The organism is Bradyrhizobium sp. AC87j1, from assembly GCF_002936975.1.
GTDB classification, from domain to species: domain Bacteria; phylum Pseudomonadota; class Alphaproteobacteria; order Rhizobiales; family Xanthobacteraceae; genus Bradyrhizobium; species Bradyrhizobium shewense.
The window spans coordinates 56,615-155,261 of record NZ_PTFE01000006.1 but is presented as its reverse complement, the minus strand read 5'-3'; the positions used below and the strand labels follow the sequence as shown (position 1 = coordinate 155,261).

Genomic DNA, 98,647 nt, shown 5'->3' with positions numbered 1-98,647 from the left:
CAACCTCGTGCATATCCTTTATGTGAAGATCGATAATGTCACCGAATGTACGAGCCCGCACAGCAACCTTCGGTTTGGGTGATCCGCTGCGGTCAATATTGCGCTCCATGGCGAGCGCCCAGTCCTCCCATCCTTGCGGCGCACCTGCACGCGCCAGTTCCCGGAAGGCAATTGAGTGAGCTGGTGGCACCCATGATGGATTTAGCGAGAGTTCAAGTCTTTCAATTGGTTAGACTGCGGCATGTGCACGACGTGTGCACCGGGAGGTCAAAAAAATCTCATGGCGGCCAATCTGAGCTGTGAGCAGGCCTTCTGAGTGGGGTAGGGCCGCGTCAGGGTAGTGGCGGCCGCTACCATCTGCCGAATGCACAGCGCGGGCCACGTTCCCGACGCACGCTGGCTCCGCTCGCGGTCAAATGGAGCACAATGAACAAGGGCACGACCTTCTTCTCTCGCTACGATCGCTTGCCGCTGTGAGCAATATTGCCGTCTAGGACCGGATCGCTATGACCGTCCAGCAGCGAAGCGCGGTGCACTGCTCAAGTTCGAACGACAGCATTCCAATGCCCATTGAGGCACGGGTGAACCTGGTGCGCGAGGCTCGTATCTCCTTGCATGATATCGGTCACTACAAGCGAAGCCGGAATCACGTCACGGGATCAGGTGTCCCTGCACAGGCATGGCCGGACTGGTTTTCGCCGACGAGCCGGATCTGGATCGATGCCTTCAACGAGGGGGCGGTCTATTCGCCGGACGGCGTGGTCATTCAGTTCGACAATGGAGCGATCTGGCAACGAGGCTTGCCGCCGCTCCGACGCAGGTAGAACGCTGCATCGGCCATTCGGCATCGACCTAATCCGTGCATAGCGCGCGGCTCGTTCCTGGCAACACTAGGCGGAGTCCGATCTTCTTGTGCGGTGACCGTCTCCCTTGCTGGGGGAGTGCGCATTCTGAACTTGCTCAACTTTCAAGGCGTCGCTGGCGGCGGCGCCTTTTGCTTGTCGCGAGCATGGCTGACTATGCAAAAACGGCAAGAACACCAATCCGCACATCGGGAAAATGTGGCATGGGAGGCACAGTCTCCCGCTAAAGATGCATAAGCTGGGAAAGCGCCGATTCCGCATAGACGTGCTGTGGTAGCATCTGCTCGTTTTCCGAGTCCTCACGCGGCCGGATTGTTCTTCGGCTGTGGAGGGCAGTAGAAGAGTGGGGATCGCCAGATGCAGATAAAGGTCGGGACGTCGGTATCGACGGCTGGTTTTGTTTGGCGGTTGGGCGCGGCGGCAATTGCCGCCTTACTCATGCTCCCCAATGATGCGGCGCGAGCCGATGAAGGCGGCGTCAGCTTTTGGATCCCCGGATTTTTTGGCAGCCTCGCGGCCGTTCCCCAACAGGCGCCGGGCTGGTCGGTGACCTCGGTCTATTATCACACTTCGGTTTCCGCCGGCGGCGACGTGGCGCGGGCGCGCGAGATCACGATTGGTCGCTTTCCTGCGAATCTGACGGCCAACGTGAACGCGAACGTCAATGCGAATGTGGATCTTGGCTTGTTGGCCGGGACCTACACTTTCGCCACACCGGTGCTGGGTGGGCAGGCCTCTGCCAGCCTGTTGACGGTCTACGGCTCCAACTCCACGTCGCTGGCGGGATCGCTTACGGGAGCATTGACGCTCCCGGGCGGCGGAACGCTCCCCTTCTCGCGGTTCGACAGCATCGACAGCTCGCTCATTGCATTCGGTGACCTGATCCCGCAATTCGCGCTGCGCTGGAATGCCGGTGTCAACAATTACATGACCTACATTACCGCCGACCTCCCGGCCGGCGCCTACCAGTCGACCCGCCTTGCGAATTTGGGGATTGGGCACTGGGCTATCGACGCGGGCGGCGGCTACACCTATTTCGATCCGAAGACCGGGCATGAATTTTCGGCGGTGCTGGGATTCACCTACAACTTCGTCAACCCGTCCACTCAATATCAGAACGGCGTCGACATGCACCTCGACTGGGGCGCGTCGCAATTCCTGACCAAGCAGTGGCAGATCGGCCTCGTGGGCTACCTTTATCAGCAGATCGGTTGCGACAGCGGCTCCGGCGATCGCGTCGGCTGCTTCCGGTCGCGGGTGGTCGGCGTCGGACCGCAGGTTGGTTACATTTTCCCGGTCGGAGACATGCAGGGATATCTGAACCTGAAGGCCTACGGCGAATTCGCCAATGAAAATCGGCCAGCAGGCTGGAATGTCTGGCTGACGTTCAATCTTCAGCCTGCGGCGGCAACGCCGCCTACGTCCTCAAGGCCGAGGTTCACGAAATAGAAGCGCAGGTGCCACCCATCTTTGTGACGAATTGAGCATCTGGTTGAATTGATCCTGAACCAGGCGATGAGCTGGGCGGATCTCGCACGGGATGAAGGCGCACAGAACAAAGCTATTGCAATCAAGTCGACGGCGGCAGCGCATGAAGTGGATTGCAGGCAGGCGACGATGGTGGATCATTCCCGCGGGCGTGGTCATCGCCTACCTGATGCTGGCCTATGTCGTACTGCCTGCATTGTGGAGCCATCACGAACGCGAGCCGGGCCTCGCTTCCTTGCCCATGGTAACCCGTACCGCGAGCGGCATCCCGGGCGATGCGCTCAATGTCGGACTCGTCGGCAGCAAAGAAGATGTGCTGCGCGCCATGCATGCAGCCGGTTGGTTTCCGGCCGACCCAATCACATTGCGCTCCAGCATTGAAATCGTCGGCAGCGTGGTGCTCGATCGGCCATACCATGATGCGCCTGTGAGCCCGCTTTACTATGACGGAAAAAAGGAAGAGCTCGCCTGCGAGAAGCCGGATGGCAGGAGCGCTGATAGACGGCATCACGTCCGGCTTTGGATGGTCCTTGGAAAAGGAAGCGTTGGCCGTCCGGTCTGGCTGGGTTCGATCACGTTCGATCGCGGCGTCGGTCTCAGTCACGATACGGGGCAGGTGACCCATCACATCGCCCCCGACATCGATGCCGAACGTGACCTGCTAATGCGGGATTTGCGGGAGGCAGGTATGGCACAAGACTTCTTCCAGATCTCCGGAACCGGCCCGACCTTGTTCGGCCGAAACGGCGAAGGCGATCTGTACTATACGGATGGAGAAATCCACGTCGCCACGCTGGTCGTCGATGGTGCCAGGCGAACAGAAGCGCCAGTGACGATGCCCCCACCACCGCTGATAGCCCTGAAGGACCGGGTCTGGCACGGCATCCGCAGCGCGCTCAGCCAATGATCGCGACGGTCTCCTCGGCCATTCACTTCAAGCGTGCGCGAAGATCGTCGGTGAGGCGGTTTAGTTCACGGTCATTCGGGACGAGGCGAGAGAGCCGCTCAGCATATTCGAGTGCGGCACCGATGTTTCCGGAATCGCGGCTGAACGTGACAAGGGCAGACAGGCTGTCGCGATCGTCTGGATGCCGGACCAGGTTGGCCTTCAAGACTTCAATTGATTCACCGACGCGGCCCGACGAATGCAGCGCCACGGCGTACACGTAGGCGTAGCGCGACCGGTCAGGTTCGAGTTCGCTTGCGGTCTGGAATTCGCTGAGCGCGTCGTTCGGTCGTTTCTGCCTGATAAGGGTGAGCCCCAGAGCATGGTGCAAGCCGCCGTCGTGCCGTGAAGACGTGATCGCTGTTCTCAGGATGCTTTCTCCCTCGCCATCCCGGCTGAGTTGCCGGTATAGGTCCGCCAGATTGATCGCCGCGGGCGTGTATTGGGGGCTGAGCCGAAGGGCTGCCTTGTATTCGCTCTCTGCATCGGTTGTCAGCCCGCGGCGCGCATGGAAGTTTCCAAGCGCCGAGCGGGCTTCGGGCCGGTCCGCGTTGAGGCGTTGCGCCGCAATGAACTCGGCCGCGGCCCGCTCAAACGCTGCGCGGTCGGAGGCGGGCTGGTTGGCAGTAGGCACGGCGGCCAAAACGGACATCGCCCTGATACGAACGCCGCGGCTTGGATCGGATAGAAGCGACGAGACAAGCGGCCAGATCCGGTCGCCCGGAAGGCCATCGAGCATGTCAAGCGCTGCGACCCGCACCATTGGATCGGGATCGGCCAATTCCTTGCGGGCGAGTTCAATATTCGCAGGCGAGACCCGCGAATGAAGTTCGCTGAGAGCGCTCGCACGCGCGATTGCCGGCGCTGTGGGACTGGCCGCCACCACAGCCAGCAGCGCGGCCGCGTCGCTTCGGTCGGTCCAGGACGCCTGGAATGCCTCGGCGTAGTTCTGGAAACCTTTTCGGACAGGCCCGTGCCAGCGCTCGATCGCGTCGGCCGCCCATTGTGCGGATTTGTCGGTATGGCAGTTGTTGCAGGCATTTGGGGTGCCAAGCTTCACGGAGAGATCCGGCCTCGGAATTCGAAGGCTATGGTCGTGCCGCTTGTCGACCACCATGTAGGTGCTGACAGGCATATGACACGACGCGCAAGTCAGTGCCGGCGTTACGCCCTCGTGGCGATTATGTGAGGCAACTTCATATCGGTCGGAGACGTGGCATTGCAGGCAAACGCCATCGCCTGGAGCGCGGAGTTTCGCGGCGTGAGGTTCATGGCAATCGCTGCAAGTGACGCCGGCCGCGAACATCTTGCTCTGCTTGAACGGGCCGTAATTGTACACCTCGTCGCGCATCTGCCCGTCGGCATGATACAGGCCGCGAGCAAGGAGAGCGACGGCGTGCGTGTCGGATAAGGGTTGTCCCGGCACCCAATCTTCGGAGAATTCGCCGCGTCGCGCGTGGCACAGCCCGCAGGTCTCGACCTCTCTACGTGTTACCGCAGCCGTGATGCCGCGTTGCGGATTGCCGGTCTTCGGCTCGGGGTGCCAAGTGACGCCGTTACGCTCGTTCAGCAAGGCGGTCAGTCCTTTGCGCGGGTCATCATCTTTTCCAAACCAGCTTCGCTGGCTGCGCGCCCAATCGATGTGGCGGGAGCCCTTGCCGTGGCACGCCTCGCAGCCAACGCTGATTTCCGTCCATGTCGTGTGGAAACGATCATTGGTAGCGTCGTAGTTCTTCTGCACGCCGGTTGAATGACATTCCGCGCACATGAAATTCCAGTTTTGATTGAGGCTGGTCCAATGCAGCACGTCGTCGTGCTTGATCTCCTCATTGGGATAGAGATGAAACCAGCGTTGACCGCCCTGGTCCTTCGGCCGGCCATCCCAGGCGATTGAAAGCGCCTGTACGCGGCCATCTGGGAATTCGATCAGATATTGCTGCAAGGGATCAATGCCGAAGGTGTATTTCACTTCGAAGGTCGCAAGCTTGCCGTCCGGGCCGTCGGTTTCGACGAAGAACTTGTCGTCCTTTTTGAAAAACCGCGAATGCACGCCGAAATAGTCGAACCTGGCATTATCGAAATTGCCGAGCACGGAAGCGGCCGTGGCGTGCTGCATGGCATGCTTGTGCTGAGATTCCTTCCACAACGCGGTTTCGGCCTGGTGGCACCCAGCGCAGGCTTCGCTGCCGACAAAGGCCAGGGCAGGGGCCGCGCTTCGGGGGCGAAGCACTTCGGGCAAAGGCAATCCGCCGCCCAGGAACAACAGGACCAGGCCACCAACGGCGATCACGCCGACCGCTGCCAGTGACACGAATAGCGGCTTCGAGCGGGAAGCGGCGCTCCGAGCGTTGTCCGTCTTGCCGAGGCTTGGCTTCGAAGTGCCCACGCGCGGAGGGGGCTTGTCAATCTTGCCGGTCGTGCCCTTGTTGCGCGCCACTGGCTCTGCCCTTTAGGACCTGCGATCCTCAGAGCTTGATCAATATGGGCCAATTCGGGCTATGCAGATTCGGCAACGAGCACGGTGATCGGCGCTAATTCTTATTCCGATTCTTGCTCGCGCCCCTCAAGGCCGGTGTTGGTGACAATGTCGCTGGGTCGGTCATCTGCATGCAAGTCAAAAGGTCAACATAGCTGCCCGTTCCCAAAAGCGTCGCTTCGGCCGCGCAGCGGTCGCGAACGGAAGCAGAATAATTTGACCAGATGGCGGCAAGCTGCTGTTGCGCAGAATTCTCGTCGCGCATGCAATTCTCAACTGATTGAGGAAGATCGAGGTTCATGGCCTTGTCCGTGGCCGCCGTTTCTTTGCAGGTCCTTTCGACGTTGATAACAGGCACCACATCTCCGACGGGTATCACAAATGGACCGCCAAGTTGAGTGACCAGTGCGAGTGATAAGAACGCGCCGTTCATTGGAGGCTCCTTCCGACGATCTCGTTGTGCGTTGGGGGCGCTCTTTTTGAGAGCGCCCCCATCTTGAAAGGTCGGGCTATCACTGCCCTTGATGTTGTTTGATAGCTTGCTCAACTTCCCTTTTTACGGCTTCAAGGTTGAAGCTCGCCGGCGCCTGCATCGGTGGGTACTCGATGGCCGTTTGCGCCAATTTGGCGACCTCCTGTTGCACAAGCACGAAGCGCCAGAATTCGCGGGCCATGAAATCATTCATGTAACCTCCGCCCATATTGTTCAGGCTTTCACCGCGGATTGAGGGTGTCCGCTCAAACGGATCCTGGCGGATGTTGACCATGGTTGGCATATCGGTCGTGTCTTTTTCGCCCGGCCACCCGTGTGGCTGTTGGAAGAACTGGAACTTGAAGTTGTCGTGGCGAAGGGCACCGAGATGCGGACCGGCGAAATAGAAGATCTCATGGCGCTTCGATGGGCCCTTGCCGGTGAGCAGATCCATCTGATTGTAGCCGTCGAGGTGGTTCTTGTAGGTGCGGCCCTCCAGCGTCACGCCCTTGAGAAGCTGCTCGGTAATATTCGGGTTTCCTGCCGCAGCAGTTAGTGTCGGGAACCAATCGAGCCCGGAGACTATTCCATTCTCGACCGAACCCGGCTTGATGCGGCCTGGCCAGCGAATGATGGCCGGCACGCGGAAGCCGCCTTCATAGCTGGTCCCTTTGGTGGCCTTGAACGGGGTCATGCCGCCATCCGGCCAGGTAAACACCTCGGCGCCATTGTCCGTCGTGAAGATGACGATGGTGTTGTTGGTTTCACCGATGTCGTCGATATGTTTGAGCAGAGCGCCGACGCTGTCGTCCATCTGCGCAACGCCGGCTTCCTCGAGACCGTAGTTCGTCTCGTTGTTCTGCATCGCGCTGTACTTCTTCGACAGGAACGTCCAGACGTGCATGCGCGTCGTGTTGTGCCAGACGAAGAAAGGTTTGCCGTCGCGCTTGGCCTTGTCCATGAAGTCACTGGAGGATTTGACCAAAACCTCGTCGAAGGTGGTCATGTCGTACTTCGCCTTCAGGAACGGCAGATCATGCATATTCGGTACGTTCTGCATGTCGGGAAACGGCGGCAGCGGCCCCTCGTCGACGATCCGTTGCTTGCCGATCTTGCCCCAGCGCGGCATTTCGGCGGTGTCGTCCTTGTCCGTCGCGTAGCTGTGGACCAGGCTGCGGGGGCCGTACTTGTTGTAGTAGTCCTGGTTGACCGGGAACGAGTACCAGTACGGGTCAGACATTGCGTCGAGGTGATACAGGTAGCCAAAGAATTCGTCGAAGCCATGCACAGTCGGCAGATATTTGTTGAGATCGCCGAGGTGGTTCTTGCCGAACTGCCCGGTGGCGTAGCCGAGCGATTTGAGGGCGGTGGCGAGCGTCACTGCCTGGTCCGGAATGCCGACGTCGGCACCGGCCTGACCGACAGTCGTTAACCCCGTGCGGATCGGCAACTCGCCAGTGATGAAGTTGGCGCGCCCCGCCGTGCAGCTCGCTTCGGCATAATAGTCGGTGAACATCATGCCTTCAGATGCCAGCTTGTCGAGGTTTGGCGTCTTGCCGGACATCATTCCGCGGTGGTAGGCGCCGATGTTGAACCAGCCAACATCGTCACCCATGATCACAAGGATGTTTGGTTTCCGTTCCTGCTGGGCGGAGGCAGGAATGCTCGCCATTGTCGTGACGGTACTCAGCACGGCAAGAGCGCCCCAGATTGTTCTGAACATTCTCATGGTGGCCTTCCTTGGTGTCGGCTGCTGAAGCGCGGGCCGCAGCCTTCGCCCATTTCACCCACCAACCGATCTTGCCCCGATCGACGGAGATCACACTTCGGCAACACGGTCGGACGCCTCGCGGACGGGAAATTGGTCGAAACGCTCTGGATGCGCTATGTACTTTCGGCAAGTTATTGGAACGCGAAGATGCATTTCCAATCATTCTTCATGCTGATCACGTTCCAACCGTTCTTCTTCGCGTCGTCATAGAGCACGGGGGTGAACCTGCCGACCTTCTGTCGGGCAGACCTTGCGCCGGGCCGTAGGCCCCGCTCTTGGCCAATACCTGATCGAGGTTGAACGTCTCTGCCGCTTGCAGTGGCGGGAACTGCCTGAACGTCTCAATGTGCTTCAGCCACAACTGCTGACCGATTTCGGCCGTCCGTTTGGCTGCTAGCTCGGAAGTAGCCGCTCACTGCCTGCGATGTCAGAGTTGGGGCCAAGAGCAGTCGTTGGGGGGCCCCTCTGACCACGCGCCAGGTACCTTGAAAGATTCCGAATCTGCATAGCCGGCGACGCTAGCCGGACATTAACTTGGTACGCTTCTCGGCAGACTAAGCGGCCCAATCAGGCCGCCATTCTTCAGGCTGTCAATGCTGAGCCTAGAGCCAACTGAAGGGAGTTACCCATGACTTGGAAGATTTTGTCAGCCACTGTGCTGTCGGCCGCTCTCCTGACTGTGGCCTCGCCAATCACGGCCCAGGAGAGCGAAAAAGAAACAAACGCGCGAGCGGCGTGTTTCAAGGAAGCTCATGCGGCGGCCGCGAGGCAGGGCCAAGCCTCTACCCTTCCGCAGGGCGATGCTGGGCAATATGCGTATGATGCCTACGTCTCATGCTGTAAGAGAGTGGGAATCAGACCCTGAGCCAGAAGCATCTTACGCTTGATGGTCGCTAACATCTCACACCGAAGAATCAAGCAGCGCTTTCGCTTCCGGAAGCGCTGTGTGTGAGTTGGGGCATGAAGGTCATGAGTTTCGGTGTGCCTACCTTGACCGCGCCAGATGCTCGCGATGTCAAGCGCGGCTCTCAATTCCAACTGGCGCGCGTCTTGGCCTTGCGCAACAATTGCAAGCGCTGTTTCGAGCAAGGATTCCCACTCGGCTCCAGCATTTGATGCATTGCCGAGAAGCAGTTTGCCAATCTTTCTGTCTCGGCCCCCAATGATGGCTCTCAGATCTTCCGGTTGACACGTGCGGAGAAGTCCCGTCGAGCCGACGAGATCGCAGAACATCACCGTGAGTTGCCGACGCCCAGCAGCGTCGGCGAGGATACCAGCGCTCGGCGATGACCAAGATGATCTCGCCTATTCTAGATTCGGTATCAATCGCGCCCACAATGCGTTACTCCGGCGCAAACGACCGAAGATGACGGATGCGGCGGCGGTAACTCCCGATGGTACGTGCCGCCCTCCGAAGCGCACTGTGCGCGCGTTATGGGCAGACCCAGGCGCCGTAGGCGTTACGATAGCAGCCGTTGTTGTAGCCGTAGGCTCCGTAATAGCCGGTCGCCGCCGCACCCACCGCTGCCGCCCCTACCGCTGCGCCAACCGCCGCTCCACGATAGGGATATCCTCCGCGCCAAGCGACGCCGCGATAAGCCGCTCCACGATAAGCCGCCCCACGATAGGCGCCGCCGCGATAAGCCACGCCACGCCCCGCTACAGTGCCCCCTCGGAAATGTGCCGCGCCGCCATGAAAGCCTCCAGCATGGAAGCCGCCACCGCGGAAACCACCACGGGCGAGCGCGTCGTCGGGGACTAAGGTTGCGCCTACAAGGACGGTGGCTGCAAAGCCAATCAAAGCCTTATGCAACATTGGTCATTCTCCTTAAAACTGAATGCTTGGCAGCGGCCCTCTACATGCGCATGGGTTTTCGCCGCGCGTTGGACCTTGGCCAATCATGCCGGCCTGGAATGGCGGACCGCACGGTCGGCCTTGCGCCCCGCTATAATTTGTATGTCGATTCCCACTCTTTTGGTTTCGCGCGAGGCAACAGAACCGTAGTCCGACATTGTCGGCGGCAGCAGCGTAGCTGGCTATGCGTTTCCGGCAGAATTCACGCATGCGCTCTTCAACAAACTCTGCTCTGCGGCTTGCGCGCTTCTCCGAGAGTCCGAATCTGCATAGTCAGCACTGCGAACCAAAATTAGCTTTGGATGGCTTATCGGAAGGCAAATTGTCCTGACATACCTCCGAGTGCCATTATGCAATCAAGAGCCGGGCAACCTATATCGGCATCCGCACCACGGAGCAGTTGATCGCGATCGCCCGTTCCGACATCAGCAAGCAGGAGCAAAACCTCAGAATAGCAAAGGCAAAATACACTGGGGGCGGTAGCAGTGAACGCGACGTCTTTCAGGCGACTAACGTTCTCGAGCAGACGCGAGCAGCGATTCCGCAGTTGACCAACCAGTTGCAACAGGGAGAGAACGCGCTCTGTGTGCTGCTCGGCATCCCACCCGTTTCGCTGGCGGGGCTGCTCGCCCGGTCGAGAGGCAGGATACCTGTACCACCCAGCACGATCGCAGTCGGAATCCCGGCGGATCTGTTCCGCCGCCGGCCCGACGTTCGCACTGCCGAGCTTGCCGTGCTGGCGCAGAACGCGCAGATTGGCGTGGCCGAGGCGCAGCTCTATCCGGCCATCAGCATCACCGGCACGTTCGGAGGCGCGGCCAGCACCGCCAACGGCCACAACCTGGGCCAACTCGTCAGCTCCAGGGGCATGACCTATGCCGCCGGTCCGTCGTTTCAATGGAATATCCTGAACTACGGGCAGATCACCAACAACGTGCGTCTGCAGGACGCCAAGCTGCAACAGCTGTTGGTCGATTATCAAAACACCGTCCTCAAAGCACAGCAGCAGGTGGACGACGGCATTTCCGCCTTCCGGCAGTCGCGCCTGCAGGTCGGATACCTGCGCAAGAGCGCCGAAGCTGCGCGCGGCGCCTTGAGAATTGGGACGGAGCAGTACGAGCAAGGGGCGACAGATTTCACGACCGTGCTGACTGCCGAGCAGAATTTGTTTCAGGCGGAGAGCAGCGTGGCGGCAGCTTTGGCCAATGTTGCACTCGGTGCGACCGCGATCTATCGCGCGCTCGGGGGCGGATGGCAGATACGGGAGGACAGCTATTCCGTGACCGCCGCGACGCGCGACCAAATGCGAGCGCGGACCAACTGGGGAGAGCTGTTGGCGCCGGCCGGCCAGCCGCAACCGCCGGCTCCGGGCCTTCCTTCACCCGCAGATATTGGACCGACAGTCCGGCCGCCCGAGTGGTGAATGCGTCAGGCCGATGCGGCAGAATCCTGTGCTCCAGGCTGCCGAGCGCGTTGCAGCGTGGTCGAAGGCGATTCACCGAAGGTGGTGCGATACGTCACCGAAAAACGGCCAAGCTCCAGGAACTGATGATTTCGGGCGACTTCAGCGACGCTCGCCTTTGAGGGGTCGGCTCGCTGCAGCGCGGCGCGAGCCTTGTTCAAGCGCTGCAATAAAAGATATCGTGTAGGGCTTACGCCAAGAAACTCGGCGCAACACATTCGCAATGTTCGCTCGGCCACGCCGATCTCCGCACAAAGCGTTGGCATGTTGAGCTTCTGATCAATGCGTTTGCTCAGCGTTTCCTCGAAGCGAACCATGACAGCGGCATGATGATGTCTCCCCCTGGAATGGTCGTCCGCCTCGTTGGCAGCCAGGCAATGGGTGATGGCGTGGAGCATTTCCTGCTCCAGTGCTCTTGCGATCTCGGGGCGCTCGGTCACCTTTCGGGTTTCCGCGAGATGGCAGGCTTGCCTGAACAGGCCCTGGAATCTTGACGCCACCGCGCGCGAAGGACGGAGTATCCTGTTGGCGGGTGGTGATGCGATCAGCCGTCCGGTCAAGGCCTTGCCGCCATCGGCGAGTTGCTCGGGCGGTAACGACAGCAACCCCCACTGGCACTCACCGTTAGAGCGTTGATGCACGCGCTCGCCGCTGCGGTGAAGGACCATGTCGCCGTTTCGCAAGGCCAATCCACCGCATCTGAGAGATGCGGTGGCGACTGGAAACGACAGGAAGGTCCGTTCGGGGAGCAGCGAGATATAGGCAATGCGGGGGAGGGTCTCGCAGCACCGATAAATTTCCAGGTGGTTCAGTTTCAGCCGCGTCAACTGAGCCTTGAAATCTCCGGCGCCCGCTATCGTGAGGTTGACGCGTACGTCGCCAAATGCGGCCGCGTAACCATCCGGATCGCTAAATGCACGTGTACCGCCTTCTGCCATATCCCATGCCCCGTCGCACCGGCGGAACAGTTCTTGCGACCGGTTGAAGCTTCTTGGGTCGCATCAAGGGAGCCAGCATTGGGCAATTGACGCTTTTCGGCTATGCGCCTTCGGAACTTCGAAGGTGCATTGCGGAGTCCGTCGACTATGCAAGTTCGGCAGGCGGCAAGGGCTGTCGACCAGGCGTTGGGATCAATGGAAAGACTGCCCTGAGGGGGCGGCCTTTCAGATAGCGGCCGAATGTTTATGGCCGTATCCCCATTTTGCGGCAACAATCACGATAGGCGTCCATTCCAAGAGCCTGCCTGTCGGCAGTCGCACCGGAAAAACCGACCGACACGCTGTTTGCTGCGGCGTTGGCCTGCCTGAAGCATTCAGCACGTGCGGCCCTGACATCCATCTTTTTTGCCGTTTGCGCCTGCAGCGAGGTTGAAAGAAATGGAACGAGTAAGGCGCTAGCGAAGAGCGTTCGCATCCAGAACATATTTGCCTCCTTCGAACACTGAGCAGCTCGACGGGCACGCCGAGCGCTTCCCGGATAGGTACCAGCCCGCCTATGAGGACGATATCCGGCGCAGCGGGGGCGACTATGCAAGTACGGCAAGGATTCGCGATTGTTTGCGGAATGGTCGACGGTGAGATCAAGCGACCAGACTATCTGAAACGGGCGATTGGGGCGGCACAAAATCCGCTTGGGAGTGCGTATAGGGGCTTCGATTAGAACTGGCCGGGTTGAGCAGGTGGACCGGGATAATCCGATCGCAAATTGTTCGGGTTATTGCGATCGAACAAATCTTGCCAAAGGACACAGCCGCACCTGCCGCCATCAACGGGTGGCGAAATTTTCCGCAGGTCCCGAACGACGGAACGTGAGGAAACTGTTTTTGGCTTGGCTACATCGATCGTCTTCGGCGGCGAAACATGGCGCGGAGGAGTAGCCTGTGCCGATGCTAGACTTGTCATCCCTAATACGGGAGCGGTGATGGCGAGCACTCGCAACAGTTTGATGAGCATGATACCCTCCGGCATAGTCGGTTGACCGCATTGTGGTGTGCCTGAAGAAGATGCGCAGTCTCATCAGGCCGCCGAGCCCGCCGATAGTAAGCCATGGCAGGTTAGCGCCGGCTTCGCGCGGTTGACTATGCAGGTTCGGAATCGAGCCAGGAGCGGTCTGCCAGTCTGAGCGTGGGCTCAGCTCCATGAGGTCGGCAATAGACACCCATGCGTTCTGCCTTCACGCGATCACGCCTGTTGCGGAGCTCGCGCGTGCGGCCGACGGACCTAGCTGGCCTGTACGTCTGGCCCAAGATAGTTACGTACTTGGATCTCAGTTGGATTGGGCAAATTCGTCCAGCACCTGGACCGGCACGGAGACGACATTGGGCATTCCCCACGCTGTCGAGATCCGTATTTGGTGAGACGCCCAGACGATATTCTGCGTGAACACGTTGCTGATGACTGCCGCGACCCGGCCATCGCAATCGATCACTGGTGCTCCCGACGCGCCGTGGTCGATGACAAGGCGGTTCTCGCCTTCATAGAATTCTAGGAGTGCCATGCCGGCGAGCTTCCCATCGTCTCCGAAACGAACAAACCGTCCTCCCACGGGATGCAGGCGGCCGGCCGGATAGGCGAGCGTCATGACCTGCTCGTCCGGCACGAGCGGCTTCCTCCGGATTGTGACGCTCCGCGCGGCGGTGACGGCATGTTCGAGTTCGATGACTGCGAGCTTTTCGGCCTGGACCCCTGCCACGCGCTGGATCCGCGCGGCGATAGAATGGCTGTTTTCTCCGTCCGCGATCTCGAGCGACTTCCACTCCTCGGTCGAGAGCTTCATACCCGCCGTCACGTGCTCGGCGGTAACGATCGTCGTTGGGGACAGGAACCAACCGGTGCCTCGCACGCCGATGAGGTTCGGACGCGCATCGCGGTCGGCGTCATCGAAATGGCGCATGATGCTGACCGTCGAGTGCGTGAATTGCGCGGGATCGACGCAAGCTGCACCAGCATGCTGGGTGGTCGCAAACAGAAGAAAGGAAACGAACAGCAGATGATCGGCACGTCCTTGCATCTTAACGAGTCCCCGTGTCCAATCGCAGTGAACGAGCGACTCTGCGACTGGGCAACAGGGCGGACCGACTTATCCGAAGCTTTTCCCAAGGCGCGGGAATTTTCGCGGCCGGTGTCGCGCCTTTGTCACAGACGTCGAGAATCTGCCGTGTCAGCAGCCGGCCGGCGCAACCTATTTTGTGCTCTGCTCGAGTAACGCGAGGGAAGTCACGGCGTTCCTAAATTGATCGTGCGCTATTCAGGACTGGCGATTTGAAGCCGGTCATCGCACCGGGTCCCCGCACGAGGTTCAAGTAGAGCAGGGAGTTGCCGATAGGGACGCGCCTAGGTGTAACCGGTGAAGGGGGGAGAAATGACTGGGCTGCGTTGCGGCCTGATTGGTGGGCCGTCGCAATGTCACTGACGGCGACTTTCCAAGGAGGGGTAGGCATCGGCAAACTGCCCAAGCTCCCATACGGGGCTTGCTTGAACTCAGGCGTATCCAGGTTCGGTGACTACAAGGGACGATGGCCGATTGAGGTGGATAGAAATCCTCTCCGCGGGGCGCCGCAACGTCTCGGATGGCGATTCACCGAACAGGGCGCGATAGGTGACCGAAAAGCGGCCAAGCTCCCAAAAACCATGATCGGCGACAATGCGTGTGACGGTTGACTTCAACGGATCCGCCCGCAGCAACGCGTGACGCGCGAGGTGCATCCGGCGCAGGGTGAGAAAACGGATCGGCCCCATGCCCAGATGCTCTTCACAGGAGGCGCGAAGTGTTCGCTCCGCGACGCCTATGGCGCCGCAGATTTCGGTGAGATAAAGCGGCCGGTCGGAATTTGCCGCTAAAAACTCCTCGAAACGAGCGACGATCGCATTGTGGTGACGGTCACCCGTTTTGGGATCTACGCCGACGCCGTCGGCGAGACATCGGACCATGACATGGATGAGTTCGCTCTCCAGTGCGCGAAGCACCTCCGGGATTTGCAGTACATCTGGAGTGTCATGGGCGAGCTGTCCGATCGCTCTGTGCAGGTTCAACAGCCCTGACATCAATTGAGGGTGTGGATGAACAACACGCTGATCCGATTTTTTCACGAATTCGCAGCCGATGATCGCTTCGACTGCTTGATTCAGCTCATCGGTCGGTAGAGAAAGCGAACCGTAGTCGAAATCAGGGCCTGATCGCCGATGGACGACATCAGACTTGTTGACGATGATGTCGCCGGGCAAGACCTCCAACCCACAGTGCTGGAGGGGCGACGAATTGGATTCGGTCAGAAAACCGATCGACCGCCGCTCGGGTTTGCACGCGACGGTGCAGACTGTTGGCGCGGATGCACGAAAATCTTGTACCCAGAGCCGGTTCGCACCGACCTGCGTGATCTCGACCTCAAAAGCATCCTTCGTTGTTGGCAGTATCTCGACCTCGGCAGCTAGGATCGCCGCCTGGCATAGCAACGGATCTGAAAATGCAAGAACTCTACTCCAGGGCATTTCGGCCCCCCCGAGACGCAAAAGTACGCTGTTGCAGGTGACGGCTACGCAATCAGATCGTTAGAATGAATTTGTCGGCTTTTTCATCAAAGGGCGCCTACACCCTGAGCTCACGCCGTTTTTAACATACGATCGTAGTACTCTAGCGCCAGCACTACTCCTGATCAATGTGGCGTTTGCGACACTATTGTGGTGGGCACCTACCGCACGCCAACCAGCCACGACGCGGTTGTTTGACATAGATCAACGCAAGGATTGTGACGCGGCAGGTTGCGATCTTCGCGGCAACGGCGCCTGGAATCTTCACTCCTGGAAAGCCAGAGCTTGTCACTCTGGGTAGACACTCCCGCCACTGATGATTTTCGGAAGACGTTTGCCACACTTGACCAGGAGCCGCTCATGATCCTGCCTGCGTGCAGGTCCTCGATTGGAAGCGGCCAGCGATCGCATAAGCGCGGCATAAACATGCGATTTATACTTACATCGCTGAGTGAGTATGAATCGATGCCGACTTCCAACCTGAGTGCCTCGAAAATCTCTGATATTCGCTGTGCGAGTGGCGTGTGCACTCTCGCCCTCGTGTGCATGACGTGCGCACTGATAATCCGAAGAAGCGATTTTCTCTTCCAATTCATGCACATATGGTCCTAGAAGAGCCAACCAGCTGAAGCTTACTCAAACCCAATTCCTCAATCGGTCCAATTACATGAAGGGTCGATCGGAGCGTAAATACATCAGCGAAATGAATAGCTTAGGCCATAAATTTTCCGTCGCCCCGATGATGGATTGGAGCGACCGGCACTGCCGGGTGTTCCACCGCCACCTGACGCGGCGGGCTCTGCTCTATACGGAGATGGTGACGACGGGCGCGGTCATCCACGGCGACCGGGAGCGGCTGCTTGGGTTCGACGCGAGCGAGCATCCCGTGGCGCTTCAGCTTGGCGGCTCGGATCCGGGAGAGCTGGCGCAGGCTGCGCGGATCGGCGAGGCGTTCGGCTATGACGAGATCAATCTCAATGTCGGCTGCCCGTCGGACCGCGTGAAGGATGGCCGCTTTGGCGCCTGCCTGATGGCGGAGCCAGGGCTGGTGGCGCGGTGCGTCGATGCGATGAAGCGCGCTGTTGCGGTTCCCGTCACGGTGAAGTGCCGCATCGGCATCGACGACCAGGATCCGGAAGTCGCCCTTGATGCGCTTGCCCGCGCGGTGGTCGCCTCCGGCTGCGACGCACTGATCGTGCATGCCCGCAAGGCCTGGCTCAACGGGTTGTCTCCGAAGGAGAACCGCGACATCCCGCCGCTCGACTATGAGCGCGTCTATCGGCTCAAGCGCACAATGCCTGACGTGCCTGTCATCATCAACGGCGGCATTCGAGGCCTCGACGAAGCGAGAGCGCATCTCGAACATGTCGACGGCGTGATGCTCGGCCGCGCCGCCTACCAGGACCCGTGGCGGCTGCTTGGCGTCGATCAGGAGATCTTCGGCGAGGCGACGCCGCACGCGACCATGCAGGACGCGCTCGAAGCGATGATGCCCTATATCGAGCAGCAGCTTGCCCGCGGCACGCGGCTGCATGCGATCACGCGGCATTTCGTCGGCGCATTCCATGCCGTGCCCGGCGCGCGGGCCTTCCGCCGCCATCTGGCCGAGCAGGGAGTGAAGGCAGGCGCCGGTCTCGAGGTGCTGCGCGACGCGATCGCGCGCGTCGGTGCGCGCGCGCCGGCGGAGGAGGCAGCGGCCTAGCCGCCTTCCTGCGGGCCGATGCGATGTTTCAGAGGTCGATGAGTTGACGCGGCACCGCTTGAGGGACGGCCGGGCCGACTCTGGGGGATTGTGTGATGTTGCCCTTCTGCCGGTGTTTTGCCCGACGTGTCACCAGTGTCTAGCCACGACGCGTCCAATAACTCCGGAGAGGCCAATCGTTGTCCCGCGCAAGTCCTTGTTCGGACAAGCACCGCTACTGTGCATGGGGTTGTTTTCGCGTTTTTTGTTCGCCGCACCGACCGGCATGCACGCACCGCGCAGGGATTAAGTCACGGCCGGTGTGAAGCGAGGCCGTCGGACCTGCGCGACGGTTCTTCGCGGATGATCTAGTCGAGCGCCGTGCGCGAGCGACGATGGCTGCTCTGAAGCTCGGGATAGCCGGTCAGCATCAGCTTGTCGGCGCGCACGCCCCAGCTCTCCAGGCGGTCGAGGAAGCTCATGCCGAGCAGATTGGTCTTCATCTGCCCGCGCTGGACGACGAGGGCCGGCACCGATTTTTCGACGAGATGGCCGACGGAGAGACGGTCGAGGGTGAGGCGGGCTGCCTTGGTATGGCCGCCCGCGGTTTCGAGGTCGACATCGTATTCGAGCATCTCGAGCGGCAACCCGATGGCTTTCGCGGTTTCCCAGGTCAGCACCACCGACGTCGCGCCGGTATCGATCACCATCGGCGCGGCGATGCCGTTGATCTTCGCACGCAGCGCGAATTCGCCACCCTGGCCGCGCGGGATTTGCACGGCAGGAGCGGGCGTTGCCGTCTGTGCGCGAAAGATGTGGGAGACCTTGTGGCTGGCGCGCGCGATCTGATCGGGATCGCCATAGGCGACGACCGCGCCCGCCGTGCCGGCAAGCATGACGAGAACGAGCAGGAAGCGGATCATCGCGCGCCTCCGCAGGCGCGCAGGCCGGTCAGGTGCGTTTCGGCGATGCCGCGATCGGCGCCAGTCCAGCTTCCATCATGCGTGCCGGCAACAGGGCCATGACCGCGAGCCGGTCCGCGCTTTCCATGGCGTGCCAGCGCGCGATCTCGGGCAAGGTCCGGCCGCAGCCGAAGCACAGCTTGGTCCTGGGATCGATCATGCAGACGGCGACGCACGGCGTTTCTTTGCTCATTCGGACATAGTGGGGGATTGTCGGGCATGTCTGCAAGCATCTGGTTAGGAGCCTGTACCTGCGCTCATGATCGGCTTGTGGCGCGGCCGGCGCTTCTCCTCGGGCAGTACGGAACTCTCCGGCTGGAGCGGCGGGGAATCATCCGACAGCGGCGCCAGCGCGCTCATCACGCGCTCCGGCGGGAAGGTGACGATCACCTCGGTGCCGATGCGCAGCTTCGATTTCAGCGTGAACGTGCCGCCATGCAGGTCGATCAGATTCTTGGCGATCGGCAGGCCGAGACCGGCGCCCTGTTCGGCGGACTTGATCGAGTTGGAGCCCTGGCCGAACGAGGCGAGCACGACCGGGATCTCGTCCTCGGGAATGCCGGAGCCGGAATCCCGCACCGAGAGATATTGTCCGCCCGAGGCGGTCCAGCCGGCCTTGAGCCAGATCTCGCCGCCTTGCGGAGTGAACTTGATCGAGTTGGAGAGCAGGTTGAGCACGACCTGGCGGATCGCGCGCTCGTCGGCCCACAGCCGCGGCATAGCCTGCTCGAACACTTCGTGGATGGTGATGCCGCGGCTGGAGGCGCGCAGCTTCATCAGGTGATGGCAGTCGGCGACGATGCCGACCAGCGACACCGCTTCCTCGTTGAGCTCGTAGCGGCCGGCCTCGATCCGCGACAGGTCGAGGATCTCGTTGATGAGGTTGAGCAGGTGCACGCCGGAATTATGGATGTCCGCCGAGTACTCCTTGTACACCGGCACCGCATGCGCGCCAAAAATCTCGCTCTTCATCACCTCGGAGAAGCCGAGGATGGCGTTCAGCGGCGTGCGCAGCTCGTGACTCATCTGCGCGAGGAAGCGCGACTTGGCGACGTTGGCGGATTCGGCGCGGTGGCGCGCCTCGTCCGAGATCGCCTTGGCCTGTTCGAGCTCGCCGATCAGCGCGTCCTTCTCGGCGCGCGCTTCCAGCGTGGCGAAGGTGGAGGAGTGCAGGCGGTGCGCCAGCAGGACGAAATAGCCTTCGGCGGCGAGCGCGAGCGCGGCCAGAATGTAATTGTCCAGCGAGCCGGTCATCACGAAGCTCAGCGCCATGGCGACCGCGACCGGCGCGGTGGCGGCGAGGGCTGCGATCGGCAGATTGGCGGCGAGCATGCTCGACACTGCGATCACCAGCAGCATCAGGAACATCATCAGCGTTTCCGTGACCATGTCGAGCACGGGATGGATCAGGATCGCCATCCAGCACAGGCCATAGAGCAGGTCGAGTACGACGAACCGCGTCCGCCAGGCGCGCGTCGCCGCGGGCGAGGCGGGCTCGGTCAGGAAGCGCCGGCAACTGCGGGTCATGGCGCTGTGGATGCAGAGCATGCCGGCGGTCCAGGCCGCGGCCGGGATCGGCTGCATCCACAGGCCGAACAGCACGCCGGTCGCGACCACCAGCAGCATCACGACATAGGAAGCCGACAGCCGCGTCTGGGCATATTGGCGCAGCATCTCGGCGTCGAAGGCCGGCCGGGTTCCACTGGTCGACGTTAACTTGTCCCGCGCCTCGCGCACCCGCTGCGCTGCAGCCCTTCGGCTGCTCGCCGATGGAGCGCTCACCGGCTCGGCCGGAAGCTCCACAACCTCAGGCTTTTCAGCGGGGTTACTCATCAAGCAACAACGATTCCTGCCCACGCCGGACGCGGGCCTTCTGCATTGTCTATCTCTGGCAAGAAATCCTTAAGAGGTGACTTAAGGAGCTAAAGAATTACGTTAACCCGGCGTTAATTTTGATCTCGCCTGCGCCGTCAATGCAGCGCTGCGTACTGGGCGATGTAGACCATCGCGCCCGCCAGATACCCCACCAGGGCGGGGCCTGCGATACGGCGGGCGTACCAGAAGAACTCGATCTTCTCGAGTCCCATGGCGGCAACGCCCGCGGCCGAGCCGATGATCAGGATCGAGCCGCCGGTGCCGGCGCAATAGGCGATGAACTCCCAGATGAAGCTGTCGGGCGGATGTTGCACCAGACTGTACATGCCCATCGTGGCCGCGACGAGCGGCACGTTGTCGATGATGGCGCTCAAGAGGCCGAGCAGGATGACGATGACGTCGAGACGCCCGACCGTGGCGTCGAGCCACTTCGCCAACAGTTCCAGCACGCGAGCATGCTCCAGGCACGCGACGGCCATGAGGATGCCGACGAAGAACACGATGGAGCTCATGTCGATGCGCGTCAGCGCATGGACGAGGGTGAGGGGACGGCGCGCATCCTCGTCCTTGTGGCGGTGAACGACCTCGCCGACCAGCCAGAGGATGCCAAGCCCGAAAAGAATACCCATGAAAGGCGCAAGGTGCGTCACGGCCTTGAAAACCGGAACGGCAACCAGGGTGCCGAGGCCGAGATAGAACATCAGATTGCGCTCGAACACCTCGACCCTGAGGGCCTGTGCTTGGCCTTGCAGCGGAGGAACGATCTCCTTTCCCTTGAGCGAATAGCCGATGATGAGCAGCGGTATCAGCAGGTTGAGCAGTGAGGGCAAGAACACCGACTTCATGATGCTGAGGGGAGTGATCTGCCCTCCGATCCAGAGCATCGTCGTCGTGACGTCGCCGATCACGGTCCAGGCGCCGCCGGCATTGGCCGCGATGACGATGATCGAGGCAAACAGCAGGCGATCGCTCTTGCTGCCGATCAGCTTCTGGATCAGCGAGATCATCACGATGGTGGTGGTGAGATTGTCGAGGATCGCGCTCAGGAAGAACGTCACGAAGCCGATGATCCACATCAGCGTGGTCTGCTTCGTGGTGCGGATGATCGAGGTGATGACTTCGAAGCCGTTGTGGGCGTCGATCACCTCGACGATCGTCATGGCGCCGATCAGGAAGAAGACGATCTGCGCGGTCGAGGCGACGGATTCGTCGAGCTGATGGTTGACGAGCGAGGGGTCGCCGACGGACAGCGCATAAATGGTCCAGAGCAGGCCCGCTCCCAGGAGAGCCGAGGCGCTCTTGTTGACACCGAGCGGATGTTCGAGCGCGATGGCAGCATACGCAACGATGAAAACGGCGGCTATCACGCTCAGCAAGTCAGTCCCCCCGGTGTTCGTTCTTCGGCTCGATGCGCTTGCAAGACCTCGACGCGGCGCCGCGTCAAGGCCGGGGACGGTCGCAGCTGCCCGGCAGCGACCGTCGATGCGCTCGTCAGCGCTGCAGGCGCGCGAGCAGGCTGGACGTATCCCAGCGCTTGCCGCCCATCTTCTCGACCTCGGAGTAGAACTGATCGACCAGCGCGGTGACCGGCAGGTTGGCGCCGTTGCGGCGGGCTTCAGCCAGCGAGATCGAGAGGTCCTTGCGCATCCATTCGACCGCGAAGCCGAAATCGTACTTGTCCTCGTTCATGGTCTTGTAGCGATTTTCCATCTGCCAGGACTGCGCCGCGCCCTTGGAGATGGTCTCGATCACTGCGGCGACGTCGAGGCCGCTCTTCTTGGCGAAGTGGATACCCTCGGAGAGACCCTGCACCAGACCGGCGATGCAGATCTGGTTGACCATCTTCGTCAGCTGGCCGCTTCCGGCGGGCCCGAGCAGTTTGCACATCCGCGCATAGGCGCCCGTGATGATCGGCTCGGCGCCGGCATAGGCGTCCTGCGCGCCGCCGCACATCACCGTCAGCAAGCCGTTCTCGGCGCCGGCCTGGCCGCCGGAGACCGGCGCGTCGATGAACTTGAAGCCGGCCTTGGTCGCGGCCGCATCCAGCTCACGCGCGACTTCGGCGGAGGCGGTGGTGTGGTCGACGAAGGTTGCACCCTTCTTCATGCCGGCGAACGCGCCGTCGGGGCCGATCGTGACCGCGCGCAGATCGTTGTCGTTGCCGACGCAGCACATCACGTAATCCTGACCTTCAGCGGCCGCCTTCGGGGTCGGTGCGGTCTTGCCGCCGAACTTGTCCGCCCATTCCTTCGCCTTGGCCGCGGTGCGGTTGTAGACGGTGACCTCATGGCCCCCTTTTTTCACGAGGTGTCCGGCCATGGGGTAGCCCATGACGCCGAGACCGAGGAAAGCGACTTTAGCCATGTGTGGTACCTTGTCCGTAGCTTGAGTTTTACGGTTGCAGCCGGGCGAGGGCGCCAGGGCGGCGTCCTCGAAGTTCCGCCGCGAAGGCGGATCGGAGGCGCACCATAAACCGTTAAGCCGGGAGGGCAACGGCTTCGTTTGGCGGCCCCCTGTGCTAGGATGGCGGACCTAAGGACTTCAAAAAAGGGAGCGAAAGCATGGGCGGCGTGAGCGTTGGCGTCCTCGATCATTTCAACATCCGGACCCGGAATCTGGCCGAGACCGTCCGCTTCTACGAGGATGTGCTCGGCCTGGAAAAAGGCGCCCGGCCGAATTTCGCCTTCCCAGGCGCCTGGATGTACAGCGAGGGCAAGGCGGTGGTGCACCTCGTCGATATTTCTGCGACGGCCGAGCCACAAAAGCCGGATGCCGGCGTTGTCCATCATGTCGCCTTCGCCAGTCGCGGCTTCGCCAGCATGAAGCAGCGGCTGGCATCCAAGGACATGAAGTTCGAGTCCCGCCAGGTGCCCGGCGGCGACCTCTGGCAGATCTTCGTCAACGACCCCAACGGGGTCATGATCGAGCTGAATTACGAGGCCGCCAGGGAGCAGGGGGCAGCGCCCGCCGAGAAAGCTGACGATATCGGCAGGCAGTAGCCTTTTGGGCGTTTCCGCTCTAATGGGGCATCCTAAAGTCTCGAGCATGACCTTGCCGGAAAGCCGCGCCACGCTTTGCGCTGGTGCCGTCCTCCCGGTCCGGATCATGCTCCGTTCAGGAGATGCGCTTTGAGCGTGACGCAGCAACAGGTTCTCGACACTCTCGCCCGGATCAACTCCCCCCGCGGGGTCGCGCTCACCAATGCCAATGTGCTGAGCGCGATCAGCGCGTCCGACGGCAAGGTGTTCTTCTCGATCAATGTCGATGCTGCCGAGGCGAGGGCCTGGGAGTCCATCCGGGCCGAAGCCGAGGCCGCTGTGCGCACCATTCCAGGCGTGACCACCGTCATGGTGGCGCTGACCGCCGAGCGCAAGCCGGGCTCCGCGCCGCCGCCACCCCCGCAACCCAGCCGCGGCACGCCCGGCGTGCAGCCGGTCCATGCCCACAAGCCGCCGCCACAGGGTGGCGCCCAATCGCCGATGGCGCGGCAGTCGGAAATCCCCGGCGTTGCCGCCGTGATCGCGGTCGCCTCCGGCAAGGGCGGCGTCGGCAAGTCGACCACCGCGCTGAACCTGGCGCTGGGCCTGCGCGACCTCGGCCTCAAGGTCGGGCTGCTCGATGCCGACATCTACGGCCCCTCGGTGCCGCGGCTGACCGGCCTGCACGACAAGCCGGAGCTGAACGACGAGCGAAAAATGATTCCGCTTCGGCGCTTCGGTCTCGCCATCATGTCGATCGGCTTCCTGGTCGAGGAAGAGACCGCGATGATCTGGCGCGGTCCCATGGTGATGTCGGCGGTGACGCAGATGCTGCGCGACGTCGAATGGGGCAAGCTCGACGTGCTGGTCGTCGACATGCCGCCGGGCACCGGCGATGCCCAGCTCACGCTGGCGCAGAACGTGCCGCTGAAGGGCGCCGTGATCGTCTCGACCCCGCAGGATCTCTCCCTGATCGACGCGCGGCGGGGGCTTGCCATGTTCAAGAAGGTCAACGTGCCCGTGCTCGGCATCGTCGAGAACATGAGCTACTTCCAATGCCCGCATTGCGGCACGCGGTCGGACATTTTCGGCCATGGCGGGGCGCGGCACGAGGCCGACAAGCTCGAGGTACCCTTCCTCGGCGAGATCCCGCTGCACATGGCGATTCGCGCCAGCTCGGATGCCGGCAATCCCGTCGTCGACAGCGAGCCGGACGGTCCTCATGCGGCGATCTACCGCGCCATTGCAGGGCAGGTCCGCGACCAGCTCAAGGGCGTCATCGCGGCGGCCTGAGCCGGCCGCCCGCGGCACGCCTTCCTCGTCCTTTTGGGAGACATGCGACTTTCGTAGAGCCCCGTCATGCCATTGTCGCGTTCCGCAAGCGGGGCTTCCGTGGTAAAGGCCCACGGCAGTCAAGCCCCTTCGGTTCGACGCGGCCCTAACACGTCGCCGGAATGAGCGGCGGCAAGAAGAGAAGTTAAGGGGAAACGCCCCAGCAAGGAGAGACCTGAAGATGAAGCGTCGTGATTTTCTGAAAGTGTCGGCAGCAGGCGCGGCGGCAACCGCGGTGGCCTCGCCGGCGATCGCGCAGTCCTCGCCCGAGGTGAAGTGGCGCCTGACTTCGAGCTTCCCGAAGTCGCTTGATACCATCTATGGCGGTGCCGAGCAGTTGGCGAAGTACGTCGCCGAGATGACCGACAACAAATTCCAGATCCAGGTGTTCGCCGCCGGTGAACTCGTTCCCGGCCTGCAGGCGCTCGATGCGACCTCCAGCGGCACCGTCGAGATGTGCCACACGGTGTCCTATTACTACGTCGGCAAGGATCCGACCTTCGCGATCTTCGCCTCGGTGCCGTTCGGCCTCAACGCGCGCCAGCAGAATTCGTGGCTCTATCAGGGCGGCGGCAACGAGCTCGCCAACGAGTTCTTCAAGAAGTCGAACGTGATCGGTTTCCCCTGCGGCAACACCGGCACCCAGATGGGCGGCTGGTTCCGCAAGGAGATCAAGACCGTTGCCGACCTCTCCGGCCTCAAGATGCGCATCGGCGGCATTGCCGGCCAGGTGCTCCAGAAGGTCGGCGTGGTGCCGCAGCAGCTCGCCGGCGGCGACATCTATCCGGCGCTGGAGAAGGGCACCATCGACGCCGCCGAGTGGGTCGGGCCTTACGATGACGAGAAGCTCGGCTTCGCCAAGGTCGCCAAGTACTACTACTACCCGGGCTTCTGGGAAGGTGGTCCGACCGTCCATGCCTTCACCAACCTGGAGAAGTGGAACGCGCTGCCGAAGAACTATCAGGCGATCCTCACCAACGCGACGGCCAACGCCAACGCCTGGATGGCCGCACGCTACGACATGCAGAACCCGGCGGCCCTGAAGCGCCTGGTTGCCGGCGGCACCCAGCTTCGTCCCTTCACCAACGAGGTGCTGGAAGCCTGCCTCAAGGCGACCAACGAACTCTGGGCAGATATCTCGGCCAAGAACCCCGACTTCAAGAAGTCGATCGACGCCATGCAAGCCTACCGCTCCGACGAATATCTGTGGTGGCAGGTTGCCGAATATACCTACGACAGCTTCATGATCCGCTCGCGCACGCGCGGCTGATCGCCTAGGCCTAAAGTCGCAAGACCGGAAAGCCCGGCCTCCAGTGGAGGCCGGGCTTTTTCTTTGCCGCAGTGCGATCGGGATGGAATTGAACGGCGGCTTGCGTCATGGTGGTGCCAAGCCTCGGCAAGAAGGCCCACAATCACTGTACATCAGGGCAGGAAATCATGAAGAGAAGAGACTTCATCAAGGTCACAGGACTTGGTGCGGCCGGCGCCGCCACGCTTGCGGCTCCCGCGATCGCGCAGTCGATGCCGGAAATCAAATGGCGCATGCCGACGAGCTGGCCGAAATCGCTCGACACGCTGTTTGGCGGCGCCGAGATGATGTGCAAGATGGTCGCCGAGGCGACCGACAACAAATTCCAGATCCAGATCTTCGCGGCCGGCGAGATCGTGCCGGGCCTCCAGGTGCTCGACGCCGTCCAGAACGGCACCTGCGAAATCGGTCATACCGCGTCCTACTATTATTTCGGCAAGGATCCGACCTTCACCTTCGGTTCGGCCGTGCCGTTCGGCCCCAACATGCGCATCAACCAGGCCTGGTACATGCAGGGCGGCGGGCGCGATGTCCTCAACGAGTTCTACAAGAGCTACAACGTCGTCTCGCTGCTCGCGGGCAACACCGGTTGCCAGATGGGCGGCTGGTTCAGGAAAGAGGTCAATACGCCCGAGGATCTCAAGGGCATGAAATTCCGCATCGGCGGCTTCACCGGCCGCGTGCTCCAGAAACTCGGTGTGGTGCCGCAGCAGCTCGCTGGCGGCGACATCTATCCGGCGCTGGAGAAGGGCACCATCGATGCCGCCGAATGGGTCGGCCCCTATGACGACGAGAAGCTCGGCTTCTACAAAATCGCGCCGCACTACTACTATCCCGGCTGGTGGGAAGGCGGGCCGATGCTGCTGGCCTTCGTCAACCTCGACAAGTGGAACGCGCTGCCGAAATATTACCAGAGCGTGCTGGAGCAGGCCGGCCACTACGCCAACAACTACATGATGGCGCGCTACGACACCGCCAATCCGCTGGCGCTGAAGAAGCTGCTCGCGGGCGGCACCAAGCTGCACGCCTTCTCGCCGTCGATCATGGATGCCTGCTACAAGGCCGCCAAGGAGCTGCATGCCGAAGTCGGCGCGACCAACGCCAATTTCAAGAAGGTGCACGACTCCCTCGCCAAGTTCACGAGCGACGGCTACGCCTGGTTCCAGGTCGCCGAGGTCGGCTACGACATCTTCATGGCGCGGCGCTCGCAGAGCTGATCGCGTCACCGGTTGGATGCAGCGCCCCGGAGCGAAAGCTTCGGGGCGTTTTCTTGTGTGTCCTGGCTGGCGCCCGACTCAAAATTTGAAAAACAACCCCATGCACAGTAGCCACCGGCTTGATAAGTCATGGGAAAAATCGGCGGTACAAGCGGCCTTCGTGAAGGCGGGTCGGTGCTGCGGTGTGCGGGAGGAGGCTATTTCCGAAACCGGCTCTATCGAGGGATGGTTTCGCTCGGCAGCTCCTTTGAAACCAGGAGCACTTGACTTGTCGGGCAAAGCAGAATGTTAGGATCTAATAATCCGAAATATGGTTCGTCGGCAGCCGTCTGGACATGACGATAAGTTTCGATCCCGAGGCCGTTCAAAGCGCGCTGCTCAAGGCGTGGTCGCGGTCGACCGCGAGCCAATGGACGGCGGACAATCCGGCCGCAGGACAATGCAACGTCACGTCGCTGCTCGTTCATGAACTTTTCGGCGGCGACCTGCTGAAGACGCCACTGCCGGCCGGCGACCATTTTTACAATCGGATCGAAGGCAAGAGGTACGACTTCACGGCGAGCCAGTTCGACCGGCCGATCGCTTATGCGGACTTGCCTGCAGATGAGGCCGACGCGTTGCTGGGAGCAACGAGCGATCAATTAGCCGAACTAAGGGCAGTATTTCAGCAGAGCCATACCAAGTCGGGCTAGCACCATCAGGCAGAAGGCGAAGGTGAGTGTGAATCTGACAACGTGAATGCGTTGCTCTCCGTTGAGATTTGCCGGAGGTGTCTGTTCGGAGCGTATCAATCCATAAGGTGGTTCTTCGCTGCGCTCTCTCCATCCTGCACGCTGATGCGCCATTGCTTACACGAACCTGACAAGCGTGGCCTTCTCTGATCCCTGCTCATCAGTTGTGGCCCGGGAGAAACCATCGCGTCCGGACGCGCGAGATTTCATGTCATTCAACGCCCACGCGCTGCGTAGTTTTTCGGTGTTCCTTTTACGGAACGGTCGAGTTATCGGAATCCGGCAATCGGGCTGAAGTCGCGGCGTGTCATTACGACGGTCGCGCTTCACGGTACGGTATACCGGACTCAACCAGTCCCGACGGGAATGCAGCATTCACCGAACACGGCGGCTCTCGATCGTTGATCGAGATGCCAGGGTCGCCGTTTCCCGTGGGACTTCTCAAATGAGACTGGCAATTGAAATTCTACAACTCCTGGTCCAATCGGCCGACAGCTGGCTTTTTGAAGGGAGCCTTGCGGGGCTGAGCGATCGGGAATGGATGGCCTTGCGCTTTCTCGCCCGCGCAAACAGGTTCTCGCGGACGCCGACGGCTCTCGCCAGCTTTCTGGGCACGACCCGCAGCGTCGCATCGCAGATCGCCGCCGTGCTCGAGAGCAAGGGGTTGATGGTTCGCAAGCCATCTGCAGAAGACAAGCGCTCGATTGCGCTCTGCATCACGAGCGAAGGCGAGAAGTTCCTCGAGCGCGATCCAATTAACGTCCTTCGAGATCAGCTCGTGACACTTGAGCTCCCCGATCGATCTCAGCTGCGCGATACGCTTCGCCGCGTCCTCGACGGGCTCGATGTTGCCAAGCGCCGTCACAACGCCGACGTCTGCGGCAGGTGCATGTTCCTGATCGAGAGCGGAGAGGGGAAGGATCGTCACTTCAAGTGCCGGCTGTTCCGGAAATCCTTAGCTCCAAAGGACACGACCCTGCTTTGCGCCTATTTCGAGGGACGTGGCTAGGAGGATAGCTGCTACGAACGTCTGCAGGCCCCTGCCTTTGGGTCACCTTTGGGGACACGCCTAGTCGGCTGACACAAACCTGACAGACGCTGGTTCGGCCGGACGCTTTTTCGCTGGCCGAGGCGTCCGGAATGATGGAAGACAGCGAAGATGCCGCGCGAGGCGTGCGGTGACCTGAATATCCGGCGGATATGCGATGCGCCTTCTGATCGTCGAGGACAATGCCGAGCTGTCGCGCCTCGTCGCTGGCGGGCTGGCGGCGGCCGGCTACCAGAGCGACATCGTCGGCAGCGCGGCCGAGGCACGCGAGGCGGTGAGCAGCGTCAGCTATGCCGCGATGATCCTCGATCTCGGGCTGCCCGACGGCGACGGCCTGTCAGTGCTGCGCGAGTTGCGCATCAAGATGGAACCGCTCCCCGTGCTGGTGTTGACCGCCCGCGGCGGCCTGCAGGACCGCGTCAGCGGCCTGCGCAGCGGCGCCGACGACTATCTCGCCAAGCCGTTCGCGATGGAAGAACTGGTGGCGCGGCTGGAGGCGATCCTGCGCCGGCCGGGCCAGCTGCTCGGCCGCTCGCTCAGTCTCGCCAACCTCGTCTACGATACCGAGAGCCGCCAGATCTTCGTCGACGATCAGCCGCGGATCATCTCCGCGCGCGAGACCTCGGTGCTGGAGATTTTGCTGCGCCGGCAGGGGCGGGTGGTGCCGAAGAAGAACGTCGAGGACCACATCTTCGGGCTCGACGGCGAGGTCGCCTCCAACGCGGTCGAGGTCTATGTCTCTCGGCTGCGCAAGCAGCTCGCTGAACACGGCGCCAAGGTCGTGATCCATACCATCCGCGGCGTCGGCTATCTCATGGACGTGGAGAAATAGCGTGGCCCAGCTCGGATCCAACGTCGGATCCTATGCCGGGTCCTATGGCAGGTCTCCGACGTTCAAATCGCTGATCTGGCGCATCGTGTTCCTGCACATCCTGGCGGTCGCGGTGGTCGCGATCTTCCTGCCGCTGGTGCTGTTCTGGCTGCTCAATTCCGAGATCGACCAGCTGCATCGCGATGCCATGCGCGCCCAGGCCGAGGTGCTGGCGGAGCGCATCGTTGTTCAGCCGGGCGGACTGCTGACGTTCAATCTGCCCGACAGTCTCAAGGGCCTCTATTCGGAAGCATATGGCCGCTATCAGTACGACATTCGCGATGCCGAGGGTCGGCTGCTGTTCTCCTCCCATCGGCGCTCCGCCGCCACCGCTGCACCGCGCTCGTCGGAGAGCATTTCCGGCGCCGCCGTCACCCGCGACATCGACGGCAAGACGGTGCGCATCCAGGTCGCCGAGGACCTCGCACACCGCGACGTCATCATCGACGACATCGTCTCGAATTTCTTCCGGCGCGTGGGATGGATCACCATCCCGATCCTGCTGGTCCTGCTCGCCACCGACATCATCATCTTCCGCCGCGCGATCGCACCGCTGTGGAAGGCCTCCGAGGAGGCCAGCAATATCGGTCCGGCGCGCACCGACATCCGCCTGCCGACGGAGCAGATCCCGCGCGAGATCTTGCCGCTCGTCACCGCCGTCAACCAGGCGCTCGACCGGCTCGAAGGCGGCTTTCGGGTGCAGCGGCAGTTCACCGCGGATGCCGCGCATCAATTGCGCACGCCGCTCGCGATCCTGCGCACGCGGATCGAGACGCTCGACGATCGGGCGGCACGGCATGCGCTGCATGCCGACATCGAAACCATGAGCCGCCTCGTCGCGCAATTGCTGGAGATCGCCGAGCTGGACACCCTGGTGCTCGATCCCGGCGAAACTGCGGATTTGCGCGCCGTCTGCGCCGAGGTGGTTGGCTCGATCGCCCCGTTCGCGATCGCGCAGCACAAGGATATTGCGCTCCGGGGTACCGACGCGCCGGTCAGGATCCACGGCAATTCGGAGATGCTGCAGCGCGCGGTCTTCAATCTCGCGGAAAACGCCATCAAGTTCACGGCAAAAGACACCACCGTCGACGTCGAGGTGCGCGAGGACGGTTCGGTGCGCGTGCGCGATAGCGGCCCGGGGATCGCGGAGGCCGAGCGCGAGCTGATCTTCCAGCGCTTCTGGCGCGCCGACCGCCGGCGCAGCGACGGCGCGGGACTGGGGCTTTCCATCGTGCGCGCGGTGGCGGACGATCACGCGGCCACGGTCGCGGTGGAAAATCTTCCGGGGGGCGGGGCCGAGTTCACGCTGCGGTTTCGGCTGGCGGACAGCAACACCACTTCACCCTCTCCCCTTGTGGGAGAGGGTGGCTCGCCGCGATAGCAGCGAGGCGGGTGAGGGGTCTCTCTCCGCTAGTCTCACTCTCAATTGAATGCGCGGAGAGAGACCCCTCATCCGGCGCACCTTCTCCCACAAGAAGGGGAGAAGGAAGAAAGCGCCGCCCCTATTTCAGTTTACCCGTGGACAGATCCATGATCATGCGTGTGGCCAGATACAACCGCGGCACGATGCTGCCCACCTGCACATATTCGGCGTCGTTGGAGTGCGCACCGAAGCCCGACAGCCCCATGCCCTCCACTACGGCTCCACTGGTCTTCAGCGCGGCAAAGGCCGCGTCGGTGCCGCCGCCGGTCGCCTTCTCGTCGACCTTGAGGGACATGCCGATCTCTCCATAGATCGTCTTGCCGTAGGCCGCCACGCGGCGTGAGGCCTCGTTGGCCTCTAACGGCGGGCGACGCACCTCGAACTTCAAATTGACCTTGGAGTCCTGCAGCAGGCGATTCTTGATCTTGTCCTGCAGCGCCTTCTCCAACTCGTCGAAGTCGGACACCTTGAGCGCGCGCGCATCGGCCTGGGCGGTGGCGTCGGCAGGGATCACGTTGCGGTTGGTGCCTGATTTGGAGACCGTCCAGTTCAGCTTCAGGCCCTGCTCCGGCTTGGACAGGTCCTTCATCTGCAGAACCTGGTGCGAGAGCTCGTACAGCGCATTCACGCCGCCTTCCGGCCGTGCGCCCGCATGGGAGGACTTGCCCTGCACCGTGAGATAGGCCGAGCCGATGCCGCTGGTGGCCAGGCGCAGCGTGCCGTCGGTGCCGCCGCCTTCGAACGAGAACACCGCGTCCTGATCAGAGGCGAATTTGGTGATGGTGCTGCGCCAGCCGGGGGAGGAGATTTCCTCGTCGCCGTTCGTGAGCACCGTGAGCGTGCCGTAATCCCTGAAGGCCAGCTTCTGCAGCAAGGCCACGGTGTGGAGAATGAGCGCGACGCCCTGCTTGTCGTCGGCGATGCCGAGGCCATAGGCCTTGTCGCCGTCGATGCGGAACGGCTGATCCTTCAGCATGCCCTTCAGGTAGACCGTGTCCATATGGGCGATCAGCATGATCTTTTTAGTTCCCGTGCCCTTGAACACGGCGTGCACGGCCGGCCCGATCTTCTCGGGCGTGTCGTCGAGGCGATAGATGTCGGTGGGTTGCAGGATCTCCACCGTGCCGCCGAGCTGCTTGAGCTGACCGGCAACGCGCTCGGCGATCTGGTTCAGGCCTTCGATGTCCTTGCTGCCGGATTCGATGGAGACGAGATCACGCAGCGTATCGAGCAGCGGCTGCTGCTCTTTCTGCGCCAGCGCGTGAACATCGGCGACCGGCTCGGCCCGCACCATCGTTGCGGCACAGGTCAGCCAGAGTGAGGCGATCAACGGGGCAACGAATGGAGCAGGGCGAAATCGAGGCATGAGCGGCCATCCTTAGGGCTGAGGATGGCCCGGTATGCCTCCGTTTCCGGTGCTTGTCACGCGCGCCGTCGCGCGTCATGCGCCGCTTGAGCGGAGCACGACGGCGAGGGGCGTCCGCCGCTACTTCGATGGCGGTCCGAGATCCAGCGGCGGCAGCTCGATCTGCGGCACCTCGATCTTGATCGTGTTGGGATCGATGTTGGTCTGCACGCCCTTGTAATGCATGACCATCGACGGGAACGCGATCACCAGACCGACCATGATCATCTGGATGACGACGAATGGCACCGCGCCCCAATAAATCTGGCCTGTGGTGACCGGTTCCATCCGCTTGCCGGTGAGCCGATCGGTGTAGCGCTCCTTCGGCGCGACCGAGCGGAGATAGAACAAGGCGAAGCCGAACGGCGGATGCATGAACGACGTCTGCATGTTGACGCCGAGGATGACGCCGAACCAGATCAGGTCGATGCCGAGATGCTCGGCGGCAGGCCCGAGCAACGGGATCACGATGAAGGCCAGCTCGAAGAAGTCGAGGAAGAACGCCAGCACGAACACGAAGACGTTGACGAAGATCAGGAAGCCGACCTGGCCGCCGGGCAGCGACGTGAGCAGGTGCTCGACCCAGACGTGCCCGTTGACGCCGTAGAAGGTGAGCGAGAACACGCGGGCGCCGACCAGGATGAACACGACGAAAGCGGACAGCTTGGCGGTCGATTCCGTGGCTTGCCGGATCAGGTCCCAGCTCAGCCGCCGTTTCGCGGCACCGAGGATGAGGGCGCCGGCGGCACCCATCGCGCCGCCTTCGGTCGGGGTCGCGATGCCGATGAAGATCGTGCCCAGCACCAGGAAGATCAGGAACAGCGGCGGCACCATGACGAAGGTGGTCTGCTGCGCCATCTTAGAGAGGAAACGGAAGCCGGTGAGCTTGTCGATGACCCAGTTCACCACGGCGACGGCGAAGGCGAAGATGATGCCGCAGAACATGCTGAGCACGACGTAATCGGCACCATGCACGGTCGAATTGCGCATCATGAACCAACCGAACACGCAGCTCGCGAGGAACAGCATACCGAGCGAGACCAGGCCGCGGCTGCCACTCTCCTCGCGGAAGCCGATGGCTTCCTTCGGCAGGCCCGGGGTGGCCTTCGGGAAGAACATGCTGACGAGGAAGGCGTAACCGGCATAAAGGCCGGCGAGCACGAGACCGGGGATGAAGGCGCCTTCGTACATGTCGCCGACGGACTTGCCGAGCTGGTCGGCCATCACGATCAGAACGAGCGAGGGCGGAATGATCTGCGCGAGCGTGCCGGACGCGGCGATGACGCCGGCGGCCACGCGGCGGTCATAGCCATAGCGCAGCATGATCGGCAGCGAGATCAGGCCCATCGAGATCACGGAAGCGGCGACCACGCCCGTCGTTGCGGCGAGCAGCGCGCCGACGAAGATCACGGCATAGGCAAGGCCGCCGCGGATGGTCCCAAACAATTGGCCGATGGTATCGAGCAGGTCCTCGGCCATGCCCGATCGTTCCAGCACAAGCCCCATGAAGGTGAAGAAGGGAATGGCGAGCAGCGTGTCGTTGTTCATCACGCCGTAGACGCGCTCCGGAAGAGCCTGGAGGAAGTCCGGCCGGAACTCGCCGAGCTGGATGCCGACGATGGCGTAGAACAGGCCCACGGCGCCGAGCGAGAATGCCGCGGGATAGCCAAGCAGCAGCATGACGACCAGCGACGCGAACATGATGGGCGCCATATTGGCGATGATAAACGCGGTCATGATTCCCCCTAAACCGTCGCCAACGGCTACTTCTTCTCGATCGCTTCGACGAGATGCTCGACTTCCGCCTCCAGCGCCGACACCTGGGATTCATGCGGGTCCGGAATCATTCCGCGCATGACGGCAATTCGCTTGATCAGCTCGGAGATGCCTTGAACGAGCAGGAAGGCGAACCCGATCATGATCAGGGATTTGGCGGGCCATTGCGGCAGACCGCCGGCGTTGCCGGATTGCTCGTTGATATGGAACGAGCGCTGGAAGAACGGCACGCCGGTGATGATCATGACGATGCACAGCGGAATGAGGAAGAACAGGTGACCGATCACATCGATGAGGTTGCGGACCGTCTTCGGCAGCGTGTTGTTCACGATGTCGATGCGGATATGCTCGTTGTCGAGCAGCGTCCAGGGCGAGCACAGCAGAAACACGATGCTGAACAGCACCCATTGCAACTCGAGCCACGAATTGGAGGAGGTGTCGAACGTCTTGCGGATGATCGCATTGACCGCCGAGATGATGACGGCGGCCACGATCAGCCACGCCAGGCGTTTGCCCGTCCAGCGTGTGAACGCGTCGATCCCTTGGCTCAGCTTCAGGAGCGCTTGCAACGATAGGTCCTCCCCGATGGTGTGCCCCGGCCGTCTTGACTGCGCCGAAGCGGGCGCGTGGCTTGTCTCGCCGCGCAGGCATGAGGCTGCCGCACCAAACCAGCGGGCGTGCCGCCCGTCAATTGGAAGTTTGTTGATAGTTAAGGGGAATAAGGCCGCAGCCGAGGGTGTCAGCCGCCGGTGACGCTCATGTGCCTGGAGACGCTGGGACGGTCGTGGCGGCGGTCGATGATGAAATCGTGGCCCTTGGGTTTCAGGCCGATGGCGCGGTCGATCGCATCTGCAAGCAGCATGTCGTCATCGGATGCACGCAGAGGTTTGCGCAGATCGGAGGCATCCTCGTGGCCGAGGCAGGTGTGCAGCGTTCCCGTACAGGTAATGCGAACCCGGTTGCAGGATTCGCAGAAATTATGGGTCATCGGCGTGATGAAGCCGAGCTTGCCGCCGGTCTCGCTGACGCTGACATAGCGGGCCGGACCTCCGGTGCTCTCCGCTAAATCCGTCAGCGTGAATTGCTGGGCGAGGCGCGCGCGCACCAGCGAGAGCGGCAGATACTGGTCGATGCGGCCCGAGCCGATCTCGCCCATCGGCATGACCTCGATCAGCGTCAGGCCCATGCCCTTGCCGTGGGCCCAGCGCATCAGGTCGGGAAGCTCGTCCTCGTTGAGGTTCTTCAGCGCCACCGCGTTGATCTTCACGGCAAGTCCTGCGGCGCGCGCGGCCTCGATGCCTTCCAGCACCTTGTCGATCTCGCCCCAGCGGGTGATCTCGCGAAACTTCTTGGGATCGAGCGTATCGAGCGAGACGTTGATGCGGCGCACGCCACAATCGGCGAGCTCGCTTGCGTGTTTCGCAAGCTGGGTGCCGTTGGTGGTCAGCGTCAGCTCGTTCAGGGCGCCGCTCGACAGATGCCGCGACAGCGAGCGGACCAGCGTCATCACGTTGCGCCGGACCAGCGGCTCGCCACCGGTGAGCCGCAGCTTCTTGACGCCCTTGGCGATGAAGGCCGAGCAGAGCCGGTCGAGCTCCTCCAGCGTCAACAGGTGCGCTTTGGGCAGGAACGTCATGTCTTCCGACATGCAGTAGAAGCAGCGGAGGTCGCAGCGGTCGGTGACCGAAACGCGCAAATAGCTGATGGTCCGCCCGAACGGATCGGTCATCGGGGTGGACAGCGCGGCGGATCCGTTCATGCGAGAGGCCTTGTCACTGGCGGCGACGGGCGCACCTTGGCTTCAGCGGTGCTCGGCACCCAATCTAAGCATCGGACGCGGCGAGGACAATCGGGTGGTATACGTAGATCAGCGCCTGCCGGCATTCGGATCGGGGAATGGTGAGCCCGCGGCCGTTGCGGCCTCAGTCGGTGCCGCGGCAGGCGCAGCGGCGGCCGGTTTGGGCTTCCTGGGCCGGTGCGGCTTGCGGATCGGTTTCGGCGGAGTGGCCGGCTGGAGTTCCGCGAACACCGGATTGGGGTCGGTGGCCACCGCGGCCGGGGTGGTGAAATCCCCGGGATTCTTGATCACGTTCACCGGGACGCTCGCCGGCTGGTACTTGGGCAGCGCGAAAGCGACCGTAAACGGGGCCTCGGGTGCGGGAACCGAGACGGAGCAGGGTGTCTTGCAGCCCGGCCCGAGCGAGGTCGTGGCGTCGGCACCTAGCGGGTTGGATTCGATTCGGACCTGGACGGTCGGCGGAGCCGATTTGAACATGTCCGAGGACATCGAGGAGCAGCCACCAAGACTTGCCGCTCCCAATAGACTCGCTCCGGCTAACGCAACCGCGATGACACGACGAATGACCCATCCACTTCAACTGCGACGAACCGCCACATAACCCGCGCGGACCTTAGGAGCGTCGTCTGGGGCAGGCAACCGGCGGGCTGCGCATAGATAATGAATGGTTAAGGGGTATTTCGCGGAATAACGACGCCATATCAATGGCTTGATAGGGCTATGCCGTCATCAGGCTGCTGGCGGCGGCCGGCAGGTCACGCATGTGATGGATCAGCCGGTCCGGCTTCAGCTCGGCGATCGGCACGTCGGTATAGCCAAAGCTGACCCCGATCACCGGCACCCCGGCGCGGCGGGCCACCCCGACATCGGTTCCGGCATCGCCGACCATGATGCTGGATTTGACTGCTCCGCCGGCGCGCGCAACCGTTTCTCGGAAGATGGTCGGGTCGGGCTTCTGGACGCCAAAGGTGTCCGCGCCGCAGATTGCCGCGAAGCGGCGACTGAGGTCGAGCTGGTCCAGCAGCCGCTTCGACAGCCATTCCAGCTTGTTGGTGCAGACGGCGAGGCGATGGCCTTGCGCGGAAAAATGGTCCAGCGCGGCCTCGAGCCCCTCGAAGGGCCGGGATTCGACGGCGATATGATCGGCGTAATAGGCGATGAAATCCGCGGTCATCCGGTCCATGTCGGCGGGGGTGACCGTGCGGCCCTCGGCCTCCAGCCCCCGCTCGATCAGCTTGCGGGCGCCGGCGCCGATCATGTTGCGGGCCGAGGCCATCGGCACGGGCGGCAGCCCTTCGCGGTCGAGCACGTGGTTCAGCGCGGTGATCAGGTCGGGCGCCGTATCCACAAGCGTGCCGTCGAGATCGAAGACGATGGTGTGAGGGGAGGTCATGGTCCAAGCGCTACCGGCCCGGTCAGGTCAGTGCAAGGGGTGGCGCCATAAGATCAGCTTATAGCCTGTTCCCCAGACCCTGTTCTCCGGCGGAAAACGAGGCTACACAGGCCGCCGAAAGCGGCCACGATCGGCGGCATGTTCGAGACTTCAGAGGCGGGCGCAAACGTGAATATGGACCAGTTGAAGCGACAGGCCGCGGCGCGCGCGCTCGAGGAGGTGCGGGACGGCATGCAGCTCGGGCTCGGCACCGGCTCGACCGCCAAGCATTTCGTCGAGCTGCTCGGCGAGCGCGTCGCTGCCGGGCTCAAGGTGATCGGCGTGCCGACCTCCGAGGCGACGCGCCTCGATGCGACGCGGTGCGGCGTGCCGCTGACTACGCTCGACGAGATCGACCATCTCGACATCACGGTCGACGGCGCCGACGAGATCGATGCCGAACTCAACCTGATCAAGGGCGGCGGCGGTGCGCTGCTGCGTGAGAAGATCGTGGCGGCCGCGTCGGATCGCATGATCGTGATTGCAGATGACACCAAATGGGTGCCCACGCTCGGCAAATTTCCGCTGCCGATCGAGGTCATCCCGTTCGGCCTTGGCGCAACACGCCGTGCGATCGAGAAGGCATTTGCCCAATGCGGCGTTTCCGGGCAAATGGCGGTCCGCAAGGCCAAGGGCGGGGACAAGGACGGCCACGTTTTCGTCACCGACGGCGGCCACTGGATCGTCGATGCCCAGCTCGGACAGATCGAGGATCCTGCCCGCCTCGCCAGCGCGTTGAGCGCGATCCCCGGCGTGGTCGAGCACGGGTTGTTCATTGGCTTGGCCAGCTCGGCTGTTCTGGCGGGCGGCGAGGGAATTCGCGTGATTGAACGGCGTAAGCCGAAAGGAGACTAGGAATGAAGTGCGTTTTGAAATTTTTGCCGGCTGCGACCCTCGCTGTGGGACTGGCCCTCTCGGTCGTCCCGGCCGCTGCGCAGCAGGCCGCGCCCAAGGCTGGCGCTGCGCCCGCCCAGCCCAAAGCCTCGCCTGCGGCGATCGCGGCGGCGAGGGAGATCCTGCAGATCAAGAACGCCACCGCGATGTACGCGGGCGCCGTGCCTGGTCTGGTCGAGAAGACCAAGATCGCGCTGACCCAGCAGAACCTCAACTACCAGAAGGATCTCAACGAGGTCGCCCCGATCGTCGCCCAGCAGCTGCAAGGCCGCCAGAACGAGATCGGCGAAGGCATGGCGCAGATCTATGCCAGCGAGTTCACCGAGCAGGAGCTGAAGGATCTCGTCACCTTCTACAAGTCGCCGCTGGGCAAGAAGCTGATCGACGCCGAGCCGCGCGCCATCGGCCTGTCCATGGCCTTCATGAACTCCTGGGCCCAGAACTTCGCCGAGACCGTGATGGGAGCCTTCCGCGCCGAGATGCGCAAGCGTGGCAAGGAGATCTGACAGACACTATCTGATCAGGACTTCCTGACAGGGGTCGGAGTGGACAATGGCTGAATTCGACGTCGACCTCTTCGTCATCGGTGGCGGCTCGGGCGGCGTGCGTGCCGCCCGCATCGCGGCCGGTTACGGCGCCCGCGTGACGATTGCGGAAGAGTACCGCATGGGCGGGACCTGCGTGATCCGCGGCTGCGTGCCGAAGAAGCTGTTCGTGATCGGCTCGCATTTTCGTCACGAGCTCGAGGACGCCGCAGGTTACGGCTGGACCGTTCCGTCCGCCAGCTTCGACTGGCCGACGCTGATCGCCAACAAGGACAAGGAAATCGCGCGGCTGGAGGCGGCCTACACCGCCAATGTCGAGAAGTCAGGCGCGCAAATCGTCAAGAGCCGGGCGGTGATCGAGGACAAGCACACGGTCCGCCTGCTCGAAAACGACCGCAAGATCACCGCAAGATACATCCTGATCGCCACCGGCGGCGCGCCCAACCACGGCGCGTCGATTCCCGGCATCGAGCACGTGATCTCCTCCAACGAGGCGTTCCACCTGAAGAAGCTGCCGAAGCGGATCGTGATCCAGGGCGGCGGCTACATCGCGCTGGAATTCGCCGGCATCTTCGCCGGCTTCGGCTCCGACGTCACCGTGATCTATCGCGGCGACAACATCCTCCGCGGTTTTGACGAGGATGTTCGCACCCACGTTCGTGCCGAGATGGAGAAGCAGGGCATTACCATTCTCACCGGCTGCACGGTGAGCAAGGTCGATCGCCACGGCGATGAATTCACCACGCATCTGTCGAACGGGTCGAGCATCGCCTCGGAGCAGGTGATGTTCGCGATCGGCCGCCATCCGGCGGTGGCCAATCTCGGGCTCGAGAACGCCGGCGTCGCCATTAATCCTGCGAATGGCGGCATCGCGGTCGACCATTTCTCCCGGAGCTCGGTCGACAGCATTTATGCGATCGGCGACGTCACCCATCGCTTCAACCTGACGCCGGTCGCGATCCGCGAAGGCCACGCCTTCGCCGACACCGTGTTCGGCAAGCGCGAGGTGAAGGTCGACCACGCCAACATCCCGACCGCGGTGTTCTCGCAGCCGGAGGTCGGCACCGTTGGTCTGACCGAGACCGAGGCGCGCGCGCAGTTCAGTCATGTCGACATCTACAAGACCTCGTTCCGCCCGATCAAGGCGACGATGTCCGGCCGCGACACCCGTGTGCTGATGAAGCTCGTGGTCGATGGCTCGACGGATCGCGTGCTCGGCTGCCACATCGTCGGCGATGCCGCCGCCGAGATCACGCAAGCCGTCGCGATCGCGGTGAAGATGAAGGCGACCAAGGCTGATTTCGACGCGACGATCGCGCTGCATCCGACCGCAGCCGAAGAGCTCGTCACCATGCGCACCCCGACCGCGCGCCACGTGCGCCAGGCCGCGGAGTAGGGCGTCTCCTAAGCGTAGAGATATCCGACCGGCTTGCCTTCGGTGCGCAGTGGACGAATGTCCTTCTGCGTGATGATCTGGCCGGCGAGACCGTCGATCTCGTCGCGCTGCGTCGGCGTCCAGCCGCGAAGGTCGTCGATGCCCCTGAGAAGGCCGAGCCGGAGCACCTGCGTGTTCTCGCCGACCGCAATGAGGCTGATCGAGCTCTTGCCTGCGGTCACGACGTCGCCGGCCGCGAGCTCGAAGGTCTCGCCCGCCTTGTTCTTGAATTCGGCCGTGCCGCGAATGACGCGATAGATCACGACCTCGCCCTTGGCGAACGAGGCGGCGTCCGCGGATGTCGATGTACTCTTCGGCAGAAGCGACCGGCCGCGCGGATCTGTTGCGATGATGTGGCCGGTGACGAGCTGGCCGCTCGGTGCCTCGATGCCGATGTCGCGCACGTAAACCGGCAGCGCTGACTTGATCGAGCCGTCGCCAAGCGGCTTGAACAGTGCATCCAGCGCCAGCGGATCCTGAAGCCAGAAGCCGGCATTGGCCGGGCGATCGTGCAGCGGATGGCTCCAGGCCACGCGCGGCGTTTCGGCTTCGTTGATCTGATCGGGACCGACGATCGTGGGATTCGGAAAGGTGGTGGGATCGGTGATGAAGGCTTCGAGGAATTTGCCCGAACAGCCCATCGAGACCGGATCCGGCACCACCGTCTGCGGCGTCTTCAAATTCTCTTCGGTCGACAGGCCCGACCAGGTGTAGAACAGCTGGCGATGCACGATCGCGCTTTGCAGCATCACCGCGCCGGGGCCGACATTGTAGAAGCGCCCGTCATAGTCGAAGGTGAAAGCCCCCGAGGTGACCAGCACGAGCTGAAAGCCGCCGGGTGGAAGATGCAGATGGAAGTCGGTGGGACCGGTGTCGGGACGGTAGATCGGCAGATTGGTCGCGACTTCGTGGAGCAGGAAGGTTTCGTTGTTGGCGTGAAAGCCTTCATTGGCGCGATTGTAGAGTGCTTGCGGGCGATACGTCGCCTCGAACTTCGCATTCCGATCGCGATCGATCGCGATGAAGTCCTGCGTGTTGAGGCGGAGCGGCGCGCCATTCGGATGGGTGAGGCCGGTCGTCCTGAGATCGCCCGCAGCATGCACGTTCATGACGTTCTCCGCTCTGCGCCGTTGCTTCGCTTGCACCGTCATTGCGAATTTTGGGCCAGTTGGTTTGCGAAGCAGCAAGCGGGCCTGGCGCCGCGATGCCGGCGTGCCCGTTCAGGAAAAATCCGGTGGTTGCACGGGAGGTTAGATCGACGGCTTGTTCTGATCGTCGGACGCGTGCCGGGGACGCGCGTCCGGCGCAGCGAGGGGACCTGTCTAATTTGTCGGCAAGCCCCGCCAGTGCGCGTGCAGCGGCGGCGGTGCCGGATCGGTCCGATGGCGCCTTCGGGATTTAGCGAAAACGTCGCGACCCGGGCCGGGCGGCGATTGACAGATTGTTCATGGTTTGTTCTTATGCTGCTGCGACCGAGATGGAGGCAGCCATGGACAACCGTATCAGCGAAATTCGCAGAACCATCAGAGCGCTCCGCGTCAGCATGCGCGAAGCCGAAGCGATCATGCATGAGCAGATCAACCGCGACGAGGACTGCAGCTTCGTGGCGCAGGAAGTCATCAAGATGCGCTCGGTCATGAGCCTGCTCGCGAAGGAGCGGATCGCGCTCGGTGATCACGAGCCGATCGTCGTGAACAATTTCTTCATCCCGCGGCGCCGGCCGACGCGAAAGCCGGTCGCGGCTCTTTCACCGACCGTGGATTCCGTGTTCCGTCCGCGCGTGGTGGCGCGGGTTTGACGCGGAGGGCGGCTCAATCAAAAGCGTGAGGCGCAGCCCGATCCGGCTTGCCGGCCGGGCTGTCAGCCCACTTTGCCATCTCCATGGTCCGCGAATCGACGCCCTCGCACCAGAAGCAGCTTGGCCGCACGCGGCCGTTCTCGGACAGGATCGGGACCAGGCTGTGGCCGCAACCGGCGCACCAGGCGATGTCAGTCATGCATTCCCCCACGGCGTAGCAAATTCAGAAATGACGTTCTCGTCCGCGAAGCTTGCGTGGGCGCTATGACGGCGCTGGAGCACTGCGCCCGATCGGCGCGCTCGTCCCTGAGATCGTCGATGTAGCGATCCATCGTGACACGGCTGCGATGTCGTCGCCGTTTTCGCGATAGGCGCGAAGCTGGAATTCGGCAGAACTGCCGCGGTCTATGATGACGCGGCAATGCTCGATCTCGGCGGCGCAGCCCAGTGCGTCGGCGTCCCCGGCGGTGTCGTCGATGATTCGGGAGAGCATCTCCGAGATCGTGACGGGTCCGTCTCTGGAGGCGAAGATGCAATCGGTGCCGTAGCGCTGGGCGCGCCATTTATTCTCTACCGCAATTGCGCGTTCGACCGCGGTGACCCCTTTGGACAGATCCGGCCGCAGATAGAGGTGGCGCGTCAGGCAGCGATAGAGCGAGGCGATGGCGACGGCGTCGTCGATGAAGGTGCAGGTGTCGGGCGCCCGAAGCTCGAGGGTCGGGTGCCGCATTGACGGGCGCATCGCCCACCAGATGTGGCTCTCGTCGGGAATCACGCCGGAGCGCTGCAAGGCGCCGACATAGTCGTCGTAATCCTGCCTGCTCTCGAACAGTTCGGGCAGGCCGGTGCGCGGCAGCTCGGAATAGGCGGCAAGACGGTAGCCCTTCAGCCCGGTCTTGTGCGAATTCCAGAACGGGGAGGAGGCGGACAGCGCGATGAACAGCGGCAGATGCGGCAGCATTGCCCGCATCACCGCCATGCGCTTCTCGGGATCGGGCAGCTGGACGTGCACATGCATGCCGCACATCATGTTGCGATGGCCGATGCTGCGCAGATCCTCGATCATCTCCTCATAGCGCGGTTTCGGGCTCGGCTGCGACATGCGCCAGACAGCGGTCGGGTGCGTGCCGCAGGCCATGATCACGAAACCATATTGCGCGGCGACGTTGGCGACTTCGCGCCGCAGGAAGCGAAGCTCTTCGCGGGCGTCGTTGACGTCGACGTGGACGTTGGTGGCGACCTCGAGCTGGGATTGCAGCATCTCCCGCATGGCCTGGCCGCCGGTCGACCAGTTCGCCGATTCGAACAGCTCGTTCGGAGTCTGAATGGCGACCTCGAAGCTGCGGCGGTCCGCCAAGAAATATTCCTCCTCGATCCCGAAGGAATACTCAGCTGCCTTGGCCCCGCCGCCGGCAGAGCGAATGACCAGGTGCTGCTTGTCACCCGAATCGAGGCGCAGCAGTTTCAAAACGTCCGAAGTAGATGTCATTGGGCCACCCGGCAAAGGCATTACCTGCGGGCGATAATCCGTCTGACGGGGGCGGGTTCCGCGTCGCACTCACCGGAAATTGCAACGTCGAACGGAACAATCTTCACGTTTTCGGACGCGCGCGCGATCAGCGCGTGATTTGGCGGCACTTCGGTCCAGTCCGATTCCTTGTCGAACGGTTCGGACACGACGATGACCTGGCCGCCGTCCTCCCGGTAATAGAGCGTATTTGCGGCGTCGTTGACCGCAACTCGAAACGCATAGAGATCCAGGCCGTTGGCGATCGCACTGGTGAAGCGCAGCCGTTCGCGCAGCTGGCCTTCATTGACGAGGCCGACGAGGGCCTGCAGCACGCGCCGCGTCGCTCCAAGCGGATCGCTGTCGAGGCCGGCGCCCATCATCGCCAGGAACACAGCCTCCGAATCGGTCGTGCCCAGCCGCGACGGATAATAAGCATCGGGGATCAGCGCCTCGACCTTGCGCCGCAGCCGATTCCAGCTCCCGACGAAACCGTTGTGCATGAACATCCAGTAGCCGCAGGCAAAGGGATGGCAGTTCTGTCGCGTCACCGCCGTGCCGGTGGCGGCGCGCACATGGGCAAAGAACAAGTGCGAGCGCAGATGCCGGCAGAGATAGCGCAGGTTTTCGTCCGACCAGGCTGGGCGGGTCTCGCGATAAAGGCCGGGCTCCGGATGCTCGCCGTACCAGCCGAGACCAAAGCCGTCGCCATTCGAGCCCGCCGTGGATTGCAGCGAGCGGATGCTCTGCGCGACCAGCGAATGTTCGGGCTCGGTGACATAAGGCTCAAACGAGGTGGTCTCGCCACGGTATGCGATCCAGCGGCACATGGGAGTTCCTGTGAGGCGGCGGATGGGTTGTGAGCTGCACTAACCGGCGTGCCGGCCTCGTGGTTCCCGGCGCCAAGCAGCGATCACCAGAGCCGAGTTCAGTGTTACGATGCGGCAAGTCGACATTGGAGGCCGAGATGAACGATCAAGCCGTATTGGCCGCGCTTCAGCGACATTGGGACGCCTCGGATGCCAATGATTTCGAGGTCGAGCACGATATCTATCGCGTGGACGCAGTGCTCGACTATCCGCAGTCGGGCGAGCGCATCCGCGGTCGCAAGAACATTCAGGAGAGCAGGTTCGTGCAGCCGAACCAGAAGCGCTTCACGGTTCGGCGGATCGTTGGCGGCGGCGATCTTTGGGTCAGTGAATTCGTGCTGAGCTATGATGGGGTGCCGTCTTATGTCGTGAGCATCATGGAATTCCATGACGGGCTGGTGACGCACGAGACGCAATATTTCGGCGACCGGTTCGATCCCGCGCCATCCCGTGCGCATCTGGTCGAGCCGGTGGGGTGAGACACGTTGATGCAGGTACGCGACGAGATAGTGGCCTCTTGCCTCGGACAAGCGCAGCGCCTTAGCGGTGCGCAGCGCGTCCGGAACACCATGGAACCGATGCGGCGGCTGGTCGCAGTCATCTCGCCTTGATTCCGACGGACCCACCTTTATGTCTGACACGAACAAGAATCCGGGCCCCTCTGGCGAGGACGTCGACGATGTCGGCAAACCTCGTGATGTCGGATGACCTGTCCCGCGCGAATGCGATGGATCGGCCGATCGTCGGGCCTCTGTACGTTCTCTCCGACCATTCGTCCCCATCGCAGCTCCGTGCGGCCATTTCGCAACATTGAGGAGCAACGATGACTGACGCCAAGCATTCAAATCCGATCGAAATCGAAATCACGGAACCGTCCAGCCTGAACGAGCAGGCCGCGGTCGCGCTGGTGATCGTGGGCGCGCTGGTCGCGGTTGCCGACCGGCGGGTTTCGCCGGTCGAGCGCGACGAGGTGATCCGTTTCATCAAGGATCGCAAGCTGGCGCCGCACATTTCGGACGAACGGCTCTATGCGATGTTCGATGAACTCGCCGAACGGCTCGAGGAACCGGATTTTGCCAATGTCGTGATCGACACGCTGCGGCCGGTTTCGAACTTGCCGCTGTCGTCCCATCTGATGGAGCTGTCGGAGCGCGTTGCTGCGGCGGATGAGGACGTCCATCCCCATGAAGTGCAGGCGATCAAATTGTTGCGCTTGCTGACGCTGGTGCTGCCGCGCGCGAAGCCGGTCACGTCGGGTCAAGGGCGCACCGAACGGCGGACGGCCATAGAGGAGTGAGCATGAACGCAGCATCGCACGAGCGTACGAGTGAAGCCGCAAGTCCCGCCAGCGAAATGGCCGGCGGCGACCCGCGCCTCGAAAAGCTCGTCGATCGGCTGCCGCCCCGCATGGGTGACACGGTCACCTATCTGCTCAAGCCGTCGAACCGCTGGGTCCGAATTCCATCGGGCGCGCTCCTCATTGTGGGCGGCGTGCTTTCCTTTCTTCCGATCCTCGGCGTCTGGATGCTGCCGCTCGGTCTCGCGCTGCTTGCCGAGGACGTGCCTGCGTTGCGCTCCTCACGGTCGAAGGTCCTGGATTGGGTCGAGCGGAAGAAGCCGCATTGGCTCGATCCGTCTGCGCCAAAAAATGATCAAACATGATTGAATTCATCACACCCGAAGCGCTCACTGCCCTCCTTCAAGTCGTCCTGATCGACCTCGTTCTCGCCGGCGACAATGCCGTCGTCATCGGCCTCGCCGCAGCGGGACTTCCGGCCGAACAGCGCCGCCGCGCCATCATCGTCGGTATCGCCGCCGCCACGGTACTGCGCATCGTCTTCGCCGGCGTCGCGACCCAGCTGCTGCAGGTCATCGGCCTGTTGCTTGCCGGCGGCGTATTGCTGCTCTGGGTTTGCTGGAAGATGTGGCGCGAGCTGCGCGAGCAGGCGCATGCGAGGCATCTGGCGTTCAGCCATGGCGGCGGCGCGGATGGTGCGACCGTGCAGCGAAAGACCTTCGGTCAGGCTGCGGTGCAGATCGTTGCCGCCGACGTCTCGATGTCGCTCGACAACGTGCTCGCGGTCGCCGGCGCCGCGCGCGAGCATCCCTACATTCTTGTCTTCGGGCTGTTGCTGTCGGTCGCGATGATGGGCGTTGCCGCCGACCTGCTTGGCCGCGTGCTCCAGAAGCATCGCTGGGTCGCCTATATCGGCCTCGCCATCATCATTTACGTCGCCTTCGAGATGATCTATCGGGGCTCGCTCGAGCTCGCGCCTGTCATCGCGAGTCTCTGAGGCGACAACTCTTTCCGCAATCCGGAGTAATTCATGACGTCCGAACCCAAAGCACCTTCGGCGCAGGTCGAGCCGCCGCGCCTAGGCCTGTTTGCGCAGCTCATCTTTGGCTCGCGTTGGCTGCAAGTGCCGCTCTATGTCGGCCTGATCGTCGCGCAGGCCGTCTATGTGCTGCTGTTCCTGAAGGAGCTCTGGCATCTGGTCGCGCACTCGTTCGACGCCAGCGAGCAGCAGATCATGCTGGTCGTGCTCGGGCTGATCGACGTCGTCATGATCTCGAACCTTCTGATCATGGTGATCGTCGGTGGCTACGAGACCTTCGTTTCCCGCCTGAATCTGACCGGTCATCCCGACGAGCCGGAATGGCTGAGCCATGTCAATGCCAGCGTGCTCAAGATCAAGCTCGCGATGGCGATCATCGGCATCTCCTCGATCTCGTTGCTCAGGACCTTCATCGAGGCCGGCAATCTCGGCACCACGCGCAGCAATTTCACCGAGACCGGCGTGATGTGGCAGGTGTTGATCCACATGACCTTCATCGTCTCGGCGATCGGCATCGCCTGGGTCGACCGCCTCAGCGATAACGGCCATCGCAAGGAGGCCGGCCACGGCTGATCAACCTGGCCGTCCGAATCCTCCCGAGCGGCCAATCCTGAGCCCGCCTGATCGTCCGATCCGGCGGGCTCTTTTTTGAGATCGATAAAATTGTCCGCAATCCGCTCAGCCGCGGCAAACCCTGCGGACAAGAAGCGTGGTGCCTTAAACCAGACCTTTGGAACCGACCTGCATCCTGCTCGCAAAAGGCAGGGCTATCGGCATGTCAATTCTGAGGGAGATCGGCGCATCGGTCGCGGGAGTCTACGCGCTCCTGCTCGTCTGCGACGCATTGTTCGGGGTCGGTGAGGCGCGCTTCGACGACGCCTATTACCGCGCCAGCTTCTACGCGCCGCGGCCGAAGGAGTTTCGGTTTGCGAGCGACACGCCGCCGGCGGTCCGCGTCAGCGACGCGTTCGCGCAGTTCGCGCCGGGCGAGGCCAAGCCCAACAGGCGCTACTCGTCCCTGACGACGATCATCCGGTAGGGCCTGTGCTCTTTAATCCGCTGTCCGCCTGACGTCCGGTTTACCGCCAGCATCGGCCGAAGAGCGGATGGCCTCCGAGGTCGCCGATGGGTCAGGAGCCGAAGTGTCGCTTGTCGCCTTCGTATGCTCTATTCGTCGTAGTTGCGCCGTTGACCGCGGCAAAAAGCAAAGAGCCCCAATGAACCGATCCGTCCATGTTGCTGCAGGACTTTTTGATAGCCGGCCGTATGGTTTTGCTCAGGTTACAGTCATTCGGACGCCGTTCGGTGACGTGGTAAATGTGTCCGGCCAGGTAGCTTGGGATGCCGATCGAAACATCGTCGGTGCCGGTGACATCGGGCGTCAACTTGAAAAGAGCCTAGAAAACCTAGCTCTCGCATTGGCATCGGTTGGCGCGACGCTCGATGACGTCGGCTCACTCCGACTCTACATCAGGCTAAGTCACATGCATGAAAGTGGAGCGATCACCAGCGTTCTCAGGGCGGCGTTCGGCGAGAACCCGCCCTGCGCAACCTGGATCGGGGTGCCGAGCCTCGCCAACGACGCTTTCCTGATCGAGGTCGAACCCTCTAACGTTTTTCTTGCGCGCAAGTAAATGGCTGACGGCAGCAGTGGGTCACAAGCCGCAGATCACGCTCAAGGTGGTTGACTTCCGCGTTACGATGGTGAACCGACATTTATGGGTATACGCCCTGGTTCAATGCGCACGCCGGCGGTCCCGCGGCCTTCAGCTTGGCGGCTTCCTCGTCGGTGAAGACGCGGCTGCGCGTCGGGAATCGCACGCCTTTCAGCGTTTCCACGGGAACGCCCGGGCTGCGGCCGTAAACGATATCTACAAGGCCTTGTGTTGCCCGACGGGCAAAACACGCGAGCGGTGGGGCAACGCCCGCCACCAAAAATATTCCACTTTACCGAAATTCGGAAATCGCGTATGTGTCGCTGCATCCCGGCCCAACGAAGAGGGGCGTATCGCGATCGTCACGAACGCGGGCCGGGTGGCGGTGGACGCAGATGACATCGGCGCGAAGGATTTCGCAGGGCGGGCAACCGTGAGCGAAACACCTGGCGCACACGACCGGTGTGATCCGCGTACGGCAAAATCGTGTGGTCCTGACACCCGGGGTCTGTGCGTCAAGTCTTGCGGTGATGTGGCGGTCCAACCGGGCACGCGCATCAGCCATCCGCAAGTCGACGGGGGCAATAGTGCATCGCTCCCCGGGGAGAGCACGACATAAGCCGTCAAACCACTGCAGGGAAGGCCGGGATGCTCCGGTTGCCCTGTTACCCGCTATGCATGAAGCACACGCAATCTGCTCTGGCATGGCGGTCGATGGGAGCCAACCGGCTCCCGGCCTTCCCTGCGCCCTCATTCAAAAGAGGGTGAAGCGATCGTGCAAAGCTCGGGCGAGAAAAGCCGCGAGGACGCGAAGCTGTGTCTCAGTCCCCCTGAATCCATTCGGCGACGCCTCGCCACAGCGTGTCGCGGTGCTCGGGGCGGAAGAAGCCGAAATGGCCTATTGCTTTGGCGCCGACATCGGACGGCTTGATGTTGAGCACCTCCGGCTTGATCGCGGTGAACCCGCTCGCGAGCAGCTCGACTGCCGGCCGCGTCGCCCAGGGATCGTCCGAGAAGCACAGCGCCCGCAGCTCGCCCTTGAACTTCGCAAAATTCTCCAGCGCCGGCAGCTTGGAATCGAAGAGATAGCGGGGGCTCGAGACCCATTCGGCCCATTGCAGGAAGACGCCCTTGGGCAAATTCTCGCCGACGCCGGCCCAGCCGGGGGCATAGCCGAGCGTATGGGCGAGCGGGACGCCAATGAGGTTCATGAAGGCGAAGACGCGGTATTTCTCCGGCGAGGTCATCAGCCGCCACGTCGCGGCCTGCGAGGCCACGAAGGCGGCGCGCGAGATTTCGCTGTTGTTCGCAATCAGCCCCAGCGCCTGACCGCCGAAGGAATGGCCGACATAGGCGAGGGGCAGGGCGTTGTACCGGTCCCGCATCCAGCTGACCGCGGCGGTGACGTCGAGCGCGGCCCAGTCCGACATCGAGGCCTTGAAGCCGACCAGCGATTTCGGCTGGTTGTAGCCGACCATCGCCGGCAGCCGGGAATCGCCGATGCCGCGATAGTCGTAAGTGAGCACCGCGCAGCCGCGATGGGCGAGATAGGAGGCAAAGCCCCGGTAGATCTTGCGCGGCACGGCGGTCGCCGAATTGATCAGGACGGCATGCCGTTTGGTGCCGCGCGGCAGGAACAGGGTGCCGGCCAGGGCATACCCGTCGGTCGCCGGGAAGTTGATCTCGTCGATGAAAACGTCGTCCAGTGCCGCGTCCATGGGCGCAAGGTATCCTGCCAGTTGCCTCGCCCTCCCAGCAAATGCGAATTTGGCTTTCCCCGCAAGGGTTTGCAGGACCAAATGGATTTACAACTGGCGGGGCGGGGCCAGCCTGTGTATAAGGCGGCCCTCGCAACCCACAGATCAGGTTGTGCTTTTTGCTTCACGGAGAGATTGCGATGTCCGAGCGGTGGACGCCCGAGTCCTGGCGCAGCAAGCCGGTGCTACAGGTGCCCGACTATCCCGACGCCAAGGCCCTGGCCGACGTGGAGGCGCAGCTTGCGACCTTTCCGCCGCTGGTGTTCGCGGGCGAGGCGCGCAACCTGAAGAAGGCGCTGGGGCGCGTTGCGGCCGGCGAGGCCTTCCTGCTGCAGGGCGGCGACTGCGCCGAGAGCTTTGCCGAACACGGCGCCAACAACATCCGCGATTTCTTCCGCGTGCTGCTGCAGATGGCGGTGGTGCTGACCTACGCCGGCGCCGTCCCGGTGGTGAAGGTCGGCCGCGTCGCCGGCCAGTTTGCGAAGCCGCGGTCGTCGCCGACCGAGAAGCTCAATGGCATCGAGTTGCCGAGCTATCGTGGCGACATCGTCAACGACATCGCCTTCACCAAGGAAGCGCGCGTGCCGGATCCGCAGCGCCAGCTGATGGCCTATCGCCAGTCCGCGGCGACGCTGAACCTGCTCCGCGCCTTCGCGACCGGCGGCTACGCCAATCTCGGCAGCGTGCATCAGTGGATGCTCGGCTTCCTCAAGGATTCACCGCAGTCTCGCCGCTACAAGGAGCTGGCCGACCGCATCTCGGACGCGCTCAACTTCATGCGCGCCTGCGGCCTCGATCTCGAAGCCCATCCCGAGCTGCGCGCCACCGATTTCTACACCAGCCACGAGGCGCTGCTGCTCGGCTACGAGCAGGCGATGACCCGCGTCGATTCCACCACTGGCGACTGGTACGCGACCTCGGGCCACATGATCTGGATCGGCGACCGCACCCGCCAGCTCGATCACGGCCATATCGAATATTTCCGCGGCATCAAGAACCCGATCGGGCTGAAATGCGGCCCGTCGCTCAAGCCCGACGAGCTCTTGAAGCTGATCGACGTGCTCAACCCCGACAACGAGCCGGGCCGGTTGACGCTGATCGGCCGCTTCGGCTCGGACAAGGTCGGCGAGCACCTGCCGAACATGATCCGCGCCGTGAAGCGCGAGGGCAAAGTGGTGGTCTGGTCGTGCGACCCCATGCACGGCAACACCATCACCTCGACCTCAGGCTACAAGACGCGCCCGTTCGACCGGGTTCTGTCTGAGGTGAAGTCTTTCTTCACGATCCATGCCGCCGAAGGCACCCATGCCGGCGGCGTGCATCTGGAGATGACCGGGCAGGACGTCACCGAGTGTATCGGCGGCGCCCGCGCGATCACGGACGAGGACCTCAACGACCGCTACCACACGGTCTGCGATCCGCGCCTCAATGCCGAGCAATCCATCGACATGGCTTTCCTGATCGCCGAGCTCCTCAAGCAGGAACGCGCCGGCAAGGCCACGCCGATGCCGGCCGCAGCGGGGCTCTAGGATCTTGCTGCGGATCTGGAAGGCCACGATCAATTCCCGTAACGGTCTGGCCTTTGCGTTCCGATCGGAGCAGGCCGTCCGCGAGGAGATTTTTGCGCTCCTCGCCTCGCTGCCGCTGGCCTGGTTGATCGGCGCGACCGCGATGCGCGCGGTCGAGCTGGTCTGTTCGGTTGCGTTCGTGCTGACCGTGGAGTTGCTCAACACCGCGATCGAAAAGCTTGCCGATCGGCTGACGATGGATCACGACAAGCAGATCGGGCGGGTCAAGGACATGGGCTCGGCCGCCGTCGGCGTCGCGCTGCTGATGGCCGGCGCGTTCTGGATCATCGCCATCATCGAGCGACTGGGATTTATCTGATCGGAGCGCGGCGGCCATGACCGAACGTCTCAAAGCATTCGCGGTCACGCTCGCCCAGCTCAATCCGACCCTGGGCGACATCGAGGGCAACGCCGCGAAGGCGCGCGATGCGCGCGCGAGAGCCATCGCCGACGGCGCCGATCTCGTGCTGTTTCCGGAATTGTTCATCGCCGGCTATCCGCCGGAAGACCTCGTGCAGAAGCCGGCCTTCCAGGCGGCCTGCCGCGCCGCGATCGAGGCACTGGCCCGAGAGACCGCCGATGGCGGGCCGGCCATGCTGATCGGCACGCCCTGGGTCGAGGACGGCAAGCTCTACAATGCCTGCGCGCTGCTCGACGGCGGGCGCATCGCTGGTTTGCGTTTCAAATGCAATCTGCCGAACTACGGCGTGTTCGACGAGAAGCGGTTGTTTTCGCGCGGCCCTGCCGCTGGCCCTGTGACCGTGCGCGGCGTGCGCATCGGCGTGCCGATCTGCGAGGACATCTGGCTGGAAGAGTCCGAGGATTACGAGAACGTGGTCGAGACGCTGGCCGAGACCGGCGCCGAGATCATCCTGGTGCCGAACGGCTCGCCTTACGCCCGTGACAAGAGCGACGTGCGCCTGTCGGTCGCGGTGGCGCGCGTGACCGAAAGCGCGCTGCCGCTGGTGTATCTCAACCAGGTGTGCGGCCAGGACGAACTGGTGTTCGACGGCGCGTCCTTCGCGCTCAACAGCGATCTTTCGCTTGCTGCGCAATTGCCGGCGTTCGAGGAGAGCATCGTCACGCTGCGCTTTGCGAGAAATGGCGACGACTGGCGCTGCACGGGCCCGATCGCCGGGCAACCCGAGGGCGACAAGGCCGATTACGCCGCCTGCGTGCTGGGCCTGCGCGACTACGTCACCAAGAACGGTTTTCCCGGCGTGCTGCTCGGCATTTCCGGCGGCATCGACTCGGCCCTCTGCGCGGCGATCGCGGTCGATGCGCTCGGCGCCGATCAGGTGCACGGCGTAATGCTGCCGTATCGCTACACCGCAGCACACTCCATCGCCGATGCGGGCGAGCTCGCCGGCCATCTCGGCATCCGCTATGAGGTGCTGCCGATCGCGGAGGCTGTGACCGGCTTCGAGACCATCCTCTCGGGCCTCTTCAAGAATCTGCCGCCCGATATCACCGAGGAGAACCTCCAGGCCCGCAGCCGCGGCACGCTCTTGATGGCGATCTCCAACAAGACCGGGTTGATGGTGGTGACGACAGGCAACAAGTCGGAAATGTCGGTCGGCTACGCCACGCTCTATGGCGACATGAACGGCGGCTTCAACCCGATCAAGGACATCTACAAGACGCAGGTGTTTCGGCTGGCGAGCCTGCGCAACGGCTGGAAGCCCGATGGCGCGCTCGGGCCGGCGGGCGAGGTGATCCCGCCCGACATCATCACACGGCCGCCGAGCGCAGAGCTGCGCGAGAACCAGACCGACCAGGATTCGCTGCCGCCCTATGAGGTGCTCGATGCCATCCTGGAGCGTCTTGTCGAGCGTGAGCAGCCGCTGGATCAGATCATCGCCGCCGGTTTCGATCGCGAAACGGTCACCCGCATCGACCATCTGCTCAACGTCGCCGAATACAAGCGCCGCCAGGCCGCGCCCGGCGTGAAGGTGACGCCCAGGAATTTCGGCCGCGACCGCCGCTATCCCATCACCAACCGCTTTCGCGACAAGGGCGAGGGGCTGCCCGCCGTCGACGAGACGCTGGTCTCGCGCGGCAGCAAGGCATCGATCGACGTGTTCGAGGGGTGAAGCTTTCGGTGTGAGGACAATAGTGCCCCATGGTTCGCGGTCATCATCCGCGAAGGCGGATGATCCAGTACTCCGCGGCGGATATTGAGACGACCGACTTCGGCCATAGCGCGTCAATAGGGATGGCCCGCGCTGGTGTCGAGCAGGTGAGGCATGGCAGACGAGTTCATCCTAGATATTGAGGATCTCCGTGAGGTCGCTGCCTACGCGGCGGAAAATGCCGCGGACGTGCTGGAGATATTCGAGCAATCGTATCCCGCAGATTCCCGTCCGCGCGATGCGCTCGAAACCGCCCGGACGTTCGCAAGAGGAGGCAAGCGGGTGAAGGCCTTGCGCGATGCTGCCTGGGCCGCGCTGAAGGCAGCAAAGGAAGCCGAAAATGCAGCAGCCAGCCAAGCTGCGCGCGCCGCGATGTGTGCCTCATCCGCGGCCTATCTCCATCCCTTGGCTCGATCGACTCAGGTCAGGCACATTCTCGGCGCGCCCGCTCATGCAGCCCGGGCCACTGAACTTGCAGCGGGCGATGCTGCAGATGTTGGTGCCGACTATGTTGAGCGCGCCGTCCGGCGCGCGACGCCTGGGCTCGTCGAGGTTCTGCGCCGCTACCCGCTCGCACCGTCCGGTGGAGGGCGGGTTGGCGAACTGCTGCGCGCAATCGATCGCAGGCTTCGCAGCGAGCTGGCGTAACCAGATGCCCACCTCGCAAGGTAATGGCGGTGAGAACTCAGATTGCCGCTATGACCGGGTTGCGAAAAACAGCACCCGCAGGAAGTGCGTGTATTCGGATTCGAGCACCATGATCGACACAAATACCAATACCGCGATCGGCGGCAGCAGGATGGCATAGGCCAGTGCCAGTCGCTCCCAGGCCATGTGCATGAAGACTGCGACGATCAGGCCTGCCTTCAACATCATGAACAACAGGATCAGCGACCACCTCAGGTAGCCATGCAGGCCAAAATAGTCGACGAGGTAGGAGCACGTGCTGAGGACGAACAACCAGCCCCAGACCACGAGGTAGAGCTTGATCGGGTGCTGTTGACCGCTGGCGTGAACGGCTCCCGTTGCGACTGCGCCATGCGCCGGAGCGTGGAGCTGTCCTTCCATGTGTACCGCCGCGTTTGTCATGCGCCGACCTCACCAAAGATAGAAGAATGCAAAGATGAACACCCACACGAGATCGACGAAGTGCCAGTACAGGCCCATGATCTCGACGATCTCGTAATACCCCTTGCGGCTCGTGAAGAAGCCACGCCTCTCGACGTCGAAGTCTCCGCGCAAGACCTTCCGCGCAATGGCGATCAGGAAGATCACGCCGATGGTCACGTGGGTGCCGTGGAATCCGGTGATCATGAAGAAGCTCGCACCAAACTGCGGTGCGCCCCACGGATTGCCCCAGGGCCGGACGCCCTCCATGATCAGCTTGGTCCATTCGAAGGCCTGCATGCCGACGAAGGTTGCGCCGAACGCCGCCGTGGCCAGCATCAAGGCTGCGGTTCTGACGCGATCGCGGCGGTAGCCGAAATTGACGGCCATCGCCATCGTCCCGCTGCTGCTGATCAGGACAAAGGTCATGATGGCGATCAGGATCAGCGGAATGTGATTGCCGGCGATGTTGAGGGCGAAGACTTCGCTGGGATTGGGCCACGGCACGGTCGTCGACATGCGCGCCGTCATGTAGGAGAGCAGGAAGCAGCTGAAGATGAAGGTGTCACTGAGGAGGAAGATCCACATCATGGCCTTGCCCCAGGACACGTTCTTGAAGGCGCGCTGATCGGACGCCCAGTCGGCGGCGATGCCGCGCCAGCCTTCAAGCCGCGCAGTCGAATGGCCCGGATTTGTCAGCATGGTCTCTGCCATCTGGTCTCGCCTCCCTAGCTCAGCAATCGGCGACAGATGTTGACGAAATCGTCGGTCCAGCCCGTGAGAAGCCCGAGCAGCACAAGCCAGACCAGCAGCAGGAAGTGCCAGTAGATGGTGCACAGCTCCACGCTCAAGCGCATGTCGGCGATCCCGGCGCCACGCCACATCTTGGTCGAGGTTCGGCCCAAAGCGACCAGACCGCCCGTCAGATGCAGCCCGTGCACTGCGGTCAATAAGTAGAAGAAGGAGTTCGCCGGATTGGACGCCACGAAATATCCGGCCGCGCCGAGCTGTTGCCAGGCCAGAAGCTGTCCGCCGAGGAAGATCACGGCAGCTGCGCCGCCTGCGAGCAGGCCGATCATGACACCTTCAGCGTCGTCTCGGCGCGCGGCCACGTAGGACCATTGCAGCGCGACGCTGCTCAGGATCAGGACGCCCGTGTTGAACCACAGCAGCCGCGGCACGGGCAGCGTCCGCCAGTCCGCCACGTCCATGCGCATCGAGTAGGCGCTGATGAAGAGGACGAACAATGCGCTCGCGACGGCGAGAAACACGCCAAGTCCGATCTTTGCTGCCGGCCAGGTCATGGCGTCGCCGCCGGGGAAGTCACCGGCCGGACCTTCCTCCAGCCAGGGCCTGGCCGTCAGCCGCTGCTGCGACAGCCACCATCCGGCGACGACCGCGATCACAGCCACGAACAGGATGACGGCACTCACGAAGCAGCTCCCTGAACGACGTGCGTCGCGCGCGGCGGCTGGTTCTGCGGAATGAAGTCCTCCTCGGCGCCGGGTACGCTGTAGTCATAGGCCCAGCGGTAGACGACCGGCAGCTCCTTGCCCCAGTTGCCGTGCCCGGGAGGCGTCTCCGGCGTCTGCCATTCCAGCGTCGTCGCCCGCCACGGATTGCCGCCTGAGGCCTCACCTTTGAACAGGCTCCAGGCAAGATTGAACAGGAACACCATCTGGCTGAAGCCGACGGTCAAGGCCACCACGGAGATGAAGGCGTTCAGTGAATGGGCCGAGGACGGGATGAACGACGTATCTCCGAGTTCGAAATACCGGCGCGGAACTCCGAGCAGCCCAAGATAGTGCATGGGGAAGAAGATCAGGTAGGCGCCGAGGAAAGTGACCCAGAAGTGAAACTTGCCGAGTGCGTCATTGTACATTCGCCCCGTGACCTTGGGGTACCAGTGATAGATCGCACCCAGCACGACCATGATCGGCGCCACGCCCATCACCATGTGGAAATGCGCGACTACGAACATGGTATCGGAGAGGGGCACGTCCACGACGACGTTGCCGAGGAAGAGGCCGGTGAGCCCGCCGTTCACGAAGGTGATGATGAAGCCGAGGGCGAACAGCATCGGCACCCTGAGATGAATGTCGCCGCGCCACAGGGTCAGCACCCAGTTGTAGACCTTGATCGCGGTGGGGATGGCGATGATGAGCGTCGTGGTGGCGAAGAAGTACCCGAATTGCGGGAACATGCCGCTCACATACATGTGGTGCGCCCATACGACAAAGCTGAGCGCGCCGATGGCCACGATCGCCCAGACCATCATGCGGTAGCCGAAGATGTTCTTGCGCGCATGCGTGCTGATCAGATCGGAGACGATGCCGAAGGCGGGCAGGGCGACGATGTAGACCTCGGGGTGGCCGAAGAACCAGAACAGGTGCTGGAAGAGCAGCGGGCTGCCGCCACCATATTTCGACTGCTGGCCCATCTCGACCAGGGACGGCATGAAGAAGCTGGTGCCCAGCAGACGGTCGAGCAGCAGCATGACCGAGGCAACGAAGAGCGCAGGGAATGCCAAGAGCGCCATGACCGTCGCGGTGAAAATCCCCCACACCGTCAGGGGCAGGCGCATCAAGGTCATGCCGCGGGTGCGTGCCTGGAGCACCGTGACCACATAATTCAGCCCGCCCATCGTGAAGCCGATGATGAACAGGATCAGGGACGACATCATGAGAATGATGCCCCAATCCTGCCCGGGCGTTCCGGAGAGGATTGCTTGCGGCGGGTACAGCGTCCAGCCGGCGCCGGTGGGGCCGCCGGGCACGAAGAATGTCGAGGCCAGCACCAGCACTGCGAGCAGATAGACCCAGTAGCTCAGCATGTTCACATAAGGGAAGACCATGTCCCGGGCGCCAACCATCAGCGGGATCAGGTAGTTGCCGAAGCCGCCGAGGAACAACGCGGTGAGCAGGTAGATCACCATGATCATGCCGTGCATGGTGATGAACTGGAGGTACTGGTTGGCATCGATGAAAGAGAACGTGCCGGGGAATCCCAGCTGCAGTCGCATCAGCCACGACAGCACCAGGGCCACCAGCCCGATGGCCGAGGCCGTCAGCGAGTACTGAATGGCGATCACCTTGGCGTCCTGCGAGAAGACATACCGTGTCCACCAACTCCTCGGATGATAGAGCTCGACGTCAGGTACTTCGGCAGGCGGCGTGCCAGCGATCCCTTCATATGGAATATCGACCATAGAAAACCTCCTCGGTCGTTTCCATCGGGGGCGACGAGTTGGTCTCACGCACCCGATTCATCTTCGCGGCGGCGCCTTGCTACTTGCCGCCGGATTGATATCTCGCCTTCACGACGGTGTTTGCCGGCGACAATTCTGCAAACGTCTTCTGTTGCTCCAGCCAAGCGTGATATTCACGCTCTTCGTCGATGATGACCTTGGCCCGCATCTGATAGTGAGCCGCGCCACAAAGCTCCGCACAGAGAACGTCGAACGTTCCGGTTCGGATCGGCGTGATCCAGAAATAAGTCACCATGCCTGGAACCATGTCCATCTTGGCCCGGAATTCGGGCACGTAGAAATCGTGCAGGACATCAACCGAGCGAAGCAGAACCTTGACCGGCTTTCCCAGTTGAAGGTGCAGGTCGCCGTTCTCGATCACGACGTCGTCCTGCGCATGCGGATCGTCGCGATTGAGTCCCATTGGATTGTCGGAAGCGATGTTGCGGACATCGGATGTGCCCAACCGCCCGTCCTTGCCCGGAAGGCGGAAGCTCCATTGCCATTGCTGGCCCATGACCTCGACCTCGGTAGCATCCGCGGGCACGGTCACGAACTGGTGCCAGACCACGAGGCCAGGCGCCAGCATGGCCGCGACGCCGATTCCGGTCCCGACGCTCAGCCACCATTCGAGCTTTTTGTTTTCAGGATTGTAGTCGGCCCGTCTTCCCTCCTTGTGGTGAAAGCGGAAGACGCAATAGGCCATGAAGGCGATGACGGCGACGAAAACAAAGCCCGTGATCCAGAACGTGATGTTGATGGTGTGATCGATATAGGCCCAGTTCGTGGCGATCGGCGTCCACCACCAGGGGCTGTAGATGTGAAACAGCACCGAGCCTATCGCGACCAGAAGCAGTATCAGTGCGACAGCCATCCTGATCCATCCTTGCCATCAAAGGCTACGGATACGAATCCAGGGCGGAGCTCATGTCTGTCGCGATGGCTGGCCTTTCTCGGTTGGCACTTATGCCATCGCCGGCCTCTTGCCTCGCCCATTCCACTAGCCGCGAAATCAAGAGAATGTTCGCGACCCATCAACTCTAAGGGCGTCTGCGTCTAAAATGATACCAGCCTAACCCGGCGTCAATAGCGCAATGTAGGTGCCCCGACGTGGTGTTATGGCCGTGCTGGCAAGCCGACAAGCATCAGGCGCGCATATTGGGTCTGGGTGATGCAACGCACAAATCCGTGCCAGTGCACAATTCACTCAACCGTGAGTGCAGCCTTGCGCCGCAAGCGCTAAACTTTGCGAGGCAGGTCGCGACGGGTTCCGTCCGGCCAGGCTCGCTCGCTGAACCTGGGTTGCCGTACTCGCCCCATCGCGTTTCCTGCTCGTCAGGCGGACACGCGTGGCTGGAAAGCGCGTGTTATCGAAACCGCGATTTTCAGCACGGGAGGTCCGTTCATGGCCACTCTGTACTCCCACGACATCATCAGGCGGCACGTATTCGGCGAAGCGGCCTCCTATCCCATTCGCAAGATCAGCCTGTCCGATCTGACCGAGGCCCTGCGGCTGGGTTGGGAGGATTTCCAGGCGATGCCGAGTCACGCGATCGTCGTGTGCGTGATTTATCCCGTTCTCGGTCTCGTCCTGTTCAGGATGGTTCTCGGCTATTCGGTGCTGCCGCTACTATTTCCACTGGCCGCCGGCTTTGCCTTGATTGGCCCGTTTGCCGCGATCGGTCTCTACGAACTCAGCCGGCGTCGTGAGCGCGGCGAGGAGGTCGATGCATGGGATGCGGTCAAGGTGCTGCGCGCACCGTCGTTCGGGGCCATGGTCGAACTCGGTGTGCTCCTGCTGGTCCTGTTCGGGGCCTGGATCGGTGTCGCGAACGCAATCTATGTCTCAATCTTCGGTCATGCGGCGGCCGCGAGCATTCCCGACTTCGCGACGCGCGTGCTGACGACACCGGAAGGCTGGTCGCTCATCATCGTCGGTTGCGGTGTCGGCTTCCTGTTTGCGGTTGTGGCTTTGTGTGTCAGCGTCGTGTCGTTTCCGTTGATGCTCGACCGGCATGCGACTGCGATCGACGCGATCCGTACCTCGCTCCGAGCAGTAGTGGCGAACCCGGTTGGGATGGCCGGATGGGGCCTCATCGTCGCGGCGCTGCTCGTGATCGGCTCGATGCCGCTCTTCGTCGGTCTCGCCGTCGTTCTGCCGGTGCTTGGCCATGCCACCTGGCACCTCTATCGGCGGGTGGTCGAGCCGAATCCGAATCCACCGGACGCGCCGCCGCCGCCCCCGAAGGGAAGGCGCTACGCCGCGGACTTTCCGGCCAATCTCTTCCCGTGGAGCCGCGAGGGTGAGTGAGACGGGCGATTGCGCCCCATTCATTGCTGTCATCATCCGCGAAAGCGGATGATCCAGTACTCCGCGGCGCTGCGGTGCGCGCCAACTGTCGACACGGAGTACTGGATGCCCCGCTTGCCGCCTACGCTGAAGCTTCGGCGAGCCAAGACCTCAAACCCCGGCGAAGCCTTGGCGTAGCCGGGTCGCGGGGCATGACAGTTGAGCAAAAGGTGATTTACTTCTGCTGCTGCGGCAGGAAGGTCGGTCCGACCGAGCGGATCGGCTTGTTCTCTGAACTCGATGCTGCCGTGCCGGTATCCGCCGGCGGCGTCGCGGCCGGTGCATTCGCCGTCGTCGGCGCGGGAGCTGCGCCCTTCTTGGCGTTCGCAGGCGTGCCCTTGTTGAGCCGCTGCTGCTGCATCTTCTTGGCGCTCTCCTCGGTGACGATGATGTCGCCCTGCTGCTCGGCTGCCGCCTTGTCGTCGGCCGATTTCAGCGCGTCCGCCCAGGTCTGTCCAGCTGCCTTGCAGGAGCAGGATGGGTTGAACTCGCTGCGGAATTTGAAAGCGGTCGGCAGCGCCGTGTAGGGCTGGCCGCTGACCGAGACCGCGGAGTTCATGTCTTCGCCGGGATTGCGATGGGTGTAGAGCACGGCTTCCGCGGCCGGGCAGAGCGCCTTGCAGGTCTTCTCGTCGTCGGGGAAGCGCGCCGGCACCGTTGCAAACGAGACCGGGAAATAGGCGCCGTCGCAGGTGCGCACGCACACAGTGCGGTAGGTGCCGGATTGCGGCCCGAGATCGGAGGGCGGCACACCTTGCGGATTGCCCGCGTTGTTGCCGCCGAACAGATTGCTGAGGAAGTTGCCGCCGCCTTGTGACTGCACGGCGTTAGCATATTGCGGGCCGCAATTGTTCTGCGCCAGCGCAACCAGCACCGAGCGGCGCTGACTGTCGCGCTCCGGGCTGAAGCCGCCGCCGCCGCGCAGGCGCTCGAGATTGCCGGTGATCTGGTCCAGATTGGCGCGCATCTGCTGGATCTGGGTGTTGACCGGTCCGCATTGGGCCGACTGGCCGTTGAACAGTGAGAAGAAGCCGGAGGAATCGCAGCCCATGCGCTTGGCCTGCATGGTGACGCGGTCGAGCTCGGCCTGCTGCTTGGCCTGGGAATCCTGGTAGCGACGGATCTGGTCTTCGCGCGCGGGGTCACCTCCGCCGCCGCGGTCCAGCGCCGCGAGCTGGCCTTCCAACCGCACGCACATCGGATTGGGCCCAAGTCCGTTCTGGCCGGGCTGAGGCGGCGGTCCGGGCGGACCGGCCTGCGCGAAAGCGCCGGTGGCGAGCACGGCCGTGCTCAAGAGCACGGTGCAGGCAAGAAGCAAGCGAGCACGAGAGAGGGATAGGAATTCAGGCATATCCGCCATTCTAGCGAGGTCATGGCCCAATGTGACTTGGACTGAAGCGACTTGGACGCCGAAGCAATTGGGCGCCGAAGCGCGCCCTCCCAATAGCCGCTTCCTGCGGCATCGTCACGTCGTTTTGGGGGCCAATGGACCGGGCCTAAGCTGCGCCAGCTCCGAGCGAATTCAGCGCTGGCAAGTGATTGCGACATATTCGTCGCAATGGCCATGGGAGCAGTTTGCGCCGGATTTGGGGACAGAGCCGGTAATTTCGTCGGGGTCGACCCGGCGATAGCTTGATGCCTGGGCAAAATCTCGTGACTCGCAGTAGGTGCGGGCGACGGAGGCGCCGCATTTGTCGCCCTTGGCCAGGCACTGATCGACGCCGTAGCCGTCAGCCTGGTTGGCGATGATGAAGACGCGGGTCTCGGCGCCGGCATTGGATGCCGCGAGGATCGAGGCGCTGAAAATGAGCGCGAGCAAGGATCGCATGAAAATACCGGGAGGCAAAAAAGGGAACAATCTGGTTCCAGAATGGGCTCAAATAGTTAAGGATCACGAACCATCCCGGCGGGCTGCGCGCTTTGCGGACATAAAACGGCATTTCCGCGGCTCCCTTGACGCGGGGCCGCCTCATAGCCCATATGTGGCCGCATGAACGGTCTCCTCGCCATTTGCGCCATTTGCCGCGAGATTACGAGCTAGCGATTCGCTGGCTGGAGCCGTCTTTTCTCAAAAACATTGAGAGCCCTGGACGCCCGGCCAACAGCCGACGGGTATCCATATGGAATTGCGCCTTTACGATACGCTGACGAAGGAAAAACGCATCTTCGCGCCGCTCGATGCGGAGAACGTCCGCATGTATGTCTGCGGGCCGACCGTCTATGACTTCGCCCATATCGGCAATGCGCGGCCGGTGATCGTGTTCGACGTGCTGTTTCGGCTGCTACGCCATCTCAATGGCGAGGCGCACGTCAAATATGTCCGTAACATCACCGACGTCGACGACAAGATCAACGACCGCGCCGCGCGTGATTTCCCCGGCCTGCCGCTGAACGAGGCCATTCGCAAGGTCACCGAGCAGACCGGCAAGCAGTTTCACGCCGACGTCGACGCGCTCGGCGCGCTTCGGCCGAGCGTTGAGCCGCGCGCGACCGAGCATATCGCCGAGATGCGCGAGATCATCGAGCGGCTGATCAAGGGCGGCTTTGCCTATGCCGCCGAGGACCATGTTCTGTTCTCGCCGCAGGCAATGAACACAGCAAATTCCTCGCTGCCCCGCTACGGTGCGCTGTCGAAGCGATCGCTCGACGAGATGATCGCCGGCGCCCGCGTCGATGTCGCGCCTTACAAGCGCGATGCCACCGATTTCGTGCTGTGGAAGCCGTCCAAGCCGGGCGAGCCGTCCTGGCCGTCGCCGGCCGGCATCAAGGCCGAGGGGCGTCCGGGCTGGCACATCGAGTGCTCGGCCATGGCCTGGAAGCATCTCGGCGAGCATTTCGATATCCATGGCGGCGGCATCGATCTCGTGTTTCCGCATCACGAGAACGAGGTCGCGCAGACCTGCTGCGCCTTCCACCGAGAGCGCATGGCGAATTATTGGATGCACAACGGCTTCCTGCAGGTCGAAAGCGAGAAGATGTCGAAGAGCCTCGGCAACTTCGTCACCATCCATGAACTGCTCGCGGATTGGCCCGGCGAGGTGCTGCGCCTGAACATGCTCAAGACGCACTACCGTTCGCCGATTGACTGGACCATGAAGTCGCTGGAGGAGAGCGCCAAGACGCTCGACGACTGGTATCGCGTTGCCGCCGACGTCGCGCCCGGCGAGCCGGCTGCATCCGTGGTCGAGCCGCTGCTCGACGATCTCAACACGCCGCTGGCGATCGCTGCGTTGCATGGCCTGCGTGGAGGTGACGTGGGCGCTCTGGCGGGCTCGTTGCGCCTGCTCGGCTTCTTCTCCGAGAGCGCGGCGCAGTGGGAAGGCCGCAAGCAGCAGGCGAGCGGCGTCGATGCCAAGGAGGTCGAGCGCCTGATTGCGGAGCGGACGGCGGCCCGTAGCCGCAAGGACTTTAGGGAATCCGACCGCATTCGCGATCTGCTCGCTGCAATGGGCGTCGCGATCAAGGACTCCAAGGACGGCACCACCTGGGAGTTTTCGCGATGAAACGGCCCGACACGCCTTTCCCGCGGCACTGGATCTATTACATCGCGTTGAAGATCGCGCTGCTCGCGGGTGCCGTGGCGCTGGTGCTCAAGCTTTATGGGATGTGGTGAGGACGATGGGACAGACTTTGCCAAAGCCCGGCTTACGGCCGTTCCTGCCTGATGACGTGCCGGTTCTTGCCGCGATCTTCGCCGCCAGCATCGAGGAGCTGACTGGCGACGACTATAGTGAGGCGCAGCAGCAGGCCTGGATGGAGGCGGCGGACAGCGAAGAGTTCGGCAAGCACCTCGCGTCCGACCTGACGCTGATCGCGACGCTCGATGGTTCGCCGGTTGGCTTTGCCTCGCTGCGCGGCACCGACCACATCCGCATGCTCTACGTGCATCCGGCCGTCAGCGGGCAGGGCATCGCAACCCTGCTGGTCGACGCTTTGGAAAAGCTTGCCGGCGGCCGCGGCGCGCAAAACCTCTCGGTCGATGCCAGCGACACCGCACAGGGTTTTTTCGCCAAGCGCGGCTACGTCGCCATGCAGCGTAACAGCATCACCATCAACGACGAGTGGCTTGCCAACACCACCATGAAGAAGACGCTCGGAGCGGGGAAATGAGCAAAGAGCGCCTTTATTTGTTCGACACCACGCTGCGCGACGGCGCGCAGACCAACGGCGTCGATTTCACGCTGACCGACAAGCAGGTCATCGCCGCGATGCTCGATGACCTCGGCATCGACTATGTCGAAGGCGGCTATCCCGGAGCCAATCCGCTCGACACCGAGTTCTTCGGCAGCAAGCCCAAGCTCGCCCATGCGCGCTTCACGGCGTTCGGCATGACGCGACGGGCCGGGCGCTCGGTCTCGAACGATCCGGGTGTGGCCGGGCTCTTGGCAGCGAAGGCCGACGCGATCTGCTTCGTCGCCAAGGCATCCGCCTATCAGGTGCGCGTCGCGCTGGAGACGACGAAGGAGGAAAACCTCGCCTCTATCCGCGACAGTGTCGCAGCCGCGAAGGCCGCCGGTCGCGAGGTCATGCTCGACTGCGAGCATTTCTTCGACGGCTACAAGGAAGATGCGAGCTTCGCGCTCGCCTGCGCCAAGGCCGCCTTCGAGGCCGGCGCGCGCTGGGTAGTGCTGTGCGACACCAATGGCGGCACCATGCCGCACGAGGTCGAGGCCATCGTCACTGAAGTGACGAAACACATCCCCGGCGACCATGTCGGCATCCACGCCCATAACGACACCGAGCAGGCGGTGGCCAATTCGCTCGCCGCGGTGCGTGCCGGCGCGCGGCAGATCCAGGGCACGCTGAATGGGCTTGGCGAGCGCTGCGGCAACGCCAATCTCTGCTCACTGATCCCGACGCTGAAGCTGAAGCCGGAGTTTTCAGACGCCCTCGAGATCGGCGTCACGGCCGAGAAGCTGGCGACGCTTGTCAAGGTCTCGCGCACGCTCGACGACATGCTCAACCGGGTGCCGAACCGGCATGCTGCCTATGTCGGCGAGAGCGCCTTCGTCACCAAGACCGGCATCCATGCTTCCGCGGTGCTGAAGGACCCGCAGACCTACGAGCACGTGCTGCCGGAGACGGTCGGCAACCACCGCAAGGTCCTGGTCTCGGACCAGGCCGGACGTTCCAACGTCATCGCCGAGCTCGACCGCGCCGGCATTCCCTACGAGAAGAGCGATCCTAAGCTGACGCGCCTCGTCGAGGAATTGAAGGAGCGCGAGGCGGCCGGCTACGCCTATGAATCCGCCAACGCCTCGTTCGAACTGTTGGCGCGCCGTACGCTCGGCAAGGTGCCGCATTATTTCGAGGTCGAGCAGTTCGACGTCAATGTCGAGCAGCGCTATAATTCGCATGGCGAACGTGTCACCGTCGCTTTGGCCGTAGTGAAGGTCGACGTCGCCGGCGAGCACCTGATCTCGGCTGCCGAAGGCAACGGTCCCGTCAACGCGCTCGACGTTGCCCTGCGCAAGGACCTCGGCAAGTACCAGAAATACATCGAGGGGCTGAAGCTGATCGACTACCGCGTGCGTATCCTAAACGGCGGCACCGGCGCGGTCACGCGCGTCCTGATCGAGAGCGAGGACGAGAATGGCGACAGCTGGACCACGGTCGGCGTCTCCCCCAACATCATCGACGCCTCGTTCCAGGCGCTGATGGATTCGGTGATCTACAAGCTCGTGAAGTCGGGCGCGCCGGCGTAGGGTTTTGTCTCGTCATTCCGGGGCGATGCGGAGCATCGAACCCGGAATCTCGAGATTCCGGGTTCACGCTCCGCGTGCCCCGGAATGACGGTGGGAGAGGGTAGCGCGACCAATGATCGACCACATCTCCGTCGCCGTCAGCGATCTCGATCGCGCCGCGAAATTCTACGAGGCAACGCTCGCCGCCCTCGGCCTTTCGCGCCTCGTCACGCGGCCGCGCACGGTCGGTTTCGGCAAGGCCTATCCGGAATTCTGGATCAATCTACGCGATGCCATGCCGCGCGTGCCGCCCGAAAGCGGCGTTCATATCTGCCTGCGGGCGAAGACTACAAGCGAGGTCGATGCGTTTCACGCCGCAGCGCTGTCGGCCGGCGGCGCCTCGGACGGTGCGCCCGGCATCCGGCCGCATGATCGCGTGCGCTACTACGCGGCCTTCGTCACCGACCCCGATGGTAACCGGATCGAGGCGGTGACGTTTCCGAGCGAGTAGGGACGTCAGAGCTTGCGCGCGACTTCCGGGGCGAGCTTCTTCTCGGCCTCGTCGATCTGGGCTGCGGCCGCCTTCAGCTTCGGCAAGATGTCCTCGACCCGATCGGCCTTGAGGATGTCGACCGAAAGGCCGGCGCGGATGAACTCGGTCTGCCGCATGTGCGACAGCAGCGAGAACAGCGGCTCCCAGAAATTGTCGATGTTGGCGAGCAGCACCGGCTTGGCGTGACGGCCGAGCTGTTTCCAGGTCAATTGCTCGACCAGCTCTTCCAGCGTGCCGATACCGCCGGGCAGCGCCACGAAGGCGTCGGAGCGCTCGAACATCAAGCGCTTGCGCTCGTGCATGTCGGGGGTGACGATCATCTCCTGCACGCGTGTCAGCGCGTTCTCGCGCATCCGCAGGAATTCCGGGATGATGCCGGTGACGGAGCCGCCGTGATCGAGCACGGAGGTCGCGACCGAGCCCATCAGGCCGAGCGAGCCGCCGCCATAGACGAGCCGGACGTTGTTCTCGGCGAGCGCCTTGCCGAACGCCTTGGCGCCTTCGGTGAAGCGGGGATTGGTTCCGGGGCCGGAGCCGCAATAGACACAGACGGTTTTGATAGTGCTCATTGGTGCCATGATGCATTGCAGCGAAGAGGCGTCAAGCCCAATCGGTGATTCGATACTCCCGGAAATCTACTGGTAAATGACGGCAAACAATCAAAGATTCGCCATCTGGCGGGGTGCGCTGACATCGGGAAGGCTCTATATGACGGGCGAAAATCGTTAATCGCAGCGACGCCCGCATCCGGCGGGCTTTCAGGCTTTTTGATGGACCAACCTCAATCGTTCGACGGCGCCGACGTTCCCGATCCTCCTCCCGGCGACGCACCGGAGCGGGCGACGCTGATGGGCACGCTGGCGCATCTGTGGCCCTATATCTGGCCGGGCGACCGCTTCGACCTGAAGATGCGTGTGGTGTGGTCGCTTGTGCTGCTGCTCGCTGCCAAGTTGATCACGCTGACGGTGCCGTTCAGCTTCAAATGGGCGACGGACGCGCTGACCGGCGCCAACACGGCGCCGGTGCAGGCGGACAATTGGCACCTCTGGGTGATCGCCTCGCCGCTGTTGCTGACCGTGAGCTACGGCGCGATGCGCATTTTGATGGCGCTGCTGACGCAATGGCGCGACGGCATCTTCGCGCGCGTGGCCATGCATGCGGTGCGCAAGCTCGCCACCATCACCTTCGTCCACATGCACGAGCTGTCGTTGCGTTTCCACCTCGAGCGCAAGACCGGCGGTCTGACGCGCGTGCTCGAGCGCGGCCGCGAGGGCATCGAGGTCATCGTCCGCATGGTGATCCTGCAGCTGATCCCGACCATCGTCGAGGTCACGCTGCTGATGGCCGTGCTGCTCTGGCAGTTCGACTGGCGCTACGTGGTCGCCACCCTGATCACGGTCACGCTCTACATGTACTACACCTACATCGCGACCGAGTGGCGCATCGGCATCCGCCGCAGGATGAACGATTCCGACACGGAGGCGAACACCAAGGCGATCGACTCGCTGCTCAACTACGAGACCGTGAAGTATTTTGGCGCCGAGGCCCGCGAGGCGCAGCGCTACGACAAGTCGGTCGCGCGCTACGAGGAGGCGAGCGTCCACACCTACACCTCGCTCGCGGTGCTCAACACCGGCCAGGCCGTGATCTTCACGCTGGGGCTGACCGCGACCATGCTGATGTGCGCGATCGGCGTGCGCAACGGCACCAACACGGTCGGCGACTTCGTGCTGGTCAACGCCATGATGATCCAGCTCTACCAGCCGCTGAACTTCATGGGCATGGTCTATCGCGAGATCAAGCAGGCGATCATCGACATCGAGAAGATGTTCGGCGTGATCGGCCGCGAGGCCGAGATCAAGGACGCGCCCGATGCAACGCCGCTGGTCATCTCCGCCGGCACCGTGCGCTTCGAGGACGTGCGCTTTGCCTATGAGCCGACCCGCCCGATCCTCAAGGGCATCAGCTTCGAGGTGCCGGCCGGCAAGACCGTTGCCATCGTCGGTCCGTCGGGCGCGGGCAAGTCGACCATCTCGCGCCTTCTGTTTCGCCTCTATGACGTCTCCGGCGGCAAGATCCTGATCGACGGCCAGGACATCCGCGCGGTGACGCAGGATTCGCTTCGTGCCTCCATCGGCATGGTGCCCCAGGACACCGTGCTGTTCAACGACACCATCCGCTACAACATCCGCTACGGTCGCTGGGACGCCGATGACGCTGAAGTCGAAGAGGCGGCGCAGCTGGCGCAGATCGACCATTTCATCCGCATGTCGCCCAAGGGCTACGAGACCCAGGTCGGCGAGCGCGGGCTCAAACTGTCCGGCGGTGAGAAGCAGCGCGTCGCCATCGCGCGCACCGTCCTGAAGGCGCCGCCGATCCTGGTGCTGGACGAAGCGACCTCGGCGCTCGATACCCATACCGAGCACGAGATCCAGGGCGCGCTCGACCGCGTGGCGAAGAACCGCACCTCGCTGGTGATCGCGCACCGGCTTTCGACCATCGTCGGGGCCGACGAGATCATCGTGCTGGACCAGGGCCGCATTGCCGAGCGGGGGACCCACGCCCAGCTGCTCGCGCATGGCGGTCTCTATGCCAGCATGTGGAACAGGCAGCGTGAGGCCGAGGCGGCACGCGAGAAACTGGCCAAGATGGCCGATACCAGCGAGGCCCCCAACCGGGAGCCGCCGCCGGTCGATGACGCCCTGACGGCGTCTGCGGCAGCGGAGTGACCTTGTCTCCGGTCCCAACTCTGGCCTAAACAGGCCCGCGCGACGACCCGTGCCATTAACCCCGAGCGGCAGATACCGATGTCCATTCTCGATTCGATCCAGCGTCAGATCCCGCCGATCCACAAGGAGGGCTATCCCTTCATCGGCGGCTTTGCGCTGGCAAGCCTCGTCCTGTTCTGGCTGTGGTCGCCTTTGGGGTGGATCGGCACGATCCTGACCGTGTGGTGCGCGCTGTTCTTCCGCGACCCCGTCCGTGTGACGCCGGTGCGCGAGGGGCTTGTGGTGTCGCCGGCTGACGGCCGCGTCTCGATGATCACCATGGCGCTGCCGCCGGCCGAGCTCGGACTCGGCGACCGGCCGCTGCCGCGCATCTCGGTGTTCATGAGCGTGTTCAACTGCCACGTGAACCGCGCTCCCGTAGCGGGCAGGGTGGACCGCATCGCCTACCGGCCCGGCCTTTTCATCAATGCCGAGCTCGACAAGGCCAGCGAGGACAATGAGCGTAACTCGCTGGTCATCTCGACAGCGACGGCGCGGATCGGCGTGGTGCAGATCGCAGGGCTCGTCGCCAAGCGCATCGTCTGCTTCGTCAGGGAGGGTCAGGCGATCGGCGCCGGCGAGCGCTTCGGCCTGATCCGCTTCGGCTCCCGGCTCGATGTCTATCTGCCTGTGGGGACCAAGGCGCTGGTCTCGGAGGGGCAGACCGCGATCGCCGGCGAGACGATTTTGGCCGATCTTGCCGGAGACGACCCCAGCCGCGCCTTCCGCGCCAATTAACCAATAAGTCGGTCTGTGGGGGCCTTCCGCCGCAATGGCGGAGGGAGACGCGGCTTGCTATATCTCGCCTTGAGGTGAGGACCCGCGATGACGCCCTATGACTTCAAATACCCCGATACGCGCCGCCGGCGGTTCCGCCCGATTCCGGTGCGGATGCTGGTGCCCAACGTCATCACGCTGCTGGCGATCTGCGCCGGCCTGACCTCGATCCGGCTGTCGATCGAAGGGCGGATGTCGCTCGCCGTCTACGCCATCGTGTTCGCGGCCGCCCTTGACGGCATCGACGGCCGCATCGCGCGCATGATCAAGGGGCAGTCCAAGTTCGGCGCCGAGCTCGACAGCCTCGCCGATTTCGTCAATTTCGGCGTCGCGCCCGGGCTGATGCTGTATTTCTGGCAGCTGCACGAGCTCGGCAATGCCGGCTGGATCGCCGCCATGGTGTTCGCGATTTCCGGCGGCCTGCGCCTGGCGCGCTTCAATGCCACCATGGACGATCCGAACAAGCCGGCCTTCGCTGCCAATTTCTTCACCGGCGTGCCGGCGCCGGCCGGCGCGATCACCGTGCTGCTGCCGATCTATGTTGCGTTCCTCGATCTCGGCCGCTGGCCCGCCGCCATGACGGCGGCCTATACGCTGCTGATCGCCTTCCTGATGGTGTCGCGCCTGCCGGTGTTCTCCGGCAAGACCAAGCGCATGCGCGTGCCGCCGGAGCTGGTGCTGCCGGCGTTCGTCGCGGTGATCGTCTTCATCGCACTGCTGATCGCCTATCCCTGGCACGTCCTCACGTCCGGCACCGTCCTGTACCTGCTCTGCCTGCCGCTCGGCTACAAATCCTATCGCGACCAGGCCCGCGCGATGGAAGCCTCCGCGCCGTCGGGAGGCGAGGTCACCTCACCGCCGTCGGCGCCGACCCTGGCGAATTTGTCGGAGCCGCCCAACGACGACGACGACCGGCCCGGACGGCTGCACTGAGCGGCCACGCGCGGATATCTGCCATGAGGCCCCCCGAGTTGGGTTGAGACCTGATCTCGGCTATATCGCCCTGTGCCGGCGGCGTCGCGCCAACAGCGACCGCCAATCTGGGAGAGAACGCCGTGACTGATAAAGCGACCGGGCCGCTGCCCGCTTCCGTCCTCGAAGCGCTGGGCCGCTACGACACGCCGACGATCTGCAATGCCATGGAGATCGTGGCGCCCGAGCGCCGGCTGATCGGCTACACCACCAAACAACTGGTCTGCCCGTTCCCCGACCTGCCGCCGATCGTCGGCTATGCCCGCACGGTCGCGATCCGCTCGGTGCTGAAATCCTCGCTTCCGGCCGAAGAGCAGTCCAGGCGCCGCATCGAGTATTACGAATATGTCGGCACCGGCCATGGTCCGCGCATCTCGGTGATCCAGGACATCGACGGTCCCGACGTCGGCTACGGCGCGTTCTGGGGCGAGGTGCAGAGCAACGTGCACAAGGCGCTCGGTTGCCTCGGCGTCATCACCGACGGCTCGATCCGCGACATCCCGCAATGGGCGTCGGGCTTCCAGGCACTGGCCGGCTCGATCGGCCCGTCGCATGCCTGGGTGCATGCGGAAAGCTTTGGCGGCGAGGTTCGCGTTGCCGGCATGACCGTGAAGTCTGACGATCTGATCCACGCCGACCAGCATGGCGCCATCGTGATCCCGCTCGACATCGCCGCCAAGCTGCCGGAGGCCGCCGAACTCTGCGGCCGCCGCGAGACGCCGATCCTGGAGATCGCCCGCAGTCCCGACTTCTCGCTTGAGAAGCTGAAGGCCGCGCTGAAGCGCTCGGCGGAAATTCACTGAGGGGTGATGGGGCGGCCTAAGGCTGCGACACCGGCCGTGGGCCGCCCTGTTCCGTCAGAAACAGGGCGGCCTGATCCGGCTCGCCGAACACTGCAGCGGCGCACCCGATCAGGGTGAAGCCACCGGCAAGGTCCCAAAGGGTGATGTCTTCCGCATTGTCCGGAAGGTGAATCAGGCGCGCTGCGATCACCGCGAAGGCGGCCTCGGCAAAGAGCACGAGGCTGAAGGCGGGCAGAACGAGTTCCGGCTCGAGCAGGTGGAGCGCCAACACCGCAGGCAGCGCGGTGAGAAGACTGAACAGCGTCAACATTGCAAAACGGCTCCCGCGATGGAGCATGCTGCAGGGCCGTAGAATAGCACTCATCCCTCGTGCCGCCCCCGTGGCGCAGGGCCGCAGCCGGAGGACGCACGATGAAGATGAATGGCAAGACGATCCTGGTAACCGGCTCGACCGACGGCGTCGGCCGCTACGTTGCGCGCCGACTGGCCGAAGACGGTGCAAGGGTCTTGATCCATGGCCGCGATGCGGCGCGTGCGAAGGTGTTGAGCGACGAGATCGCGAAGGCCGGCGGTGCCGCGCCGACCTTCTACCAGGCCGATCTGTCGTCGATGTCGGGTACGCGTGCGCTCGCCGAAGCGGTCATCCGCGATCACCAGCGTCTCGACGTCTTCGTCAGCAACGCCGGCATCGGTTCGCAGAACGACGGCCCGCAGCGGCAAGTTAGCGCCGACGGTCACGAGCTGCGCTTTGCCGTGAACTATCTCTCGGGTTTCCTGCTGGCCCATCTGTTGCTGCCGCTGCTCAAGGCTGCGGCGCCGTCGCGGATCGTCAACGTCGCCTCCCTCGGTCAGCATCCGATCGACTTCGACGACGTCATGATCACGCAGGGCTACAGCGGCTCGCGTGCCTATGCACAGAGCAAGCTCTCCCAGATCATGTTCACCATCGATTTCGCGGACGAACTGAGAGGGGCCGGTATCACGGTCAACTCGCTGCATCCTGCGACCTACATGAACACCACGATGGTGCGTGCCGGCGGCGTCACGCCGATCTCGACGGTGGAGCAGGGCGGCGCGGCGATCCTGCGCCTCGTCGAGGGCGATGATGTCGCAGGCAAGAGCGTGCTGTTCTTCAACGGCATGAACGAGGCACGTGCCAATCCGCAGGCCTACGATGCAGTTGCCCGCAAGCGCCTGCGCGAACTGAGCCTGAAGCTGACGGGCCTGGCACGCTAGCGCGCCGCAATCATGGTTAGCAAAGTGTTGAAATTCGTGTCGGCCATCTGCAAAGCCGGCCTCATCCCGATGCGCTGCGCCGGTCTGGCGTGCCGGCTCAACTTAACCTTTACGCGGCTTTAAGGGCGGCACTCTAGGGTTTCCGATGCGGTTCGGGGTTGGGCCGCGCCAGCGGCCAGGACGGCCGTTGTTGCGTACGCGTTGGAGTATCCCATGGATATCATGACGAGCGTCGGGCTCATTGCGGGCATCATCGTCATCACGATGATGATCTTCATGGGCGGCGACCTTCACATGTTCATCTCCGAACATGCCATGATCATCATCTTCGGCGGCTCGATCTCCGCCACCATGATCCGCTTTCCGCTCTCGGCACTCCTGCACGGCCTTCCGCTCGGCGCCAAGTTCGCCTTCACCATGAGCCGCCTGTCGGCACACGACCTCGTCGACGAGCTCGCCCGCATCGCCGAGATCGCCCGCAAGCAGGGCCCGGTGGGTCTGGAAAAGGTCGAGACCGACGAGCCCTTCCTCGCCAAGGGCATCCGCTACGTCGCCGACGGCTACGACCTCGACTTCATCCGCGACAATCTCGAGCGTGACCGCGACAACTTCCTCATGCACCTCGACGAGGGTAGCAAGATCTATCGCGCCATCGGCGATTGCGCTCCGGCCTTCGGCATGATCGGCACCCTGATCGGCATGGTGCAGATGTTCGCCAACATGACCGACCCTTCCAAGCTCGGCCCGTTCATGGCGACCGCACTGCTCGCCACGCTCTACGGCGCGCTGGTCGCGAACCTGTTCTGTCTGCCGATCGCCGACAAGCTGCACGGCAAGCTGCTGGACGAGGAGACCAACCGCACGCTGATCATCGACGGCATCCTGATGATCCGCGACTCCAAGAGCCCGACCCTGGTGCGCGAAATGCTGCTGGCCTACCTGCCGGAGAAGCATCGCAACGCCGAGGGCGAGCCGGTGCCGGCGTAAGCACGCCCGCCGGGATTTGAGACATGGCCAAGAAGAAACGCGGCGATGCCCATGGAGGCGGTCACGGCTGGTTCGTGACCTTCGCCGACCTCATGGGCCTGATGATGAGCTTCTTCGTGATGCTCGTGGCGTTCTCGACGCAGGACGCCAACAAGCTGAAGATCGTCGCGGGATCGATGCGCGACGCCTTCGGCGTGCAGAGCGAGGCGCGGTATGCCGGCATCGTCGAGTCCGACGGTTTGCCGACCCGCCCGCGGCTGAAGAACGTCGACCATATCCAGCCCGAGGATGCCTCCAACACGCCGACGCCGGACCAGGAGGATCGCGACCGCACGTCGGGCGCGAAGATCAAGGTCGACCGCAATTTCGCGCTCGCCGCAGCCTCGCTGCGCCAGGCGTTGCAGGACATGCCGGAGCTGACCGAGATGTCCAAGCACATCATGTTCGAGGAGACCAAGCAGGGTCTCAATCTGGAGATCGTCGACCAGGACGGCCGCTCGATGTTCGCCGACGGCTCCAAGGTGCCCTATGATCGCACCCGCCGCCTGGTCGAGAAGCTCGCGATCCCGCTCAAGGCCACGCCGCTGCGCGTCTCCATCGCCGGCCACACTGCGGCCGGCTTCGTGCCGACCCGCAGCGACTACGGCGCCTTCGATCTGTCGGCCGACCGTGCCAATGCCGTGCGCCAGATCCTCGAACGCGAGGGCCTGCCGCCGTCGCACATCTTCGCCGTCTCCGGCAAGGCGGACACCCAGCCGCTGTTTCCGGATGATCCTTCGCTCGCGGCCAACCGGCGGGTGACCATCACCCTGATGCGCGAAGATCCGCCGCTGCCGCCGAATCTCAAGCCCTAACCCTCTTGCGCTACCATCTTACCTGAGGCATGTCGTCGCGCTGGCGATGAGCGTGGCTGCGGCGTCACAGCATCCAGCTCGGCGCCTGCTATGGTGGTGCGCCGATTGACAGGCGCGCAGGAAGCGTCAAAAGGCGCCGGATCAATTCCAGGGAAGAAGCGTTTTCCACCCTCATGACGGCGAGCATCACACAGGCCGAGACCCAGGACGGGCCGGTCACCTCGGGCTTTTGGTCCCTTACGCTCGGGAGCATCGGCGTCGTCTTCGGCGATATCGGCACTTCGCCGCTCTACGCATTCCACGAGGCTGTCAAGGGCGCGGCCCATGGCGAGCCGGTCTCGCGGGTCATGGTGCTCGGCGTGCTGTCGCTGATTCTGTGGGCGCTGCTGATCGTCGTCACCGCCAAATACGTCCTGCTGCTGCTGCGCGCCGACAACAACGGGGAGGGCGGCACGCTCTCGCTGATGGCGCTCGGCCAGCGCGCGCTCGGGCGGCGGAGCTGGTTCCTGCTCGCACTCGGCGTGGTCGGTGCCTCCATGTTCATCGGCGATTCCATGATCACGCCGGCGATCTCGGTGCTATCGGCGGTCGAAGGCCTGAAGCTCGCAACCCCCGCGCTCGAGCATTACGTCGTGCCGCTGACCGTCTTCATCCTGGCGCTGCTGTTCGCGGTCCAGAGCAAGGGGACGGCGCTGGTGGCCTCGGCCTTCGGGCCGGTGATGGTGATCTGGTTCACCGTCATCGCCGTGATGGGAGCCGTCCACATCGCCGACGATCCGTCCGTAATGGCGGCGATCAATCCCTATTACGCCGTGCAGTTCGTGCTGTCGCACGGCACGATTGGTCTTGTTACCCTCGGCGCCGTCTTCCTGGCGGTGACCGGGGGCGAGGCGCTTTATGCCGATCTCGGCCATTTCGGCCGCAAGCCGATCCAGTCGGCCTGGATGTTCTTCGTGCTGCCCGCGCTCTTGATCAACTATTTCGGGCAGGGCGCGCTGGTGCTGTCCGATCCCAGCGCGATCGAGCACTCGTTCTATCGCATGGTGCCCGAGAGCCTGGTGCTGCCGCTGGTCGGGCTTGCGACCGCCGCGACCGTGATCGCCAGCCAGGCGGTGATCACCGGCGCCTATTCGCTGGTCTATCAGGCGGTGCAGCTCGGCCTCTTGCCGCGCTTCGAGGTCCGCTACACGTCCGAGACTCACGCCGGGCAGATCTACCTGCCGCGGGTGAACCGGCTGCTGCTGATCGGCGTGATGCTGCTGGTGCTGTTGTTCCACACCCCCAGCAATCTGGCCTCGGCCTACGGCATCGCGGTCTCCACCACCATGGTCGCCGACGGCATCATGGGCTTCATCGTGATCTGGAAATTGTGGAACTGGCGCGCTGCCACGGCTGCGGCCGTGATCATGCCCTTCGTCGTCGTCGATCTGAGCTTCTTCAGCGCCAATCTCTTGAAGCTGCTTGAGGGCGCCTGGGTGCCGCTGCTGTTCGGCGTGGCCATGGCGGGAACGATCTGGACCTGGCGGAAGGGCTCCGGAATCCTGATCCAGAAGACGCGCCGGATCGAGGTGCCGCTGGACGATCTGATCCGCAGCCTGGAGAAGCGGCCCCCGCACATCGTCAAGGGCACCGCGGTGTTCCTAACCAGCGATCCCTCCTTTGTGCCGACCGCGCTGCTGCACAATCTCAAGCACAACAAGGTGCTGCATGAGCACAACGTGATCCTGACCATCGAGACCGCGCATACGCCCCGGGTCGACCTGGCGGAACGTTTCCGCATGGAGAAGATCAGCGAGAAGTTTTCGAAAGTCCGCCTGCGCTTCGGCTACATGGAGCAGCCGAACGTGCCCAAGGCGCTCGCGATCGCGCGCAAGCAGGGCTGGCAGTTCGACATCATGTCGACGTCGTTCTTCGTGTCCCGGAGGTCGCTGAAGGCTTCGGCGCAGTCGGGCATGCCGCTGTGGCAGGACCATTTGTTCATTGCGCTCAGCCGGTCCGCCAACGACGCCACGGATTACTTCCAGATCCCCACGGGACGGGTGGTTGAAGTCGGAACCCAAGTCACCATCTAGAACCCATCTGCCTTAGCCATGCGAATCTGCATGGCTAAGCCCCGAAATCGGGCTAGGCTATGCCGGCAGCGCAGGACTATAAGCCGCGCGCTCTTCCGCCGTTGTGCAGTGAAGCATTTTAGAGGCCACTGGGCTCTCCCATGACAAGCGATGTAGTGATTTCCGCCCCGGAAACGGCGGCGGCCAATGGGCATGGCGAGGCCCATACCACCGCCGGTTTCGGTGCGCTGACCCTCGGCAGCATCGGTGTCGTCTACGGCGATATCGGCACCAGCCCGCTCTACGCGTTCCGCGAGGCGGTGATGGCGGCCTCTGGCGCAGAGGGGCTGCCGACGCCGGCGGCGGTGCTCGGCGTGGTCTCGCTGATCCTGTGGGCACTCATCGTCGTGGTGACGCTCAAATACGTCGTGATCCTGCTCCGGGCCGACAACAATGGCGAGGGCGGCACGCTGGCGCTGATGGCGCTGGCCCAGCGCGCGGTCGGCACCGGCGGGGCGACCGTCGTCCTGCTCGGCATCATTTCCGGCGCGCTGTTCTACGGCGATGCCGTGATCACGCCTGCGCTGTCGGTGCTGTCGGCGATCGAGGGCATGAAGGACGTCACGTTGCGGTTCGAGCCCTATATCGTGCCGCTGACCGTGGTGATCCTGGTCTGCCTGTTCGCCGTGCAGTCGCGCGGAACCGCCCGCGTCGCCGCCTTCTTCGGCCCGATCATGTGCGTCTGGTTTGCGGTCCTCGCGGCGGCGGCGATCCATCCGATCATCCAGCAGCCGCAAGTGCTGTATGCGCTGAACCCGCTCTATGCGGTCTCTTTCATGTTCCATCACGGCATCATCGGCTTCGTCACGCTGGGCGCGGTGTTCCTCGCGGTCACCGGGGCCGAGGCGCTCTATGCCGATCTCGGCCATTTCGGCAAGCGGCCGATCCAGACCGCGTGGCTGTTCATCGTGCTGCCGTCGCTGGCGCTGAACTATCTCGGGCAGGGCGCGCTCGTGCTCGGCGATCCCGGCGCGATCGTCAGCCCCTTCTTCCAGCTCTTCCCGCAAGGCTTTTTCCGCGGCTGCATGGTCGTGCTTGCCACCATGGCTACCGTCATCGCCAGCCAGGCGGTCATTACCGGCGCCTATTCGCTGACGCGCCAGGCGATCCAGCTCGGCCTGCTGCCGCGCTTCGAAATTCGCCATACGTCGGAAGCCCATTCCGGCCAGATCTTCATCCCGCGCATCAACCAGCTGCTGCTGGTCGCGGTGGTGCTGCTGGTGCTTTTGTTCCGCTCCTCCAGTGCGCTCGCGTCCGCCTACGGCATCTCCGTCACCGGGACCATGGTGGTCACGGCGATGATGGGCTTCGTCGTGATCTGGAAGGTCTGGCGCTGGTCGCCGCTCGCGGCCGGGGCGCTGATTGCGCCATTCCTGTTCCTCGACCTCACATTCCTGGCCGCCAACCTGCTCAAGGTGTTCGAGGGCGGCTGGGTGCCGCTGGCGCTCGGCGCGGTCATGATCATCCTGATGTACACGTGGCGGCGCGGCAGCCGGCTGCTGTTCGAAAAGTCGCGCAAGCTCGAGTTCCCGCTCGCCGATCTGGTGGCGATGCTGGAGAAGCGGCCGCCGCAGCGGGTGCCCGGCACGGCCGTGTTCCTGACCTCGGACCCGCTCAGCGCGCCGACCGCGCTGATGCATAGTCTGAAGCACTACAAAGTTCTCCACGAGAAGAATGTCATTCTCACCATCGAGACGGCGCAGACCCCACGGATCGATCCGGCCGAGCGCGTCAAGCTGGAGCAGATCAGCCCGACCTTCTCCAAGGTGACGCTGAAGTTCGGCTTCATGGAATCGCCCAACGTGCCGAAGGCGCTGGCGATCGCCCGCAAGCTGGGCTGGCAGTTCGACATCATGTCGACCTCGTTCTTCCTGTCGCGCAGAGCGCTCAAGCCCGCCGTCCATTCCGGTATGCCGCGCTGGCAGGACCGGCTGTTTATCTCGCTCAGCCGCTCGGCCAACGATGCCACCGACTATTTCCAGATCCCCTCTGGCCGCGTGGTCGAGGTCGGAACGCAGGTGACGATCTAGGCGGCCAGCCAAACCCCCACTTCAAGTCGCTGCGATTTAGCTTTAACTCGCGCCGCGCGGCTCAAGCCTTTGTAGCGCTTGATTTTCGTGAGCCGAGAGGCGAGGTTGCCGCCGGCCGGGATAGGTCCGGCTGGCACGCGCGACGTTGGAGGATGATGTGGCAAACCAGGTGCAGGATCTGACCCCGGACGAGGTCTCCAAGGGTGTCGCGGAGGGCCGCTATCTCCTCGTCGACGTGCGCGAGCCGAACGAGGTCGAAGCCGAGGCCTATCCCTACGGCGTCGTGGTGCCGCTCTCGACCTTCGATCCCAAGGCGATCCCCGATCCCCAAGGCAAGGACGTCGTGTTCGCCTGCCGCTCGGGCAAACGCTCGGTGACGGCCTCGCTCGCGGCGCAGGCGGCGGGCCTGCCTTACGACAAGCATCTGGCCGGCGGCATGCTCGGCTGGAAGGCGGCGGGGCTTCCCAGCAAGGTCGGTGGCTGACCCCTCGATGACGTCCAAGAGCTCCTCGCTGAACAAGGTCTTCGCCGACCTTCCCGTTACCATCTTCGAGGCGATGTCGCAGGCCGCGCGCGACAATGCCGCCATCAATCTCGGCCAGGGCTTTCCCGACGATCCGGGTCCGGAGGACATCCGCCGCGCCGCGGCCGAGGCCTCGCTGAACGGCTACAACCAATACCCCTCGATGATGGGCCTGCCGGAGCTGCGCCATGCGATCGCGACCCATTACGGCCATTGGCACGGCCTCAAGCTCGATCCGATGAGCGAGGTGATGGTGACCTCCGGCGGTACCGAGGCGCTGACCTCCGCGATCCTCGCGGTGGTCCAGCCCGGCGACGAGGTGGTCTGCTTCCAGCCGGTCTATGATTCCTATCTGCCGATCATCCGCCAGGCCGGCGGCATTCCGCGCCTCGTGCGGCTGGAGCCGCCGCACTGGCGCTTGAATGAGGACATGCTGAAAAGCGTCTTCAATTCAAAGACCAAGGCGGTGCTGTTCAACAACCCCTTGAATCCTAGCGCGGTGGTTTTCCCGCGCGAGGATCTCGAACTCTTGGCGCGCTACTGCCAGGAGTTCGACGTCATCGCGATCTGTGACGAGGTCTGGGAGCACGTCACCTTCGACGAGCACAAGCACATCCCGCTGATCACGATTCCCGGCATGCGCGAGCGCACCATCAAGGTCGGCTCGGCCGGCAAGATCTTCTCGCTGACGGGCTGGAAGATCGGCTTCGTCTGCGCCGCGCCGCCGCTCCTGCGCGTCGCCGCCAAGGTGCACCAGTTCCTGACCTTCACCACGGCGCCGAACCTGCAGGCCGCCGTCGCCTACGGCCTCGGCAAGCCCGACGAATATTTCCTGTCGATGCGCAAGGACCTGATGCGGAGCAGGGACCGCCTGACCAAGGGGCTGGAGAGCCTCGGCTTCCCCGTGCTGAAGTCGCAAGGCACCTACTTCCTCACCGTCGACCTGTCGCCGCTCGGGCTCAACGAGAGCGACACCGAGTTCTGCTGGCGGATCGTGAAGGACTACAAGGTGGCGGCGATCCCGGTCTCGGCCTTCTACGAGCAGGACCCTGTGACCTCAGTGGTGCGCTTCTGCTTCGCCAAGAAGGACGAGACCCTCGACACCGCCCTGGAACGGCTGTCGGACGCGGTGCGCGGTCGCAAGAGGTAGAGATGACGAACGTCGGCCGCTGCGGATTTGGCCTTGGCCTTGCGATCGCCGCCGCGCTGAATTTGCTTTCCGCCCCTGTCAGGGCCGAGGAGCGGGTCGTCAATTTCTACAACTGGTCCAACTATATGGCGCCAGACGTCCTCGAGGCCTTCACCAAGGAGACCGGCATCAAGGTGGTCTACGACACCTTCGATGCCAACGAGACGCTGGAGACGCGCCTGATGGCCGGCAAGTCCGGCTACGACGTCGTGGTGCCCACGGCCTATTTCCTGCAGCGCCAGATCAAGGCCAACATCTTCCAGAAGCTCGACAAGGCGAAGCTGCCGAACCTGGAAAATGCCTGGCCGATGGTGACCAAGAACCTTGCGATTTACGATCCCGGCAACAACTACGCCGCCAACTATATGTGGGGCACGACGGGCATCGGCTACAACGTCGCCAAGGTGAAGCAGATCCTCGGGGCGGACGTCAAGATCGACAGCTGGGACATCGTCTTCAAGCCGGAGAACCTCGCCAAATTCAAGGATTGCGGCGTCCACATGCTCGACTCCGCCGACGACATCTTTCCGGCGGCGCTGAATTATCTCGGGCTCGATCCGAACTCGACCAAGCAGGCGGACCTCGAGAAGGCCGCCGATGTCGTTGCAAAAGTCCGCCCCTCCGTGCGCAAGTTTCACTCCTCCGAATACCTCAGCGCGCTCGCGACCGGCGAGATCTGCTTCGTGGTCGGCTGGTCCGGCGACATCATGCAGGCCCGCGCCCGCGCGGCGGAGGCCAAGAAAGACAACAGCAGTGGCATCGAGATCGGCTACGCCATCCCGAAGGAGGGGGCGCAGATGTTCTTCGACAATCTCGCGATCCCCGCGGACGCCAAGAACGTGAGGGAAGCCTACGAGCTGATCAACTATCTCTACCGTCCGGACGTCGCCGCCAAGAACTCAGACTTCCTGTCCTACGCGAGCGGCAACCTCGCCAGCCAGAAGCTGGTGGATCCAAAGATCCTTGGTGACAAGAACATCTATCCGGACGAGGCGACGCTTTCAAAACTGTTCGTCATCACGGCGCGCGAGCCCGCGACCCAGCGCATCATCAACCGGCTCTGGACCAAGGTGAAGACCGGGCGGTGAGGGGCATTCGTCGCTCCGCTCTTCGCAATGACGGCGTAACTACCGCCACCTGCGATGCAGCCAGAGCCACTGCTCGGGATGCTCGCGCACCCAGCTCTCCACCACGCTGGTGATCGCCTGGGTGGTGCCCTGGATGTCGATCTTGCCGTCGGCATCGCGCACCGGCTGGATCTCCTCGGTGATCTCGGCGGTGAAGCGGCCGCCCGGCAGGCGGATGATGCGGACGCCGTGGATCGGGCATTCGACCTGGCGCAGCAGGCGGGCCAGCATCGGGTTGGCGCGGGTCTTGCGGCCGAAGAAGGTGACCTCGACGCCGCCGGTCAGATACTGGTCGATCAGCATGGCGACATGCTTGCCGTCCTTCAGCGCCTGCGCGAGGCGCAGCGGCGCGTCCCGCCCGGCCGGGATCAACGTGCCCATGTTGACCTGGCGCATCTCCTGGATGATGCGGTCGGCAGAGGCAATGTTGGGCCGGCGGTAGAGGATCGCGGCATCGAGGCCATGCGAGACGGCGGCGAGCGCCGGCAATTCCCAATTGGCCAGATGCGCGGCGAAGATCAGCGCCGGCTTGCCGTCGTCGCGGATCTGGTCGAACAGCTCGATGCTGCGCGCCGGGAGTTCGATGCGGCTGTTTTCGGGATCGTCGCGCTCGTAATCCCAGACCTGATCCATATGGGCGAATTCGGCGCCGACGCGACCGAGATTGTCCCAGACGCCCATCAGGATCTGTTCGATCTCTTCGGGCGACTTCTCTGGAAACGCTGCGGTGAGGTTGGCGCGGCCGATGCGGTGCTCGCGCAGGCGCGGGCCGATCAGCTTCACCACGCGCGCGAAAAAGTCCGAGGTCTTGGCCGGATCGAAATAGCGCGTGGTGCGCAGCATGCCCACGGTAGCGGCGCCGATCAGGCTGCCGCCGATCGATTTCGCAGCCTCCCGCGCGCGGGCCTTCGTCCTCGCAGGAAGCAGCGCCATGCGTCCGGTCAGGCCGGTTCGCGGGTCAGGATCAGCGAGGCGTTCTGGCCGCCGAAGCCGAACGAGTTCGACATCACCGCGGTGACGCGGGCGTCGCGTGCCTTGTTGCCGACGACGTTGAACAGGATCGTGGGATCCGGCGTCTCGTAATTGATCGTCGGCGGGATGCGCTGATGCTCGAGCGTGAGCAGCGAGAAGATCGCCTCGACCGCGCCGGCCGCCGAGATGGTGTGGCCGACCATCGACTTGTTGGAGGTCACCGGAATCTTCTGCGCGAGCTCGCCGAACACGGCCGATGTCGTGTTGAACTCCATCTTGTCGTTCTCGGGCGTCGCCGTGCCGTGCGCGTTGATGTGGTCGATCTGGTCCGGCGTCATGCCGGCATCGGCCAGCGTCTTGTTCATGCAGCCGATGATCGGCTTGCCATCGGGCGAAGAGCGGGTGCGATGGAAGGAATCGGTGAGCTCGCCGCAGCCGGCGATCACGCCGAGGATCTTTGCGCCGCGCGCGGTGGCGGCCTCGTAGCTTTCCAGCACGAGCGCGCCTGCGCCTTCGGCCATGACGAAGCCGTCGCGGTTCTTGGAGAAGGGGCGGGAGGCCGCCTGCGGCGGATCGTTCTGGGTCGACAGCGCCGAGAGCAGCGAGAAGCGCACGAGGGCCTCGGGGTTCACGGTGCCGTCGGTCGCGACGCACAGCGCAGCATCGGTCTCGCCGCGGCGGATCGCCTCGACGCCGAGCTGGATCGAGGTGGCTCCGGACGCGCAGGCCGTCGACAGCGAGATCGGCGAGCCCTTGGTGCCAAAGGTCTCGGCGAGATGCGCGGCCACCGAGCCGAACATGAAGCGGTGATGATAGGCGCTGTACTTGCCGCCGCCGGAGATGCGCAAGAGATCGTCATAGTTGAAGTCGAGCGCACCGACGGCGCGGCCGAGCTCGCGGCGCTGCGGCCATTCGACTTCGACCGGCGCAACCGCGAGGAACAGGGGTCCCGGGAAATCGGCCTTGGCGCCGATGCCGGCCTGCTCGAGCGCTTCCTCCGTCACGAGCTCAGCCATCCGCTCGGACAGGGCGGTGGAGGAGAACGGATCGACGCTGACGAAATCGACGGTGCCGGCCATCGTGGTCTTCAGGCCGTCGACCGGAAAGCGCGTGATGGTGCGGATGCCGGATTCGCCGGCGACGAGCTTGGCCCAATTGTCGGCCTTGCCGGCACCGAGCGAGGTCATGATGCCCATGCCGGTGATGACGACGACGGGACGCCCGAGTTTGTCGCGTGGTGCAGTCATGTCGATCCCCCGATAGACCTAGAGCATGATCCGGAAAAGTGTGACGCGGTTTTCCGGAAAGATCATGCTCCAAACATTAACTCGCTAAAGCGCGACGCGCTTTAGCTAACTGCCTCGACCAGCGCCATGCCTTCGCCGCGCCAGTGTCCGGCCCCCACCACCACAATCTGGGTGGGCGCTCCCTGCATTTCAATCTCGGTGCCCGTCGAATCGTTCGGCGGGAACAGCGCGCCGCGCGAGATCGACAGCGCGGCGAGCGCGATGCCGAGCGGGAATTGCGTCTCCATCGTGTGGCCGAACATCGTGCCGGTCGAACGCACCGGGAAGTCGGCATGGCCCTTCAGGAAGCCGCGCTCTTCGCTTGTGGCGGGCTCTGCACCCGTCGCGCCCGAGATGATCGCGCCCTTGCCTTCGCGCTTGGGCAGCTTGGCCCACAGTTGCTCCAGCGTTGCGGTCATGTCGCCGGGCTGCTTGCGCCGGGCGAGGTCGGCGACGACGCTCGAAAGCCTTGCGAACGGCTTTGCGCCGCGCGCTTGCGCGTGCGCTTTCGACTCCAGCACCAGGAAGGCGCCGGCAGATCCCAGCGCGAAGCCGGCGTGGTCCTTGCGCGCCCAGACAGGAGCGAACTTGTCCTTGAGGTTGAAATCGCCGAATTCGTAGAGGACGAGCAAGTCCTTGCGCTCGCCATTGTGCGAGCCGCCGACCAGCGCGATGTCGCTCTCGCCCGAGGCGATGCGTGCAAGCGCGATGCGGGCGGCATCGGCGCCGGCGACCTCTTCGCCCATGAAGGTGCGCGAGGTGCCGCCAAGTCCGTGCACGATGGCGATGTTGCCGGCGAGCAGGTTGGAGAGCTGCGCCAGGAACAGCGTCGGCCTGAGATCGCTCATCAGCCGTTCGTTGAGGAAGCCGGGCGCGTTCGCCCCCTTGGCCTCGGCCGTCAAGACGCCGGTGTCGACGTTGAGATCGCGCTCGCCGCCGCCTGCTGCCACCACCATGTCGATCTTCGACAGGATGTCCTTGTTGCCCTTGATCCCGGCGGAATCGAGCGCAAGGCCGGCGGCATAGGTGCCGATGCGCTGCCAGGCTTCCATCTGGCGCTGGTCGCCCTTCTTCGGGATCTGGCTGTCGAAGCTAACAGGCGTCAAGGGATGCACGACGTAGGGCGCAAAGCCCTTCTCGTCGACATTGATGCGCTTCTCCTGAAGCGCGGCCCAGTTGGCGTCCAGGCCCTCGCCGAGCGAGGTCGCGAGTCCAATGCCGGTGATCCAGACTTCGGTCTGGCCGGGCTTCGAAGCAGTGTCAGTCATGGCGATACGGCCTGTTGCGGAAAGCCGACGCGCTCGGCGACTTTCGCCATGTAGCCGCGCATATCCGCATTGGGGAAGGGGATCAGCGTGAAGGTCAGCGCCGAATTCGCGCGCAGCTTGCCGCCGACCCTGATCTTGGCTTCGGTCATGGCATAGCCGGAGCCTTCATGGGTGAGGCTCGCCTCGATGCTCATGAGATCGCCGGGGAAGACCGAGCCGCGGACCTTGGCCTCCTTCACGGCGGCAAGGATCGGCATGCGCTCGAACTTGAACACGCCGAGCTGAAGCCAGCCCGAGGCCTGCGCCATCGATTCGATCAGGAGCACGCCGGGCATCAAGGGGTAACCCGGGAAGTGCCCCTCGAAGATGGTGCTCTCCTGCGGGACCTGCGCTTCGACGACGATCGTCTTCTCGTCGACCTTGAGGTCGACGATGCGATCGATCATGTGGAAGTATTCGAGTTGCATGACCGCGCGCTTAGGCGCTCGCGCCCTTGGCCGCAACCAGTTCGTCGATGCGGGCGCACAGATTCTTCAGCACGAAATACTGCTCGGTGGTCGCCTTGCCGTCGTTGACCTCCTGGGTCCACTTTTCCAGCGGGAGCTTGATGCCGAACTGCTTGTCGATCGCAAACGCGATATCAAGGAAATCGAGGCTGTCGATGCCGAGATCGTCAATGGCATGACTATCCGGCGTGATCGTGTCGCGCGGGATGTCGCAGGTTTCAGCGATGATCGTGGCGACCTGATCGAATGTGGAAGACATCACTAAGCCTTTGATATATTGCTGATATTTGTCAGATTGTCCAGAGTGGCACGGTGGGTGGGCATCGCGCCCCTTATGACGCCCTCAAACCCCCCTCTGGCCGGGTCGAAAGCCCGTATATCGGAGCGCCGCCCTGAGTTCAATGGAGCCGGGCAGGCGGCGCGACAGGGCTGGGGATGCCCCGGCTGAAGTCCCCTGCTCGCCGAGGCCGGGGCGAGACGGGCCTAGATGTGCGGCGTCGTGATCTTGACGCAGTCGCGACGGCCCATCAGCACGCAATCCTGGGTCCGGCGGAGGTCGGCGATGCTCACCGCGAGCCAAATTCCGATTGCGGTCAGCGCGATGGTGAAGGCCAGCGCCGCGATGTTGGCGAGCATACGATGGCGGAAATCGTCCGGCTCGGCGCGGGGCTTCTCGTAGCGCGACAGGTCGAGCGGTTCGGGGGCGACTCGCAACGGCTGCACGGTGCCGCTACCTCGGTGGACCGTCGGGGAAGGCGAGGTGCGCGGCCTGAACTGGAGCACCCGGTGCTCGTCGTCAGAGCTTATGGGCCGCTGGGTAGTCATGGGGCGGGGATCACTCCGAAGCAGCGATTTTAGATAGCACACGTGATGAACGTGTTGCAGAAAATCTTCGCAATGCCCGCGTGCATTTGTACGCTCGCACTATTTGTACATGGAGTGTGGGAAGCGACCGCGGAACCGGCCGTCGTGTCGGCGGCAGGGATGCAAGGGTTGCGTTGCAACACGGAGGTAGCAAGGGCCAAGGACTTCACACCTTCGTTCCCCGTTACATCGGCTTGTGATCTCCGCGTCCTTCCGAACACGTTTTGCCGCCGCATAGCCCATGCCATAGTCGTGGAACCTGAACCGTCAGTTGCATTCATGCGAGGGGCCTTCGACCATGACCACGACCAACGCGCGTGAGCCGAGAGTGCACCCGGTCCCGATCCTGTCGCTCCGGCCGACGCAGATGACGGTCGGCATGCGCGAGGTCAAGGAGAAGCGGAAGCGCTGGCGCGAGCATGACAAGAAGAAGCAGGCCGATCTTCTCGGCAAGCACATGATCCCCGTCGTCTACGGCCCAGACGCGCGGTACTATGTGATCGACCATCATCATCTCGGCCGCGCGCTGCACGACGAAGGCGTCAAGGAGGTGCTGGTGACCATCGTCGGCGACCTCCGCATGGTCGAGCGCGAGGCCTTCTGGGGCGTGATGGACAACAAGCGTTGGGTCTATCCTTACGACGCCAAGGGCGAACGGCGACAGTTCCGCGACCTGCCCAAATCGGTTGCCGATCTCAAGGACGATCCGTTCCGCAGCCTTGCCGGCGAATTGCGCCGCCTGGGCGGCTTCGCCAAGGACACCACGCCGTTCTCCGAATTCCTGTGGGCCGATTTCCTGCGCCGAAAAGTCTCGCGCAAGACGGTGGAGGCCGATTTCGACAAGGCGATCGAGAAGGCGATGTCCGCAGCCAAGAGCAAGGACGCGATCTATCTGCCCGGCTGGTGCGGTCCGGAGGACGATGATTAGGGGCGTCGGGAATCGCGTGCGGTGATGCCTCACATCAGTCGCGCTGGAAGATCCTGGCGCCGGGATAGGCGCGGCGGGCGTAAGTGACCACCAGCGCGCGGTCCTGAGTGTCCAGGAAGGGCGTTCGGATCTGGCTCGACCCGACGATGAGATGCCACAGGCCATTGAGCTTCTGGATCACGATCTTCATTTGAATAGTCCTTGATGACTCCCATTCCAGCGAATGCTGCTGGTCGCCGCAGTGCTTAGGATCATGTCCGCGGATGTAGAATTCCCAACACGGCCGCGCTCCGCTGCAAAATACGTCGACCATTGTTAGTTGGTTACGGAATGCGTCCAGATAAGCCGGATCCCATCACAGGCGCTTGAGTGAAATCAATTTCCGCGCCCATGAAACCGTCCTGAAACAGAGCAGTCCCATTTCTATGGGGTAGACGAGCTCACACAGGAGGCGAACATGCGCCGTCTGGCTTTCGTAATTGCGTTGCTCGCGGTCGCTTCTGCAGGGATTTCGGCATCGTTTGCCGCAGTTCACCACGCGAAGTCGTTGACGTTCGCGGAGCGCTTTGCTCCGGCGCTCGAGTTGATGGCGAAGCGGTAAAGCATGATCCGGAAAAGTGCGCAGCGGTTTTCCGAAAAGATCATGCTTAAACAACAACCTAAAGCGCGATGACGATTCATCCTGATCGCATCGCGCTTTAGCGGCATAGCGGCTGATCGCTTCGACGTGGACATCAGGTCGCACCCGTCGACCGGCCGCACGCGGCGATGGCCGGATCAGGCTTGACCTGCCGCAAGTCTGCCTCGCTTTGACCGGTTAGAGTCTGCCTGCATGGTTGCAGAAGCAGCGTTGTGCCCCGACGTCGCGGGCCCGGGCTCCAAGTCATGCAAGACTGGAGGCACGGCCGTGAGCATCATCTTTCGCATCGTCTTTATCGTCGCCGGCGCGGTCACCGCGCTGTTCGTCGCGCGCGATGCCCTGAACTTCACCATCATCCAGACCTTCGTCGCCGTCCTGCTCGTGACAGCCGTCGTGGGGGCTGGAAGTCTCTGGAGCATGCGGCGGAAGACGTGAGCAGGACAGAAAGCGGCGGTTCGGCCGGGCTCAGCGAAACCGAGGCCCGGCTGCGGCTGCAACAGGAAGGTTACAACGAACTGCCACGGCCCGAACGGCGCACGCCGCTGCGCATCGTGCTGGAGGTGTTGCGCGAGCCGATGCTCGCCCTCCTTCTGTGTGGCGGGCTGGTCTACCTGCTGCTCGGCGACCTCCGCGAGGCGCTGCTCCTCCTGGCATTCGGCGCGATCTCCGTCGTGATTACGATCGTGCAGGAAACCCGCACCGAGCGCGTGCTGGAGGCGTTGCGAGAGCTGACCAGTCCGCGAGCGCTCGTGGTCAGGGACGGGGAGCGTCGGCGCATCGCGGGCCGGGACGTCGTTCGCGGCGATCGCCTCGTCCTGGCCGAGGGCGATCGGATTCCAGCGGATGCGGTACTCGTCAGCGCGCGTGATCTGGCGGTCGATGAGTCCCTGCTGACCGGAGAATCGGTCCCGGTTCGCAAGCAGGCCGTCAAGACGCCGGTCGCCAAAGCTTCCTTGACTGAAAAGGCCGCCTTGGCTGAGCATCGCCCGGGCGGCGATGACCTGCCTTTCGTGTATTCGGGCTCGCTGGTCGTGCGAGGCGAGGGCCTCGCCGAGGTCGAGGCCACCGGCCCTCGCAGCGAGATCGGGAAGATCGGACTGTCGCTGCATGGCTTGCAGCCGGAGCCGCCGCGGCTGCAGCAGCAGACCGCACGGCTCGTACGGCTTTGCTTTCTCGGCGGCGCGGCGATCAGCCTGGCCGCCGTCCTGCTTTACGGAACGTTGCGCGGGGATTGGCTGCAGGCGATGCTCGGAGGCATCGCGATCGGCATGTCCATGCTGCCTGAGGAGTTTGCCGTCGTCCTCACGGTGTTCATGGCCATGGGCGCCTGGCGGATCTCGAAGGCGCGGGTGCTGACGCGGCGCGCGGCCGCGATCGAGGTGCTCGGCTCCGCCACGGTGCTGTGCACCGACAAGACCGGCACGCTGACACAGAACCGGATGTCGGTTGCGGAGCTGAGGCTACGCGATGGGACGAGCGTGCGCCCCGTGTCTTCGCAGCCAGCGCCCGTGGGAGCGGAGTTTTTCGAGCTGGCGCGTTGCAGTGCTCTAGCGAGCTCGCCCGAACCATTCGATCCGATGGAGAAGGCCCTGCATGCGTTCGCGCAGGCGAGCCTGCCGGAGGATGATGAAACCCCGGGCGCTCGGACCTTGATCCGCACCTACGGCCTGCGCCCCGAGCTGCTGGCGATGACCCAGGTTTGGCAATCGTCCCAGGGAGTGTTCGCCTCGGCCAAAGGTGCTCCCGAAGCGATTGCGCGCCTCTGCAAGTTGGATGGTGCGGACCAGGACGCGATGCGGGATGCGGTCGCGGCGATGGCGAAGGACGGTCTTCGCGTGCTCGGTGTGGCCGCCGCGACCTGCGACGGCGAGGCCCTGCCGGGCTCGCAGGAAGGTTTTTCCTTTCGCTTCCTCGGTCTGGTCGGGTTGGCCGATCCGCTTCGTCCGCACGTCCCCGAGGCGGTGGCCGAATGTCGCTCGGCCGGCATCCGCGTCGTCATGATTACGGGCGACTATCCGGCGACCGCCATGGCGATCGCCAGGCAGGCCGGGCTCGACGTCAACGAGGTCGCGGCCGGTGAGCAGATCAGGCTCGCGGACGAGAGCGCGCTGGAGGCCCTCGTCAGGAACGTGAACGTGTTCGCGCGGGTCCTGCCGGAGCAGAAGCTGCGGATCGTTCAGGCGATGAAGCGCAACGGCGAGATCGTCGCGATGACCGGCGACGGCGTCAACGACGCGCCGTCCCTGAAGGCGGCCCATATCGGGATCGCGATGGGTGGCCGCGGCACCGATGTCGCCCGTGAGGCATCCTCGATCGTCCTGCTCGACGACGATTTCGGCTCCATCGTCGCATCCATCCGGCTGGGGCGCCGGATCTACGACAATCTCCGCAAGGCGATGGCCTTCATTTTCGCCGTCCACGTTCCGATCGCGGGGCTCGCCCTGCTTCCGCTGGTTTTCGGGCTGCCTCTGATTCTCGGACCCGTTCACATTGCGTTTCTGGAGCTGATCATCGACCCGGTCTGCTCGCTCGTGTTCGAAGCCGAGCGGGAGGAGCGCGATGTCATGACGCGCCCGCCGCGGCGCGCCGATGCGGAATTGTTCTCGTGGGCTTTGGTCGGCTGGAGCATCCTTCAAGGCGTCATGGCATTTGCCTTGATCGCCGTGATTTTCGTCGTTGCGCTTCGTTCCGGTATTCCACCCGACGAGGCGCGCACGCTGGCTTTCATCGCGCTGGTCGTCTGCGTCGTCGCGCTGGTGCTGGTCAACCGGTCCTTCAGCGCGTCGTTCTTGTCAGCGTTCTTCCGTCCGAATCCGGCTTTGCTCTGGATATTCCTGTCGATCGCGCTCGTTCTGGCCGCGGCCCTGTTTTGGTCACCCGCGTCCAGTCTGTTTCGTTTCGGTCCTCTGCACCTCGACGATCTCATGGTCACGCTCGGCGCGGGATTGCTGGTGCTCACGGTGCTCGAATTGCTGAAACCCATATGGGCACGACGCTTACGATTCTAGATCGTGACGCGGCAGGTCGATCGCTCATCGCGGCGCGCGGCGGGAATCGTTCAGCGTCGGGAATTCGTGCAGCCAACGGAAGACGCCTGCGAGATGCTGACGTCGTTTCATTAGAACAGGTCTAGTCTACATAGATTCTACGACGTGAATGTCCGAAAGACTTTGATTGTGCGTTCGGAGTCTTTGCATGGTCGTCCCCGTAAATTCGGGGACTGGGAATGCTGGAATTTGTGTTTGACGCACGCGCAACGAAGCGCGGATGCGTGTCGACGTTGTGCGGTCTTCTCGTGCTTCCTCCCGCCATCGCCTTTGGCGACAACGCGCAAGCCCAGGGCGTGAGTGGAGCATCGGATCTTCCGCCCGTCGTGGTCGAGCAAGGCCGCGCGAACAAGCGTCAGGTCACGACATCGCGCAGCTCGCGATCTGCGAGTGTCCGACGTGCGCGATCACACGTGGCAGGACAGGCTGCCGAGGCCGGTTCTCAGCCGGCCTCCGCTGCGGTGGAACGCGGTACGGATCCGGTGAAGGGGTTTGTGCCCGTCGTCAGCTCGGCTGCGATGAAGTCCGACACACCTATTCTTGAGACACCTCAATCCGTTTCGGTGGTCAGCCGCGATCAGCTCGATGCGCGCTCGGCCACGACGCTTGTCGAAGGATTGCAGTATGTCGCAGGTCTCGCCATCCAGCCGGGCGGCAAAGACCCGCGCTTCGACAACGTCTTCATCCGCGGCTTCGACAACAATGGCTACGGTGCCTATCGCGACGGGCTTCGTGAGGTCGGCGATCCCAACTTCTTGTCGCTGTTCCGCAACGAGCCCTACGGCTTCGAACGCATCGACGTCATCAAGGGACCGAGCTCGGTCATGTACGGGCAGGGCGCGCCGGGCGGCCTCGTTGACGTCATCAGCAAGCGGCCGCCCGAACGGGCCTTCGGCGAGATCGTCGGCCAGTTCGGCAATTACAACCGCTTCCAGGGCGCTTTCGATTTCGGCGGTCCCGCGACCAAGGACGGTACGCTGCTCTATCGGCTGACCGGCGTGTTCAGGGATTCCGATGCGCAGATCGCGAACTTCTCGAATTTCGTGAAGGACAACCGGACCTATATCGCCCCGGCCGTGACCTGGAAGCCGACCAACGATACGACGCTGACCATTCTCGCCGACTACACGCACGATGTGACTGGAAATGCCTTTCCGCTGTCGATGGTCCATGTGACGGGCGGGAAGGTCACCGGCATCACGGCATTGCCGGTGTTTCTCGGCGACCCCAGCTACAACAAATTCGACCAGGAGCAGGAGCGTGTCGGCTACCAACTCGAGCACCGCTTCAACAACAACCTGATCTTCGAATCCAAGGCTCGTTATGGCCACACCGAGCTCGATTATCGGTATCTGACGTTCATCGGAACTCCGCTCGATACGACCACGGTTTTTCCGCGACGTTCGATGCGTATCCGGGAGCAGATCGATACCCTGTCGACCGACAACCACCTGATCAGCAAGTTCAGCACCGGGCCGCTCCAACATACGGTGGTCTCCGGCGTCGACTATCTGACGTTCAACATGACGGACCGGACCTATTTCGGAGCTGCACCGCCGCTGAGCAAGATCAATCCAGTCTATGACCAAACCATCGCGGTTCCGACTGCGCTCACCGCCCCCTCGGCGAACCAGACGATCGACCAAGTCGGCGTCTATGCGCAGGACCAGATGAAGATCCAGAACTGGATCTTCACGTTGGGCGGACGTTACGACGCCTCGGAACAGAACACCTACGCCTTGGCGACCAACAAGACCACCGACACCAAGGACACGGCCTTCACCAAGCGAGGAGCCGTCTCCTACGTGTTCGATTCCGGAGTGGCGCCTTACTACAGCTATTCGGAATCGTTTCTGCCGACGCCGGGCACGGACTTTGCGGGCAGCCCGTTCAAGCCGACGAGGGCGCAGCAGCATGAGATCGGCGTCAAATATCAACCGTCGCGGACCTTGTTGATGACGGTGGCGCTGTATGACTTGACGCGGCAAAACTCGCTCACGAGCGATCCATCGCATCTCGGCTTCTCGGTCCAACTCGGCGAAGTGAATTCGCGCGGCTTCGAGTTCGAGACGCTGGCGCAGATCATGCCCGGGCTGAACCTGGTGGCGACCTACACCAACCAGGATGTGAAGGTGACGCAGAGCACTGGCACCGACCTCGGCAAGGTGCCGACGCTGGTCGCCCGCCAGATGGCGTCGGCCTATCTCGACTACACTATCCAGGGCGGCACATGGGATGGCTGGGGTCTTGGCGGCGGCGTCCGCTACAACGGGCCGACCTTCGCCGATATCACCAACACCATCGTCAACGAGGGCTACGTCGTGTTCGATGCCGGCCTGCATTATCGCCAGCCGAAGGGCGTCAACCTGGCGCTCAACGTGAAGAACATCGCCGATCGCGTCACGCTTGCCTGCACGGCGAACGGCGGCTGCCAATACACCAGCCCGCGCACCATCGCGGGCACCGTCAGCTATCGCTGGTAGAGATCATGGTTCAGGCACGCACGATCCGGCTATGGTCGCGCATTCACACCTGGACGTCGCTGGTGTGCATGCTGTTTCTGCTGATGCTGTGCGTGACCGGGCTTCCGCTGGTCTTCCACGACGAGATCGACGATCTGCTCGAGGATGAGATCGCGGCGCCCGCCATGCCGGAGGGAACGCCGCGTCTCTCGCTCGACCGGATGATCGCTGCGGCTCAAGCGCGCTTTCCGGGGCACTACGTCCTGCTTCTCAATCTCAAGCAGACGGAGCCGCTGGTGACGGTCGCGGTGTCTCCGACCGCTGTCCCGGCGCCGGGTAACTTCCATCGTCTAACGTTCGATGCGCGGACGGGCGAAATGCTCGGGGAGGAGGCTTCACATCAGAGCGTCATGGATTTCGTGTTGCGAATTCACAAGGACATGTTTGCAGGCCTGCCGGGCGAATTGTTTCTCGGCGCGATGGGTCTCGTGTTCGCCGCGTCGATCATCTCCGGCGTGATCGTCTATTGGCCGTTCATGCGCCGGCTCGATTTCGGCACGATCCGACGGCGATCATCGCCTCGCGCCGAATGGCTCGACACCCATAATCTCTTCGGCATCGTTACCGTGACCTGGGCGACGGTGGTGGGTCTCACCGGCATGATCAACACGCTGGCGACGCCGCTGTTCGACCTGTGGCGCGCGCAGTTGATCCCGGTCTTGCTGGCGCCTCATCTCGGCAAGCCCGTGGCTCCGATCCCGTCGGTTCAGACTGCCGTCGAGCTCGTCCGCGCGAGATTTCCGGATCGTCTGGTCACCTCGGTGACGATGCCGACATCGGCACGCTTCGGCAGCCCGCAGCACTTGGTCATCTGGACCAAGGGCGCGACGCCCTTCACGGCGCGCATGCTCCAGCCGATGCTCGTCGACGCCAATGACGGCAAGACGATCGTGGCCCCCGAGGTGCCCTGGTATCTGAAGACGCTTCAGGTCTCGCGCCCGCTGCATTTCGGGGACTATGGCGGGCTTCCGCTGAAAATCATTTGGGCGCTGCTGGACTTCATCACGATCATCGTCCTCGTCAGCGGGATCTATCTCTGGATCGCGCGGCGGAAATCCTCGGTCCGCCGCAAGCGGCTCGACGCGGGCCGGTCCGCGGCAGTCGGCGTCTAGTCCTATGGCCATTCCCTCCCGGAACCAGCCTCGGGTCCACAGAAGCGCATGGGATGTCTTCCGCTGGCCTGTCCTTGTCGGCGTCATCTGCGGCGCAGGGCTCGGCCTTGCGCTCGTCGGAGACGGTGCGTGGGACGCTCTTTCGTGGCTGGCGTTGTCGCTGCCGGTCGTTCTGGCCATCTTCTGCTGGCGTCGCGCGGGTCAACCGCGCTGAGGTCTATGGATGCCGATCGGGCTCTGACAAATGGCGTGCTTCGATGTCGCGGCCGACGTCACGTCTCTCATCCTTGCCGCCAAGCATCCGATGCAGCCAGCGCTCGACACGGCGGCCGATGGTGAGCAGCACGAAAGCGAAGGCCAGCGCGACTAGCACTATTTTCCATTGCCCGGCGCCGCACGCAATGCCGAGACAGGCGGCGAGGAAGGTGCAGGCCGCGCTGGTTAGGCCGCGCACGCGAAAACGATCGCTCTCGTGGACGATGACGCCGGCTCCGAGAAAGCCGATGCCGGTCAGGATGCCCTGGATCACACGGCTCGTCGCATCGGTGATCTTGCCAGGCTCGGCGAACTGTACCGCGAGCAGCACGACGGCCGCGGTGGAGAGCCCGACGATGCCGAGCGTCTTCAGCCCGATCGGCTTGCCGTGCAAGTCGCGGTTCAGGCCGATCGCGCTACCGGCGAGCGTCGCGCTTCCGAGGCGCAGCAGAATTTCGGGCCAATCCAGTTCGGTCATGTTTTATCCGTCGCCCTCTCGGCACGCGTCCCATGAGGTTGCGCGCGGGCTATCATGGGGATGAAGCCGGCTTCGCGCCGGCAAAACATAGTCGATGCGAGCGAACCGCTCCAGAGGCCAAGCAAGGTCTCGTGCCCCGGACGCAGCGCAGCGCTCCCGGCGATGCGAAGCATCGTCCGGTGCGGTGCGCTGCTGAGCCGGGGCCCATGTCTCCGAGAGTGCCGTGATTGTGGCGTGGCTCTCGGCTCTGCGCAGCAGCGTTTCACGCTGCAGCGCGTCCGGGACACGAGAGTCTTTACCGCAGCGGCTTCTTCAGGAGCGAGAAGCGGTCCGGATCGAGCCCCATCGAGGGCTGCAGCATCGGGGCCTCGACGTTGGAGAGCGTCTTGGCGGGCGGAGCCGAGAACACAGGGTCGTTCGGCACGTCGCGCTGCGAGGTGGCGCCGCGCCAGCGTTCGAGCACGGCGCTGACGAAGTGCATGTCGTGGCCGGAGGTGACCGAAGGCACGCTGCTGATGGTGGCTTCGCCGCGAGGCAATTGGTGCGGTGGCACCTCCTTGAAGCGCAACCGGGTCGGTAGTGCGACGCCTTCGCCGAAGGCCAGCACTTCACGCGTGCCGAGCGAAGGCACGAAGGAGAGCAGGTTTGCGGCGGCGTCCGACACCGCGGCGCGCAGCAGCGCCTGGTCGCGCTCGTTGGCAAGACGCATCGTGAACAGCGTATTGCACTGGGAGATGATGGTGGCGTCGAGCTCGGCCGGACGCTGGGTGATGAGACCGAGATAGACGCCGTATTTGCGGCCTTCCTTGGCGATGCGCGACACCGCCTTGCGGGTCGGGCCGAAGCCGATGTTGCGGTCGGCGGAGGCGTAGCGATGCGCTTCCTCGCAGACGAACAGCAGCGGCGAGACGCCGTCGCTCCACAGGCCGAAATCGAAGGCCATGCGGCACAGCACCGAGACGACGGAATCGATGACCTCGGCCGGGAAGCCGGCGAGCTGCATCACCGTCATCGGCTTGCCGTTCGCCGGCAGGCGGAACAGATGGCTGATGACCTCGGCCATGGTGTCGCCGCCGACATTGGCGTTGTCGAACATGAAGGCGTAGCGGGGGTCGTTGCGCACCGCTTCGATGCGCGAGATCAGCTTGTGATAGATGATGCGCGAGGAGCGGTTCTCGAGCTTGCCCATGCGCTCGTCGATCAGCGACATCAGGTCGACCAGGCGGTACGGCACCGGGGTGTCGACGGTGTAGCCGATCTGCTTGGGATCGATGCGCTTGAGGCCGATGCGGTCGGCGTTCTGGTATTGGGTGTACACCCCCTTGGCGAGCGGGATCACCTCGGCCAGGATGTCGAGCTCCTCGGGCACGCCGGCGCGGCCGCCGAACAGCACGTCGACGATTTCCTCGAAATTGAACAGCCAGAACGGCAGCTTCAGGTTTCGCGGGTTGAGCACCAGCGCGCGGTCGCCGAAGCAACGGCCATATTCGTTGTGCACGTCCAGCAGGAAGATGCGCAGGTTCGGGCGCGCCTTCAGGATCTCGTTGAGCAGCAGCGACACGCCGGTGGATTTGCCGACGCCGGTCGATCCCAGCACTGCAAAATGCTTGGACAGCATTTCCTCGACATCGACATAGGCGACGACCGAGCGATCCTGCTGGAGGAAGCCGACATTGATCTGGTCCGAGCCGGTCGGCGCGTAGATCGTGCGCAGCTCCTGGCTGGTAATCAGATCGACGGAATCGCCGATGGTCGGATAGTTGGTGACGCCGCGCTGGAATTTCGGCTTGTCGCTGGCGTTGAGGATCTCGCCGAGCAGGTCGACCGAGGCAACCGCGATATAACTGTCGCTGCTCGACAGGTTCTCGCAGGACACCTCGGTGATCATCGCAACGATGACCGAGCTGGCGCTGCGAATACTAACGAAGCGGCCGACGGTCGCCCGAACTTCCGAGATCGGCATCTGGCTTTCTGCCAGCAGCCCGACCCGGGCCAGCGATCCGCGAACCGAAATCACGCGTCCAAAGGATGTCACGATGAATGAACCTGGCGAGAGCGAGGGATTTGCCCGGACTATGCGCGGCCGCGGCTGCACAAACGGTTAAGCGCCAGGCGCGGGCACTTCGTTAAATCCGCGACAATTCGGCCGCGAGGTTTGTTCCGATTGCATACTTACTGGCGGAAACGGCGGGAAATTGGCGCAATTTCGCGCCATTGGCGCCGATAGGCAATTAAGGAACACTTTACCATCCGGCCAG

At 63.2% G+C, this 98,647-nt stretch carries 93 protein-coding genes; 50 read left to right on the top strand and 43 right to left on the bottom strand.

From position 1 onward, the window contains the following. The first annotated feature begins 506 nt into the window (after positions 1-506). From CV770_RS06305 to CV770_RS06295, 3 genes are all read left to right on the top strand, one after another. Positions 507-824, top strand: a complete 318-nt coding sequence (locus CV770_RS06305) for a hypothetical protein (protein WP_146101252.1) — start codon at positions 507-509, stop codon at positions 822-824. A 477-nt stretch (positions 825-1,301) separates the two neighbouring features. After that, positions 1,302-2,312: a SphA family protein gene (locus CV770_RS06300; protein ID WP_201759718.1), complete on the top strand. Its 1,011-nt coding sequence runs from the start codon at positions 1,302-1,304 to the stop codon at positions 2,310-2,312. A 142-nt stretch (positions 2,313-2,454) separates the two neighbouring features. After that, a complete protein-coding gene (locus CV770_RS06295; protein ID WP_104461692.1) occupies positions 2,455-3,258 on the top strand; it encodes an LssY C-terminal domain-containing protein in 804 nt (267 codons plus the stop codon). A gap of 22 nt (positions 3,259-3,280) precedes the next feature. Here the strand turns inward: CV770_RS06295 and CV770_RS06290 are convergent, their stop codons facing one another. The 4 genes from CV770_RS06290 to CV770_RS44015 form a co-directional block, all read right to left on the bottom strand. Next, complete coding sequence (locus CV770_RS06290; RefSeq protein WP_104461699.1) at positions 3,281-5,413, bottom strand: tetratricopeptide repeat protein; 2,133 nt, start codon at positions 5,411-5,413, stop codon at positions 3,281-3,283. A gap of 415 nt (positions 5,414-5,828) precedes the next feature. Beyond that, positions 5,829-6,206 carry a hypothetical protein gene (locus CV770_RS06285; protein WP_104461691.1) on the bottom strand — a complete coding sequence of 126 codons (378 nt, stop codon included), beginning with the start codon at positions 6,204-6,206 and terminating at the stop codon, positions 5,829-5,831. Positions 6,207-6,285: 79 nt separating this feature from the next. Further along, entirely contained in the window at positions 6,286-7,974 is a 1,689-nt protein-coding gene (locus CV770_RS06280) for an arylsulfatase (protein WP_091952196.1), read from the bottom strand. Between the two features lie 1,474 nt (positions 7,975-9,448). Beyond that, on the bottom strand, positions 9,449-9,664 hold the full coding sequence (locus tag CV770_RS44015) for a hypothetical protein (protein ID WP_349627964.1): 216 nt from the start codon (positions 9,662-9,664) through the stop codon (positions 9,449-9,451). A 562-nt stretch (positions 9,665-10,226) separates the two neighbouring features. On the opposite strand from CV770_RS44015, the gene CV770_RS06260 reads away from it, so the two are divergent. Continuing rightward, the gene (locus CV770_RS06260) at positions 10,227-11,294 is read left to right on the top strand and encodes a TolC family protein (protein ID WP_104461688.1); all 1,068 of its coding nucleotides are present in this window, start codon (positions 10,227-10,229) and stop codon (positions 11,292-11,294) included. A 5-nt stretch (positions 11,295-11,299) separates the two neighbouring features. On the opposite strand, the gene CV770_RS06255 is transcribed toward CV770_RS06260, so the two are convergent. The 5 genes from CV770_RS06255 to CV770_RS06245 form a co-directional block, all read right to left on the bottom strand. After that, on the bottom strand, positions 11,300-12,271 hold the full coding sequence (locus CV770_RS06255; protein WP_104461687.1) for an AraC family transcriptional regulator: 972 nt from the start codon (positions 12,269-12,271) through the stop codon (positions 11,300-11,302). A 244-nt stretch (positions 12,272-12,515) separates the two neighbouring features. After that, entirely contained in the window at positions 12,516-12,755 is a 240-nt protein-coding gene (locus tag CV770_RS41485; RefSeq protein ID WP_129590796.1) for a hypothetical protein, read from the bottom strand. Between the two features lie 233 nt (positions 12,756-12,988). Further along, positions 12,989-13,285 (bottom strand): hypothetical protein, encoded by a 297-nt coding sequence (locus CV770_RS41480; RefSeq protein ID WP_129590795.1) that lies wholly within the window; start codon positions 13,283-13,285, stop codon positions 12,989-12,991. Positions 13,286-13,598: 313 nt separating this feature from the next. Beyond that, positions 13,599-14,342, bottom strand: a complete 744-nt coding sequence (locus CV770_RS06250; protein WP_091952189.1) for a S1 family peptidase — start codon at positions 14,340-14,342, stop codon at positions 13,599-13,601. 470 nt (positions 14,343-14,812) lie between these two features. Next, the gene (locus tag CV770_RS06245) at positions 14,813-15,820 is read right to left on the bottom strand and encodes an AraC family transcriptional regulator (protein WP_146101250.1); all 1,008 of its coding nucleotides are present in this window, start codon (positions 15,818-15,820) and stop codon (positions 14,813-14,815) included. Positions 15,821-16,562: 742 nt separating this feature from the next. Here CV770_RS06245 and dusA point away from each other — a divergent pair. After that, complete coding sequence (dusA, locus tag CV770_RS06240) at positions 16,563-17,561, top strand: tRNA dihydrouridine(20/20a) synthase DusA (RefSeq protein ID WP_104461685.1); 999 nt, start codon at positions 16,563-16,565, stop codon at positions 17,559-17,561. A 347-nt stretch (positions 17,562-17,908) separates the two neighbouring features. Here the strand turns inward: dusA and CV770_RS06235 are convergent, their stop codons facing one another. The 5 genes from CV770_RS06235 to CV770_RS06215 all read right to left on the bottom strand — a co-directional run bounded on the left by CV770_RS06235 (position 17,909) and on the right by CV770_RS06215 (position 22,741). Beyond that, positions 17,909-18,463 carry a TIGR02281 family clan AA aspartic protease gene (locus CV770_RS06235; RefSeq protein ID WP_091952184.1) on the bottom strand — a complete coding sequence of 185 codons (555 nt, stop codon included), beginning with the start codon at positions 18,461-18,463 and terminating at the stop codon, positions 17,909-17,911. Positions 18,464-18,491: 28 nt separating this feature from the next. Beyond that, complete coding sequence (locus tag CV770_RS06230; protein ID WP_104461684.1) at positions 18,492-18,695, bottom strand: DUF1289 domain-containing protein; 204 nt, start codon at positions 18,693-18,695, stop codon at positions 18,492-18,494. A 44-nt stretch (positions 18,696-18,739) separates the two neighbouring features. After that, entirely contained in the window at positions 18,740-20,335 is a 1,596-nt protein-coding gene (locus CV770_RS06225; protein WP_091952183.1) for a sensor histidine kinase, read from the bottom strand. 137 nt (positions 20,336-20,472) lie between these two features. Beyond that, positions 20,473-21,753, bottom strand: a complete 1,281-nt coding sequence (gene nhaD, locus CV770_RS06220; RefSeq protein WP_104461683.1) for a sodium:proton antiporter NhaD — start codon at positions 21,751-21,753, stop codon at positions 20,473-20,475. A gap of 115 nt (positions 21,754-21,868) precedes the next feature. Next, positions 21,869-22,741: an NAD(P)-dependent oxidoreductase gene (locus CV770_RS06215; RefSeq protein ID WP_104461682.1), complete on the bottom strand. Its 873-nt coding sequence runs from the start codon at positions 22,739-22,741 to the stop codon at positions 21,869-21,871. A gap of 197 nt (positions 22,742-22,938) precedes the next feature. Between CV770_RS06215 and CV770_RS06210 the strand changes: the two genes are divergently transcribed. From CV770_RS06210 to CV770_RS06175, 8 genes are all read left to right on the top strand, one after another. After that, positions 22,939-23,376: a VOC family protein gene (locus CV770_RS06210; RefSeq protein ID WP_104461681.1), complete on the top strand. Its 438-nt coding sequence runs from the start codon at positions 22,939-22,941 to the stop codon at positions 23,374-23,376. 129 nt (positions 23,377-23,505) lie between these two features. Beyond that, positions 23,506-24,648 (top strand): Mrp/NBP35 family ATP-binding protein, encoded by a 1,143-nt coding sequence (locus CV770_RS06205; protein WP_104461680.1) that lies wholly within the window; start codon positions 23,506-23,508, stop codon positions 24,646-24,648. A 220-nt stretch (positions 24,649-24,868) separates the two neighbouring features. After that, positions 24,869-25,957 (top strand): TRAP transporter substrate-binding protein, encoded by a 1,089-nt coding sequence (locus tag CV770_RS06200; RefSeq protein ID WP_091952177.1) that lies wholly within the window; start codon positions 24,869-24,871, stop codon positions 25,955-25,957. A gap of 167 nt (positions 25,958-26,124) precedes the next feature. Beyond that, the gene (locus tag CV770_RS06195) at positions 26,125-27,213 is read left to right on the top strand and encodes a TRAP transporter substrate-binding protein (protein WP_091952174.1); all 1,089 of its coding nucleotides are present in this window, start codon (positions 26,125-26,127) and stop codon (positions 27,211-27,213) included. A gap of 335 nt (positions 27,214-27,548) precedes the next feature. Beyond that, entirely contained in the window at positions 27,549-27,905 is a 357-nt protein-coding gene (locus CV770_RS06190) for a YunG family protein (RefSeq protein ID WP_502693587.1), read from the top strand. 343 nt (positions 27,906-28,248) lie between these two features. Continuing rightward, positions 28,249-28,953, top strand: coding sequence for a MarR family winged helix-turn-helix transcriptional regulator (locus tag CV770_RS06185; RefSeq protein WP_245453684.1), 705 nt, complete (start codon positions 28,249-28,251; stop codon positions 28,951-28,953). A gap of 196 nt (positions 28,954-29,149) precedes the next feature. Beyond that, a complete protein-coding gene (locus CV770_RS06180) occupies positions 29,150-29,824 on the top strand; it encodes a response regulator (RefSeq protein WP_018319980.1) in 675 nt (224 codons plus the stop codon). A gap of 1 nt (position 29,825) precedes the next feature. After that, positions 29,826-31,244, top strand: coding sequence for a sensor histidine kinase (locus tag CV770_RS06175; protein ID WP_104461677.1), 1,419 nt, complete (start codon positions 29,826-29,828; stop codon positions 31,242-31,244). A 121-nt stretch (positions 31,245-31,365) separates the two neighbouring features. Here CV770_RS06175 and CV770_RS06170 read toward each other — a convergent pair whose 3' ends face one another. The 6 genes from CV770_RS06170 to CV770_RS06145 form a co-directional block, all read right to left on the bottom strand. Beyond that, the gene (locus tag CV770_RS06170; RefSeq protein WP_104461676.1) at positions 31,366-32,652 is read right to left on the bottom strand and encodes a M20/M25/M40 family metallo-hydrolase; all 1,287 of its coding nucleotides are present in this window, start codon (positions 32,650-32,652) and stop codon (positions 31,366-31,368) included. 120 nt (positions 32,653-32,772) lie between these two features. Then, positions 32,773-34,428 carry a TRAP transporter large permease gene (locus CV770_RS06165; RefSeq protein ID WP_091953961.1) on the bottom strand — a complete coding sequence of 552 codons (1,656 nt, stop codon included), beginning with the start codon at positions 34,426-34,428 and terminating at the stop codon, positions 32,773-32,775. Positions 34,429-34,454: 26 nt separating this feature from the next. Further along, positions 34,455-35,036, bottom strand: a complete 582-nt coding sequence (locus CV770_RS06160) for a TRAP transporter small permease subunit (RefSeq protein ID WP_091953964.1) — start codon at positions 35,034-35,036, stop codon at positions 34,455-34,457. Between the two features lie 170 nt (positions 35,037-35,206). Further along, entirely contained in the window at positions 35,207-36,226 is a 1,020-nt protein-coding gene (moaA, locus tag CV770_RS06155) for a GTP 3',8-cyclase MoaA (protein WP_104461675.1), read from the bottom strand. Positions 36,227-36,334: 108 nt separating this feature from the next. Then, positions 36,335-36,829 carry a hypothetical protein gene (locus CV770_RS06150; RefSeq protein WP_104461674.1) on the bottom strand — a complete coding sequence of 165 codons (495 nt, stop codon included), beginning with the start codon at positions 36,827-36,829 and terminating at the stop codon, positions 36,335-36,337. Between the two features lie 154 nt (positions 36,830-36,983). After that, positions 36,984-37,658, bottom strand: coding sequence for an HAD family hydrolase (locus CV770_RS06145; RefSeq protein ID WP_104461673.1), 675 nt, complete (start codon positions 37,656-37,658; stop codon positions 36,984-36,986). A 168-nt stretch (positions 37,659-37,826) separates the two neighbouring features. On the opposite strand from CV770_RS06145, the gene rpiA reads away from it, so the two are divergent. From rpiA to gor, 3 genes are read left to right on the top strand one after another with little or no spacing between them, the layout of a single operon-like run. After that, a complete protein-coding gene (rpiA, locus tag CV770_RS06140; RefSeq protein ID WP_104461697.1) occupies positions 37,827-38,552 on the top strand; it encodes a ribose-5-phosphate isomerase RpiA in 726 nt (241 codons plus the stop codon). A 2-nt stretch (positions 38,553-38,554) separates the two neighbouring features. Continuing rightward, positions 38,555-39,097, top strand: coding sequence for a DUF2059 domain-containing protein (locus CV770_RS06135; protein ID WP_091953978.1), 543 nt, complete (start codon positions 38,555-38,557; stop codon positions 39,095-39,097). A 46-nt stretch (positions 39,098-39,143) separates the two neighbouring features. Further along, entirely contained in the window at positions 39,144-40,532 is a 1,389-nt protein-coding gene (gene gor / locus CV770_RS06130) for a glutathione-disulfide reductase (RefSeq protein WP_104461672.1), read from the top strand. Positions 40,533-40,540: 8 nt separating this feature from the next. Here gor and CV770_RS06125 read toward each other — a convergent pair whose 3' ends face one another. After that, on the bottom strand, positions 40,541-41,680 hold the full coding sequence (locus tag CV770_RS06125) for a hypothetical protein (protein ID WP_104461696.1): 1,140 nt from the start codon (positions 41,678-41,680) through the stop codon (positions 40,541-40,543). Between the two features lie 380 nt (positions 41,681-42,060). On the opposite strand from CV770_RS06125, the gene CV770_RS06120 reads away from it, so the two are divergent. Next, positions 42,061-42,369 (top strand): hypothetical protein, encoded by a 309-nt coding sequence (locus CV770_RS06120; protein WP_245453683.1) that lies wholly within the window; start codon positions 42,061-42,063, stop codon positions 42,367-42,369. Positions 42,370-42,382: 13 nt separating this feature from the next. Here the strand turns inward: CV770_RS06120 and CV770_RS06115 are convergent, their stop codons facing one another. From CV770_RS06115 to CV770_RS06105, 3 genes are all read right to left on the bottom strand, one after another. Beyond that, the gene (locus CV770_RS06115; RefSeq protein WP_104461671.1) at positions 42,383-42,568 is read right to left on the bottom strand and encodes a hypothetical protein; all 186 of its coding nucleotides are present in this window, start codon (positions 42,566-42,568) and stop codon (positions 42,383-42,385) included. A gap of 63 nt (positions 42,569-42,631) precedes the next feature. Then, positions 42,632-43,858 carry a carboxylate-amine ligase gene (locus CV770_RS06110; protein WP_104461670.1) on the bottom strand — a complete coding sequence of 409 codons (1,227 nt, stop codon included), beginning with the start codon at positions 43,856-43,858 and terminating at the stop codon, positions 42,632-42,634. Between the two features lie 20 nt (positions 43,859-43,878). Further along, positions 43,879-44,706: a class II glutamine amidotransferase gene (locus CV770_RS06105; protein WP_104461669.1), complete on the bottom strand. Its 828-nt coding sequence runs from the start codon at positions 44,704-44,706 to the stop codon at positions 43,879-43,881. 137 nt (positions 44,707-44,843) lie between these two features. Between CV770_RS06105 and CV770_RS06100 the strand changes: the two genes are divergently transcribed. The 7 genes from CV770_RS06100 to CV770_RS06065 all read left to right on the top strand — a co-directional run bounded on the left by CV770_RS06100 (position 44,844) and on the right by CV770_RS06065 (position 48,715). Continuing rightward, on the top strand, positions 44,844-45,224 hold the full coding sequence (locus CV770_RS06100) for a nuclear transport factor 2 family protein (RefSeq protein WP_104461668.1): 381 nt from the start codon (positions 44,844-44,846) through the stop codon (positions 45,222-45,224). Positions 45,225-45,568: 344 nt separating this feature from the next. Beyond that, positions 45,569-46,042 carry a tellurite resistance TerB family protein gene (locus CV770_RS06090; protein WP_104461666.1) on the top strand — a complete coding sequence of 158 codons (474 nt, stop codon included), beginning with the start codon at positions 45,569-45,571 and terminating at the stop codon, positions 46,040-46,042. A gap of 2 nt (positions 46,043-46,044) precedes the next feature. Continuing rightward, positions 46,045-46,407 carry a hypothetical protein gene (locus CV770_RS06085; RefSeq protein WP_201759714.1) on the top strand — a complete coding sequence of 121 codons (363 nt, stop codon included), beginning with the start codon at positions 46,045-46,047 and terminating at the stop codon, positions 46,405-46,407. Further along, a complete protein-coding gene (locus tag CV770_RS06080) occupies positions 46,404-47,039 on the top strand; it encodes a TerC family protein (RefSeq protein WP_104461664.1) in 636 nt (211 codons plus the stop codon). Before CV770_RS06085 ends, CV770_RS06080 begins: the two co-directional genes overlap by 4 nt. Before the next feature lie 33 nt (positions 47,040-47,072). Further along, positions 47,073-47,654: a TIGR00645 family protein gene (locus CV770_RS06075; protein ID WP_091954000.1), complete on the top strand. Its 582-nt coding sequence runs from the start codon at positions 47,073-47,075 to the stop codon at positions 47,652-47,654. A 202-nt stretch (positions 47,655-47,856) separates the two neighbouring features. Then, positions 47,857-48,120 (top strand): hypothetical protein, encoded by a 264-nt coding sequence (locus tag CV770_RS06070; protein ID WP_091954003.1) that lies wholly within the window; start codon positions 47,857-47,859, stop codon positions 48,118-48,120. Positions 48,121-48,298: 178 nt separating this feature from the next. Further along, positions 48,299-48,715, top strand: a complete 417-nt coding sequence (locus tag CV770_RS06065) for a RidA family protein (RefSeq protein WP_104461663.1) — start codon at positions 48,299-48,301, stop codon at positions 48,713-48,715. Positions 48,716-49,557: 842 nt separating this feature from the next. On the opposite strand, the gene CV770_RS06060 is transcribed toward CV770_RS06065, so the two are convergent. Continuing rightward, positions 49,558-50,454 carry an alpha/beta hydrolase family protein gene (locus CV770_RS06060; RefSeq protein ID WP_104461662.1) on the bottom strand — a complete coding sequence of 299 codons (897 nt, stop codon included), beginning with the start codon at positions 50,452-50,454 and terminating at the stop codon, positions 49,558-49,560. Between the two features lie 179 nt (positions 50,455-50,633). On the opposite strand from CV770_RS06060, the gene CV770_RS06055 reads away from it, so the two are divergent. From CV770_RS06055 to CV770_RS06040, 4 genes are all read left to right on the top strand, one after another. Then, positions 50,634-52,022: a class II 3-deoxy-7-phosphoheptulonate synthase gene (locus CV770_RS06055; RefSeq protein WP_104461661.1), complete on the top strand. Its 1,389-nt coding sequence runs from the start codon at positions 50,634-50,636 to the stop codon at positions 52,020-52,022. A gap of 4 nt (positions 52,023-52,026) precedes the next feature. After that, positions 52,027-52,380 carry a diacylglycerol kinase gene (locus CV770_RS06050; RefSeq protein ID WP_028145281.1) on the top strand — a complete coding sequence of 118 codons (354 nt, stop codon included), beginning with the start codon at positions 52,027-52,029 and terminating at the stop codon, positions 52,378-52,380. Positions 52,381-52,396: 16 nt separating this feature from the next. Next, positions 52,397-54,154: an NAD+ synthase gene (locus CV770_RS06045; protein ID WP_104461660.1), complete on the top strand. Its 1,758-nt coding sequence runs from the start codon at positions 52,397-52,399 to the stop codon at positions 54,152-54,154. Positions 54,155-54,307: 153 nt separating this feature from the next. After that, on the top strand, positions 54,308-54,841 hold the full coding sequence (locus tag CV770_RS06040) for a putative immunity protein (RefSeq protein WP_104461659.1): 534 nt from the start codon (positions 54,308-54,310) through the stop codon (positions 54,839-54,841). A 48-nt stretch (positions 54,842-54,889) separates the two neighbouring features. On the opposite strand, the gene CV770_RS06035 is transcribed toward CV770_RS06040, so the two are convergent. From CV770_RS06035 to CV770_RS06015, 5 genes are all read right to left on the bottom strand, one after another. After that, on the bottom strand, positions 54,890-55,282 hold the full coding sequence (locus CV770_RS06035) for a cytochrome C oxidase subunit IV family protein (protein ID WP_201759713.1): 393 nt from the start codon (positions 55,280-55,282) through the stop codon (positions 54,890-54,892). A gap of 9 nt (positions 55,283-55,291) precedes the next feature. Next, complete coding sequence (locus CV770_RS06030; protein ID WP_104461657.1) at positions 55,292-56,014, bottom strand: heme-copper oxidase subunit III family protein; 723 nt, start codon at positions 56,012-56,014, stop codon at positions 55,292-55,294. Between the two features lie 14 nt (positions 56,015-56,028). Then, positions 56,029-56,733, bottom strand: coding sequence for a cytochrome c oxidase subunit 3 (locus tag CV770_RS06025; protein ID WP_104461656.1), 705 nt, complete (start codon positions 56,731-56,733; stop codon positions 56,029-56,031). Beyond that, positions 56,730-58,508, bottom strand: a complete 1,779-nt coding sequence (locus tag CV770_RS06020; protein WP_104461655.1) for a cbb3-type cytochrome c oxidase subunit I — start codon at positions 58,506-58,508, stop codon at positions 56,730-56,732. The genes CV770_RS06025 and CV770_RS06020 overlap by 4 nt, the downstream gene beginning before the upstream one ends. Before the next feature lie 79 nt (positions 58,509-58,587). Continuing rightward, complete coding sequence (locus tag CV770_RS06015) at positions 58,588-59,421, bottom strand: cytochrome c oxidase subunit II (protein ID WP_104461654.1); 834 nt, start codon at positions 59,419-59,421, stop codon at positions 58,588-58,590. Positions 59,422-59,952: 531 nt separating this feature from the next. Here CV770_RS06015 and CV770_RS06010 point away from each other — a divergent pair. Next, positions 59,953-60,858, top strand: a complete 906-nt coding sequence (locus tag CV770_RS06010) for a DUF2189 domain-containing protein (RefSeq protein WP_104461653.1) — start codon at positions 59,953-59,955, stop codon at positions 60,856-60,858. 214 nt (positions 60,859-61,072) lie between these two features. Here CV770_RS06010 and CV770_RS06005 read toward each other — a convergent pair whose 3' ends face one another. Beyond that, positions 61,073-62,257, bottom strand: a complete 1,185-nt coding sequence (locus tag CV770_RS06005; RefSeq protein WP_104461652.1) for a DUF2865 domain-containing protein — start codon at positions 62,255-62,257, stop codon at positions 61,073-61,075. Positions 62,258-62,419: 162 nt separating this feature from the next. Further along, positions 62,420-62,725: a hypothetical protein gene (locus CV770_RS06000; RefSeq protein ID WP_201759712.1), complete on the bottom strand. Its 306-nt coding sequence runs from the start codon at positions 62,723-62,725 to the stop codon at positions 62,420-62,422. 292 nt (positions 62,726-63,017) lie between these two features. On the opposite strand from CV770_RS06000, the gene cysS reads away from it, so the two are divergent. The 4 genes from cysS (at position 63,018) to CV770_RS05980 (ending at position 67,092) form a co-directional block, all read left to right on the top strand. Next, complete coding sequence (cysS, locus tag CV770_RS05995; protein WP_104461650.1) at positions 63,018-64,400, top strand: cysteine--tRNA ligase; 1,383 nt, start codon at positions 63,018-63,020, stop codon at positions 64,398-64,400. 115 nt (positions 64,401-64,515) lie between these two features. After that, positions 64,516-65,007: a GNAT family N-acetyltransferase gene (locus tag CV770_RS05990; protein ID WP_201759711.1), complete on the top strand. Its 492-nt coding sequence runs from the start codon at positions 64,516-64,518 to the stop codon at positions 65,005-65,007. Continuing rightward, on the top strand, positions 65,004-66,602 hold the full coding sequence (gene cimA, locus CV770_RS05985) for a citramalate synthase (RefSeq protein ID WP_104461648.1): 1,599 nt from the start codon (positions 65,004-65,006) through the stop codon (positions 66,600-66,602). Before CV770_RS05990 ends, cimA begins: the two co-directional genes overlap by 4 nt. 112 nt (positions 66,603-66,714) lie before the next feature. Beyond that, the gene (locus CV770_RS05980) at positions 66,715-67,092 is read left to right on the top strand and encodes a VOC family protein (RefSeq protein ID WP_104461647.1); all 378 of its coding nucleotides are present in this window, start codon (positions 66,715-66,717) and stop codon (positions 67,090-67,092) included. A gap of 5 nt (positions 67,093-67,097) precedes the next feature. Here CV770_RS05980 and CV770_RS05975 read toward each other — a convergent pair whose 3' ends face one another. After that, positions 67,098-67,703 carry an LOG family protein gene (locus CV770_RS05975; protein ID WP_165637158.1) on the bottom strand — a complete coding sequence of 202 codons (606 nt, stop codon included), beginning with the start codon at positions 67,701-67,703 and terminating at the stop codon, positions 67,098-67,100. 201 nt (positions 67,704-67,904) lie between these two features. Between CV770_RS05975 and CV770_RS05970 the strand changes: the two genes are divergently transcribed. From CV770_RS05970 to CV770_RS05955, 4 genes are all read left to right on the top strand, one after another. Beyond that, the gene (locus tag CV770_RS05970) at positions 67,905-69,863 is read left to right on the top strand and encodes an ABCB family ABC transporter ATP-binding protein/permease (RefSeq protein WP_104461646.1); all 1,959 of its coding nucleotides are present in this window, start codon (positions 67,905-67,907) and stop codon (positions 69,861-69,863) included. Between the two features lie 54 nt (positions 69,864-69,917). After that, positions 69,918-70,640 carry a phosphatidylserine decarboxylase gene (locus tag CV770_RS05965; RefSeq protein WP_283811283.1) on the top strand — a complete coding sequence of 241 codons (723 nt, stop codon included), beginning with the start codon at positions 69,918-69,920 and terminating at the stop codon, positions 70,638-70,640. An 87-nt stretch (positions 70,641-70,727) separates the two neighbouring features. Next, entirely contained in the window at positions 70,728-71,612 is an 885-nt protein-coding gene (locus CV770_RS05960; RefSeq protein WP_104461644.1) for a CDP-alcohol phosphatidyltransferase family protein, read from the top strand. 122 nt (positions 71,613-71,734) lie between these two features. Continuing rightward, the gene (locus tag CV770_RS05955) at positions 71,735-72,454 is read left to right on the top strand and encodes an RraA family protein (RefSeq protein ID WP_104461643.1); all 720 of its coding nucleotides are present in this window, start codon (positions 71,735-71,737) and stop codon (positions 72,452-72,454) included. Between the two features lie 16 nt (positions 72,455-72,470). Here the strand turns inward: CV770_RS05955 and CV770_RS05950 are convergent, their stop codons facing one another. Continuing rightward, positions 72,471-72,764: a hypothetical protein gene (locus tag CV770_RS05950; RefSeq protein ID WP_018320938.1), complete on the bottom strand. Its 294-nt coding sequence runs from the start codon at positions 72,762-72,764 to the stop codon at positions 72,471-72,473. A gap of 101 nt (positions 72,765-72,865) precedes the next feature. Here CV770_RS05950 and CV770_RS05945 point away from each other — a divergent pair, with 101 nt between their 5' ends. The 8 genes from CV770_RS05945 to CV770_RS05910 all read left to right on the top strand — a co-directional run bounded on the left by CV770_RS05945 (position 72,866) and on the right by CV770_RS05910 (position 82,472). Continuing rightward, on the top strand, positions 72,866-73,690 hold the full coding sequence (locus tag CV770_RS05945) for an SDR family NAD(P)-dependent oxidoreductase (RefSeq protein ID WP_104461642.1): 825 nt from the start codon (positions 72,866-72,868) through the stop codon (positions 73,688-73,690). 213 nt (positions 73,691-73,903) lie between these two features. Beyond that, positions 73,904-74,677: a motility protein A gene (locus tag CV770_RS05940; protein WP_091954071.1), complete on the top strand. Its 774-nt coding sequence runs from the start codon at positions 73,904-73,906 to the stop codon at positions 74,675-74,677. Between the two features lie 23 nt (positions 74,678-74,700). Further along, positions 74,701-75,531, top strand: coding sequence for an OmpA/MotB family protein (locus tag CV770_RS05935; RefSeq protein WP_018320942.1), 831 nt, complete (start codon positions 74,701-74,703; stop codon positions 75,529-75,531). A gap of 173 nt (positions 75,532-75,704) precedes the next feature. Beyond that, positions 75,705-77,603 (top strand): potassium transporter Kup, encoded by a 1,899-nt coding sequence (locus CV770_RS05930; RefSeq protein WP_165637159.1) that lies wholly within the window; start codon positions 75,705-75,707, stop codon positions 77,601-77,603. Positions 77,604-77,743: 140 nt separating this feature from the next. Beyond that, a complete protein-coding gene (locus CV770_RS05925; RefSeq protein ID WP_104461641.1) occupies positions 77,744-79,672 on the top strand; it encodes a potassium transporter Kup in 1,929 nt (642 codons plus the stop codon). A gap of 157 nt (positions 79,673-79,829) precedes the next feature. Next, positions 79,830-80,156: a rhodanese-like domain-containing protein gene (locus CV770_RS05920; RefSeq protein ID WP_026202463.1), complete on the top strand. Its 327-nt coding sequence runs from the start codon at positions 79,830-79,832 to the stop codon at positions 80,154-80,156. Between the two features lie 7 nt (positions 80,157-80,163). After that, positions 80,164-81,345, top strand: coding sequence for an aminotransferase (locus CV770_RS05915; protein WP_104461640.1), 1,182 nt, complete (start codon positions 80,164-80,166; stop codon positions 81,343-81,345). A 2-nt stretch (positions 81,346-81,347) separates the two neighbouring features. Further along, positions 81,348-82,472 carry a polyamine ABC transporter substrate-binding protein gene (locus CV770_RS05910; protein ID WP_104461639.1) on the top strand — a complete coding sequence of 375 codons (1,125 nt, stop codon included), beginning with the start codon at positions 81,348-81,350 and terminating at the stop codon, positions 82,470-82,472. 39 nt (positions 82,473-82,511) lie between these two features. On the opposite strand, the gene CV770_RS05905 is transcribed toward CV770_RS05910, so the two are convergent. From CV770_RS05905 to CV770_RS05880, 6 genes are all read right to left on the bottom strand, one after another. Beyond that, positions 82,512-83,444: a lipid A biosynthesis lauroyl acyltransferase gene (locus CV770_RS05905; protein WP_091954087.1), complete on the bottom strand. Its 933-nt coding sequence runs from the start codon at positions 83,442-83,444 to the stop codon at positions 82,512-82,514. Between the two features lie 8 nt (positions 83,445-83,452). Then, a complete protein-coding gene (locus tag CV770_RS05900) occupies positions 83,453-84,730 on the bottom strand; it encodes a beta-ketoacyl-ACP synthase (RefSeq protein ID WP_104461638.1) in 1,278 nt (425 codons plus the stop codon). 101 nt (positions 84,731-84,831) lie between these two features. Beyond that, the gene (locus CV770_RS05895; RefSeq protein ID WP_104461637.1) at positions 84,832-86,037 is read right to left on the bottom strand and encodes a beta-ketoacyl-ACP synthase; all 1,206 of its coding nucleotides are present in this window, start codon (positions 86,035-86,037) and stop codon (positions 84,832-84,834) included. After that, positions 86,034-86,504, bottom strand: coding sequence for a 3-hydroxyacyl-ACP dehydratase FabZ family protein (locus tag CV770_RS05890; RefSeq protein WP_091954096.1), 471 nt, complete (start codon positions 86,502-86,504; stop codon positions 86,034-86,036). The genes CV770_RS05895 and CV770_RS05890 overlap by 4 nt, the downstream gene beginning before the upstream one ends. Positions 86,505-86,514: 10 nt before the next feature. After that, on the bottom strand, positions 86,515-86,802 hold the full coding sequence (locus tag CV770_RS05885; protein WP_007592476.1) for an acyl carrier protein: 288 nt from the start codon (positions 86,800-86,802) through the stop codon (positions 86,515-86,517). Positions 86,803-87,026: 224 nt separating this feature from the next. After that, the gene (locus CV770_RS05880) at positions 87,027-87,368 is read right to left on the bottom strand and encodes a hypothetical protein (RefSeq protein ID WP_018320952.1); all 342 of its coding nucleotides are present in this window, start codon (positions 87,366-87,368) and stop codon (positions 87,027-87,029) included. A 337-nt stretch (positions 87,369-87,705) separates the two neighbouring features. Here CV770_RS05880 and CV770_RS05875 point away from each other — a divergent pair, with 337 nt between their 5' ends. Then, on the top strand, positions 87,706-88,335 hold the full coding sequence (locus CV770_RS05875; protein ID WP_028145250.1) for a ParB-like protein: 630 nt from the start codon (positions 87,706-87,708) through the stop codon (positions 88,333-88,335). Positions 88,336-88,369: 34 nt separating this feature from the next. On the opposite strand, the gene CV770_RS42475 is transcribed toward CV770_RS05875, so the two are convergent. After that, positions 88,370-88,525, bottom strand: a complete 156-nt coding sequence (locus tag CV770_RS42475; RefSeq protein ID WP_165637160.1) for a hypothetical protein — start codon at positions 88,523-88,525, stop codon at positions 88,370-88,372. A gap of 267 nt (positions 88,526-88,792) precedes the next feature. Here CV770_RS42475 and CV770_RS42470 point away from each other — a divergent pair, with 267 nt between their 5' ends. From CV770_RS42470 to CV770_RS05850, 4 genes are all read left to right on the top strand, one after another. Continuing rightward, a complete protein-coding gene (locus tag CV770_RS42470; RefSeq protein WP_162832236.1) occupies positions 88,793-88,936 on the top strand; it encodes a hypothetical protein in 144 nt (47 codons plus the stop codon). Between the two features lie 284 nt (positions 88,937-89,220). Beyond that, on the top strand, positions 89,221-91,983 hold the full coding sequence (locus CV770_RS05860) for an HAD-IC family P-type ATPase (protein WP_502693586.1): 2,763 nt from the start codon (positions 89,221-89,223) through the stop codon (positions 91,981-91,983). Positions 91,984-92,435: 452 nt separating this feature from the next. Continuing rightward, positions 92,436-94,505 carry a TonB-dependent siderophore receptor gene (locus CV770_RS05855; protein ID WP_245453682.1) on the top strand — a complete coding sequence of 690 codons (2,070 nt, stop codon included), beginning with the start codon at positions 92,436-92,438 and terminating at the stop codon, positions 94,503-94,505. A 5-nt stretch (positions 94,506-94,510) separates the two neighbouring features. Next, entirely contained in the window at positions 94,511-95,656 is a 1,146-nt protein-coding gene (locus CV770_RS05850; protein ID WP_104461633.1) for a PepSY-associated TM helix domain-containing protein, read from the top strand. Positions 95,657-95,873: 217 nt separating this feature from the next. Here CV770_RS05850 and CV770_RS05840 read toward each other — a convergent pair whose 3' ends face one another. Beyond that, entirely contained in the window at positions 95,874-96,389 is a 516-nt protein-coding gene (locus CV770_RS05840; RefSeq protein WP_104461631.1) for an MgtC/SapB family protein, read from the bottom strand. Between the two features lie 295 nt (positions 96,390-96,684). Next, on the bottom strand, positions 96,685-98,424 hold the full coding sequence (locus tag CV770_RS05835) for an ATP-binding protein (protein ID WP_026202466.1): 1,740 nt from the start codon (positions 98,422-98,424) through the stop codon (positions 96,685-96,687). Positions 98,425-98,647: the final 223 nt, after the last annotated feature.

Coding starts and splice junctions, on each gene's coding strand:
- CV770_RS06305 (WP_146101252.1), top strand. CDS start 507: ATGACCGTCCAGCAGCGAAGCGCGGTGCACTGCTCAAGTTCGAACGAC.
- CV770_RS06300 (WP_201759718.1), top strand. CDS start 1,302: ATGCTCCCCAATGATGCGGCGCGAGCCGATGAAGGCGGCGTCAGCTTT.
- CV770_RS06295 (WP_104461692.1), top strand. CDS start 2,455: ATGAAGTGGATTGCAGGCAGGCGACGATGGTGGATCATTCCCGCGGGC.
- CV770_RS06290 (WP_104461699.1), bottom strand. CDS start 5,413: ATGCAGCACGCCACGGCCGCTTCCGTGCTCGGCAATTTCGATAATGCC.
- CV770_RS06285 (WP_104461691.1), bottom strand. CDS start 6,206: ATGAACGGCGCGTTCTTATCACTCGCACTGGTCACTCAACTTGGCGGT.
- CV770_RS06280 (WP_091952196.1), bottom strand. CDS start 7,974: ATGAGAATGTTCAGAACAATCTGGGGCGCTCTTGCCGTGCTGAGTACC.
- CV770_RS06255 (WP_104461687.1), bottom strand. CDS start 12,271: ATGGCAGAAGGCGGTACACGTGCATTTAGCGATCCGGATGGTTACGCG.
- CV770_RS41485 (WP_129590796.1), bottom strand. CDS start 12,755: ATGTTCTGGATGCGAACGCTCTTCGCTAGCGCCTTACTCGTTCCATTT.
- CV770_RS41480 (WP_129590795.1), bottom strand. CDS start 13,285: ATGCTCATCAAACTGTTGCGAGTGCTCGCCATCACCGCTCCCGTATTA.
- CV770_RS06250 (WP_091952189.1), bottom strand. CDS start 14,342: ATGCAAGGACGTGCCGATCATCTGCTGTTCGTTTCCTTTCTTCTGTTT.
- CV770_RS06245 (WP_146101250.1), bottom strand. CDS start 15,820: ATGCCCTGGAGTAGAGTTCTTGCATTTTCAGATCCGTTGCTATGCCAG.
- dusA (WP_104461685.1), top strand. CDS start 16,563: ATGAATAGCTTAGGCCATAAATTTTCCGTCGCCCCGATGATGGATTGG.
- CV770_RS06235 (WP_091952184.1), bottom strand. CDS start 18,463: ATGATCCGCTTCCTGCTCGTTCTCGTCATGCTTGCCGGCACGGCGGGC.
- CV770_RS06230 (WP_104461684.1), bottom strand. CDS start 18,695: ATGAGCAAAGAAACGCCGTGCGTCGCCGTCTGCATGATCGATCCCAGG.
- CV770_RS06225 (WP_091952183.1), bottom strand. CDS start 20,335: ATGAGTAACCCCGCTGAAAAGCCTGAGGTTGTGGAGCTTCCGGCCGAG.
- CV770_RS06215 (WP_104461682.1), bottom strand. CDS start 22,741: ATGGCTAAAGTCGCTTTCCTCGGTCTCGGCGTCATGGGCTACCCCATG.
- CV770_RS06210 (WP_104461681.1), top strand. CDS start 22,939: ATGGGCGGCGTGAGCGTTGGCGTCCTCGATCATTTCAACATCCGGACC.
- CV770_RS06200 (WP_091952177.1), top strand. CDS start 24,869: ATGAAGCGTCGTGATTTTCTGAAAGTGTCGGCAGCAGGCGCGGCGGCA.
- CV770_RS06195 (WP_091952174.1), top strand. CDS start 26,125: ATGAAGAGAAGAGACTTCATCAAGGTCACAGGACTTGGTGCGGCCGGC.
- CV770_RS06190 (WP_502693587.1), top strand. CDS start 27,549: ATGACGATAAGTTTCGATCCCGAGGCCGTTCAAAGCGCGCTGCTCAAG.
- CV770_RS06180 (WP_018319980.1), top strand. CDS start 29,150: ATGCGCCTTCTGATCGTCGAGGACAATGCCGAGCTGTCGCGCCTCGTC.
- CV770_RS06170 (WP_104461676.1), bottom strand. CDS start 32,652: ATGCCTCGATTTCGCCCTGCTCCATTCGTTGCCCCGTTGATCGCCTCA.
- CV770_RS06165 (WP_091953961.1), bottom strand. CDS start 34,428: ATGACCGCGTTTATCATCGCCAATATGGCGCCCATCATGTTCGCGTCG.
- moaA (WP_104461675.1), bottom strand. CDS start 36,226: ATGAACGGATCCGCCGCGCTGTCCACCCCGATGACCGATCCGTTCGGG.
- CV770_RS06145 (WP_104461673.1), bottom strand. CDS start 37,658: ATGACCTCCCCTCACACCATCGTCTTCGATCTCGACGGCACGCTTGTG.
- CV770_RS06135 (WP_091953978.1), top strand. CDS start 38,555: ATGAAGTGCGTTTTGAAATTTTTGCCGGCTGCGACCCTCGCTGTGGGA.
- gor (WP_104461672.1), top strand. CDS start 39,144: ATGGCTGAATTCGACGTCGACCTCTTCGTCATCGGTGGCGGCTCGGGC.
- CV770_RS06125 (WP_104461696.1), bottom strand. CDS start 41,680: ATGAACGTGCATGCTGCGGGCGATCTCAGGACGACCGGCCTCACCCAT.
- CV770_RS06120 (WP_245453683.1), top strand. CDS start 42,061: ATGGACAACCGTATCAGCGAAATTCGCAGAACCATCAGAGCGCTCCGC.
- CV770_RS06115 (WP_104461671.1), bottom strand. CDS start 42,568: ATGACTGACATCGCCTGGTGCGCCGGTTGCGGCCACAGCCTGGTCCCG.
- CV770_RS06110 (WP_104461670.1), bottom strand. CDS start 43,858: ATGACATCTACTTCGGACGTTTTGAAACTGCTGCGCCTCGATTCGGGT.
- CV770_RS06105 (WP_104461669.1), bottom strand. CDS start 44,706: ATGTGCCGCTGGATCGCATACCGTGGCGAGACCACCTCGTTTGAGCCT.
- CV770_RS06100 (WP_104461668.1), top strand. CDS start 44,844: ATGAACGATCAAGCCGTATTGGCCGCGCTTCAGCGACATTGGGACGCC.
- CV770_RS06090 (WP_104461666.1), top strand. CDS start 45,569: ATGACTGACGCCAAGCATTCAAATCCGATCGAAATCGAAATCACGGAA.
- CV770_RS06085 (WP_201759714.1), top strand. CDS start 46,045: ATGAACGCAGCATCGCACGAGCGTACGAGTGAAGCCGCAAGTCCCGCC.
- CV770_RS06080 (WP_104461664.1), top strand. CDS start 46,404: ATGATTGAATTCATCACACCCGAAGCGCTCACTGCCCTCCTTCAAGTC.
- CV770_RS06075 (WP_091954000.1), top strand. CDS start 47,073: ATGACGTCCGAACCCAAAGCACCTTCGGCGCAGGTCGAGCCGCCGCGC.
- CV770_RS06070 (WP_091954003.1), top strand. CDS start 47,857: ATGTCAATTCTGAGGGAGATCGGCGCATCGGTCGCGGGAGTCTACGCG.
- CV770_RS06065 (WP_104461663.1), top strand. CDS start 48,299: ATGAACCGATCCGTCCATGTTGCTGCAGGACTTTTTGATAGCCGGCCG.
- CV770_RS06060 (WP_104461662.1), bottom strand. CDS start 50,454: ATGGACGCGGCACTGGACGACGTTTTCATCGACGAGATCAACTTCCCG.
- CV770_RS06055 (WP_104461661.1), top strand. CDS start 50,634: ATGTCCGAGCGGTGGACGCCCGAGTCCTGGCGCAGCAAGCCGGTGCTA.
- CV770_RS06045 (WP_104461660.1), top strand. CDS start 52,397: ATGACCGAACGTCTCAAAGCATTCGCGGTCACGCTCGCCCAGCTCAAT.
- CV770_RS06040 (WP_104461659.1), top strand. CDS start 54,308: ATGGCAGACGAGTTCATCCTAGATATTGAGGATCTCCGTGAGGTCGCT.
- CV770_RS06035 (WP_201759713.1), bottom strand. CDS start 55,282: ATGACAAACGCGGCGGTACACATGGAAGGACAGCTCCACGCTCCGGCG.
- CV770_RS06030 (WP_104461657.1), bottom strand. CDS start 56,014: ATGGCAGAGACCATGCTGACAAATCCGGGCCATTCGACTGCGCGGCTT.
- CV770_RS06020 (WP_104461655.1), bottom strand. CDS start 58,508: ATGGTCGATATTCCATATGAAGGGATCGCTGGCACGCCGCCTGCCGAA.
- CV770_RS06015 (WP_104461654.1), bottom strand. CDS start 59,421: ATGGCTGTCGCACTGATACTGCTTCTGGTCGCGATAGGCTCGGTGCTG.
- CV770_RS06010 (WP_104461653.1), top strand. CDS start 59,953: ATGGCCACTCTGTACTCCCACGACATCATCAGGCGGCACGTATTCGGC.
- CV770_RS06005 (WP_104461652.1), bottom strand. CDS start 62,257: ATGGCGGATATGCCTGAATTCCTATCCCTCTCTCGTGCTCGCTTGCTT.
- CV770_RS06000 (WP_201759712.1), bottom strand. CDS start 62,725: ATGCGATCCTTGCTCGCGCTCATTTTCAGCGCCTCGATCCTCGCGGCA.
- cysS (WP_104461650.1), top strand. CDS start 63,018: ATGGAATTGCGCCTTTACGATACGCTGACGAAGGAAAAACGCATCTTC.
- CV770_RS05990 (WP_201759711.1), top strand. CDS start 64,516: ATGGGACAGACTTTGCCAAAGCCCGGCTTACGGCCGTTCCTGCCTGAT.
- cimA (WP_104461648.1), top strand. CDS start 65,004: ATGAGCAAAGAGCGCCTTTATTTGTTCGACACCACGCTGCGCGACGGC.
- CV770_RS05980 (WP_104461647.1), top strand. CDS start 66,715: ATGATCGACCACATCTCCGTCGCCGTCAGCGATCTCGATCGCGCCGCG.
- CV770_RS05975 (WP_165637158.1), bottom strand. CDS start 67,703: ATGAGCACTATCAAAACCGTCTGTGTCTATTGCGGCTCCGGCCCCGGA.
- CV770_RS05970 (WP_104461646.1), top strand. CDS start 67,905: ATGGACCAACCTCAATCGTTCGACGGCGCCGACGTTCCCGATCCTCCT.
- CV770_RS05960 (WP_104461644.1), top strand. CDS start 70,728: ATGACGCCCTATGACTTCAAATACCCCGATACGCGCCGCCGGCGGTTC.
- CV770_RS05950 (WP_018320938.1), bottom strand. CDS start 72,764: ATGTTGACGCTGTTCAGTCTTCTCACCGCGCTGCCTGCGGTGTTGGCG.
- CV770_RS05945 (WP_104461642.1), top strand. CDS start 72,866: ATGAAGATGAATGGCAAGACGATCCTGGTAACCGGCTCGACCGACGGC.
- CV770_RS05940 (WP_091954071.1), top strand. CDS start 73,904: ATGGATATCATGACGAGCGTCGGGCTCATTGCGGGCATCATCGTCATC.
- CV770_RS05935 (WP_018320942.1), top strand. CDS start 74,701: ATGGCCAAGAAGAAACGCGGCGATGCCCATGGAGGCGGTCACGGCTGG.
- CV770_RS05930 (WP_165637159.1), top strand. CDS start 75,705: ATGACGGCGAGCATCACACAGGCCGAGACCCAGGACGGGCCGGTCACC.
- CV770_RS05925 (WP_104461641.1), top strand. CDS start 77,744: ATGACAAGCGATGTAGTGATTTCCGCCCCGGAAACGGCGGCGGCCAAT.
- CV770_RS05915 (WP_104461640.1), top strand. CDS start 80,164: ATGACGTCCAAGAGCTCCTCGCTGAACAAGGTCTTCGCCGACCTTCCC.
- CV770_RS05910 (WP_104461639.1), top strand. CDS start 81,348: ATGACGAACGTCGGCCGCTGCGGATTTGGCCTTGGCCTTGCGATCGCC.
- CV770_RS05905 (WP_091954087.1), bottom strand. CDS start 83,444: ATGGCGCTGCTTCCTGCGAGGACGAAGGCCCGCGCGCGGGAGGCTGCG.
- CV770_RS05900 (WP_104461638.1), bottom strand. CDS start 84,730: ATGACTGCACCACGCGACAAACTCGGGCGTCCCGTCGTCGTCATCACC.
- CV770_RS05895 (WP_104461637.1), bottom strand. CDS start 86,037: ATGACTGACACTGCTTCGAAGCCCGGCCAGACCGAAGTCTGGATCACC.
- CV770_RS05890 (WP_091954096.1), bottom strand. CDS start 86,504: ATGCAACTCGAATACTTCCACATGATCGATCGCATCGTCGACCTCAAG.
- CV770_RS05885 (WP_007592476.1), bottom strand. CDS start 86,802: ATGTCTTCCACATTCGATCAGGTCGCCACGATCATCGCTGAAACCTGC.
- CV770_RS05880 (WP_018320952.1), bottom strand. CDS start 87,368: ATGACTACCCAGCGGCCCATAAGCTCTGACGACGAGCACCGGGTGCTC.
- CV770_RS05875 (WP_028145250.1), top strand. CDS start 87,706: ATGACCACGACCAACGCGCGTGAGCCGAGAGTGCACCCGGTCCCGATC.
- CV770_RS42475 (WP_165637160.1), bottom strand. CDS start 88,525: ATGAAGATCGTGATCCAGAAGCTCAATGGCCTGTGGCATCTCATCGTC.
- CV770_RS42470 (WP_162832236.1), top strand. CDS start 88,793: ATGCGCCGTCTGGCTTTCGTAATTGCGTTGCTCGCGGTCGCTTCTGCA.
- CV770_RS05860 (WP_502693586.1), top strand. CDS start 89,221: ATGCAAGACTGGAGGCACGGCCGTGAGCATCATCTTTCGCATCGTCTT.
- CV770_RS05850 (WP_104461633.1), top strand. CDS start 94,511: ATGGTTCAGGCACGCACGATCCGGCTATGGTCGCGCATTCACACCTGG.
- CV770_RS05840 (WP_104461631.1), bottom strand. CDS start 96,389: ATGACCGAACTGGATTGGCCCGAAATTCTGCTGCGCCTCGGAAGCGCG.